The organism is Castellaniella sp., assembly GCF_036379515.1.
Lineage (GTDB): Bacteria > Pseudomonadota > Gammaproteobacteria > Burkholderiales > Burkholderiaceae_B > Castellaniella.
In genome coordinates this window covers 1-104,724 of sequence record NZ_DASVGN010000015.1, presented here as the reverse complement: position 1 = coordinate 104,724, position 104,724 = coordinate 1, and the positions used below count along the sequence as shown (strand labels likewise).

Below are 104,724 nucleotides of genomic sequence, written 5' to 3'. Positions count from 1 at the left end.
ATCGATTCCTCGACCGCAATCTCGTCAAACGGGTTCATGGACATCTTCACGTTGGCCGTGTCCACCCCCGTGTGATCGGATTTCACCCGCACCTTCACGTTGAAATCTACTACCCGCTTGACCGGTACCAATACCTTCATTGAGCTAGCTCCAGAATAGAAAGAAAACGATCGATGCCTGACTGCAAGCGGTGCTCAGCACCGTACTAATATCCACCCAGTGCGCGGACATGCGCCACGGCGCTGCGCCCCAGCGCCGACAAGTCGTACCCGCCCTCGAGGAAGCTGACGATGCGCCCTTGGGCAGACTCGGCAGCCACCTCGACGAGCTGATTCGTGATCCAGGCGTAGTCGGCTTCGACCAGGCGCAAAGACCCCATGTCATCTTCACGATGGGCGTCAAAACCCGCCGACACCAGGATGATTTCGGGACGAAAACGACGCAAGGCGGGCATCCAGTGCTTTTGCACGACTTCGTGGATCACTGCACCATCCGCATACGCGTCGACCGGAACGTTGATCATGTTGGGGCCAGGGTGTTCTTCGCGTATGCCCGGGAAAAAAGGATGTTGATAGAAACTGCACATCAGAACCCGCTCTTCGTGCGCAAAGGCCTCTTCGGTACCATTGCCGTGATGCACGTCGAAATCCACGATCGCGACCCGCTCGAGGCCATAGTGGTCCAGCGCATACCGTGCCGCCACCGCAATGTTGTTGAAAAAGCAGAACCCCATCGCCTGCCCCGGCCGCGCATGATGCCCTGGCGGGCGGATCGCGCAAAATGCCGTCAGGGATTGCCCCGACAACACGCAATCCAGGGCGGTGAGCCCGGCCCCTGCTGCCACCTGGGCAGCCTCCAGGGTCGCAGGATTCATGAGGGTATCGGCATCGATGGGAAAATATCCCTGCGCCGGCACATGCTTACGCAAAAAGGCCAGATAGTCGGACGTATGCACACGCAGGAGATCCTGCTGCGTTGCTGGACGCGCCTCACAGAGACGCAAAAAATCCATGAGTCCGCTGGCAGCCAGCTGATCGGCAATTGCGTCCAGGCGCTGTGGCGATTCGGGGTGCCAGGCGCCCATCTCGTGCAGACGGCAAAGCGGATGGGTAATATAGAGCGTCTCCATAAGGGCGATTATGTTCAGACCCACCCGCATTTTGCAAGTTGCCGTTACGTCGCTTTTTCTGTCTGGATGCGCCGCCACCAGCGGCACCGGACACTCCCCCACCGCCCTGCCGGCAGGAACCGCGTCTTCAGCGTCCGGGCCCTCCTATGCAAACGGACCACAAGGCACCACGATCGGCAATTTCGTTTTGGCGGACGGGCAGCTTCAGCCTGAACTGCAGCAATTCGCACGCGAGACCGCACAATCCCAGAACATCCCGCTTACCGAGGTGACTGCGCTGCTGCGCACAGCCCGGTACAACGCACAGGCCGTGCGTCTGATGACCCCTCGCACCCCTTCGGGCCGGCTGCGCCGCGCCTGGACAAGCTACCGCAAGCGTCACGTCGACCCAATCCGTATCCGTCGAGGCGTCACATTCTGGCAAGCAAACAAGGCTTCGCTGGACGCTGCCAGCGCCCGCACGGGAGTACCACAATCCATCATTGTCGCCATTCTCGGCATCGAGACAGTCTATGGCAGCTACATGGGGGATCACCGCGTGCTGGACACCCTCACCACGCTGGGCTTTCGGTTCCCCGATCCCAAGCGTCCTGAACGCCAGCAGATGTTCCGGAATCAGCTCCGCGACCTGATCGTGCTCAACCACGAGGGCAAGGTCAACGCCTATACCCTGGAAGGTTCATTTGCCGGTGCAGTGGGGCTGCCGCAGTTCATGCCGGGCAGCATCATGCGCTACGCGGTCGACGGCAACGGCAATCCCGCAGGACACATTGATCTCGAAAACAGCCCGGCCGATGCCATTGCTTCGGTAGCCGCCTTTCTGCAGGCCCATGGCTGGGTCAGGCAAGTGCCTGTATTCGCCCCAATTCGCCTACCCGCAGATGCCGGCAATCTGGCCCAGGACGGGCTTCAGCCTCTGAGCAATTGGCCCAAATTGCAGGCTGCGGGGGCACAGGCCCTGCCCGGTTCGGGCTCGGCCTGGGAAAGCCAGCCGTTGGGCGTCATCGATTTGCAGGACGAAATCCAAAACACGAACGATTACCGTTGTGCCACACCCAATTTTTTTGCGATCACCCACTATAACCGCAGCTACTTCTACGCGGCATCGGTGGCCGATCTGGCTCACGAAATCGCGCTGCGCGTAGGATACGGCGACCCGAATCAGGTCTGAGCACTGGCGGATGCTGCGGCACTTGGCCCCGATCCGGGGCCACGCCATATCAACCGAAAACGCCTGTGGACAGATAACGGTCGTTGCGATCGCAGACGATGAACACGATGGTGGCGTCGCGCACGGTGGATGCCACCCGCAACGCAGCCACTGCTGCGCCAGCCGAAGACAAGCCGCCCGAGATGCCTTCTTCGGCAGCCAGGCGACGCGCCATGGATTCCGCCTGCTCCTGGGTGATGGGCTCAAAGGAATCAACGTTGGCAGGCTTGTAGATACTGGGCTGATAGGCCTCGGGCCACTTGCGGATGCCCGGGATGTGCGAACCTTCGGCCGGTTGAGCGCCAACGATACGCACGGCCGGATTGCGTTCACGCAAATAAGACCCGACCCCCATGATGGTGCCAGTGGTTCCCATGGCGCTCACGAAGTGCGTCACCTGACCGTCAGTTTGCGTCCAGATCTCGGGCCCGGTGCCTTCGCGGTGAGCGCGAGGATTGTCGGGGTTCGAGAACTGGTCGAGCACGATGCCCTTGCCTTCTTGCTGCATGCGCAGCGCCAGGTCGCGAGCGTATTCCATGCCGCCCTGCGAGGCCGGCGTCAGGATGAGCTTGGCACCATAGGCCTTCATGGCTGCACAACGTTCTTGCGAAGAATTGTCCGGCATGATGAGCGTCATGTGATAGCCGCGCACTGCCGCGAACATCGCCAACGCAATGCCCGTATTACCGCTGGTCGCTTCGATCAGCGTATCGCCGGGCTTGATGTCGCCTCTTAATTCAGCCTGACGAATCATGCTCGCCGCCGTGCGATCCTTGACGGACCCGGCGGGATTGTTGCCTTCGAGCTTGGCCAGGATGACGTTGCCGCGCGGAGCCCCGGCGTCCCCGGGCAGCCGCTGCAGACGCACCAGGGGAGTGGAGCCAATGATGTCTTCGATGGTGGGGTACGTTTTCATGTGCAAAATCATACACCCGGAAATCCGCTCAAAAGGGCATAAGCAGGGCCGCTTCGGACCCCGCTCGGAATAAGGTGTCCGGCTAGCGCCTCGCAGGTCTGGGTGCGACTGGAGCCGGGCTCGGACGTGCGCCTGGCGGCCCCTGGCGCGCTGACTCGCCTTGCCCCGAAACCCTCAGCCCACCGCCATCCACCGTGAGCCCCGCCGCCTGCAGACCCTGAGCACGCTTGGGGCCTATGCCACGGACCCGATCGGAAAGATCGGAAAACGAGATGTACCGCCCCCCACGATCACGCTCCTGGAGGATGATCTGCGCAGTTTTCGGGCCGATACCGCGCACGCTGCGAAGCTGCTCCAGGGTAGCCGTATTCAGATCCACAGCCCCGGCGGTCCCCGCCCAGGCCAGTGCTGCCAAGCCCGCAACGCGCAACACATGGGGCCAGCCTGAGCGCCGGGGCAACGCCACTGTTTGATGAAGAAATGGGTTCATGAGCGCACTCCTGTCAAAAGGGAAGGAGGTTTCATGATGGGACAGACGTCGGCGCGAAACGCCCGGTTCGCGTCGGATTTACCCCAGCGGGACAGTCCCGACGGACAGATCCGGGACGCCTGCCCAGTCAGGCTCCAAGCAGACGTGAATCGAGAAGCGTGCGCACGTAGGCGGCCACCCCCGTCTGTACGTCACAAAAAGGCGCCGCATAACCGGCAGCCCGCAACCGGGTGAGATCCGCCTGAGTATGGCTCTGATATCGTCCCTTGAGATCGTCCGGGAACGGCACGTAACGCAGGTGCCCGCCTGCCACCAGGCCATCGAGCGGCAAGGCCGGCAGCCCGTCGTTCAGACGCAGGGTATTGACCACCGTCTGTGCGACGTCGTTGAAGGGCTGTGCGCGGCCGGTGCCACAATTGAAGATGCCGGATATTTCTGGATGATCCAGGAAGAACAGATTGACCTTGACCACGTCGTCGACGAACACGAAATCGCGCTGCTGGCCTCCGTCGGCGTAGCCATCCCAGCCACCAAACAGGCGGACGTGCTGTTCGCGCACGTATTGATTCATATTGTGAAAGGCGACCGAGGCCATGCGCGCCTTATGCTGCTCGCGTGGTCCGTACACGTTGAAGTAGCGCAGCCCCACCACGGGGGCTTTCAGATTTTCCATGCGCCTGCGCAACACCTGATCGAATAACAGTTTGGAGTAGCCGTATACGTTCAGGGGTGCTTCGTACGCGGGGTCCTCAACGTAATAGGGCCCGGCCCCGTACACCGCGGCAGACGAGGCATACAGCAGGGGCACCTCGCGTGTCTGGCAGTATTCGAAGAGCTCAAGCGTGACACGAAAATTGTTGTCCATCATGAACTGGCCATTGCGCTCGGTGGTGTCGGAGCAAGCCCCCTGGTGCAGGACGGCATCGGGACGCGGCAGCTCACCTGACAACACGCGGCGTCTGAATTCGTCTTTATGCAGATAATCTGCAATTTTCAGATCGACCAGATTGCGGAATTTATCGCCATCTGTCAGGTCATCCACCACCAGTATGTCCTCGACACCCCGGGCATTGAGCCCACGGACCAGGTTACTGCCAATGAAGCCAGCGGCTCCTGTGACTACGATCATGACAATTCCTCTGCGGTAACGATGGAGGTACCCAGTTTTCCCACGACGATGCCGCCGGCCCGATTAGCCCAGAGCATGGCCTCATCCCAATCCATCCCCGTCGCCCGAGTGACAGCCAGTGCCGCCAGGACGGTATCGCCCGCCCCCGAAACATCGAAAACCTCTTGGGCCTGGGCGTCCGCATGCTGGCGTCCCGCTGCAGTATATAGAGTCATGCCCTGCTCGGATCGGGTGATGAGAAGCGCCTCCAGGTCCAGTTCTTCGCGCAGCGCCTGAGCCCTGCGAGTCAGATCGGCTTCGTCTTCCCAGCGCCCCACGGCGTCTTGCATTTCGCTGCGATTGGGCGTGACCAAGGTTGCGCCCCGATAACGCCGGTATTGATGTCCCTTGGGATCCACGAGGATGGGAATCTTGTGCCTTTGCGCCATCTGGATGAGAGACTCGACCTCGCCCAAGGCCCCCTTGGCGTAATCCGACAGGACGAGCAGATCGTAGGCCGACAACAGCGTTTCCAGCTCTGCAGCCAGCGCGGCCAATGCTTGAGGCCCGGGGCCGCGCTCAAAGTCGACACGCAACAATTGCTGTTGACGACCCAGTACACGCATCTTCAGGGTGGTGTCCATGCCGCTCGCGTCTTCGACCAGGCAATCGCGAATCCCGGATTCGCTGACCAGCCGACGCACCTTGGCCCCCGCCTCGTCAGCCCCCACGATTCCCAGAAGCCCTGCCTGAGCACCCAGCGCGACGATATTGCGAGCAACGTTGGCCGCTCCCCCCAGACGATCTTCGCGTCGAGCCACCCGCACCACGGGTACCGGTGCCTCGGGCGAAATGCGGTCGACCTCACCGAACCAATAGCGGTCCAGCATGATGTCCCCTACCACCAGAATCTTGGCAGCGTGCGCGGCCTGCGCGGGGTAAGGCTTCATCGGATTTCCTCCAGCCGCCTCGGACTGTATGTTTCCCAGGCATTGCAGCCTGGACACTGCCAGTAATATCGACGCGCCTCGAAGCCACACTGGCTACACGCGTAGCGGTCCAGACGCTGTGAATGCTTGTGGACCATGCTGCGCAGCAATCCCAGGTCAGCACCGGGCACCAGCGCGTCCGACGTAGGGGTTCCTTGCGCCGAATGTGCCAGCTCGATTTCAAGCAGGCGATCCAGACCTAGCAGCGACGGATGGGCCCGCAAGGCTTCACGCGCAAAGGACCACGCAGGCGCGGAACCTCGGGTGGAGCGCAAAGCGCGAAAGACTGCATCGAACAGATCCAGCGTGGGCGTACGGGCATAGTGATCCTGCAGCAGCGCGATCCCTTCGTCTTCGCGCCCCAGTGCCCGCTGGCACTGCAGCAAGTCACCCGCCACCAGCCCCGCGTATTCGGGAGCGCCCGTGAGGACATCGCGCAAATGCGCGCACTGTCCCTCGAGATCCCCACGCAAGGCACACCATTGTGCCCGCACCATCCGCACCCGGGTCTCCGACGCAGGCGAGCCCCCAGTTTGCCGGATGGCGTTCTCGGCCGCTTCCAGCGCCTGGGCGGCGTCATCCAGCGCAGGTGGCTTGGCCGCCAGGCTGGCCTGTGCTCTTTCACAGTGGTAGTGCGCCAGCTGGGGCACGGGCTCGTCGACGCGCCCCCGCAACTGCTGTACCGCCTCGATGGCGCGCGGCCAGTCGTGCTCGGATTCGTAGATCCGGATCAAGGCGCGCAAGGCATCCAGCGCATGACGCGTATGCAGCACCGCCTGAAAGCCATGCTCAGCACGATCCAGCAACCCTGCCTTGAGAAAATCCTGCGCCAGTTCGAGCTGTGCGTTTTCGCGATCAGGCAAGGGCAGATCTTCGCGCAGCAGCAGGCTCTGATGAACCCGAATGGCGCGCTCGACCTCGCCCCGCCGCCGAAAGAGGCTCCCGAGCGCGAAATGCAGTTCTGTAGTTTCAGGGTCGAGCTTGGCCACCTCGACAAAAGCGTCAATGGCCCGATCGGGCTCTTCATTGAGAAGGAAGTTCAGCCCCTTGAAATAGGAGTCAGGCAGGTTGCGGCTCTCGGAGAGCATCTGCCTGAAATCGAAACGCGCCGCCAGCCACCCCAGGCCAAACAGCACAGGGACGATGATCAACCACCAGGGTTCGAAATTCACGGGAGCCTGCGAGTTACAGTGGCGCCAGCGGCGCGGCGACTTCAGGAATCATGGGTTGCGCCGCTGGCAGAGACTGGGCTGCCGCCGCCTGTGCACGAGCAAGTTCGCGCCGCAAGCGATTGATTTCACGACGACGCTTGAGCATCGCGAGAGCGGCCACCAGCAGGCCAAAGATGAGCCCCAGCAGAAAGGCCACCAGCATCACCACGATGAGCGGAACCTGCTGCACGCCATGACCGGCAAAGAATCCTACGTCGACCGGAGCCGTGTTCTTCAAGGCAAAAAGCAGCACGATGACAAAAATCACCAGCCGCAATATCCAGACCAGGTAGCGCATCGTTTCCAGCTCCAGTTGGGAATCCCGTCATTGTACGGTGAAAAAACAGCACTTCTGCTGCCACCCGACCGTGCCGGCAAGACACCAGAAACACAATGGGCCCCGGAAGGGACCCATTGCTACGGCCAGTGTGTCCGCCCGTTCAGGCGCGGAATCGCACCTGATACAGATCCTCGGCAGTCGCCGGTTCGTCCGTATCGTTTCCACCAGGCCCCTGATCCACGCGCTCGCGAAGCTCTTTGCCAGGCTTGAAGTGCGGCACCAGCTTGGCTGGGACGTGCACTTTTTCACCCGACTTGGGGTTACGCCCCACGCGCGGCTGCCGCTGCGACAAGGAGAAGCTGCCAAAACCCCGGATCTCGATGCGCTGCCCCTGGGCCAGGGCCTCGGACATCGCATCGAGCATGGTCTTGACGGCAAAGTCCATGTCACGGGCCGCCAACTGCGGATAGCGGCCCGCCAACGCGGCAATCAGTTCGGACTTGGTCAGCCCTGACATCACTCGTCGCGCTGCTGATCAAGCTTGGCTTTCAACAGGGCGCCCAGATTGGTCGTCCCAGAGGAAGCGCTGGCTTCGGTCATGCGCTGGATGGTCTCAGCCGTCTCGGCATTGTCGCGAGCCTTGACGGAGAGCTGGATCGAGCGCGCCTTGCGATCGATGTTCACGATCATGGCTTCGACGGTGTCGCCCACATGCAGGACCGTGCTGGCGTCTTCGACTCGCCCGGCCGAGATCTCGGAGGCGCGCAGATAGCCATCGACGTCGACCGACAACGTGATCACGGCACCCTTGGGTTCGACGGACTTTACCGTACCCGAGAGGACGGCGCCCTTGTCATAGGTGGCCACGAAGTTGTTGAACGGATCACCGTCGAGCTGCTTGACGCCCAGCGAGATGCGTTCTTTGTCGGTATCAATGCCCAGAACCACGGCATCGATCTCGTCGCCCTTCTTGAAGTTGCGCACGGCTTCTTCGCCGGTCTCGGACCAGGAAATGTCGGACAGGTGCACCAGGCCATCGATACCGCCGGGCAGACCCACAAACACGCCAAAGTCGGTGATGGACTTGATCGCGCCATGGACTTTATCGCCACGCTTGAAGTTGGCTGCAAAGTCTTCCCAGGGATTGGGACGGCATTGCTTCATGCCCAGCGAAATGCGACGACGATCTTCGTCGATCTCGAGGACCATGACTTCGACTTCTTCGCCCAAGGTGACGACCTTGCGTGGATCGACGTTCTTGTTGGTCCAGTCCATTTCGGAGACGTGCACCAGGCCTTCGATGCCGGCTTCGACTTCGACGAATGCACCGTAATCGGTGAGGTTGGTGACCTTGCCGAACAGACGCGTCCCTTGCGGGTAGCGACGGCCCAGGCCGATCCAGGGGTCTTCACCCAGTTGCTTGACGCCCAGCGAAACACGGCACTTTTCCTGGTCGAACTTGAGGACCTTGGCTTCGATGTCCTGGCCCACTTGCAGCACTTCGGACGGGTGACGAACACGACGCCAGGCCATGTCGGTAATGTGCAGCAGACCGTCGATGCCACCCAGGTCGATGAACGCGCCGTAATCGGTGATGTTCTTGACCACGCCCTTGACGATGGCACCTTCGTGCAGGGTCTCGAGCAGCTTTTCGCGCTCTTCGCCCATGCTGGCCTCGAGCACGGCGCGACGCGACAACACCACGTTGTTGCGCTTGCGATCGAGCTTGATGACCTTGAATTCCATGGTCTTGCCCTCGTAGGGCGTCGTGTCCTTGACGGGACGCAGATCGACCAGAGAGCCCGGCAGGAACGCGCGGATGCCATTGGTCATCACCGTCAGGCCACCCTTCACCTTGCCGGTGATGGTACCCATGACGAGCTCGCCGGATTCCAGGGCTTGTTCGAGCTGCAGCCAGGCCGAGAGGCGTTTGGCGCGATCGCGCGACAGAATGGTGTCGCCGTAGCCGTTTTCCAGAGAGTCGATGGCAACCGAGACGAAGTCTCCGGATTGCACTTCGAGGTCACCTTGGTCGTTCAGAAATTCTTCGAGAGGGATATAGGCTTCGGACTTCAGCCCAGCGTTGACGACGACGAAATTGTGATCGACACGCACGACTTCAGCCGAGATGACCTCGCCCGAACGCATGTTCTGATCTTTGATGCTTGCGGAAAACAAGTCGGCAAAGCTTTCGCCGCCCAGTGCGGCTTCAGTGGAAAGGGTGGACATGAACAGTTAATCCATAGCGCCCCGAAAGGCGATCATGACACGCCGAGAACAGCCCCGGCGGAGTGAAAAAATCTCGCACGAAAGGCGCCAGCATAGCTGCCGGCTCCTTCAGGCGAGCCCGCGTGCAGACCAAAGGTCCAGCACCTTGGCAACGGTTTCATCGACTCCTATATGAGAAGAATCCACCGTTACGGCATCATGCGCCGCTACAAGCGGCGCATGCACCCGTTCGCGATCTCGCGCATCGCGCGCGCGAAGATCAGTTAAAAGGTCGGTCAGCTTAGCAGAAAAACCTTTCCCCATCAACTGCTTATGGCGCCTGTGGGCGCGCACCTCGACTTCGGCATCGAGAAAGATTTTCAGGGGTGCATCGGGAAAGACCACCGTACCCATATCGCGCCCGTCGGCCACCAACCCAGGGGCACGGCGAAAGTCGCGCTGGCGCGCCAGCAGTGCTACTCGTACGGCAGGCCAGGCGGCCACGCGTGAGGCGAGATTTCCCACCGTCTCTTCGCGGATGATCTCGGTGACGTCTTCGGAACCCATGCGGATGACTCCGGACTCAAATCGCACATCCAGCGCCCGCGCGAGGCCGGCTGCCTGGGCTTCATCGGCACCATCTCCGCCCACGCGCAGCACGCACAAGGCCGTGAGCCGATACAGGGCGCCACTGTCGAGAGCGTGCCAACCCAACGCCTGCGCCACCCGCTGGGCGATCGTTCCCTTGCCGGAAGCCGTAGGCCCGTCGATCGTGATGACGGGTGCCAAAATTTCACCGCCCATGCCGAAACCCTTCAGTACACGTCAGCACCGCAACAGGCGCTGAAAATCGTCGAAATACTCCGGATACGTCTTGGCCACGCAACCCGGGTCCTGAATCGAGAGGCTCACACCGCCAAACGCCGCCAGCGAGAAACACATGGCCATTCGGTGATCATCATAGGTGTGAATCTCCGCCTCGCGCCATTGGCCTGCCGCCAGAGGATGAACCGTGAGGCTGTCGTCCGTGGCCTCGACCTGCGCGCCCAGGCGCGCGAGTTCTGCCTGCATGGCCGCCAGGCGATCTGTTTCCTTGACACGCCAGCTCGCGATGTTGCGCAAGCGACAGGGGCCGTCCGCATACAGGGCCAGCACGGCAGCGGTCATCGCAGCGTCTGGAATCAGATTGAAGTCGAGATCGAATGCCTTCAGACGGGCTCCCTCGGAGACCGGGCGCCCTCGTACCACCAGCGCGTGTGCTTCGCGCTGCACGTCCGCCCCCATGGCCTCGACCACCTCGGCGAAGGCAATGTCGCCCTGGATGCTGTCGCCACCTACCCCTTCGATCCGCACCGGCCCACCCGCCAGGGCACCCAGGCCCAAAAAATACGAGGCCGAAGACGCATCGCCTTCAACGCGATAGGAACCTGGGCTGTGATAGCAAGAATCGGCCGAGACAATAAATCGCTCCCAGCCTTCTTGCCGCACGACCACAGCGAAGCGCCGCATGAGGTTGAGCGTAATCTGAATGTACGGCCGAGAAATCAGCGGGCCATCGAGCTCGATGCGTACATCGCGCCTCTGGCTGCGGGCGGCCAGTGGCGCGGCCATGAGCAGGGCCGTCAGGAACTGGCTCGAGACGGACCCCCGCACCCGCACCGGATGGGAGAGATCCAGCTGACCTTGAGCGATGCGCAGCGGCGGATACCCTTCATTGCCTTCGTAGGCCAGCACACAGCCCATGGAGCGTAGCGCGTCAACCAGGTCGCCAATGGGCCGCTCATGCATCCGGGGAACCCCCGACAGCCGATAAGCCCCCCCCATGCACGCCAGCACGGCCGTCAAAGGCCGGAAGGCCGTCCCTGCATTCCCGAGGAAAAGGTCAGCCTCAGTGTGCGGCCAGCGTGCCGAGCCGGTCACCTGCAACTGCTTGTCGGCACGTGTGCCCAGGGCAACGCCCAGCTTCTGCAACGCCGCAATCATGACTCGCGTGTCGTCGGAATTCAGCAAGCCTGAGAGATGCGTAGTGCCTGCGGACAAGGCGGCCAGCAGAAGCGCCCGATTGGAAATGCTCTTGGAACCTGGCAAAACCACGGTGCCGGCTGCGTGGGTCGCTGGAGCCAGCTTCAATGTGGGACTGGTCATGTGCGGCCGCTCCGGCCGCCCCAGAATCGACGGGCCAACGCCGCCTGCTCAAGCTGGCTTTCCAGGCCAGCAGGGTCAGTATCCCCTTCGAGCGTGGCCCGCAACCCCTGCAACGCGCTCATGAAATCATCGAGTTCGTGCAACACTGCCTCACGATTGGAGAGAAAAATATCGCGCCAGACCTCAGCTGAGCCCGCTGCGATCCGGGTAAAGTCACGAAACCCTGTCCCGGCCAGGTTGAGGCGCGCGTCCGCATCGGACGACCGCGCCACCTGCGCCATATAGGCTGCCGCCAGAAAATGCGGCACATGGCTGACCGAGGCCAAAGCCCGGTCGTGCGCGGCGGGGTCCATGAGTTGCACCCGCCCGCCACAGGCTTCCCAGACACGAATCAGACGATGCAGATCTTGACCCGGTGTCCCTTCGAAAGGTGTGAGCACGACCTTTCGGCCGTGGTAGAGCATGGGATCTGCGGCCTCCGGCCCGGTCATTTCAGACCCTGCAATGGGGTGGCCCGGAATGAACTGGAGATATTTGTCGCCCAGAAGCGTCTGCGCCAAGCGCGCGACATCCACCTTGGTGCTCCCGGCGTCGGTAATCAAGGTTCCAGGTCGCAGCACAGGTGCCAAGGCCTTCAGGGCGCCCGGCATGGCTCCGACGGGGGTCGCCAGCAGGATCACGTCGGCCCGCGCTGCTGCCTGCTCATGGGTCACGACCTCGTCGATCAGGCCGAGCTCGCGCGCCCGCTGCAGCGAAGCGGGATTCCGGCCTACCCCCAACACGGTTCCCACCTGCCCCACTCGACGCAGCCCGGCCGCGAAAGAACCGCCAATGAGCCCTATGCCGACCACGGCCAGCACGGGGACCAGGGGGGCATGGGGCTCGGTCATGCAGCCAGAATTTCTGAAAGAGCCTGCAACAGCTGTGCGTTTTCGGCAGGCAAACCGATCGTGACCCGCAGATGCTCGGGCAAGCCATCGCCCACTACGGGCCGCACGATGATGCCGCGGTGCAGCAGCGCCGTGTTCACCTTGGCTGCGTCGCCCACACGCACCAGCACAAAGTTGGTGTGGCTGGGCACGTACTCGAGGCCAAGCCTGGCAAAGCCTTCTTCGAGCTGCGAACGCCCCTCGAGGTTGAGCGCATAAGTCTGCGCAAGAAAATCCGTGTCTTTCAGGGCCTCCCGCGCCGACAACTGTGCCAGGACACTGACGTTGAAGGGTTGGCGCACCCGGTTGAGCAGATCTGTGACGGCCGGCTGCGCCAAGGCGTAGCCCACCCTCAGGCCCGCCAAGCCATACGCTTTGGAAAAGGTCCGCGTGACGATGAGGTGCGGGAATTCACGCACCCACTGCGCATAGTCGGCGCGCTCGGACGGGTGCAGGTATTCGTCGTAAGCCACGTCCAGCAGCACCGTCACCCGGGTACCATGCCGCGCACCGACCTGAGCGAGGAAGTTTTTTACCTCGGAAGCCTGAACATGCGTCCCTGTGGGATTGTTGGGATTGGCGAGAAATACCAGCCGGGTGTCCTCGGCAATGGCGTCCAGCATGGCCGGCAGATCATGGCCGTAATTTTTTGTGGGAACCTTGATGTGGCGTGCGCCGCGCGCCTGCGTGCTGAGCCTGTACACCATGAAGGCGTGATCGGAATACACCGCTGACGTGCCCTCGTCCAGTAATGCCAGGGAGGCGAGCTCCAGCAGATCATTCGAGCCGTTGCCCAGCGTGACCCAACTGACAGGCACCCCGTGCGCTGCCGAAAGGTCGGACTTCAGATCAAAGCCATTGGCATCGGGGTAACGTCCTTGCAGTGAAGCGGCCGCCTGGACCAGAGCATCGCGCACGCGTGCCGAGCACCCCAAGGGGTTTTCGTTGGATGCCAGCTTGATGATGTGTGCGGGGTCGAGCCCGAATTCACGTGCAAGCTCTTCGATAGGCTTGCCTGCCTGATAAGGGGCAATCGCCTGGATATGTGCCGGAGCGAAAGTCTGTCGCATGAATGGATCTCTTATTGCCTTATTGCCTTATTGCCGGGGATAGGAACCAAGCACCTTGAAGAACGCAACCTGCTGGCGCAGCTCGCTGAGCGCTTCGCCGACAGCCGCATCTTCGCGGTGCCCCAGCAGATCGACATAAAAATAGTATTCCCACTGACCCGTCCGGGCCGGACGCGACTCGAATCGCGTCATCGACACCCCGTGGGCAGACAGCGGAGCCAACATCTCGTAGACCGCTCCGGCTCGATTGGGCACCGCCAGGATCAGGCTGGTCTTGTCATAGCCGGTAGGGCCCGTATCCTGCGCGCCGACGGCCAGGAAACGCGTCTGATTCTGCGGGTCATCCTGGATGCCACTGGCCACTGCGCTCAGCCCCCAGGCCGAGGCCGCTGCGTCTCCGGCGATCGCGGCACAGCTGGGGTCCTCGGACGCAACCCGGGCAGCTTCCGCGTTGCTGGCGACCGGAATCCGCTCCAGACGCGGATGATGGCGGCTCAGCCAAGCCTGGCACTGAGCCAGCGCTTGCGGATGCCCCAAGACCTTGGAGACGTTCTCGAGCCCACCCGTGCGCGTAAGCAGATTATGGTGGATACGGATCGTGCGTTCGCCCAGCACCTTGAGCGACGAATTGAGCAGCAGATCGAGGCTGCGGTTGACTGCGCCTTCAGTGGAATTTTCGACGGGCACCATACCCACGTCTGCTTGCCCTGCTTCGACGGCGCGGAAGACTTCATCGAAAGACTCGCAGCGCAATCCATTGATGGCATGGCCAAAATGGTCGAACGCCGCTTGCTCGGAAAACGACCCTCGCGGCCCCAGAAAAGCCACCGTCAGGACGCTTTCGAGCCCCCGACAGGTGGAAATGATCTGGGTCCAGATGGCGGCAATCGCAGCCTCCGGGATCGGCCCGTAATTGGCCTGCTGCAGGCGGCGAATGATGGCCGCCTCGCGTTCGGGCTTCAGCACCGGACCTTCGGTATCCAGGCGCTTTTTGATGTCGCCCACCTGCAGCGCCGCCTGAGCCCGCTGGTTGAGCAGCGTCAGGATCTGTTCATCGAGCGCGTCAATGCGTTCACGCAGCGGCGCCAACTGAGCCTGCAGCGTGTCCTCAGCCATGGCGAGCCTCGAAATCGCGCATGAAGTCGATGAGTGCGGCTACACCTTCGTAGGGCATCGCGTTGTAGATCGAGGCACGCATGCCGCCGACGGACTTATGCCCTTTCAGGGCCAGGAGCCCTGCCGCTTCGGTCTCGGCCAAGAAGATTGCATTCAAGGCGTCTTCGCGGAGCTGGAAGGGTACGTTCATGCGCGAACGGCGAGCCGGATGAATGCGATTCTGGTACAGATCGGAGCTGTCGATGTAACCATAGAGCGCCTGCGATTTGCGGGCACTGGCGGCATCCATCGCTGCCACGCCGCCTTGGCGCAACAGCCACTTGAACACCAGGCCCGCCATATAAATGGCGTAGGTGGGCGGTGTGTTGAACATGGACTGAGCCTTGGCCACGTTGCCGTAGTCGAACACCGACGGGCAGCCAGGCAAGGCATGCCCGAGCATATCCTTGCGCACGAAAGCCAGTGTGACACCGGCCGGCCCCGCGTTCTTCTGGGCCCCGCCATACACCAGGCCAAGGCGTGAAAAATCGATGGGACGAGACAGAATGTTGGAGGACATGTCGGCCACCAGCGGAACATCCGGTGCCCCCAAAGCGGCCATGTCCGGCATCACAGGTTGCTCGACTCCGCCAATGGTCTCGTTGGCACACAGGTGGAGATAGGCCGCGTCAGGCCGCACGTGCCACTGGGACACGTCGGGCAGCCAGCACCAGGGGCCATAAGTATGCCCGTCGATCTCGGCCGACCCTTCGGCCGTCGCAGCCACGGCCACATCGCCATACCGCTGGGCCTCGGCGTATGACTTCTTGGCCCAATGCCCGCTGAGCACGTAATCTGCCCGCCCCAGGCCGCCCCGACCTATGAGATTCATGGGCACGATGGCGTTCTGCGCCGTGGCACCGCCCTGCATGAACAAGACTTCGAACGTATCAGGCACCGCCAGCAACTCGCGAAGGTCGGCTTCGGCCGCATCGCGGATGGAGCCGTATTGCTTGCTGCGGTGGCTCATTTCCATGACTGAGGTACCGCTGCCATGCCAGTCACACATCTCGGCCGCAGCTTGCTGCAGGACTTCGAGCGGCAAGGTCGACGGGCCAGCCGCGAAATTCCAGGGGCGATTCATGAAGGGTCTCGGTTGTCTGGTTGATCAGTATCGTTATCAGAAGCCGCGTCGTCACCCGAGGCGGCGCCTTCGGGGGTGGCCCCATCCGGACCCGCCTGTGAATCCGCCGCGTCTTCAGCGTCGTCTGCGTCGCTTTCAGCCACGCGGCGCACGCCAGAAAGCAGGCTGTCCTCATCCACGTTGATGAGCGTCACCCCTTGCGTCGCCCGACCCATTTCGCGAATCTCGGATACGCGCGTCCGCACCAGAACGCCCGAGGTGGTGATCAGCATGATTTCGTCTTCAGGCTGCACCAGCACCGCAGCAACGACCTTGCCGTTGCGCGCCGTCGTCTGGATGGCAATCATGCCTTTGGTACCCCGACCATGGCGCGTGTATTCCACAATGGAGGTGCGCTTGCCATAGCCATTGGCCGTTGCCGTCAGCACGCTCTGCGATTCATCTTGTGCCACCAGCAGCGCAATCACAGCCTGGCCGTCTTCAAGCGACATCCCACGCACGCCCCGTGCCGTGCGCCCCATGGGCCGCACGTCGTTTTCGTCGAAGCGCACCGCCTTGCCGGCATCCGAGAACAGCATGACGTCGTGCTGGCCATCGGTGAGCTCGGCGCCAATCAGGAAGTCGCCATCATCCAGCCCGACGGCGATGATGCCCGCCTTGCGAGGATTGGAGAAATCCGAAAGCGGGGTTTTCTTCACCGTGCCGCGAGACGTGGCCATGAAGATATAGTGATCGTCAGTAAACGCCTTGACCGACAACACCACAGTGATGGTTTCACCATCGACCAGGGGGAACATGTTCACGATGGGTCGCCCACGAGAGTTGCGCGAGCCCTGCGGGACTTCCCAGACCTTGAGCCAATAGACCCGTCCACGATCCGAGAAACACAGCAGGTAGTCGTGGGTATTCGCGATGAACAACTGGTCGATCCAGTCGTCTTCTTTGGTGGCCGTAGCCTGTTTTCCGCGGCCACCCCGCTTCTGTGCCCGATACTCGGACAGCGGCTGGCTCTTGATGTAGCCACTGCGCGAAAGCGTCACCACCATATCCATGGGCGTGATGAGGTCTTCGGTTTCGAGTTCGGTAGCGTTAAATTCGATTTCTGAGCGACGGGGATCTTTGGCTGGGTCGGAGAATTCGGCCCGCACGGACTGAAGCTCGTCTGCGATGATAGTGGTGATGCGCTCGGGCCGCGCCAGAATGTCGAGCAAATCGGCGATCGTGTCCATGACTTCGCGGTATTCGCCGACGATCTTGTCCTGCTCCAGCCCGGTGAGGCGCTGCAGCCGCATGTTCAGGATTTCTTGCGCCTGGACTTCGGACAAACGATAGTGGCCATCCGCCTGCAGGCCGAAGTGCGCCTCAAGACCCTCGGGGCGGTAGGCGTCACGGCCACCCGAGGCAATGTTGGCATCCGCACGAACCAGCATTTCGCGCACCAGGGACGAATCCCAGGCGCGCGCCATGAGCTCTTCGCGCGCTACGGGCGGGGTCGGAGCCGCCTTGATGATGGCGATGAAATCGTCGATGTTGGCCAAGGCGACGGCCAGGCCTTCCAGCACGTGCCCCCGCTCCCGCGCCTTGCGCAACTGGAAGATGGTGCGCCGCGTGACGACTTCACGTCGGTGCTGCAGGAAGTACTCGACCATCTGCTTCAGGTTGAGCAGGCGGGGCTGGCCGTTGACCAGCGCCACCATGTTCATGCCAAAGGTTTCTTGCAGCTGGGTATTCTTGTATAGATTGTTGAGGACGACTTCAGGGACTTCGCCGCGTTTGAGCTCGATCACCAGACGCATGCCGTCTTTGTCAGACTCGTCGCGAATATCGGAAATGCCGTCGATCTTCTTTTCGTTGACCAGCTCAGCAATGCGTTCCTGCAGCGATTTCTTGTTGACCTGATAGGGGATGGCATCGACCACGATGGCTTCGCGATTGCCGTGCGGCAAGTCTTCGAAGTGCACCTTGGCCCGCATGACGACCCGGCCGCGCCCGGTGCGGTAGCCTTCGCGCACACCCACCATGCCGTAAATGATGCCGCCCGTAGGAAAATCCGGGGCCGGGATGCGCTCGATCAGGTCGTCGACCGTGCATTCGGGATGACGTAGGCAATACAGGCAGCCTTCGACGACTTCGGACAGATTGTGAGGCGGGATGTTGGTGGCCATCCCCACGGCAATACCTGCGCTGCCGTTGACCAGCAGATTGGGCAGCCGCGACGGCAACAGCAGCGGTTCCTGTTCGCTGCCGTCGTAGTTGGGGCCGAAATCGACGGTTTCCTGGTCAATGTCGGCGAGCAATTCATGTGCGATCTTGGCCAAACGGACTTCCGTGTAGCGCATGGCGGCCGCGTTGTCGCCGTCGACCGAGCCAAAGTTGCCCTGCCCGTCGACCAGCATGTAGCGCAGTGAGAAATCCTGGGCCATCCGCACGATGGTGTCGTAGACGGCCGTGTCGCCGTGTGGGTGGTACTTACCGATGACGTCACCCACGATACGCGCTGACTTCTTATAGGCGCGATTCCAGTCGTTGTTGAGCTCGTGCATGGCAAACAGCACACGCCGGTGCACCGGCTTCAACCCGTCGCGCACATCCGGCAAAGCCCGCCCCACGATGACGCTCATGGCGTAATCCAGGTAACTGCGCCGCATTTCGTCTTCTAGAGAAATGGGCAGGGTCTCTTTGGCAAAGGAATCCATATGGCGTATTCGCAACCTTAAGGCATCAATTCAGACAGCCGCCCTCCCGATAAGCAGAGACGACGACCAGCCAATGATTCTATCATTGCGGTGCAAGTGCCAGTGGCACGCGCGCCACGGAGGGTCAAATCGGTCGCGAGGGCCTGGCGTTGCAAAAATCCCACAGCCTGTCCCATGATCCGCCGGAAATCGTACCAAGTGCACGCACCAATGGATTTATGCTTAACCGCCCGTAGAAAAATGTCTTAAGATTTCGCCTAACACGCATGAAACCCAGCGCAACTCTGAGTTTTCGATCCGGACATTGCTATACTGGAATTGTTCTATCGAAATGCGGCGGGGGTTCGCTGCGGTCACTTTCAAGCATCACGCTCAAACGAGGAGAAACATGAACAAACCCTCCAAAATCGCCATTGGACTCGCCTTCGCTGCCATGGCAGCCGCTGGCACCGCTTCTGCTGCTGACAACTGGACCAACGTTGACGGTCACGTCTGGAAAGACAGCTACGGTGACTGCTGGCGCGATGCTTACTGGACGCCGGCCACTGCTGCTACCGAATGCGGCAAGCCTGTTGCAGCTCAGACGCCTGTCGTCGCCCCGACGGCCAGCAAGGTCGTCCTGAACGCAGACACCTTCTTCGACTTCGACAAGTCCAACCTCAAACCCGAAGGCAAGCAGGTTCTGGATCAAGTGGCGCAACAAGCCACCTCCATCAACCTGGAAACGGTCATCGCTACCGGCTACACCGACTCCATCGGTAGCGCCGCCTACAACCTGAAGCTGTCGCAACGCCGTGCTGATTCGGTCAAGAATTACCTGATCAGCAAGGGTGTCCCGGCTGACCACATCTACGCTGAAGGCAAGGGCAAGACCAACTTCGTCGCGACCAACAAAACGCGCGAAGGCCGTGCGAAGAACCGTCGCGTGGAAATCGAAATCGTCGGTACCCGCAAGTAATTCCTGGGTGACCGCTCCGTCCCATGACAAGTGGGGCGGATACAATAGGGTTCCGCTTCGGCGGAGCCCTATTTTTTTGGAGTCTCTCTTCAATGCCCAGTAATGTCCACCCTGCCGAACTCGACAAATTCAGCGCCCTTGCCTCAGGCTGGTGGGATCCACAGGGAGAACTGAAAACCCTGCACGACATCAACCCCCTGCGCCTGGACTGGATTCGGACACAGGCGGGGCCCCTGGACGGGCAGGCCATCGTCGACATCGGCTGCGGGGGCGGCCTGCTGTCCGAGGCCATGGCTAGCGAAGGCGCGCAGGTCACAGGCATCGACCTGGCGGCTGAATCGCTGCAAATTGCGCGCTTGCACGGGCATGAATCCGGGGTCCAGGTGCAGTACGAATGCATCAGCGCGGAAGACTTTGCCACACAGCACGCCGGCCAATTCGATCTCGTCACCTGCATGGAACTGCTCGAACACGTCCCCGATCCGGCATCGGTGGTCCGGGCTTGCGGGCAACTGGTCAAACCGGGTGGTACCGTGTGCTTCTCGACACTGAACCGTAACCCGAAGTCTTTCCTGTTTGCGATCGTAGGGGCAGAATACCTGCTGCGCATGTTGCCTCGTGGCACGCACCAATACGAACGCTTCATCACACCCAGTGAGCTGGCCTCGGCTGCCCGCCTGGCCGGTCTGGAAGTCTCCACGCTGTCGGGTCTGGGTTACCAGCCGCTTACCCGGCACTACCAACTGACGACCGACGCCAGCGTGAACTACCTCATGGCAACACGACGCCCCCTTTGATCCGGCCCCCATGCACGCACTCGTTCTCTTTGACTTCGATGGTACTTTGGCCGACACGGCCTTCGATCTGGCAGAAGCCGCCAACCGCCAGCGTACCCGTGAGGGGCTACCGCCACTCCCCTATGAAGCCCTACGCCCGTACGCTTCACACGGCGCCCGCGGCCTGCTGAAGGCCGCGCTGGACCTGGACAAGACCGACGAACGCTATGAGCTCGTTCGTCAGCAGTTCCTGCGCGACTACGCCGAAATCATGAACGACCATACCCAGCTCTTTCCAGGCATTCCAGAACTGCTGGCACAGCTCGATAACCAAGAGTACCCCTGGGGCATCGTCACCAACAAATCAGAGTTGCTGGCCTGGCCCATGGTGCGGCATCTGAATCTCCAGGGCCGATGCCGCGTGGTCGTCTGCGGCGACACCACCCCTAATCCCAAACCGCATCCAGACCCCCTGCTGCACGCCGCCCACCAGCTGGGGCAATTGCCGGCGCGCAGCCTGTATGTCGGCGACGACCAGCGTGACATTCAGGCCGGCAAGGCGGCAGGGATGGCGACCGTCGCTGCCGGCTATGGTTATTGTTCTCTCGACGACCCGCATACCTGGGGAGCCGACGCAATCGCGCAATCACCGACCGAACTCTGGCCCCTTATTTCAACGTGGGCCAAAGCGCTCACACCACCCTGATCAGTTCCGACACCCTGAATCCATCAGCCGAGCCCCCATCACCTACCATTCAAAGGAAACCCATGGCCTCATCCACCCTTCGCATTGGCATCGCCGGCTACGGCAACCTGGGGCGTGGCGTCCTTGCTGCCATCGCTCAACAATCCGACATGCAGCTGGTCGGCGTTTTCACGCGGCGGGACCCGAGCTCGCTTCAATTGCCGGATTCATCCATCCCCGTGCATCGCCTGCAGGACGCATCCTCACACCAGCACGACATCGACGTCATGATCCTCTGCGGCGGCTCGAAGGACGACTTGCCTGTGCAAGGCCCCCAACTCGCACAATGGTTCAACACGGTGGACAGTTTTGACACGCACCCCAAGATCCCGCAGTACTTCGAGGCGGTCGACGAGGTCGCGCGGACACACAAACACCTGAGCCTGATCTCCATTGGCTGGGACCCGGGTTTGTTTTCAGTCAACCGGGTCATGGGCGAATCCATCCTGCCTTCGGGGACGAACTACACGTTCTGGGGCAAAGGCGTGAGCCAGGGGCACTCGGACGCCATCCGGCACGTGGCCGGGGTCAAAGGCGGCGTGCAGTACACGGTGCCCGTCCAGGCCGCCCTGGAGCAAGTACGAGCAGGCCGCAACCCCACGCTCTCCACGCGGCAAAAGCACACGCGTGAATGCTATGTAGTGCTGCAGCCCGGCGCAGACGCCAAGCGGGTGGAGCACGACATCGCCACCATGCCGGACTACTTCGCCGACTACGACACCACGGTGCACTTCATCTCGGAAGAAGCGCTCAAGCGCGACCATTCGGGCATGCCGCACGGGGGATTCGTGCTGCGCAGCGGCCAATCCGGGCACGGGGACTCCCAAGTCATCGAGTTCTCGCTCAAGCTGGCCAGCAACCCGGGCTTCACGGCCAGCGTGCTGGTCGCCTATGCGCGCGCGGCCTGGCGCATGAAGGCAACCGGCCAAACGGGCGCCCGCACCGCGCTCGACGTAGCACCAGGCTGGCTCTCACCCAAGTCCGCCGAGCTACTCCGCAAGGAGCTGCTCTGATGACACACGAGCCCACCGCCGCGTCCGCGTCGGCGGTTCTTGAATTCTGGCGAGCAGCCGGTCCGCAACGCTGGTTCACCAAAGACCCTGAATTCGACACCGAATTCAGGGAGCGCTTCCACGATGCCCACTTCGCAGCGGCGCGCCAGGAGCTGGAGGCATGGTTGAAGATGCCCGAGTCCGCCCTGGCGCTGATTCTGCTACTGGATCAATACCCCAGGAACGCCTTTCGCGGCACGGGCCACATGTTTGCCACCGATGGCCTCGCCCTGCACTACGCGCGCCTGACCTTGCCAAAGCTGGAACACATCGAGCCGGCGCTACACAGCTTCGTCTGCCTGCCCTACATGCACGCCGAATCGCTCAAGGTTCAGAACGAGGCCGTGGCACTTTACCGCGAGCACGTGCCCGATTCATTGCACTGGGCCGTCGTGCACCGCGACATCATTGCTCAATTCGGGCGCTTTCCGCACCGGAACGCACTGCTGGGCCGCACCACAACCGCCGAAGAACAGGCATTTCTCGACAGCGGCGGGTTCGCCGGCTAGGCGGCGTCGGGCGCACCAAGCCACTAGTGCCTGCGCGGCCCGCACGTCTGGTATCGCCGGGAGACTTATGATGAAGGCTGTCTCACAGATCCTAAATCAGGAGATCTTCCATGGAATCCGCGATGTATCCGCACCCCAGTGCCGAATTGGCCAAACGCCGCTCAGAGCTCGCGCCTGAGCCGCTCGCTGCGTTCAAGGCCTTCAGCAAGGCCGTATTCGCGCCTGGGGCACTGGACGCCAAGACCAAGCAACTGATTGCGGTGGCCGTAGCGCACGTCACGCAATGTCCATATTGCATCAAAGGCCACACAGAAGGCGCTACCCGTGCCGGAGCCACCGACGCAGAAATCATGGAAGCCATCTGGGTCGCAGCCGAGATGCGCGCCGGCGGGGCTTACGCCCATTCGAACCTGGCGCTGCAAACCCTGCACGAGCTGCACGAAAACAAAAAGTAGCGCCGGCTCCCGCCGGATCAATGCAAGGTTCTGGGATCTGGCGGGACTTCGTCGCGGCATTCTACCGCGCTGTACTCATCCACCCGCAAGTCGGGCGAACCCACCGCCGCCTCCCAGCTTCGCAGAGGCACGCAGGTTTGCAGCCGTACGATGGCCTGATGAATCAGGGCCTCGTGCAGATCGTGCCCCACTCCCGAGGCGATATCGAGGGTCACGTCCGCATTCAAATCGGCAAATCGGGCGTGTACCTGGCGCGCCTGGTCCACCGGCGCGACACGGTCTTGTGCACCATGCAACAAATGCAGCGTGGTGGCTGCAGGCGCGGTGTCCGGCAAAGTTGCAAAGCGCGTGGAAAAAAGCAACGCACGCCCTGCCACCCCATCATGAGTGCACGCGGCCAGGCCGACGGCCGCCCCTTCCGAGAATCCCACGACAGCCGTCTGCTGCGCACGCAGACCATGCTGTTGCTGCCAGTTGCGTATGTCGCACACCAACGCAACCGCCGCATCGTCTACCAGACGCACATAGGCTTCTGCATCGGGGCTTTCGTGCGCAATCCATCGCCGTGCCTCGCCCTCGCCAAAGGGGGCATAGGGCTGAATGATGACAGCCGCAGGGAATGCCTGGCGGGTAGCTGCCACCAGATTCAGAAGTTGCATGGGCCCGGCGGACTCACCATGCAGCAATACGAATAGCTGTGCGGCAGGCTGCTGTGTCGGAAGGATTAGCAAAGGATCAAGTGGCATCGCGATCATCTTGACTTCAGGGGACGGACAATACCCCGATTGATTCAGGATATCCCAGTTTGACCGGCAGGCACAGACACGACGGGCCGGACGCATTTGAGCGCCCAGCCCGCCTTGCGATTTCCTGGGCCCAGAGGCCCTGGGGTTCTTACGAAATCAATGCAACGAAGCCAGCTTCACGTTCTTTTCACCCAGCGCATGCGCCACGTCGTACATGGCCTGATTCAAGATCTTGTGGGTGTTTTCATCGGCACCATGACCGAACTTGACGTCAATGTCGGCCATGACTTGATTGTGCAGCTTGTGCGAAATGGCCTTGTCGAACAGGTACCCTGCCCAGAAGGCGCCATCCGGTGCCGTACCGGCGGCCACCAGGGTCTTGGCAAGCTTCACGCCTTTGAGGTCTGCCGGCGCAGCGGGCAGCTTGACGCCCGCTTCAGTGGCACGCTTCAGGCCGTCGTTGATGGCAAACGTCATGCCAGCGATGAAGCCCTTGACGTCTTTTTCGCCATATTGCTTGGTCAGCTTGGCGACTTCGGCATTCACGGTCTTTTCCCCGAGCATCGAAACCAAGGCCTTGTCGAAAGTGAAGTTTTTAGCACCGCCACCGGCTGCAACCAACGCCGCAGTTGCTTCAAGTGCGGGAGCCCCTTCATAGACTGGGCCGCCAAACCAATTCATGGCGTGAGACATTTCAGTCTTTTGCGACGTGGCGGCGTTGGCCGTCATCATGGTGCCGCTCATGGCAAGGCCAAGGGCCGCGACGAGAACCAGCGGCGCTGCGGTCAGTTTACGGGAGATCTTCATGATGCTTTCCTTTCAAGTTCAAGAGCACGGATGCCGGCAGCCCTACGCTGCCTGTCCACCCAGCGCCCGCAAATAGGCGGGGAACCCCCCGTCAGGGTATAAATCATTGAGCTGCGCCAAGACATGCGCAGGCAGAAGTTCTTCGAGACGATGACCCAGGCCCTGGCAGATGGCTGCAAGCCCCAGGTTCTGGCGCACGAAGTCGGCGGCCAGTTCGACCACCAGTTGCTGGCGAGTGGTCATGCCTTCGGCCACGCCGTCGCCCACCTGCCCCACCAAGGCAACGGTTTGATCGGCCACCAGCACCAGCCAGCGCGTGCCGCCCCCCGGAGCCAGTGCATAGCGGTGAATGTCACCCTGGCAGCCGCCACAGACGCCGTCGCAGGCCTGCAAACACAACGTAGTGATCCGGACCCCACGCGCCGCAGCCTGCTGCAAGGCTGGTGCCAATACCGAGGCATCCGCCGACTGAATCGCGACGAGCAGCGAGCTTTGGCAATTACGAATGACCTCTTCGCCCTTGGACAGGAGCTCTTTGCCGCGCAGATTGAAGACCGGTGCAGGTTCATGCGCCGGCGCTTTCTGAGTCAGAGTGCGTTGCGCGGCCTCAAGTGCCTGGTGATGGTCGGATTCGAGCTTGCGCAGCAGTTGCGCAGGCGGGACGGCCACATAGCGCTGGCCGCCTTCATGTTCGATACGCAGCAAGGCCCCACGCAACAGCAGCTTTTCAGCCACGGCATAAATGTTGGCGCGTGGGATGCCTGTTTTCTTGGCCAGGCCGTAGCCATTGAGTTCGCCTTCACCTACCAATGCGGCGTAAGCACGTGCTTCGTATTCCGAGAACCCCAGCTGCTGCAAGGCAGTGACTGTATCCATGACCAGATGATCATTAGTAGTTGTTTGTATAGCTACTATATTCCAACGGTGCCAAAAAAGGCAACCCGACAAAACGGACCCATGTGGAGAGCGTTGCGCGACTGACCCATCCGAAGCCACCGTCCCGGCGCGGCAGCCCGATGCGGAGCTTGGGCTTCCTGACCTATGATGAGAGCTATTTCAACGTGAGGTCAGGAATGAAGATCGCAATCGTGGGAGCTGGAGGGGTCGGCGGGTACTTCGGGGCATTGCTGGCCCGCAGCGGCACTGATGTCACATTCATTGCACGCGGGGCCCATTTGGCCGCCCTGCAGCAACACGGGCTGCTGATCGAAAACACCGAAGGCGAAAACATCCACGTTCCCAACGTCAAGGCGGTGGAAAATCCCGCTGCCATTGGCCCAGTCGACCTGGTGTTCCTGGCCGTCAAGCTGGCGGACTCCGAAAAGACCGCCCGCACGCTGCACCCGCTCTTCGGGCCGCAGACTTGCATCGCGTCATTTCAGAACAGCGTGGGCAAGGACGACATCTTGCGGCGCGAATTCGGCGACCCACCTGTCATGGGCGGAGTCGCGTACATATCGGCCTATATCGACCGGCCGGGCGTCATCCGCCACGTCGGGGGATTACACAAACTGGTGTTTGGTGAATTCGACGGCAACCGCTCGCCCAGGGCCCTGGCCTTCTTGCAAGCGTGCCAGGCAGCCGGCTTTGACGCAGAGCTGACCGACGACATTCGTAAAAAAATCTGGGAGAAATTCGTGCTGCTGGTGGGGATCTCCGGCGCCACAACCACCATGCGCAAAGGCATAGGCCCCATTCGCGACAACCCGCTCACGCGCCAATTTTTGTTGGACCTGATGCAGGAGACCGCTGCAGTGGGTCGAGCCCAGGGAGTGGCCCTGCCTGAAAACTATGCGCGCGATCGACTGGAATTCACGCACAAATTTCCGGCCGACATGACGGCGTCGATGACCCAGGACCTGAAGTTGGGCAAGCCGCTGGAAGTCATGTGGCTCAGTGGCGCGGTCACCGAGATGGGGGCGCAGTTAGGCGTACCCACCCCGGCCAACCGGGCCGTGCGGGATATCCTCGCTCTCTATGCCGAAGGCGACCCCAAAGAGGCAGCAGCTCCCAAGCGCTGATCCGGTCGCGGTGCATGGTGGTGCGGTGGGACCGCTCACACCTGCGAAGCATTACCGTCGAAACAACGCATTCAGCTCAGGATGCGACGCGGCGCCGGCAAACCCGTCAAAGCGCCCTTCTTGCTGCAGGATGCGGGCGGCGCGCTGCAGCCCGCTCCAGGCCGCCCGCGCCAGTGCACCGCCGACGCTGACGCGGCGCACCCCCAACGCAGCAATATCGTCCAAGGTCAGATCAGACGCAGATCCCACGAGCAAGTTGACCGGCTTGGGTGCCACCGCCTGAACCACCGCAACGATCTGTTCGCGCGTGTGAATGCCAGGCGCATACAGGCAATCGGCACCTGCCTCGGCATAGGCCTTCAGCCTCGCCAGGGTGTCCGGCAAATCTGCGCGTCCCACGATGAAGTTTTCGGCGCGCCCCACCAGCAAAGTGTCGCCGCCTGACTCATCGATGGCCACGCGCGCGGCTCGCAGCCGCGCGACTGCGTCGGCCAGATCACGCACTGGTGCCTCACGATCACCCGTGGAATCCTCGATCGAAAGTCCGGCCACGCCGGTATCGACCGCCATGCGAACGCTCTCGGCAACGCCTTCCGGGGTGGCCGCATGCCCGCCTTCAAAATCGGCGTTGACGGGTAAATCCGTGGCCTGCACCAGCGTACGCAGGTGTTCCAGCACACCCTCGCGCGCCACCCCGCCGTCAGGACGTCCTTGGGACCAGGCAAAGCCCGAACTCGTCGAGGCCAGCGCCTTGAACCCCAAAGACTGCAGATAGAGGGCACTGCCCACGTCCCAGGGATTGGGGATGAGAAAGCAGCCTTGCTCGTGTAACGCCCTGAAGGCGGCGCGCTTTTGTTGAATGGTGAAAGACATGAGACCTCCGAACGAGGCCCGGCCACAGGCGGGCGATCCCTTCTGTTTTACTACGGACGGCTGGCCCCCGGGGGCCACCAGCCGTCACACTCAAGCCGTGGTCAATGAGACGCAGCCACCATCCTGCGGCGGCGCGCCAGCCAGAGGCCCAGTACGACCACCAGCGCAGCCCCAGCGATCTCGGCGCCGATCTTCAGTGCGGGCTGAGCGCCAAACTCGGCCACGATCACCTGATCGGTCACCAGCATGCCGCCTGCGATCCAGCCCAAGAGACCCGCGCCCAAGGTGACGACCACCGGGAACCGGTCAATCAGCTTGAGCACCAGCGTACTGCCCCAGACGATGATGGGCACGCTCAGCAGCAGGCCGAAGACCACCAGAATCAGGTGATGATCCGAATGCGCCTGCTGCGCAGCCGCAGCAATGGCCACTACGTTGTCCAGGCTCATGACCAGATCTGCCACGATAATCGTGCGAATGGCGGCCAGCACGGACGCGCTCGCATGAACGTCGTCCTGCGAGTGGTCATCCGGCAACAGCAGTTTGACGCCGATCCACACCAGCAGCAGTGCACCCACGACTTTCAGGAACGGAACTCCCAGTAGCGTCATGGCAAAGGCGATCAGGATGATCCGCAGCACAATCGCCCCGACGGTACCCCATAAAATACCTAGGAAGCGCTGGCGGTGCTCCAGCTTGCGACACGCCAGCGCGATCACGACGGCGTTGTCGCCCCCCAGCAGGATGTCGATGAGGACGATCTGAAAAACCGCCGTCCAGTTCAACAATTCAAAAAATTCGATCATGGATGCTCCTGTGGTCGAAATCGAACCAAAACCTGGACAGGCCCATCCGGCGCATGACATTTTTTGGATTTATCCAAAAACTGCCAGAAACAGCTGCCAAAAACGAAAATGGCCTGGACCGCGAAACGGGCCCAGGCCATTCCCAGAGAGGAGACGCACCTTGCCCGTACAGGCAAGGTCTTGCTCGCAACTTTTGTTGCCTGCGCACCGGGTGTCGATGAAGACGCCGTCTTGACGATGCAGCAGAAGGTGAGCTACTCCCCTTGGTCTGCAAAGTATAAACGAATCGGTGCCCCGATGCAGCCCCTCATGGCCTCAGCGTCGTCATGCAGGGGTTGCACAGGCACCGCCCGGCTTGCGGGCTACTCCGACTGCTCTCGACGCCGTTCGTCACCCCGATGACGGCCGCCACTGTCTTGGCGCGGTGCCGCCCGCTCCTGTGGACGCGGCGCCGGACGGCTCTCTGCCTGGCGTGGTGCAGCCTGAGGCCGGGGTGCACGCTGCTCAAAGTGCGCTGGTTCAGGCGCCTGCGGCCGTGCCCTGGGTGATTCCTGCCTCATTTCGGGCCGAGGCTGCTGCATCTGCGGCCGATGCTGCTGCGCCTCGGGCCTGGACTGTTGTGTCTCGGGTCTCGATGGCTGAGCACCCGGGCCCGGACGTTGCATTTCAGATCTTGGCTGCTGCGGCCGAGCCTCGGGGCGGGATTGCTGAAACTCGGGGCGTGCCTGAGATGCCGCCGGACGCCCTGCCTGCGGTGCCATGGCCGGCCTCGCCTGCTCACGAGCGGCAGGCGCAGCACCTGCGCGTTCCGGCTGCAAGGGCTTGCCGCTGGTAAAGCGGCTGCGATTGGTATCGAAGCGTTGCGACGGGTTGTGCAAGGCCTGATTACGCAAGTTGTCTTGCACCCGAGTGGGTGCGGTCCTGTGCTGATTCGCGAACGCACGTTGCTGCACCGTGGCTTGAGCTCGCACGCCTCCCCGGCCACCGTTGTAGCTCACGCGATTGACCGTCACGTTGCGAATGACCGTCTTGTCCACGTAGGTGTTGTGGATGTTGGTCACATTCACATGGCTGACGGCGGTGTTGTAGTAGAAGTGGCGATCCCTCCAACGGCCGCCCTCATAGCCCGCACCAAAATAGCCAAAGCCATAATTGATACCGCCGTAAAAGCCGACCTCAGGCCCCCAATAGCCTCGGTGCCAATGATAAAAGCCATCGGACCAGCCCCACCAGCCCGGTGTCCACAGCAGGCCCACCGTGGGGGGCAAGACCCAGGCACCACCGACCCAGTAAAAATAGCCTGCCGGAGCCCAGGCCCAATAGCCCGGAGTCCAGATGTATCCCGGGCCGGGAACCACCGGCTGTTCATAGACCGGCAGCGGCGGCGGTTCAGTACCGACCGATATGGTGGCGCCCACCCCTCCGGGGCCCACGCCTACACCCACACTGACGTCTGCGGCCGCCACTGGTGAAAATGCCAGACCCGGCAACCCAATCAAGCTCGCCAAAAGCACAGTCGTCGCAACACGTTTCATAATGACCTCGCTGATCGATTCATGACGCTCGGAAATCGCCTGTTTCACCGAAAAAGACGAAGGAGCACTCATCGAACGAGGTCATTGTAACGACGCTATTTTTGCAAAAACTGCCTGCTGCTGTAGCAAACTGGTCACGTTTACTACCAAACCTGGCAGCAACGTGCAGCGATCTCCACAATCTTCACGATCGTGCCCAAAGTCTTCACAAAGAGGCTGGAACTGGTTCGCCCAGATTCATCATCAAGCGGTTGGCCCAGGCAAAAATCGAAACCACGTGCAGCAGATCCAAGACTTCCAAGTCAGTGAGGCCCAGGTCTTTCAAAGGCTGGACATCCGCCGCTCCAAAGCCTGAAGGATCAGTCGTCAGGCGCGCCGCAAACCGGGTGATGGCGCGTTCACGGTCGGACACACCTGCGGTGAGAGGATCATCGAACACCTGTGCCACCGTATCGTTACGCTTGGCCAATTGTTCGAATCGCTGCGAATGCACCGATGAACAATAGACGCAGCCATTGATGCGTGAAACCGTCAGCGCCGCAAGCTCACGCTCGGCACGCGGCAAACCTCCGGGGGCATACATGATGGCGTTATAGGCCTCGGAGCGCCGTTCGAGCAGCCCGGGTTGATGGATCAGCGTCAGGTAGTAGTCGGATGTGCGCGCCTGAGGATGGCTCATCTCAAGGACGGCCAACTGCTCTGGCGTGGCCTGCTCGGGTTTGACGACACGCAGCCACGACTGCCAGCCAAGCGGCTCGTCCGTAAAGCCGTTTTTTTGTATGAAGGTGCTCATTTCGACTCCGTTGCCTGCAATGCCCGCAACCCCACGACCATGCGAATCTGATACGAAAGAAACGCAATCAGCTGAGCCAGCGTGACGATGTCGGGATCTTCCAGGCCTGCATGCCGTAACGCACGGATGGCCTCGCGGTCGCCTTCGGCAGGGCGGCAGATCAGCGTCTGCGTGAAGACCAGCATGGCCGCCAGGCGTGGAGAGACCGACGCATCCGGCACATCGGCCTCGAGGCGCCCACACAATGCTGCGTCGTCTGGAACCTGGTCGCGATAATGCTGCGCCAAACCGTCCGCACGCGACAACTGGCACGCGTAAAAGGCGATCAGCAGGCGCTCGCGGCAACTGATACCGGTGCCTGAAGGGTCAAAGAACAGTTCGTAGCTCTGCTGAGTCGCGCGCGCTACCTTCTGGCGCCCCTGGCGCACGCCTTGGACGGCACCGCCCGGGACCAGACCCGCCGCTCGATCGATGACGTCCTGAGCGAGGCCTTGCTCAAGCGCGGCTGAAGAGGGTTCAGGCATCATTTTCCTGTGTGCTCCTGTGAGAGGCGCCCCGGGGGGCAGGCGTCCATTCATCACCCAGCAGCTCAGGCTCGGCATACGCACGAATGGCATCGTAATGGCGATCGATCTGCTCTGAAAAGAGTCGGCTGACCAGTGCGTGGGCGACGCGCTGCGCGCCTTCGCTCACGGCCGGAATGTCGCCGGACACCGTCCCATGGGAGAGTGTCGCCGGATAGCAGAGGCAATGAATGCGGGACAACCCCGGCAGCAGATGCCCCGCCTTGGGCTGAAACTCAAACCCAGGGCCCAGATCGGGGGCGCCGGCAAGCTCCGGATCTTCCTGGCCTGCCGCCGGGGTATATCGGTCGCCCCACAAGCGCACGTGCGGGGCAATTACGTTGAATTCTGGGCGGACTGACCAATCGACCTTGAACCCGGTCGCTGCCACCAGGAAATCGACCTCGGACACGCCCTCAGGGGTTTGCAGGTGCAGGGTGTCACCGTGCTGAGTTACTCCCAGAACGGGGGTACCGACGCGAAAGAAGGCGTTGTCATGGCGTGAGACCCGCAGCACGCTAGCGTGTGGGGGCGGCACCTGCTGTTCGTTGATGTAATGCCGAATGCGCCACTTCCAGTCATCCGGCAGGTCCTTGTATCCCAGAGTGAACCCGGCGCTCCCGGCGCCCTTGCCCTTGTTCACACGCGGGATGACATTACGGCGAATGAACAGGTCGACACGTTTGGCGCCATGCTCCAACGCAGTCGCGGCGCTGTCCATGGCCGAAGCGCCTGCCCCTACTACGCCCACGCGCAAACCGCGCAAAGCGCCGTAATCCATCACATCGGACGAGTGGGCCCACAGTCGACGGTCCAGGTGCTGCACGAATGCAGGAACCGAAGGCCCTCCCAGGCCAGCTCGGCCCGTCGCCAGCACCACGTGGCGAGCTCGAACCGTGAGAGGCCCCGCGGGCGATCGCAGGCTGAGTTCCACATGATCGGCATGCGGCACGATGCGCTCCACCCGATGCTCATTGCAGACGTCCAGATGCATGACCTTGCGATACCAGCGCAGGTAATCCATCCACTGCAAGCGCGGGATCTTATCCAGAACGTCCCAGTCGGCTGCCCCGAACTGAGCCAGAAACCAGGCTTGAAACGTAAGAGACGGAAGCCCCAACGCCGGCCCGGTCAGCTGCTTGGGAGAACGCAAGGTTTCCATGCGTGCAATCGTGGCCCAAGGTCCTTCCATCCCTTGAGGTGCCTGGTCGTAGATACGTGCCGCCACACCCAGATGAGTCAGGGCGGTGGCTGCTGCCAGCCCGGCCATCCCGCCGCCGATGATCGCCACGTCCAGCAAGGCCTCACCTTCTACCGCGCTGGGCAGCACCCACGGTTTGGCCGGCAGGTCCAGCCAATGAAGGTCTTCGGCCAAGCGCCGCTCCAGTTCGGCCAGGCCGACAGGGCCGGTGGAATGCATCTGTGTCGTGCTTTTCATGTTGGACCACCGACCCGGACCCAGCGTCTTCGGGGCCCTCGGCTGCGGTGTACGATAATTGCCTGGAGCTAGTCTTTCATGCCCACCTTATCGCAACAAGCGGGTTATTTAAAAAGTAGCCTTCGTCATCTGCAAAGACCGATGAGTTATGACCTCGTAGATTTACGGTTGTTCGTCGCCGTCGCCGACGAAGGCAACATCTCCCGCGGGGGGGCCGCCTGCTTTCTGGCGCCATCTTCGGCCAGCTTGAGGATCAAGAATCTGGAAGCCACGCTAGGCACCTCGCTGTTCCAAAGAGGCGCGCGCGGTGTGAGCCTGACGGAGGCCGGCGAAACCATGTTGCGTCGGTGTCGGGCCTGCCTGGCCGAACTCGAACAGATGCACGCCGATCTGGCCCCCTACGCCAAAGGGATCAAGGCCCACGTGGCGTTGTCGGCCAGCAGCACGGCCATCGGGTCTTTTCTTCCCAACGACCTGCAGTTATTTTTGCGCGACTACCCGGAAGTGCGCGTCGCCATGTCCGAGCGGCTGAGCCACGAAACGCTGGCCGCCGTGGCCAGCGGCCAGGCAGACGTAGGCATCGTAACCTGGGACGGTCACCACCCCGACCTCGACTTCATACCCTACCGCACCAACGAACTGACCGCCGTACTCCCTGCAGGCGACGCCTGGGCCACTCGCTCTGCCCTGAGCTTCACCGAATGTCTGGAAAGGCCTTTCGTCTGCCCGCAGAGCAGCTCGGCCATCTATACCTTCATCGTCAACAAGGCCGCCGCACTGGGCCAGCGGCTCGATGTCCGGATACAGGTGACGAGCTTCGGCGCCATGATTTCCATGATTCGCGCAGGCGCTGGCATTGGCATCTTGCCCCGTCCTGTACTGCAGCTCTTCAACTGCGACGACGTCCACATCCTGCCTCTGACCGACGAATGGGCGACCCGTCCCTTGCGCATCTGCGTCCACAAAAGGACGACGCTGTCGCCGTACGTACAGGCACTGGTGGCCTGCCTGCAGGCAGCCCGAGAAACTCCGTTCGACCCCGGCCACAACCAATCGTCACAGACCTGATTCCGACGCGTTCAGTGCCCGTAACCCGTATGGGCCAAGGTGGACAAAGCTGCCAGGGACGTTTGGGAAGACAGGCCCAGCGCGGGCAATAGTTCGTTGGCCGACGTGAAATCCCGCCCATATGCCGCTGAAATCAGTGCAATGCCGGCCTCATGCAGGTGGGCAGGGCACCCTGCCATGCGGCCCAGCCGAGCCATGGGCACCAGGCCATACGGCACATCTTCAAGCACGTAGCGGCTTTCAGATGTCTTCGGGCCCTGACCCCGATGCCCATGCAGGAACATCTCCTGGTTCATGGTTGACACGTCTGCTTGCGGTACATGGAAGGACTGCGAGAAATGCTCCCGCACCGTCTTCACTCTCAGTCCCAGCGCCGCGGCAATAGCCAGCCGCTCGGCATCCAGCGCCTCGATGATGCGCCCCACTGCAGGGGTGACATTCTGGCACTGCACCCAGGTTTCTGCCCGCTCCATGCGCGTGAGGTTCAAGAGCGCGATCCCCAGATGATTCTGGGGATTGAGATTGCTGAGCGCAATCGCCAACAGCCCATCCCGGGCCGCAAACCGATCCCCAAAGAGCGCCTTGCATAGTGCCAGCCCTTCGTCCAGACGGGCGTAAGGCAAGGTCGTGGCATCGACTCGATCGCGTACGGAAGACACCTGGACCTCGGAAGGCCCTGGCTGCGAGGCCGTCAACAAGGTCGTCCCCCAGGCGACGATGAGTGGGCACGCTGCCCCCCGGTCGGCCATGAGGCGCGAAAGATACAGCGCCCCCAGTGACAGATGCGAACTGATGATGACCGTTTGATCGGCACGCAGATGGGGCGCTGCCGCTTCCAGCGCCGCCTTGTGCCCATACGCGGGCAAGGCGAGAACCACCACCTGCGCATCACGCACCGCCTGCGCGCAATCTGCAGCGACGTCAACGACACAGTCACCTTGAACTTCACCCTGCGCGACCAGTGCAGCCCCTTGCGCCAGCGTAGCCGTACGCCGGCCCGATGGCGACCAGAGCACGGGCTCATGCCCGCCTTGTGCCAGAAACGCCGCCATGCCAAAACCGATGGCCCCCGCGCCCAGAATACCGACACGCATCCTCATTTCAATGACTCAGTACCTTGGCCAGAAACTGTCGCGCCCGTTCGGTGCCTGGCGCTTCGAAGAACTGGTCCTTGGGCGAGTCTTCGAGGATCTCGCCCGCATCCATGAAGAGCACACGCTCGGCCACTCGCTTGGCGAACCCCATCTCGTGTGTGACCACCATCATGGTCATCCCTTCGGTAGCCAGCGATTGCATGACTTCAAGCACCTCGTTGACCATTTCGGGGTCCAGCGCCGAGGTGGGTTCGTCGAACAGCATGGCCTTGGGATCCATGGCGAGTGCACGCGCAATGGACACCCGCTGCTGCTGCCCGCCCGAGAGTTGCCCCGGACGGCTCGACAGCTTGCTGGCCAAACCCACGCGCGCCAGCAACTGCTCGGAGCGGGAATCTGCCTCGGCGCGCGAACGCTTGAGCACGTGAACCTGCGCCAGGCTGACATTCTGCAGTGCCGTCATATGCGGATAGAGTTCGAAATTCTGAAACACCATGCCGATCTTGCGCCGCAGCAGCGGCAGATCCGTATGACGGTCGCCCACCGAAACACCATCTACGGTGATACGCCCCTGGTTGAAGGGCACCAATCCGTTGACGCACTTGATGAGCGTGCTTTTGCCCGAGCCGGAGGGACCGCAGATGACCACGACCTCGCCCAATTTGACGGTGGCCGAACACCCCTTAAGCACTGTCGCGCGCCCGTATTGCTTGTACACATCCTCAAGCGTGATCACTTGCTACCTCTTGCTTTATAAAACGCCACGCTCCGGGAGAGCACGAAGCAGATCACCAGATACACCACGGCCACAAAGGTGTAGACCTCGATCGGGCGATTGTCGCGTTGCGCGACCACACTGGCAGCCGTCATGAAATCGGTCAGAGCCACCACATAGACCAGCGAAGTATCCTGGAACACGATCACGATCTGGTTGATCACCAGCGGCACCATGGCCCGGATGGCCTGAGGAATCACCACCAGCCAGAGCGCCTGCGACGGCTGCATGCCGGTAGCCAGCGCGGCTTCAGTCTGCCCGCGCCGCACACTGAGAATGCCCGCGCGCACGATCTCGCAATAAAAGGCGGCTTCGAACAGCACAAAAGCCACCAAGGCCGAGCCCAGTGCGCTGATGGGGTGACCGATCACCAGCGGCACCAGAAAATAAAACCAGAACAAGACCAGGATGAGCGGCACGCTGCGCATCACCGTCACGTATGACGTCGCGAACCCCGCCAGAACGCGGCTGCGGGAGAGCCGCATCAGCGCCAGACCAAAGCCCAATGCAATCCCGCCCGCCGAGGCCACCACGACCAGCATCAGACTGAGCAGCATGCCCTGGCCCAGATACTGCCAGTTGCGAACGATGATGCTCCAGTCAAACCCGTTCATGGCTCGCTCGCTTCTTGGCGCAATTCACCAAAACGCGCATTCAGAAAGCGCATGAATCCCGTGACGCACAGCCCCAGCAGCAGATAAGCCACCGTGGCTGCCGCAAACGCCTCGAGCCCATGAAACGTGTAGTTCTCGATCTGCCGACTTTGCCCAGTGAGTTCGAGCACGCCAATGGTCAGGCTGATGGAGGACATCTTCACGGTAATGAGGAATTCGGAGGTCAGCGGCGCAATGATGGCCCGCAGCCCCAGGGGAAACAGAATCAGCCGAAAGGCCTGCACGGGGCGCAGGCCCGTCGCCAACGCAGCCGGCAGCAGCTGAATCCCCACAGCCTCAATGCCGGCACGCACTTGCTCGGCCACCCGTGCGCCCGAAAACAGACCGATGGCGATGATGGCCGTGGTGACCTCGGGGTGCGGCATGCCACGCTTGAGCCACATCCCGAGATCGTTGGGCACCACGTTCGGCACCACGAAATACCATAGGAACAACTGCACCAGCGCGGGGATATTACGGAACACCTCGACATAGAGGGCCCCCACCAGTTGGAGCGGCCGATTCGGCAGGCTGCGCAGCGCCCCGAACACCGTACCCAGCACCAAGGCCAGTGCCCAACTGCCGAGACTGATGAGAACCGTCCAGCCCAGACCGGTCCAGAGCCAGTCCCGATACGGCAGCTGCAGCAGAATGCTCCAATCCCACTGATAATCCATGGACGGCTAACCGCTTATTCCGGATACGAATAGGTCTCCCAGGCGGCCCGCAGACGCGGGCTGATCTTCAGGTTGTACGGCCCAAACCACTTGTTGAAGATCTTTTCTGCCTGACCGGACTCGAACATCTGCGCCATGGAGTGATTCACGATCCACATGAAGGTCGGATTGTTCTTGGGCACCATGAAAGCCTGAGGTGCATACCCGTATTCAGGGCCCACGACGGCCAGGGCCTTCGGGTCTTGCGCACTCTTGATCAGATGCAGGAACGCGCTGTTGTCGCAGAAGTACGCGTCGGCACGATGGCTGACAATATCGATGAGCGCCGCCGCGTGCGTATCCACGTGCAGCACCTTGATGTTGAGCTTCTTTTCGGCAATGAGCTGGTTCAGGATGGGCTCGGTGTTGCCGGCGGTGGGCACGGCCACCACCTTGCCATTGAGATCGTCGATACTCTTGATGCCCGAATCCTTCAGCACCAGAAGCTGGTTGGCCGACACGTAGCTGACGGGCGAAAAATCCACTTGGCGCGCACGGGCAAACGTATGCACGGCGCCGCCACAGGCAATGTCCACGGTGCCGTTGGCCACCAGGGCCTGGCGGTTCTGGATGTTGATGGGCACGTACTTGATCTTGATTTCGGGCAGCTTCAGTTCCTTTTGCGCGTCGGCAATGATCTGCTTGCACATGTCGACAGCGTAGCCATCAGGCTGATGCTGGCTGTTCAGGAACGAAGTAGGCTCTATGGTCTCGCGATAGCCCATGGTGATGGTATGCGTATCCTTGAGCTTCTGGACAATGGCATCAATCTGTGGCGCCGCCGAGGCCGCCGCCGAAAACCAGCTGGCCACACACAACGCGCCAATGGCCTGCCAAGTGCGCTTCTTCATTTTCATCTCCTGACTTATATGGCTGGGCACCGGCACGCCGCACGGCATCCGCTCTGTTATCCGCATGCACCCTGAGTCCTCAGGCCACATGTTTCAAAGCAGTTTTGCATGGTGCCACGAAGCGCATCAAGTTGCATATTCAGGAAGCTGGTTTCGTATATGGCGAAAACTTCGCGTTATATGGCAGGAGGTCAGAAAGCGCCTGAAAAGCACCGCAGTACAAGCATAACGGACCACTTGGCAACCCGGGCTATAATCTTGCCAGTTTTCCGTTCATGGGTTCCCTTACCCCATCTACCAAAAAGGTCAATTCATGGCATCGCCACTCGTCGCTCAACAGCGGGTTCCGTTTTATCTCGCCCTGCTGGTCTCCCTGCACATCTTCATCATCATCGCCAGCAACTACCTGGTTCAGTTGCCCATCAACGTATTCGGGTTGCACAGCACCTGGGGTGCCTTCAGCTTTCCGTTCATCTTTCTGGCCACAGACCTGACTGTGCGCCTGATCGGCAAGACAGCCGCACGCCGCGTGATCGGCCGGGCCATGATACCGGCGCTGATTGCGTCGTACTTCGTCTCGGTGCTGTTTCACGAAGGACGCTTCAACAACTTTGCCGCGCTGGGTACGTTCAATACCTTTGTGTTCCGTATTGCACTCGCCAGCTTCGCAGCGTACGTGCTGGGGCAACTCATGGACGTGCAGGTGTTCGACCGCATCCGGCGCAACACGACCCGCTGGTGGCTCGCGCCGGCTGCCTCGGCCATCGTGGGGCAGGCTTTGGATACGATCACTTTCTTTGCCGTGGCCTTCTGGCACAGCAGCAACCCCTTCATGGCCGCCCACTGGCAGGAAATTGCGACCGTGGATTATGCGACCAAGCTCACGGTGAGTCTGCTGCTGTTCGTGCCCATGTACGGTGTGGTGCTTAATGCCATCGTGCGGGCCCTGCGCCGGCGTGAACTGGCGATGGCCTAGTTGCCCCTGCACCACACAAAGACCTTACTCAGCCATGCCGTTCTCAGAGGATTTTCAGCAGGCCGGCATTACCATGAACGCGCTGAAAATTGTGCGGAGTTCCTCTTGAAGAAGATTCTCTCGACCGGTCTGGTCGTCTCGATCCTGCTGGCCATCGTGGCCATCTGGATGGCCATTGGCTACGACGTGGAACACCGCGTGCACCAGCGCGAAATCGGAGCTGAGCCAGCCAGCGCGCACGCGCACCTCTGAGCTCTCTGCCTATTCTTGGCGCGCTGACTCTGAGCATCATGGCCCTGACGATGTTCGCCGCCCGCAAGCGGTACAGCGCCACACCTATTTTGTCGTGCACGTTATGCAAAAACGTGCACTTTACCTCGGCCAACAGCGCACGTAACAACTTGACACGGCCTTAGCCGCGTATCAAAGTAATCCCAGGGATCAACGAGCCTCAGACGCTCGACGGGAGCACGCAAATGATACGAGGGCTATTGTCCATTGCTTGTGCAATGCTGATGGCGAACACAGCATTCGCAGACACCACCTTGGCCAATACACGAAAAGACGGCTACTGGACAAGCGGCGTCATGATCGAGAAATCCAACCCGCAACCGCTGCTCTTCCGCTCCATTGTGGCTTCCAACAAGGATTCCACGTCTCTCGCATTCGATATTGACCCAAGCTGTTCAAAAGTCTCCCTCAGTCTCATCGCATACGTCCAGAAGGGTGCGGACGCATCGGGGCTTCTTAATAACGGTTCGTTCCAGGCACGCGTCGACAACAAAGGAATTTACGGCGGGCGCTGGCTTTCCTCGAGTAACGAGATGGGTGACAAACTGATCTTCATCACCTTGTACCCCAACAACCAAGCCGACCTCATACGGGACACCCGATCAGGGACTACGCTCAGGCTCAAGCTCACCATCACAGGCGACTCGGATGGCGCCGTCTATCTCAAGTTTCCTCTCGCAGGCTCCAACGCTGCCATGCTCAGATCAGCAGAGCTATGCCTGGCGCTTCAGACCCGGAGCCCGTCACCAGGCAGCCGCAACCCTCGGCGTTCCACTCCGAAATCTGACGCAGATTATTTTTGAGCTCGTCCAGCGATTCCAGCTGATAGCAGTGAGGACGACCGGGCGCCACAGCAAGAGTACGCTAACATTCACGTCCCACCGAATAAAGGAAGGCGCGCATGATAGGCTCTCTCGCCTTGCTGCTGCTGATGCAGCTTGTCGGCACCCTGCTGGCACAGTTCCTGCACATTCCACTCCCCGGCCCGGTGATCGGGATGCTGCTGCTTTTCGCGTACCTGCTCTGGCGAGGCAGCGCACCGGTGCCGCTGGTTCACACCACACAGCCCATCCTGGAAAATCTTTCATTGCTCTTCGTGCCTGCAGGGGTAGGAATCATTGCCCACTGGCGCGCAGCCGCGGGACAAGCCTGGCAGATTGCCCTGGTGCTCATGATCGCCGCAGCCATCACGCTGCTGGTGACCGGATGGACACTGCACCTGCTGCTCAAATGCCGCAATGTCCGGCCAGAGCAGGAATAGATCATGGAACTCTCGGCGATCTGGGTTTATCTGGCGAGTCAACCGCTACTCTGGCTGGCACTCACTGTCAGCGTGTATTGGCTTGCCCAGCAGCTCTACGCCGCCACGCACCGGTTCGCGCTATTCAATCCCGTCCTGGTGTCAATCACGACTATCGTGGGGCTGCTGCTTGCCACGCATACCGACTATGACCAGTATTTCGACGGCGCGCAGTTCATCCACTTCCTGCTCGGCCCCGCGACAGTCGCACTGTCCGTGCCGCTGGTCGGCCAGCTGCCCACGCTCAAACGCAACTTCGTCCCGATCTCGATCGCGCTGCTCGTGGGATCGCTGACCGGTATCCTGTCCACCGTGGCATTGTGCCGACTCTTGGGTATAGACGGGCATATGCTGCTGTCCCTGCTGCCGCGCTCCATCACCACCCCGATTGCCATGGGGGTTTCAGACCAGATCGGCGGGAGTGCCGAGCTGACCGTCGTGTTCGTCGTCATCACCGGGGTATTGGGCGGCGCATTTGGCACCCTGCTGCTCGGGCGCCTGACGCAGAGCGACCCGATCGCCAGCGGCTTTGCGCTGGGCATGACCTCGCACGGTATCGGCACCGCGCGCGCCTTCGAATACAGCGAAACGGCAGGCGCATTCGCCGGCCTGGCCATGGGGCTCAATGGCGCCCTGACGGCCGCCCTGGTCCCCCTCATCGTCTGGTTGCTGGCGCTGTAGGTCCGAGCAAACCTGGCGCAATGAGGCGCGAGTGCTCAGGCATTTTCCAGAAAAGATGCCGAGGGCACGAAAAAGAGCGACCCGGTGATGGCGCGGCTGTAATCGAGCAGCCGGTCGTAATTGCCAGGCGGGCGCCCGATGAACATATTGTCGATCATCTGCTCGATGGGCCGAGGCGTTTTGGCATAGCCAATGAAATAGGTGCCGTTCTCGCCCTTGGCCGGATCGCGATACGGCAAATTGCCGCGCACGATTTCGATCTCTTCACCATCGTCTTCAATGATCGTCAAGGCGTTGTGCGCCCAAGACGGCTTGGCCTCGTCGGACAGCTCGATATTGTCGTGCTTGGTGCGGCCGATGATTTTCTCTTGATCCTGCACGGGCAAGGCGTTCCAGCTCGAGAGGTCATGCACGTACTTTTGCACGATGACATAGCTACCACCGGCAAAGGCTGCGTCTTCATCACCCACCAGTGTTGCCGCAGTGGCCTCGGCGCCCGAGGGGTTTTCCACGCCATCGACGAAACCGATCATGGCCCTCGCATCGAAGTACTGGAAGGCATGCGTCTCATCTTCGATAGCGACGGCGGCACCCAACCGGGCCAGGATTTGCGCACTGAGCTCGAAGCACAGGTCCATGCGCCTGGCCCGCAGGTGCAGCAACATGTCCCCCGGCGTCGCAACGGCATGATGAGTGCCCTGCACCTCTTTGAACCCATGCAGCTCTTTGGGGCGTGGTGTGCCGAATAACTCATCCCACGCGCTTGCACCTACCCCGAGGACGCACGAAAGTCCGCCATCGGGATACCGAGAAGCCACCGCACGCACGAGGCCCGAGATTTCGGCGCAAAACGATCGAACGGTACGAATATTTTCAGCACCTGGACTGATGGACAAGACCAGAAAAATAGCGGCCTGCGCCGGAGGGGCATTGACGGCCTGGGGGGTGGCGGTGGGCAATCACTTCTCCTGATTCCGTTGGGCTTCAATTATGGCCTGCGGCCTGGGTTACGGACAACTTCATGCACGCACCGATTGCACGCTATACAGTCAACAATGGTCGCAAGAGCGGAATTCATCTCACCAAGACCGGCCGGACCACGGTAGCCCGGCTCACCGCCGCCAAAACCAACTTGTCCATGAGAGGTCAAACCCATGTCCTGTAACGCCGCTTCAACCCGGAACTGGTTCGATCAAGGGGGCCGAGCGTACGCTCGCTTTCGCCCCGAGTACCCTCCCGACCTGGCCACCTTCCTGGCCTCGATCACGCCAGACCGAAAAATGGCAGTCGACGTGGGGTGTGGCAATGGGCAGTTGACGCGCCTCCTTGCGCCCCATTTCGACTCAGTGGCCGGGCTGGACCCCAGCGCCGACCAGATTGCAAACGCCACTCCTCACGAGCGGATCACCTACCTGCGCTCGCCGGCCGAACGCTTGCCGCTGGCCAATGGCTGTGCGAACCTCATCACGGTGGCGCAGGCCGCGCACTGGTTCAATCTGCCGGATTTCTACACCGAAGCAAGACGGATTGCTGCCCCCGGCGGCATACTGGCGCTGATCAGCTATGGCGTACTGAGCTTCGAGCCAGAGCTCAACGAACGATTCATGCAGTTCTACCGAGACGAGATCGGTCCCTACTGGCCTCCCGCGCGAAAGCTCGTCGACGCGGGCTATTCAACCATCGACTTTCCATTCGAGGAGCTGGCTGCGCCCCCTCTATCCATCAAGGTTCACTGGAACCTGGCTGAATTCCTGGGCTACCTCGCCACGTGGTCTGCAGTCCGGCGCGCCAAAGAAGCCGGGCACCAAGAGGTGCCCCTCAACTTTGCCAGCGACCTTTCATCCGCCTGGGGCGACGAGAATGTGCGTCGCAACATTGTCTGGCCTCTCAACATGAGGATTGGAAGACTATGACAGGCACACAAACATCCATCTGACCTATACCGCAAGGCCGGCAAAGTCGAGATCACGCCTCCCGCTGCGCCTTCTGCAGCAATTTGTCCAGGGCATTGGCAAATGCGCGCCTGTCCGCCTGGCTGAAGGCCGCCGGCCCACCCGTATCGACGCCTGCGCTACGCAATTCTTCCATCATGTCTCGTATCGACAAACGCTCGCTGATGCTGTCGACTGTGAAGCGTTCGCCACGCGGGCTGAGCACCAGCGCCCCCTTGCTCAGGGCCTCGCTTGCCAAGGGAATATCCGCAGTAATGACCAGATCGCCGGTAGAGGCGTGTTCAACGATGTAGTCGTCTGCCACGTCAAACCCGCGCGGCACCTGGACGGCCCGGATCAAAGGCGATGGCGGCGTGCGCAACATTTGATTGGCCACCAGGGTGAGTGTCCGCCGCGATCGCTGCGCAGCCCGATACAGAATGTCCTTGATGACGGCGGGACAGGCGTCGGCATCGACCCATATGTCCACGGGCTAGCTCTTCAGCGCTTGAGCCAGCAGTACGTTCAACAGCTCGTTGACGCTGACGCCATCCGCCTGCGCCTTGGCGTTCAGGGCCGTGATCAATGGCTGGTGCAGTTTGACAGGAAAGGACACCAGGCCAGCGGCTCGGTCCAGGCGACGCTGTTCGCGGTGATCTACAGCAGACGCGGCACCGGCAAAGCGATCCGGCGGGATGACAGCATTGAGCTTGCCTATGAGCTTCAGGGCTTTTTGCTTTTCGAGATCGGTTTTTTTCATGAGGGGCTCGGCATGGTGATCTGCCGGCGGAAAACTTGGCAGACAGCATCATAGAAGATATCACCTGGGCAGGTGTTGACCGGGTCATTACATCCGCATAGAAAAAATACTGATACAAAAAAAGGGTACCTCCGATCGAAGGTACCCCAGATTGCAACGTCAGGCAGCAGCACCCGGCTGACTACCTTCCTGCCAGACTGACCTATTGGCCAGCCGAGAGAATCACCCACTGAGACTGCCCGTCACGGCTGACCAGCAGTGCCACAGGTTGCGACTTGCTGGTGCTGCTGATGATCTGGTTGAATTGTGCCGGGCTCGTGATGTCGGTATCGTTCACGCGTTCGATCACGTCTCCAGGCTGGATGCCCGCGTCGGCAGCAAGCCCCTTGGCTTTCTTCACAACGACGCCCTGCGTAACGGTTGCATCCGATTGCAGAGGCCCAACGACCAGGCCCAGGCGGTCGGTGGTCTCAACCTGTTGCGGCATCTCCCCGGGTTCGCCTGACGAGGAGAACTTCAACTCGGCAATCTTGACCGTGAGATCCAAGGCCTTGCCCTTGCGCCAGACTTCGACCTTGACTTCAGTGCCTGGCTTGGTTTGGCCCACCAGACGCGGGAGTTCCCAGGCGTGCTGGATTTCCTGCCCGTTGTAGCGGGTGATCACGTCGCCGGCATGTATTCCGGCCTTCGCGGCGGGGCCGTTGGTGCTGACGCTGCTCACGAGGGCCCCCCGGTCTTCACCCAATCCCAGCGCCTTGGCGACGTCACTCTGAACCGCAGTGATCTCCACGCCAATCTTGCCACGGGTCACTTTGCCGTGTGCCTTGAGCTGATCTACGACCCGCATGACCTCGTCAATGGGGATGGATAACGAGATGCCCATGAAGCCACCGCTGCGCGAGATGATCTGCGAATTGATGCCGACCACCTGCCCCTTGAGATTCAGCAGCGGACCACCCGAGTTGCCGGGGTTTACCGCGACGTCGGTCTGGATGAATGGCAAGTAGTCGCCCGTGTTGCGGTTGATCGCGCTGACGATCCCGGCCGTCACGGTCGAGTCCAGCCCGAACGGTGAGCCGATGGCCAGCACCCATTGGCCTTTCTTGAGCTTGTCCGAGTCGCCAATGACCAGGGGTTTGAGCCCGGTTGCGTCGATCTTGAGCAACGCAATGTCGGTAGGCGCGTCCGTCCCAACGACCTTGGCCTTATATTCCTTGCCGTCGTTGAGCGTCACGGAAACACCGTTGGCACCCTTGACCACATGGTCATTGGTGAGAATGTAGCCATCGCTGGAAATAATGAATCCGGAGCCGATGGCATACGGCACGGTCTTTTCCTTGCCGTGCCCGGAATGCGGCACATGCCTCTTGGGCTTTGGATTCTGCTGCTCCATGCCGGGCGGGACAGCGTCCGGGCCGAAGAACCAGCGAAAAAGGTCTTGGGGATTTGGTTGCCCGTCCTGCGGCTGCGAGACCGGAACGGCCTCGGTCGTGCGGACATTGACGACGGACCCTTCGGTCTGGGCGACTACCTGAGTGAAATCCGGCAACGCGATGGTCGGAACGGGTGCCGCTTCAGCATAAGCGGCTCCGACGGGTACGCCAGCAACCAACAACAGACTCGCTGCAGCGCATGCGACGGCCCGCTTAACGGTGGGGCCGCCTGTAAGATTCAAAGCCATGTCATTCTCCTATTCGGTCGCCGAGTACTGCTCTGCCGCATAGGGTCACTTGCTGGCCGAGAGGTTCCGCATGGCTCTCTGGTTCGCTGGCTCGAGACGCGATCCAACAGGGTGTTGACGGTTCGCCTGCTCGCGACCTTGGTTTTGGCACTCGACAGGGGATTTGATTGCAAATCGCCGCCGAGGTTCCGCATCGTGAAGTGAGAGGGGCCGCACTCAACGAATTTTCATGCCGTCTCGACAGCAGCCGCGATTGCACAGCCCACTTCGGTCGTTGACGCCTCGCCGCCCATATCCCGCGTCCTTGGTCCAGAGACGAGGACCTGTTCAACCGCACGCACGATCGCTGCCGCCGCGGCCCCCTGTCCCAAGTGGTCGAGCATCAATGCACCGGACCAGATCTGCCCGATTGGATTCGCGATATTCTGCCCAAAGATGTCGGGTGCCGAGCCATGGACCGGCTCAAACATGGAGGGGTATTCCTTTTCCGGGTTCAGGTTGGCCGACGGTGCGATCCCGATCGTGCCGGTACAAGCGGGGCCTAGGTCCGACAAAATATCGCCAAACAGGTTCGACCCGACCACCACATCGAACCGCTGCGGATTCATGACAAACTGAGCTGTGAGGATGTCGATATGGTACTGATCCGTCCTGACATCCGGATATTGCTCGGCCATGCGCCTGAACCGTTCATCCCAATAGGGCATCGTAATCGCCAGTCCATTGGACTTTGTCGCAGAAGTCACATGTCGGGCGGGACGCTTGCGAGCCATCTCGAACGCATACTTGAGGATGCGGTCCACGCCTTTCCTGGAAAAGGTGCTCAGCTGCACGGCGGCCTCGTCCGCCGTACCCGCCGCCATCAGCCCACCAATAGCCGAATATTCGCCCTCAGTGTTCTCACGCACGATGAGCATATCGATATCACCCACGCTACGGCGCGCCAGGGGCGACTCGACACCGGGCATCAGGCGCACAGGTCTTATGTTGGCGTACTGCTGGAACCCCCGTCGAATGGCCAGCAGCAGGCCCCCCAGCGACACATGATCCGGTACTCCCGGAAAGCCAACGGCACCGAGAAACACCGCATCATGATGACGGATCAGATCCAGACCATCTTCTGGCATCATGCGGCCGTGCTTCTGGTAATACTCACAGCCCCAGTCGAAGGAATCTTCATGCAACGTGAAGCCAAAGCGGCGGGCCGCTGCTTCAAGTACGCGCAACCCCTCGGGCATCACTTCTTGACCAATACCATCCCCAGCAATCACCGCCACACGAAAAACAGGCATCTCTTCACTCATTTTTGATTCCGACCAATATCCAAAAGAGGCTCAAGCTGAACTGCCGTCAGGTACCGCCTGTACTTCAACGCACCCGAGGGCTCTGCAGCAAAAACGTAATGTAGTACTCCACCAAGAGTACCCCCAGAAGACGCCCACACCGTCCAAACAGTAAAAATTTCCAATGTAGTGCATCCAAACCGGGCCCTCGCTCGTATAGCCAGGTGTAGTCCCCGGAACACACTTCATTGAAAAGGAAACGTGATGAAAGCCACTCTTTGGACAGTAGCCTTGGCAGCGACACTGGCTGCCAGCACAGCAGGCGCGGCAACGGTTGATGTAGGCGGCGCCGCAATGTTCCCTGAAAAGAACATCGTACAAAATGCGGTGAACTCAAAGGATCACACAACTCTGGTAGCAGCAGTCAAGGCTGCAGGTCTGGTATCTACCCTGGAAAGCAAAGGGCCATTTACCGTGTTTGCACCCACAAACGCTGCCTTTGACGCCTTGCCAGCGGGCACCGTGCAGACTCTGCTCAAACCCGAGAACAAGCAGAAATTGGTCAAAATCCTGACCTATCACGTGGTCCCTGGCCGCTATACAAAGCGCGACCTTGAGCAAATGATTCACAAGGGCGGCGGCAAGGCAGAACTGAAAACAGCGGAAGGTGGAACCCTCACCGTCATGATGAATGGACCACAGAATATCCAGATCAAAGATAGCTCGGGCGGCGTGGCCGACATCAGCACCTACGATGTAATGCAGAAAAACGGCATCATTGATGTCGTGGACAAGGTGCTATTACCTGAATAACGTCCTGTACTGAGTCGAAAAGTGCAGACGGGGTGCGGCAGATCAGTCGCAGGCCAGATGGCCCACCCCCGACAGCGCTGTGCAAAAGGCGAAGGTGTACCATGCGTCAACCAGCCCTGGCAGCCGGTTCCAAACGAAATGTAGTGCAGGCCAAGCAAAGAAGGCGAGTGACGATGGGCACCACCTTGCTGGCCTTGGGCATCCATCTATTTGGCCTTTTTCCGCTCGCGCGTTGGGTGGTCCTGGGCTACCAGAACAATCTCACGGCCAACCCGCCAGAATTCCTGATCCGTTCTTCAGGAACCTGGGCGCTGGTGCTGCTGTGGGCGGTATTGGCGGCAACGCCCGTCCGGCGCCTGACGGGCTGGGCTGGGCTGATTCGCCATCGTCGAGCACTGGGGCTTTACGCCTTTTTCTATACCGTATTGCACGTCATTGCCTGGGGATTATGGGATCGAGGCGGTGTCTGGGCTTCGATGCGGCACGATCTCTGGCAACGTGACTTCATCGGCATCGGGGCCTTGGCCGTGCTCTGCCTGATACCGCTCGCGCTGACTTCAACCCACGGCTGGATACGTAGGCTGGGCCGTTGGTGGACACGCCTGCACTGGCTGGTTTACCCTGCAGCAATCCTCTCGGTCTGGCATTTCGACTGGATGCGTGCCGGCAAGAACGACTTCTTCGAGCCCCACCTCTACGCCTGGGTGCTGGCAGCGCTACTGGGCACGCGGGTTCTGTGGTGGGTGCGGTCGCGATACCGGCAACCCCGGCGGAACGGAGGATCAGAACGGCGCAGAGGCTAGGCCATCCTGGTGCCGAACCGATACTTTAGGAATTTTGATGCCTGACACTCTCCGGCACCTGGATGAACTAGTTCAGCGATGTGCGCAAGGGCAGGAAGCGGCGTTGGCAGAGTTGTATCGGCAGTGCGCTCCACACTTGTACGCGTTGGCCAACCGTATGTTGAGGCGTAGCGACCTCGCCGACGAAGTGCTCCAAGAAAGCTTCCTCAGCATCTGGCGCAACGCTGACCGGTTCTCTGCAGAGCAGAGTCAAGCCATGACCTGGATGGCCCGCATTGTGCGCAATCGATGCATTGACCTGATGCGCCGTCCGGACTACGAGAGACCGGACCCAGACGGTGCCACCCAGGACGCGTGGGCTGACCAGGCGCCAGGCCCGCTGGAACGCCTGCGAAGCCGTCAAGAAGGCAGGCGCCTGGCGGATTGCCTGGGCCGGCTCGAACCCAGACAACGCATGGCGATCGTGCTGTCGTTTTTTGATGACCTCAGTCATGCAGAGATTGCGAGGCAGATGAGTTCGCCGCTGGGAACCGTAAAGAGCTGGGTACGTCGAGGCATGGAGCGCCTCAAGGGGTGCTTATCGTGAAGATTTACGCTGACCCGCAGTTACGTGCGCGCCTCACTGCGGATTATGTGTCCGGTGCCATGAAAGGCGCCGCGCGTCGCCGCTTCGAAGGCCTGATGGCGGCGGATGCTTCGCTGCGCCGACAGGTGCGGACGTGGGAGGACGACCTGTATGCGTTGGTCTGGGCGGTACCGCCCCGCAGGCCACCCGGCCGCGTCTGGCATGCCATTCACAAGAAGGTTCACCAGAAGACACCCATGCATGACGGGCGGATTTGGAGCGGCACCGGTTTCTGGCGCTTGTGTTCTGCGACCCTGGCAGCAGCGCTGGTGGCGGTTGTCGTGATACAGCCTATGCGACCAAACCGAGCCCCATTCCCGCAACAAGTCGCAGTGCTTCAGAGCAGCCAGGGACAAGCGTTGCTGATGGTCCGCGAGGGTGCTTCGGGTGCCCTTTACATCAACACACTGAAGGACTTGAGCCAGATGGCAGATGGGCACGCCTTGGAGCTGTGGTCGATACAAGGCAAACAAAAGCCCCGATCGCTGGGCCTGGTCGCCACCGACGGCCTGACACAATTGTCGATGCCTCACGGCATGGGCCATATGGAGAAGCTCGCCGTCAGTCTGGAGCCGCCGGGCGGATCGCCGACCGGTCTACCTACCGGGCCAGTGATAATCAGCGGTGGCGTCCTGCCAAGCTGAATGAGACCGGAGGCGTCGCCTGATAGTCTGGGTTCCTATATGTCGTAGAGCGCGCCCCAACGGTCACACCGGTGCGCACGGATGAGCTTCAGGCGGTGCCTTATTTCGGGCTCCCTATTCTCGTCCCATCGACGATCTTGAATGCGGTACTGACCACCTTGGACAGATCGCCCATGTCGGCCGGCACGATCATCACGTTCGACGCCTTGGCAATGCCGCCCCAGCGAGCGATGAAATCCTGTGCCACCTGCATCTTCATGGCGTCCATGCCGCCTTCGTGCTGCAGCGCTTCACCCACCGTGGCCAGCGCCTTGGCCGTGGCATCGGCCACTGTCAGGATAGCCTGGGCCTCGCCTTCAGCTCGCAACACCTGAGCCTGACGCTCGCCCTCGGCCAGATTGATGTGCTTCTGGCGATCACCTTCAGAGACGTTGATGGCCTGCTGCTTGTCGCCCTCGGACTTGGCGATGACCGCACGCTTTTCGCGCTCCGCGGTGATCTGCAGCTCCATCGCCCGCACCACTTCCTGCGGCGGCTCGATATTGCGAATCTCGTAGCGCAGGACCTTCACCCCCCAGTTGACCGCCGCGTGGTCCAACTCGCTGACAATCGACGCATTGAGCTCGCTGCGCGAAGAAAGCACCTCGTCCAGCTGCTTCTTGCCCACGTCGGAACGCATCACCGTCTGCGCCAACTGCTCGACCGCCAGCAGCGGATTGGAGGTACCGTACGCCGCCGCCTTGGGGTCGGTGATCTGCACATACAGCACGCCATCAATGGAGATCTGCGTATTGTCTTTGGTAATGCAGACCTGCTCGGCCACGTCGATGGGGGTCTCGCGCAGGTCGAACCGATACGCCACCGTATCGACAATGGGGATGATGAGATTGAGGCCGGGCTCCAGCGTCTTCTGATAGCGGCCCAGCCGCTCGACAATCCACGCATGCTGCTGCGGCACCACCCGCAGGCCGCGGCTGAGAATCACCACAGCCAGGACGACCACCACGATGACGACGATAAGACTGATGTTCACGGCGGAACCTCCTTGAATTGAAAACTACTTGCCCTGCGGCGCGATGACCAGCAGATTGCCTTCACGACGGACAACCACGTAATTTTCACCCACTTTGCAGGCGGTCGCCTCAGAAGCCTGCAGCCGCGCATTCCAGGTCGTGCCACGATACGTCACCCGGATCCCGCCCGCCCCGGATTCAGCCACCACGACAGTCTGCCCCACATCGTCATTCATGAGGTCTTCAGCTGCGCGGTTTCTGAGCTTGCCCCGCCACCAGTGGGCCGCCGGCAGGCCCAGCAACGTGACCACTGCCAATACGGCCAGGTTCATGGTGAAGCTGGCACCCGCCAGTGCAGCCGCCCCCGAGGCAAACAAGCCCAGGGCCACCGCCAGCAGGTAGATGGTGAGCGTGTGGATCTCGGCCAGAGTGACCAGTGCACCGAGGATGAGGAAGATGGCACCGGTCCATTCTGAATGGGTCATGAGGTAATCTCGTCCAGAAGCATCATGTAACCCATGGTAGCAGCACATGATCTATTTCCATCAAATATGCTTGCCCTTCCCTCGCGCCAGCGTGACGGTCCTCCCCCAATGCGCCCATAATCAAGGCTTTGAAACCCAGCCCTGAAGGATCAGCCATGGACGACATACAAATCGGAACGCTGCAAAAATTGCCGGATGGAAGCTTTTCGGGGGCGCTTAGCCGGGTCTACGACGAACACAGCCCCGCAGAGGTCTGGCGCATGCTGACCGAACCCGCCTGTATCGCCCAATGGATCGCACCGGGCTCCATCGAACTGAAGGTGGGGGGTGCGGTGCGCATCGACTTTGGCGACAGCGGCGTTCGCATCGACAGCAAAGTGACTGAACTCAAGCCCGGCGAAGTCCTGGCTTATTCATGGAGCAGCCCGGGTGAACCCGAACGCCTGCTGCGCTGGTCGCTGAAGGCGCTTCCAAGCGCGGTGCAGTTGTCTTTATCGGTACACATTCCCGCGGGCGAAGACGCTGCCAAGGCCTGCGCAGGCTTTGAAGGCCACCTGCAGATCCTGGCCGGCGCCCTGGAAGGCGTGCCCATCAAATTCCCGTTCGAGCTCTACAAGCAGGCACGCGCCGCCTACACGCAACAACTCGAACACCTATAAGGCCACACCTGTATCTGTTTCCACCACGAACCTCGCGGCAGCCGCCATCTTGTCCTTGTTCGCCGGGTGAGTGCAGCGGTGCGGCGATGGTACAGCTGACGAGCCACAGCTGCACTCCACCGGAACCCGCTTCCGGCGACTTCAGGCCGTGGTGTGCAGCTGCGTACCCACGGTCCCCGAGTCAGCCAGCTTCTGGGGGCCGGTGACCGCGCCCTGAACCAGTGAGGTGATTGTCTGCGCCTGCGCATCGAGTGTCTTGCGCAAAAGCGCATTTTGCGCATCGGTCTGTGCGTTTGCGTTTTGCAGGCCAACGGCCTGCGCGACGGCCGCTTGCACTGAATCAGTTGCTGCCATATGAATTCTCCTTCTCTGCGGGCCCAAGAATAGACCCTCGGCCCTGAGCTTAACGACCTGTATGGGTCATTACTTTAGCCCTCGATTGGCCAAGCTCCACGAGCGCTGCGCGCTCGCAGAACTGCGCGTGCTCTCAACGTTGTACGCGCTCAATCTTGCCGCAGGCAATGGGCAAGGTTACAGCAGCCGGGATCGGGCCCAGGGATTGGACCGTAGCAGGCAGCGGGGTGTCGGCGGGAACCCCATGGATGAGGACCACGCGTTTGTCGAGATCAAGAGGCTGGCCCTTGAAAGCCTTGGCAAAGGATGCGGAAAGCGCCTTCAGGGACACCACCTCGTGATAGTGGTAACTGCCATCGGCTGAAGCCTTGGGATAGTGACCGTGCGCGACGTCCATGGCGGCAGGATGTCGATCGAACGGCACCATGGTGGTGCCCGCCGCAGGCCCTGTTTCGATCAGGTCGACGATATGATCGCCATTGGTGTCGGCACCCAGGGTCGGGCAGTTTGCGGCGCTGCCATCGGCCATCCCGTGAAAGTGTTGCCAGTGGACAATACCGCCCGGCGCATTCTTCACGCGAATATCGATCGTCAGTTTGTCGCCATTGACGCGAAATTGCGCTTCACCCGTAGTGTCGGAATGCGTAACCTGCGTATTCATGGGAATGAGATGGGCCACGTAGGTCTCGGTGGTTGCGGCCTGCGCCCCAGGCCCCGCGCCAAATGCAAATGCCGCCGCGCAGCTTGCGGCCAGGATGAGGTTTTTGGATTTCATATCGGGTCTCCTTGGAAAGCGTATTTTCCTCGTGTGTAACCGCCCCATCTTATACGGCAAGACATCTGGCATTCCAGGGAGCCTACTCGGCGAAGGGCTATTAAAGCCCCTTGGTCAACTGCAACCAGATACGCGCCGACTCGACGCGAAACCCACACCCAATGCTGCATCGTGGCCCGTCTGGGCGACTACTTTCAACTTGGAGCGGGACTGATTCAAAATTCCGCGACGTGAACGTTCAACGAGAACCAGAGAAGGGCTTTTCCAATGGACCACCCTGCACTTAAAATGATTATCATTTAATGCGAATTTTCTCGTCGACCGGAAGGTGAGCCGCCTCGCCTGACGCGATCAACACGATCCATCTCTGAGTTAAGGGAAGCGCAGCCATGTCCGTCTCCATACTTCATCATCAAACCGTAGTGATCATCGGCGGCAGCTCCGGCATAGGGTACGCTGTCGCCGAGGGGGCTCTTGCCGAGGGTGCACGGGTGATGATCGGCTCGAGTAGCCAGGCAAAGGTGGATGCTGCGACGCAGCGGCTAGGTGCTGGCGCGTCGGGTGCCGTGGTGGATGTCCGGGACGAAGATAGCGTCGCCGCCTTCTTCGGCGCGCTGGAGAGCTTCGACCATCTGGTGTTCACAGCGGGTGATGGGGCTGCGGCAGCACCGGTCCCGCTCTCGCAACTGGATATTGCTGCAGCTAGCGCGGGGTTGAAAGTACGCTTCTGGGGCGCACTGATGGCGATCAAGCATGCCCAGCCGCGTCTATCGGAACATGGCTCAATCACGCTTACCAACGGACTGCTAGCTCACATGCCGAGAAAGGGTGTCCCGTTAGCAACGGCATTCGCTGGCGCGATAGAACACCTAGTCCGTGGTCTGGCCGTAGACCTGGCGCCGCTACGAGTCAACTCGGTCTGCCCAGGGCCGGTGCTTACCGAGCTATTGGCGCCGTGGCCTGCGGATGTGATCCGCAAAATGACCGAGCGCCAACCACTCCCCAGGGCTGCTGACCCGGCGGAGGTAGCGCAGGCTTATCTCTATCTGATGCGTGGCGGCTGCACAACAGGCCAAGTGCTGATCGTTGACGGCGGGCGCATGCTCGTCTGAATGTCCCAAAGAAGGGTAAAACTCCCATTAGCGTTCACAGTCATCACCGACCTCATGACGTCAACGACTGGTTTCGAGTGGTGAGGTTCGTATCTTAGTGCCGAGATAGCGAACCGTGCTTTCCAGCTTCGTATGCCCACGCCCTTCAAGCGGTTCACAAATTCTGATGGGTCGTTTGTATTGCGATCTGGAGGCATGTCCGATTTCGCGACTACCCTTGGATAAAATGGGGCAGTTGCCATCTAGTGATAGGAGCCTCACATGGTCACCCGTATCAAGATCGATTTTGTCTCCGACGTGTCTTGTCCCTGGTGCGCGGTGGGATTGAGCTCGCTGGAGCAGGCATTGTCCAGGGTCGACGGCGAAATCGAGGCAGAACTTCATTTCCAACCCTTTGAGCTGAACCCAGACATGCCGCCCGAGGGCCAGAATACTGTGGAGCGTCTCTCGCGCAAGTACGGGATGACGCCCGAACAGGTGCGCCACAATGGCGAAGTCATCACGGCACGAGGCCGCGAGGTCGGCTTCACCTTCAATATGGACAAGCGCACGCATACATACAACACCTTCGATGCGCATCGACTGCTGCACTGGGCTGGCCTCGAGGGCCATCAACTGGCTTTGAAACATGCGCTTTTGAAGGCGTATTTCACTGATGGCGAGAATCCCAGCGACCACGAGACCCTGATCAGGCTGTGCCGCGAGTCGGGACTGAACCAGGACCGTGCGCGCGAGATTCTGGATTCCGACGAGTTCTCGGCGGCAGTACGAGCACGCGAACGCTTTTACACCCAACAGGGTATCAATTCCGTCCCTTCCATCATTCTGAATGACCGGCATCTGATCCAGGGCGGGCAGGCCCCCGAGACCTTCGAGCAGGCTTTGCGGCAGGTTGCTGATGCCATGGCAGCCTAGGTCTGCACGTTCGGTGTTTTCTGGTTCATTGCATCACTCGGTGGCAACAGCGAAAGACCGCAGCCAGGGATCGAGACGGCCGATATCGAACGTCCTTGACTCAAACATCTGGATCATCTCGGCGTGAATCTGCATCGGCGCGCGCTGCAGGCACCAGCCGTTGATTCGCAGAAACACGTCGACTGCAGCAAAAGAAATGCGCTTGTTGCCATCCACGAACGGGTGGTTGATCGCCAGGCTCTCAAGCAGCGCAGCCGCCTCAGCCACGATGTCGTCGTAGTAGCCCGTCTGCGGACGAAACAGGGCGGCCTCCAGCGCTCCGGGGTCGCGCACGCCTGGCGCACCACCGTAACGTTGCATCAACACCGTGTACATCCCAAGCACATCGGCCACGGTCAGGTAATCGTGAGCCACAGATTACTTGGCCAGTTCGCGATAAAGGCTATCGAACTCGTCCAGGCTGGATGCGAACGAGGCCATGACGTGGCGGCGGGGACGTTCCTTCTGCTGACGGTCGATGTAGTCACGCAGGGCATCATCAAGCACCGACTGAAACTGGCGTCCTTGGCTTTCAGCGATCTGGCGCAAGGCCGCCAGGACATCCGGCGCGGCCTGAGAGGAAAATTTTTCACGGATGACAGTTGACATCGCCACCTCCATCATGACTCATCTTGATGTTTCATGATAAATCAAGATGAGTCATGATGCCACTGTCTCAAAGGTGTTCGAACACCCGGCTGATCACCATGGCTGACAATGAACCGGCACGCGCAAGTGATTGATTTTATAGACCGCCCCTTGCGCCTACCCGCAAGGCAAACAGAGAATAGAGACGGCTCGGGCGACAAGGGCGACTGATTCCAGGCGTTCTGACGGCTAGCCACCCGCAGCACCAGCGGCAAGAACCCCGCGTGGTGCGGGGAATCGCTCAAAGAAAAAGGGCCCGGAGATTTTCCGGGCCCTGAAAACTGGTGGAGCCGGGGGGAATTGAACCCCCGTCCGCAAGCCCTCTGCAAGTAGATCTACATACTTAGTCGGCCTATTTTGAGTTTTAACCTTGGATCATGCCGGACGACAGGCCCTTCCGCGGCGATTCACTTTAGTTTAAGACCCGACCCAGTGACCTGATCGAACCCGATTCCCTGTAGATGACGCTACTGTGGGTTTGACCCCACCCGACCCAGGGACCAGTCGGTGTAGCGGCTCACTGCCTAAGCAGCTAGAGCGAAACGCTCGTCGTTGGCGTTTGTAGATTTCCAGTGGATTTACGAGCGAACTGGTGCTCGGTATGCACTATCTTGTTTTGCGACCCACGTCGAAGCCAAGTCGGCCCCAGACTTGTCATTTTACCTGTATTTGCGAAACGATGGGGCATCGCCTCGCGCCGATGCCTACTTGCCAGACGAGCTTGAGCTGGAGCTGCTGCTGATGCTCGAGAGCTGCTGGGTGAGATACGTGCTCAGCGAATTCATCTGTGCCACCATCGAGTCGAGCGCCGTGAACTGCGAGCGGTAGTTGGCGATGTCATCACTGATCCGGTTGGATTGCTCGGTGTATTGGGACTGCAGATCCTTGATCGTGGCGTTCAAGCCATTGGTCGCATTCGAAAACAGGCCACCCGTATCCAGCATATGGGTGGTCAGCGTCTGCATGGCATTACCCACGCCCGAGGCACCGCCCAGAACGTTCTGCACGTCGCTGGGGTTGGTCGCCAACGCCTGCGAAAACGCTGTGGTGTCCAGGCTGAGCTGGCCCGTCAGTGGGTCCGAGCTCACGCCCATCTGGAACAGAGAATCCAGCACGCCCCCGGAAGAAAAAGTGTTCAAGGCATTTTGCGTCTGGCCTTGGAGTTCACGGGCCAGGGAATCTCCCGTAAGCACGCTGCCTGTGCCATTGGAGGTATCAAAAGCCGTCAGGGACTGGATGCCGGACTGCAGCGTGTTGTACGCCACGATGAAGCCTTGCAAGGCTTGCGTCACGCTGGTGTTATCTTGCGCGACGGTCAGGGTGGAGGGCGTGGCATTCACGGCATTCAACGTAAGCGTCACACCGTTGATGGCGTCCTGCACCGTGTTGCTTTGGCTGGTAACCGCAATGCCATCGACATGCAGCTGCGCATTGGCGGCCGGGTCTTCAGTCACGGTAGAAGTAGTGCCCTGCCCAAAACCCAGCATGGTCTGCAGGTTGGTGTTGCTGCTGCTGATCTGGGTGACGGCGCCCTGGATCCCGGTCTTGTTGGCGATCAAGAGCAGATGGTCGGGACTGGCAGAGCCGTCATTCACCAGAGTGGCAGAAACACCTAGCCCTGGGGTGCTGTTGATTGCACCGACCAGGCCGTTGAGCGAGGTGTCTTTGCCGGTGAGATCCAGGGTATGCGTGGTGCCATCGCCCAATGTAAAGGTCAATGTGCCGCCAGTGCCATTGGCGGTGGTGGCGCTGGGCTGCCCTGCCGTGTACAGGGTTTGCGACTTGGCCAACTGTTCCACCGTGACGCTGTACTGGCCCGCGACGGCGCCGCTGGCCGCGCTGGCGGTGAAGCCCGAGCCACTGACGTTGGTCTTCAGGGCGTTGAAAGTGCCTGGCGTCGTCAACGTTTCTGCAGCCGTCTGCAGCGCCGTGACGGCCCCTTGAAGCTGGCCATAGGCGGACAGGGTGGCATTGGCAGAGTCTTCCTGCTGCTGAATGGGTTGCAGAGAGGCCTGTTCACTGGTCTGTAATTGCGTGAGCAAGGTGCCTAGCGGCAGGCCGGACCCAACCCCCAGCGAAGAAAACTGTGCGTTGGTCGAAGAATCAGTCGGAATCACGGAAGCCATAATGGGTGCTCCAAGCGGGTCAGCAAACAAGGGCAATGCCCCGCATGGTTTTACGACCTTTGCACGCCGGTTTATAGCCCCTGACAGGCCGATTCAGAGACTATTTAAGAACATTGTGAAAATCGTGTATCAACATGAATCAATTAAGAAATCCGTCAGAATCGACGCTTGAGATTCAACCTCCAACCAATGGCGTACGATAGGGTGCAAAAGCACCCCTTCAACGAATTGGACACTTCTCATGGACATGTTGCTCACTGCCTCTGACGGCCACCGATTCACCGCATGGATCACGGGTCCTGAAAATGCTTCTCGGGGGATCGTGATCCTGCCTGAGATCTTCGGCATCAACGCGCACATCCGCCAAATGGCAGAACACTATGCCGAACACGGCTACCGTGCGATCTGCCCTTCTCTGTTTGACCGGTCGCCGGGCGCTGAAGCGGGCATTCAGCTGAACTACGATCTTCCGGGGCGGCATCGCGGCATGGCGCTGCGCAAGTCGGTGACGGATATCGACGCCTTGCTCGACATCGAGGCAGCCGCCGCGGCACTCGGCCAGCGCGCCCAAAAGATGATCACGGGCTACTGCTGGGGTGGCTACATGACGTGGCGCGCTGCCTGCACCAGCACAAGCTTTGCGGCTGCGTCATGCTGGTATGGTGGCGGCATCGTGAACCACTGCCACGATCAACCCAAGATCCCCGTGCAGCTTCACTTTGGCGAGGACGACCAACACATCAGCCAAGACGACGTGGCGACCATTCGCGCGGCCCAGCCAGATCTGGCCATTTACACCTACCCAGGGGCTGGCCATGCCTTTGGACGTGAAGGCAACTCGGCCTACCACGAGGGCGCAGCCCGCCTGGCCTGGGAGCGCACGCTCGCCTTCTTCGACCGGCAACACTGAGCGCCAGGCAACAAACGTATGCAGTTGTTCCGAATCAGGACAAAGCCTGCTTTCAGTAGCGTTTTGATGCGACTCACCATAGTGCACTCACAATCTGCCTCAGCAAATCAGTCACAATGGCCTCAATTCATCAACAGGAACTGCTCATGAAAAAAGCCATGCTCGCAGCAGCGCTGGTCATCGGCGCCATGGCTGCCGGGCCAGTGGCCCAGGCAGGGGGTGTGCACGTCGGAATCGCGATCGGGATTCCGGGGATCGTGGTGGGTGGGCCCGCCTACTACCCGCCGCCACCGCCTCCGCCGGTCTATTACTACGGCCCGCCCGCAGTCGTCGTGGCACCTCGTCCGATCTACGGCCCAGGCTACTACTATGGATATGGATGGCGCGGTCGCGGCCACTACGACCGTCACGTGGCAGAACGCTGGGGCCGGCACCATGGTGACCGAGACCACTGGCGCCACTGATTTCACCACGATCCACAACGCAAAAACCCCGCTTCGACAACCGAGGCGGGGTTTTTGCATCTGGTACACCCTGCTGTGGGCAGCACCACGAGTGCAATGCTGTCCACAGCCGCATCAGAGGCTCACGCCGCCTGTGCTTCGAGTTCTTGCGTGCGCTGCACCGCACCGGCCAGGGCCGCCAGAAGATTGTCCAGTCCCTGGCGCGAGAATTCGTCGGTGAGTTCGCCCGAAGCCGAGAACTTCTCGTGCGCGGCAGACACGAAGAGTTCCGGCTTGTTCAGGGGATGAACATCGAGGAAAACCAGCACTTGGCGCAGTTGGTACTGGGCCCGAACACCGCCCATCCCGCCCATCGAGGCGCTGGCGAGCGCTACGGGCTTACCCTGGAACACGGCACCTGGCACACGCGACAGCCAATCGATGGCGTTCTTGAGCACACCCGAGAACGAATAGTTGTATTCGGGGGTTGCAATCAGAAGCGCATCGGCAGCCTGCACCTGCGCGGCCAAGGCCTGCACGGCGGCCGGGAAGCCTTGTTCCTGCACGTCGCCGTTGTACAGTGGCACGCCCGATAGATCTGCAATCTGGACATCCATGCCTTCAGGCGCCTGGCGTTTGGCCTGCTCCAGCAACAGGTGATTGAAAGAACCCTTACGCAGGCTACCGCCAATAGCGAGGACTTTGATGGACATGATGATTCCTTGGTTTTGACAAAGGGCCACCCTCCGTGCACCTTGCACGGGCGGGTGAAAAACACAACAAATGGTCTGACTGAGTTACTGGGCGAGCACGCCGTCGCGGTAATCGCGCAATGCCTGCTCGATTTCTTCCGGGGTATTCATGACGAAAGGACCGTACTGCGCAATGGGCTCATGCAGCGGCTTGCCAGCGAGCAGAATGACCCGCGCACCTTCGGCTGCCCCTTGGGCTGCTTCAATGCGGACCGTCTCGCCCTGATCGCCCAGCCACACTACGTGCCCCGGCTCTATCACCTGATCGCCCGCCTGCAACTGCCCTTCGAACACGTAAAGCAAGGCACGATGCGTCTGAGGGAGGGGCAGATCGACAGGATGGCCGGCCATGACGCAGATATCGGCCACCACGGGCTGTGTTTCACGATGCCCTTCTTCGGCACCCCTCAACGGGCACGTAGCCCACGGGATCGTGCCGGCGATGAGCTTGATGAATCCGCCATCGGGCAGCTCGGTCGTCCGAATTTCGCCGGCAGGGATGTCCCGATAATGCGCGGGCTGCATCTTTTCAGCCGCCGGCAGGTTCAGCCAAATCTGAAAACCGCGCAGCAGGCCGTTTTCCTGCTGGGGCATCTCTTCATGAATGATGCCACGTCCCGCCGTCATCCACTGCACCCCCCCGGCCTTGAGGTCGCCCTCGTTGCCCAGGTGATCGCGATGCTTCATATGACCATCAACGATGTAGGTGATGGTCTCGAAACCACGATGCGGATGCGCGGGAAATCCGGCGATGTAATCCTGCGGGTCGTCCGAAGAAAACGCGTCCAGCATCAGGAACGGATCCATGCGGACCTGCGGCTGATATCCAATGGCCCGCAGCAGACGCACGCCAGCGCCATCCTGCGTCGCTTGCGCGGGGGTGACTCGGGTGACGGAACGAACGGTCATGATTGACTCCTGATGAACGATGGGATCATTATGAGATCATATAAATAGATGAACAACCGCATAAAATAGCGCTATTTGATCTACTAAATAGATATGGAAGACATCATCCCGATCGCCTATTGGCAGGCCCTGCTGGCCGTGGTGGACCACGGCGGGTACGCCCAGGCAGCTGAAGCGCTCGGCAAGAGCCAGTCTTCAGTCAGCTACGCCATCCAGAAGCTCGAAGACCAGCTGGCCCTCAGGGTGTTCCGCCCGCAAGGACGGCGGGCCGTGCCCACGGCAGCCGGCCAGATTTTGCTGCAGCGGGCGAGGCTGTTGGTCGAACACGCGCAAGGGCTGGAATCCGCGGCACGCCAGTTGGCTGCAGGAAGAGAGCCTCTGCTTAGGCTCGCCATCGATGGTCTGTTTCCCGACTGGCTCATCTTGCAGGCGCTGGAGCTCTTCGGGCCGAACAACCCGTCCACCCGAATCGAGATTCAGGAAACCGTGCTCAGCGGCACGGATGAGGCACTCTTACGGCGCGAGGCGGATCTGGTCATCAGTCCGCGCATTCCCCAGGGCTTCAGCGGCGAACCCCTGCTGCAGATCCGCTTCGTGGCGGTAGCAGCTCCCAACCACCCCCTTCACGCCCTGGGCCAGCCCATCGAATGGGCCGATCTGCGGCAGCATCGCCAGCTCGTCATTCGCGATTCAGGCAGCCAGCGGCAAAGCGCTGGCTGGCTGGATGCAGCCCAGCGCTGGACCTTCAGCCACGCCAGCAGTTCGATTCAGGCGGCCTGCGCCGGGATGGGGTTTGCGTGGTATCCAGAACTGCGCATCCGCGAGGAACTGGCGAGCGGCAGGCTCAAGCCCCTGCCTTTGGTCGAAGGGCGTCACCGCTACGCCATGGTGTACCGCATCTATGCACACCCGGAATTCCCGGGCATCGCCTGCAAAGAGCTGGCGCAGATTCTGCAGCGGCTCTGCTCGGAAGTCGACCCCCGCCCCTGTGACCAGGTTCAGGCCCAGGTCTGATCAGAGCCCGACGTTGTCGTGTTCCAGGACGCGTTCGGCGCGATAGCTGGAACGCACGAGCGCGCCCGAGACGACTTCGCGAAACCCCTTGGAGAGCCCCAGCTTGCGATAGGCATGGAATTCGTCTGGCGTGACAAAGCGCTGCACCGGCAGGTGATTCTTGGTGGGGCGCATGTACTGACCAAAAGTCAGGATGTCGACGTTGTGGGCACGGATGTCATCCATGGCCTGTTCGATTTCTTCGTCGGTTTCACCCAGGCCCAGCATCATGCTGGTTTTGGTGAGCGTCTGCGGGGCATATTCTTTGGCAAACTTGAGCACATCCAGTGTCTGCTGATAGCCGGCACGGGCGTCACGCACCACATGAGTGAGGCGCTCGACGGTTTCGACATTTTGCGCAAAGGTGACCAGACCGGCATCCAGCACTTTGGCGATGCAGCCATGGTTGCCTTGAAAATCAGGCGTCAGCGCTTCGACCGCCGTTTTGGGTGAACGCTCGTGGATGGCCCGGATGCAGGCCGCGTAGTGCCCTGCCCCGCCATCGATCAGATCGTCGCGGTCGACTGAAGTCAGCACCACGTACTTGAGCCCCATGAGCACCACGGCATCGGCCACGCTGGCCGGTTCATTGTGATCGAGCCACCCGTGCGGGTTGCCGGTATTGACGGCGCAGAATTTGCAAGCCCGTGTACAGACCGAGCCCATCAGCATCAGCGTCGCAGTGCCACGGCCCCAGCATTCAGCAATATTGGGGCATTTGGATTCAGCACACACAGTATTGAGCTTGTGTGTCTTGACGATGTCGCGCACTTCTTGATATCTGGCACCCGAAGGCACGCGCACACGCAGCCAGTCCGGCTTGGGGGCGTGATCGGGAATACCGGTCAGTTCGCTGGGCCGCATGCCGTCCTTGACGGCTTTGGTCCCCTGCGGGCTGACGAATTTTTCGCCCGGCCGAACCCGAGCGCGGATGATGGGGACTTCGATCGTCATGAAAAACCTGCGCAACGCAAGACAAAAAGCGTGCATCACCAGACGCACAATCGTTGTCGATAGTACCACGCAGCCCCCTGCCTTCCGCCCGCAAACCTGCCCCATGCACCTGGGTAATCGGCACTATTTCTCGGGCGAACGAAACATGCCCGGACCTGCTCAAGCAGCAAGCCGCTCGTTATACTGGCTGCCATGCTGGCTGCCACTCCCCCCAAGATTCCACTATTGGCCCACCCCCCACGTGGGGCGCTCGTCGTCCTCTGCCTTCTGGGCATGGTTGCGCTATGGACCATTCTCTGTGCCATCAGCCACACGGCACCGGATCTGGACGGCATGGAAGAACTGGTCTGGGCGGCCAGCCTTGAACTGGGTTACACCAAGCACCCGCCGCTGCCTTCGTGGTTCATGTACTTTGCCACCGAACTCTGGGGTCGCCCTGTCTGGCTGGCCTTTCTCATGGGGCAGCTCTTTTCGGCCCTGGGTCTGTGGTTCGTCTGGAAGCTGGGTTGCGAGTTCACCACCCGCCACCGCGCGTTCATGGCCACGCTGCTGGTGTCGGTGACGGCCTATTTTTCATTGCGCGGCACCATCTACAACCACAACACGGCTCAACTCTGGTCGATCACCGCGTCGATCTGGCTGTTCTACCGCGCCATGCGCGACGACCGCCTGCGCGACTGGATCTGGCTGGGCGTTGTCTGCGGCCTGGCTATGCTCACCAAATACAGCGCCCTGGTGCAGTTTGCCGCCTTCTTCCTCTACCTGCTGCGCAGCGGCAAATGGCGGCGCAAGCATTATTGGTTGGGGATTGCGGCGGCCACGATCACGTTTCTGGTCGTGTTCAGCCCGCATCTGTGGTGGCTGGGGCAACATCACTTCGAACCTCTGTTCTATGCCGACCACTCGTTGCAAGCCGGCGGCCGCCTGGCGGCGCTGGCCGATTTGCTGTCCTTCAGCCTGGACCAGGCCGGGCGCCTGTCCCCACTGGTGGTCGCGCTGGCACTCTGGACCTGGTGGTATGCCCGTCGCGGCAACCGAGCAGCCGGCCACGCAGCCAACGATGAATATTTCCAGGACAACGCCCCCGCCACGGGACGCTACTTCAAGGATTTTTCGGCTGAAGACCGGCAATTCCTGCTCTGGGTGGGGCTCGCCCCCTTTCTCTGCACCGTCATCATCGCCGCCATTCTGGGCACGCGCCTAGAGGCCTCGTGGGCCAGCACATTCTTCGTACTGGCAGGTTTCTACGGACTCTGGTGGCTGCGCGGGCTGGACGCCGTCCAACTGCGCCGCATCCTGATCATCACGGCCGGCCTGCAGATTACGATGGCCGTGGGGTACGCGATTGCCCGGGGCCCGCTGGCGGACATGACCGGACGGGCCAGCCGCTCAAACTACCCCGCCGTGGCACTGGCCAAGCTTGCACAAGCGCACTGGAATGCCCACCAGCCTGGCAGGCCTTTGCGGGTGGTGGTGGCCAACACCTGGCTGGGTGGCAATATTGCCGTGCACGTCAGCGACCACACCCAGGTCTTCATCGACGCGAGCCACGACGAATCCCCGTGGTTTGCCCGCGGCACGGCACTGCAGTGCGGGGCCTTCGTGGCCTACAGCGACAAAGGCCGGGGCCCGGCGTCCCCCGCCGTGCTGGCGCTCTATGCCAGCGCGCCCTGGAAAGGCGTGGATCAGGTCCGCTGGGGACCCAAAGGCCCGTCCTTCGACCTGCATTGGGCCGTGGTACCTGCAGGGCCGGATTGCCTGAGGCAAAAGCCAAGATAGCTCCTGCTTGACGGGTTCAGGCACTGGTATTCGGAGGCATGGACTCGTCAGGCAAGGCGAGTCCAGACGCCGAAATTACGGCGCTTCGCCGAAATACTCTTTGAACTCGTGCCCCAGCTTGCGCGCCTTGGTGCGCAAATAAAACTCGTTATAGGGGTTGCGGTTGACCTGCAACGGGATGTGCTCTGTGACTGCGACGCCGATGCTGGTCAGGAAGCGTTCCTTGCGCGGATTGTTGGTCATCAAGCGCACTTGCCGGATACCGAAGTGCTGCAGCATGGGGCGGCAGATATCGTAGTGACGCATGTCCGCCGGAAAGCCCAGGCGCTCGTTGGCTTCAACCGTATCCGCGCCTTCGTCCTGCAGATGATAGGCGCGGATCTTGTTCAACAAGCCAATGCCACGGCCTTCCTGGCGCAGATACAGCAGAATGCCTCGCCCCTCGGTCGCAATCCGCTGCAGGGCGGCCTCGAGCTGCGCACCGCAATCGCAGCGCTGGCTGAACAGAGCATCACCCGTCAGGCATTCAGAGTGGATGCGCGCCAGCACGGGTTCATCCGTGCCGACATCGCCCAACGTCAGCGCCACGTGCTCTTTGCCACTGGCCGTTTCGGCAAACGCGTGAATCTGAAAAACAGCCCACGGAGTGGGCAACTGACTGGAGGCGACAAAGCGCAGGAGGTCGTCATCTTGACCCGACGAGGCCCCGGAAGAAGCAGACATGGCACGACGCAAAATTGTGACGGCGTATAGGTTAACACCTGCCGGTTTCTTAGGCCCTTACCCCCAGATAGCGCTCGATGATCTCACTGTTTTCGTGCAGATCCTTGGGCGTGCCTTCGTACACCATATGGCCGTTGTTGACGATGTAGCTGCGGTCGGCCAGCGCCAGGGCCGCGCGCACGTTCTGTTCCACGATGACGATGGTGTGACCGGAATCAGCCAGCTGGCGGCAGACGGCGATCAGGTCGCGCACGATAAGGGGCGCCAGGCCTTCGAAGGGCTCGTCCAGGAAAATGATCTCGGCGTTGCGAATCATCGCGCGGGCAATCGCCAGCATCTGCTGCTCGCCGCCCGACAACTGCTTGCCTCGGTTGCGCTTGCGTTCAGCCAGGCGCGGGAAGGTTTCGTAGATGTCGTCCAAGGTGCGGGCGTTGGGCGCCGTCATGGCCGCCAGCTGCAGGTTCTCCTGGACGGAAATCGAGCCAAACACGCGACGCTCTTCAGGGACCAGTTGGATGCCCAGCTGCGCCCGGGCATGCGGCGGCAGCTGCTGAATCTCGACCCCACGATGGCGAATGGTGCCTGATTTGACCTGGACCATGCCCATGAGCGACTTCAGCGTGGTGCTCTTGCCGGCCCCGTTGCGCCCCAGCAAGGCGACGACCTCATGTTCTTCGACCCGCATCGAGACGTCGAACAGAATGTGCGAATCGCCATAAAAGCTGTTGATTCGATCGACTTCAAGCAGACTCATCGTCCATCCCTCCAAGATAGGCTGCCTGGACCTCAGGATCCTGGCGAATTTCGTCGGCGGTTCCTTCGGCGAGCTTGCGGCCTTCGTAGAGCACCGTGATGCGCTCGGCCAGCTCGAACATGGCATCCATGTCGTGTTCAACGATCACCATGCTGCGGCCCTGACGAACCGACTTGAGCAAGGCCACGACCAGCACACGCTCCTCGGGTCCCAGACCCGCCAGGGGCTCATCAAAGAGCAGCACGTTGGCCCCGGTGGCCAGTGCCAGGCCAATTTCCAGACGGCGCTTCTCGCCGTAGGACATGTCGGAAACCCGGGTATCGGCCTGCCGGGTGAGATCCACCAGTGCGATCGCGGCGTTGACCTGCTCGTCCATTTCTGTGGAATGCAGCCCTGCCAGCAAGTCGTTGCGATAGTGGCCACGCATCCGCGCCAGCACCGGAACCATGACGTTCTGACGCACGGTGAGGTGCTCAAAGAGCTGATTGATCTGATAGCTCTTGCTCATGCCCAGCTGGCAGACGGCCGTGACACCCACGCCCGTGATGTCCTGCCCGCGGAAGTAGACCTTGCCGGACGTGGTGGGCAATTCGCCCGCCAGCATGGCGAAGAACGTCGATTTACCTGCGCCGTTAGGTCCGATCACACCATGCAGTTCACCTTCGCGCAGGGTGAAATTGATGTCCGTGTTGGCCTTCAGCCCCCCGTAGTGCTTGCTGATGCCACGCGCCTCGAGCACCGGCGCACCGGGCCGCGTCGTGGCCAGCGGCGGCACGATATCGAGCACCGTGGCCACTCGATCACTGGCGTCCTGGTCGATGTCGGCTGGCAGCCGCGTGCGGCGATGGCGGACGAAATCCAGAATGGCACCCGCCACGCCATGACGGAACAAGGTAACCAGAACGACGAACACGATCCCCAGGATGAGTTTCCAGTGGGCGCCAATGCTGGCGAAGTTTTGCAGACCTTCGTACAGGTAGAGCCAGATCGTGGCGCCGAGCAGAGGCCCCAGCAAGGTACCCGCCCCACCCATCACCGTCTGGATGATGAGCTGTGCAGAGGTATCCAGGCCAAATGCATCCGGCGGCATGTACGACTGGAAGACACCCAGCAGGCCACCGGCCAGGCCGCCGTAAGCTGCAGCCACCACGAACACGGTGAGCTTGTAGTTATGAATGGAGTGGCCCAGCGCCATCGCCCGCTTGGGGTTGCCCTGGATGGCCTTGAGCACCGCCCCAAACGGCGAACGCACGATGCGGCGGGCAATCAGATACCCCAGGAAGAAGATGACGGCAACGAACCAGTACATGGGCCAGCCACTGGAAATATGCAGCTGAACGAAGCCCAGGGAGATCTCGGGTGGCGGAACGCCCGCGATGCCGTTTTCACCCCCGGTGTAGTGCTTGAACGTAGAGTTCTCGAGGAAGTAGAACATCTCGCCAAACGCCAGGGTGCTCATGGCAAAGTAGATGCCCGTGCGGCGCAGCGTCAGGTAACCGATGACCAGGCCGGCCACGGCCGCCAGCACGGTACCGACCAGCAGAGCCACCAGCATATTGGCCACAATGCCCGAGGTCAGCAGATAGGCCGCAACGAAGCCCCCAGTACCATAGAACGCCGCCTGACCAAAGGACAGCAGCCCGGTGTAACCAAAGAGCAGGTCGAACCCCAGGCCAAACAGGCCCCAGATCAGAATCCGCGTCAGCAGATCCGGGCTCATGCCGATCAAAGGCAGGACGAACGGTGCAACCAGCAGGCCGAGTCCCACCAGCAATTCAGGAAGCCGTCTGCGCATGATGCCCCCGTGGGCCCGTGCAGCGCCCATTTCGCCGGCGCCTGTGCGACCGGCAGTTGTAGTAGATACCGAGCTCATTCCCGGCCCTCCTGTCCCATCAGGCCCTGCGGGCGGAAGATCAGCACCAAGGCCATGACCACGAAGAGCATCACTTCCGAATAGGCTGGATCAAAAATGGAAGTCAGGCTGAGGATCTCGCCCGCGATGATGCCGCCGATGATGGCCCCAGGAAACGAGCCCACCCCGCCGATCACCACCACGACGAAGGAATCGACCAGCACCCGATTGCCCATGTCGGGCAGCAGAGTGACGATGGGGGCGTCTATCATGCCGGCGTAGCCTGCCGCCATGGCACCCAGGCCAAAGACCAGCAGAAACGCGCGCTTGACGTTGATGCCCAGCGCGTCAACCATGCCGGAGTCTTCGATCCCGGCCCGCACGATCAGCCCCAGGCTGGTGCGATACAGGATGAAATACAGCAACAGCAGCGTGGCCGCTGCAATCCCGAGGGCCTGCAGGCGATACAAGGGGTAGATGAGGGAACCGATGTGTGCAATACCGGTACCCCATGAAGGAACCGGTACGGAAAGGCTGACGCCGCCGAAGATCGACCGCACGACTTCGACCAGAATGATGCCCAGGCCGAACGTGACCAGAATCTGGTCTTCGGCGGGGCGACTGTAATACCGACGCATCAGGCCGCGCTCGATGATGAGCCCGACCACCAGGGCCGTGGCTGCGCCAGCGGCCACCGCAATGACGAAAGAACCGGTGATGCCATACACGGTATAGCCCGCGTAGGCACCCACGACGAACAAGGCGCCGTGTGCAAAATTGATGACACCGAGCGTGCCGTAAATAATGGTCAGGCCGGTACTGATGAGCGCAAGCAACAGACCGGAGGCCAGCCCATTGAAGAGTTGCGATAAGAAAAGCGACAGGCTCGGCATCGAGTTGCCTCCTAGAGAATCCTGACAATTGCACCGGGTGCGGCGCCCCGCGAGAGCGGCACCGCACCCGGCATGGACGATCAGATGTAGCCGCCCATCTTGCAACCCAGCAGGCCAATCGGTGGCAACACGCTCTTGCCGTCCACCACTTGAACGATTTCGAAGTAGTCGTCCGGATTCTTCATTTCGGACGGTTTCTTGCCGCGCATGATGGGGAAGTTGACGATGCCCTGATGGTCTTCGCCCCGGAACGTGGCCTTGCCCACAGGGGTGTCGCGGACTTCACCGGCTTCGAGTGCCTTGACGACGTCAGGCGGGTAGAAGCTCTTGGCGCGCTCGACGGCATCGGCCCAAAGCGCCGTAGCCAGGTAAGCGTAGAGAGCTGAATCGCGCGGCATGGCGTTGTACTTTTTCTTGTAGGCGGTGACAAAGTCCTTGGCCACCGGATATTTGTCTTCCAGAGTCCACCAGAACCCGTGACCCACCAGCACTCCTTGCATGAGCTCCGGGCCGATTTCCTTTTCAAGAAAGGCAGACATGTACGGGACGACGACTTTCATTTTGTCGAGCAAGCCAAACTGCTTGGCCTGTTTGATGGCATTGGCCGCATCCGCGCCATACGCCACAACCACCAACACATTGGCATCGGTATTGGCGATGTTGATCAGGTACGAGCTGTAATCTTTGGCACCCAGCGGGTGAACCTGGTTGGTGACTGTCTTCCAGCCTTCCTTCTCGGAGAACTCCTTCATGGAAGCCGTCGTGGTATGCCCATAGGTATAGTCCGGCGTCAGATAGGCAGCCTTGCGGTCCTTGCCGAATTCCTTGGCGGCAACAGGGGCGATAGCCTTGCAAGCCATATAGCCGAAGTAGCACAGGCGAAACCCGTAGCGCTGGCAATCCACGCCTGTAGTTTCGTTAGAGCCCGAAATGGCGGTGAAATAAGGCGTGTGCTCGCGATTGCAGACTTTCTCGAGGGCAATCGCCACGGAACTGCTGGTGCTGCCGGCAATCATCAAAGCCTTGTTGTCGTGAATAAAGCGCGTGGCAGCCTGCACGGCAGTATTGGGCTTGGTTTCAGAATCGGCAAAGCCGAGTTTCAACGTCTTGCCCAGGACACCTTTTTTGGTCAACGGCGAAATCTTGCGAATCAGCTCGGACCCCTCGTTGAGCTGATCTGCGGCCAGCTGGTAACCGTTTTTCTGTTCGGTGCCCTGTGCGGAGTAAGGCCCTGTCAGGTCGACCGGCATGCCCAGGAAAATGGTGTCGCCCTTGGAGCCGTCCGGCCACGAACCCAGGGGTTTCTTGTCGTCAGCGGCCATGGCCACGCGAACGGCTCCCGGCAACAGCATGCTCCCCGCGACGCCTGCAGCACCCGCCTTGAGCACGGAGCGGCGCTTGACCGGGGTCTGCAGAGCCTGACCCAGAGTTTTCTTGTCATCCATCGGTATGTCTCCTGATTTGAGTGGTCCGGGCGTGGGCGGCATTGTGCCGTCCAACCCGGCTGAAAACAGCATTCCAGCAACTGCACCCGCGATTTATTTTTATTTCGCAAAACAGCTTTGTTTTTATTGGGCAGAGAGGCGGACCGCCAGATTTCTGCGTGACGCTATTAGGAAATTTGAAACTTACGCAAAACTTACGGAGCGTTTTGAAAACCGGGGTCGCTCTCAATGAGCAGATGGAATATGTGCTGCAAAAAGACCATGAACATTCAACAACACGATGATTCCATTGATTAATATGAACCTCGGAGGTTCGTATTGATCAGCGGTGATCAGGGTTTTCTCTTAAGGGAAAACATGAGGGTGACCAGATCGGGGGATCATTTTGATCGTGACGTCAGAAATCATGCACACCATTCAGATCAATATATTGCGACGCAATATAAACAGGATTAAGGCACGACTGAAGGATGGCACGGAGGGATGGCACGAAACGCCACAACCGCGTGCATGACACTTTAAGCACGGTATTGCGCTGCGTCGCAAAATGCCCTGTAATAGGAACTCCAAAAACGGGTCACCCCATCACGTCAGTGCAGGCTCTCATCATGCGGTTCACCCTTGGCTTACTCTGCGTGGCTGCGCTGGGAGCAACACCGGCGACCGGTTCAACAGTTGACGAATGGCCGGCGGCCCCAAAGCGGGTCGTCCTCGAAACCCCCTACGGCACCCTGGCCATCCGCGCCAGCGACTACCTGTACGGGGCCATGCTGACGTTCAATCAGGCCGCCACCACACCCCACTTGCAGGGCATTCTGAACATCCCGTATGCCTACCAGGTGGGTAAGCAGCAAATGGCCTTGGTCAGCGAAGACAAAGGGCTGCCCGACTGCCCAGTGACGTATTACTGGGTCGTGATCAACAGTACGGGCTACCATATCTCGGCGCCGTTCGGGTCTTGTTCCACGCAAATCCGGCTCGTCACACAGGGCGCGTTGCTGCGCATGGAAACACCCGACCACCAAGACGCCACCAAGCTGGACGTCTGGACCTTCAACGGCAAAAAGGTCCAGAAAACGACAGTCCGCCGCACAGCGGCGAAATAGACATCTACCTCCTGTCAGGAGGGCAGCTGCTCGCCTAGAAAAGCCCGGCTTGCAAGGCGCCGAGGCGCTCGCCAAATTGCGCGGGCGTCATCTGCACGCCATTGACCGTCACCTGGCCATCGGCATAGCCAAGATCCATCTGCACGGATCCTTGCCCTGACTGTTTTACCAGGCCCACGCGCTCGAGCCGACCCACATACTGATCGAACATCATGCTTACCAAAGCCGTGGCGACGTCGCCATTGGCCCCCCCCTGACCCTGGCGCACCAGCTGCAGCAGCATGGGCTTTGACACGACCAGATTCATGGACAAGGCATGGATGCCTTTCTGCAGCGTGTCGCCCAGATCGCTCGGGGTGCCGGCGCCATCGACAGGGCGGAAATCCGCCTGCGCCTTAATCTCGGTGACACCCTTGGGGTTGGACCAGCGCAAGGTACGCAGGGCCAGGCGTGGCGACGCAGCGAGCACAGGCAACAGGCTGTCCCGCAAGCGCTGCTGCTCGGCAGCCGACAGGTCGCTGCCCGGGGTGTGCTTGGCATCGACCTGTGCCACGGTCTGCATCAAGGCCTGGAAGGCCTGTGCCACGACGTTTTGCGCAGTGGCCGTCATCTGCAGCTCGCCCAGGTCTCGGGCCGCAAGCTGCAACTGCTGCGCCTTGTAGACCAGTTCACTGTCCATCAAACCGCCCGTACGGGCGGTATCCACCGCCAGCGATTGATGCTGCAGCGCAAGTGGCAGGCCGTCCTGGGGAATGAAATCCAGCTGATCCAGATCCAGCTGCTGGTGCGCCTGCTGATCCGAATCGCCTTCTCCACGATTCCGAGCCTGGAGATTCAGTCCGTTGAGTTTGAGCGTCGCGCCACTGACGGAGTCCTGCAGGATGAATCGATCAAAGTGGCCGGACAGCGTGGTTTGCCGGGCCTTCGGTTCGTAGTGCACCTGAACGGTACCGCCGCTGAAATCCATGCCTTCTGCCTTGGCGGGCGCGAAGTTTGCCTCGGACGACACGTCTCCGGTAAAGCTGATGCGCGTGCGGGCAACCCACGGCGATTGCCCTTGGGGAATGGCCGCATCCCAAGGCTTCCATTCCCCGCCCGAGACGGGGGTCAGGCGACTGTAGGCGGCCAGGGGCTGCCAGATGCCTTCGCGAATAGCCGCCAGGGGCCAGGGGCCATGCTGCAGGTCGTCGTGCACTCCCAACTCGTGAATGCCACCCTCTTCGTCATGGTAGACCAGGGCATACTCGATCTCGGAACTGAAGAGCCCACGGTCATAGGACTTGATCTGCAAAGCAGGTGCGGCACCCTTGCCGCCCCACTGATCCACAATATGCTGATTGGCCTGCGTCACCCAGGCCTCAATACTTTGTTGAGCCACGCGCCCCGCATACCACGAGGCGCCGCCGTAGGCGACGACCAGCACGGCCAACAGGCCGCCAGAAATTTTCAGCTGGCGATGATTCATGGAAACTCCAGGAAGGCGCCCGCTCGGGCGCCGAAAGGATCGAATATTCAGGATTCGGTGGGATGGCTGATCTTGCGCGAGAGCTCTCGAGGCAATGGAAAAGACACCTGCTCTTTCACGCCCCGCAACGGACGTACACTGCGCACGCCCAGCTCTTTGAGTCGGTCGATGACTTGCTGCACCAGAGCCTCGGGGGCCGATGCACCGGCCGTCACCCCCACCCGCCTGGACCCGGCCAGCCAGGAGGGATCGATCATGTCGGGGCAATCGAGCAGATAGGCCTTCACGCCCTTGCGTTCGGCGACCTCGCGCAAGCGATTGGAATTCGAGCTGTTCTGGCTGCCCACCACAATGACCAGATCGCACTGAGGTGCCATGATGCGAACCGCGTCTTGTCGGTTCTGAGTCGCGTAGCAGATATCGCCTTTTTTGGGCTCGACGATGCCGGGGAAGCGTTGGCGCAGGGCCTCGGCCACCTCGGCCGCATCGTCAATGGACAAGGTCGTCTGCGTGACGAACCCCAGCTTGCTGGGATCCCGGACCTGAAGCTTCGCGACGTCGGCCACGGTCTCGACCAGATACATGCCGTCGCTGGCCTGCCCCAAAGTGCCCTCGACTTCAGGGTGCCCCTTGTGGCCGATCATGACGACTTCGCGGCCCTCTTTGCGCATGCGGGCCACTTCGACGTGCACCTTGGTGACCAACGGGCACGTGGCATCGAAGATGCGCTGGCCGCGCTGTTCGGCTTCAGACCGGACTGCACGCGATACGCCATGGGCCGAAAAAATGACGATAGCGCCAGATGGCGCGTCTTCGAGTTCGTCGATGAAGATCGCACCCTTGGACTTGAGGTCTTCGACTACGTAACGGTTGTGCACGATTTCGTGACGCACGTAGATGGGGGCCCCGTGAATCTCGAGCGCCCGTTCGACAATGCTGATGGCTCGATCCACGCCGGCGCAGAAGCCGCGCGGCTGGGCCAGGACGATCTCGGGCTCGGTGCCCGCAGGGATGTCGGAAGGCTGCGGCGTCGTCATAACACCCCCAGGATGTGAACCTCGACCTGCAGATCCGTTCCGGCCAAGGGGTGATTGAAGTCGAACAACGCAGCATCGTCTTGCAGCGTCTTGAGGATGCCAGAGTAGCGCCCACCATTGGGGGCAACGAACTCCATCATCTCGCCGGCCACGAATTCTGTCCCCGGAGGGGCATTGCTCGTGATTTCTTCACGCGAAACCCAGCGCAGCAGCTCAGGATTGCGCTCGCCATAAGCCTGCGCGGCCGGGACGTCGACCGTGAAATGCTCACCTTCGGCGCGGTCCAGTAACAAGGCTTCGATGCCAGGCGCCCACTGGCCCACCCCCATCTGCAGGGTAGCAGGCCGATCCAGAAAGGTATCGACAAAGGCAGTGCCCGCAGCCGGGCCGCTGGTCAGTTCGATGCGATAGTGCAGCGTTACGTAGGAATCGGAATGGACAAAAGCGTTCACGACGTCAGGTGCGGAGCTCAAAGTGTGTCACCGTAGAGGTTCTGGTCAAACCTGTCAATTTTAGGGCCTAAAATGCCACAGGATACGGTATCTCCCTGCGACGAGCGTCCCCGCGAGCGTCTTTTGCGCCACGGTGCCCATACGCTGACGGTGGCAGAACTGCTTGCCATCCTGCTGCGCACAGGTACTCGGGGGCGGAACGCGGTGGCCATGGGCCGCGAACTCATCGAACACTTTGGTGGCTTGCGTGCCCTTTTATCGGCCGAGGCACGTGAGCTGATGGCGTTCCGGGGGCTGGGCGCTGCCAAGACATGCGAGCTGCTTGCGGTGCAAGAACTCGGCCGGCGAGCACTGGAAGAGCCCCTGCGCCACACCGAGATCCTCAGCCAACCCGAACGGGTCAAAGAATTCTGTGCCATGCGCCTGAGCCATCTGCGGGTCGAGCACTGCATTGCGCTCTTCCTGGATACCCAGTTGCAACTCATCAACTGCGCTGAAATCGCTCGCGGTACCTTGTCACAAGCCTCGATCTACCCGCGCGAAGTCGTCAAGGCGGCGCTGGCGCACCACGCAGCTGCCATCATTCTGGCGCACAACCATCCGTCAGGGATTGCAGAACCCAGCGCAGCCGACATCCACCTGACGCGGCAGCTCAAGCAGGCACTCGCGCTGGTGGACGTTCGCCTGCTCGATCATCTGGTCGTCGGGGCCAACGCCGTCAGTTCGCTGGCCGAGCGCGGGCAGGTGTAGGGGGCCGCATCAACCAGAAACCAGCCGCTGGGCATTTTCGTGCAAGACAGCTCCCAACAAGGTTCCGGGCAAGCCTGCCAGCTGCTCCTGCGGATTGGGCAACCCCATGGGAAACGGCCAGTCAGAGCCAAAAACCACATGGTCTTCGCCAAAAACCTGTGCGGCCAGCGCCAGCGCACCCGCATCATGAACGATGCTGTCCACCCAGAAACCACGCAGTGTCTGCAAGGGAGGGCCGATGTCCGACACCGGCACGCCGGGACGCCGGGTGTCGTAGCCACGCTGCAGCCGCCCCGCCACCGCAGCCGTCACCCCACCGCCGTGCGCCAGGCAAAAGCGCAGGGACGGATGACGGGTACACACACCACCCAGTACCAGGTGGCTCACTGCGACCGCCGTTTCGAACGGATTGCCCAGCAGGTTGTCCAGATAGAAGGCGCTGAGCCGGCCATCGCAGCAATGCCCGGGATGAATGAAGACCGTGGCCGCCTTCACACCCAGATCGGACCATAGGGGCTCGAGCTGTGGGTCGCTATGGCAGATGCCGGGGTGCCCCCCCGCCGCCACCGAAAAATGACGATGACCCGCCTCCAGCGCCCGCCGCGCAAACTCGAGGGCCAGCGCAGGATGTTCCAGCGGCAAGTGATGCAAGGCAAGCAGGCGGCCATGTGCACCGTGTGCCACATCCGTCAGGGCAGTATCGAGATAAGAAAACCATGCACGCGCCTCTTCAGGAGGAAGATGCTGCCGGTACGCAGGGGGCGGCACCGAAACCCAGGCGTGGCGCACGCCATGCTGATCCATCCAGGCAAGCAGACGTTCGGGCCGGAAAAGGTCTGCAACCCGGATGCTGCGCCCATCAATTTGAAGGCACTCACCTTCTTGCAACACGCCCCCCAGCCCTGACAACGCGCGCGGGACGATGGGGATCAAATGCGTGTGAACGTCCAGCGCAATCCCTTGCATGTCAGCTCTTCACCAGAAAATTGTTCAGTATTCAGGCTCGAAATTGCCATTCATCTCGTCGCTCCAGAACTCGGGCGACCACTGGGGTCCCCAGGTGTAGGGCAGCGAGCGCCAGTCGCGGCAGACCCAGTGCGAGGTGACCTTGTCCATGTCAGAGTAATACTCGATCCAGCTGCCCCAGGGATCGCGAAAATACTCGAACAGATTAGAGGCGATGGCATGACGGCCAGGACCAAAGAGTTCACGATATCCGGATTCACGCATGTGCCAGGCCCCAAAACCGATGTCATCGAAGCTTGCCACGTAAAAGCTGGCGTGCTGCAGGCCTCGATGCGAGCTTTGAATCAGGGCAAAACAGTGGTGATCGACGATCCCCTCGCCCGCATTCATGAACACGCCCTTACCGGCGATCCGATCCGTAGGCCGGAGCCCCAGCACTTCAGTAAAGAAGCGCTCGGCCTTTTCCCAATCCGGGGTGAAAATCAAGATGTGCCCCAGGCGCAGCGGCCGACGGCCCCGCGTGGGCTCGAGTGCTTGCCACAGGTTGACGTCTACACGACGTATCTGGCCCCCAAGGTTGTATTCGGGGAGCGCCACTACCGGTTCAGGCTGAAGCTCTCCCGGATGCAGATTGATGCGCGTCCCCCAGGGGTCCTTGAACCACAAGCCGGCCCGCGTGCCGGCCACGGGCGAAGCCTCTGTGGGCGCCATCCCCTGTGCTCGCAGACGATCCGCAAACACGCCCAGGGCCGCAGGCGACACCAGAAACGAAACATGGTGCAGGCGCTTCTTCGCCCCCTGAATCAACACGACCTCGTCGTTGAGCCGCCCAGGACACCGCAACAGCAGCGCATCGCCCTCTTCCCGCGCCTGCAGGCCAAAGGTCTCGTAGAAACGCCGAGCCTCCTGCAAGTCGGGCACTTCCAGCCCGAATCCATTCAAACCCATTACACGCGGCGTCAAGATACCCATCCTTTGCTCCCTAATCCGGCCAGTCGAGCGCCACCGACGACTCGCCATACAAATCTACAGATTCGAGCCGATTGCGCAATTCTCCGAGGCCGGTGGCCTGCACCACCAGTTCATCCCCAGCCTTGAGGAAGACAGGCGGGTTGCGGGCATTGCCGATACCACTCGGGGTGCCGGTAAGCAGAACGTCTCCGGGGCGCAAGGTCATTCCCAACGAGAGTTCAGCGACCAGTTCAGGTACCGTAAGCACCATCTGGCGAGCGTATGCGTCCTGCATGACCTGACCATTGAGAAGGCACTTCAGGCGCACGGCGGGCAAGTCCACTTCGTCAGCGGTGACGACCCACGGCCCCAATGGCATGGTGCCGTCCAGACTCTTGCCCTTAAGCCACTGCCCGCCGTGGCGCCGCTGTAGGTCGCGCTGCGATACGTCGTTTGCCAGGCAATAGCCCCATACGTGATCCATCGCCTGTCTGGCAGGGATGCTGCGCCCCGCCTTGCCAATGATCACGGCGACCTCGGCTTCGTAATCCCACTTCTTCGAGATGCGCGCATCGAAAGCGATAGGATCGGTGGGCCCGATCACCACGTCGGGCGATTTGGTGAAAAACGCCGGAGCCTTGGGCCGCTCGACTTCCTGGCCTTCGCGTTTACCGATGCTTTCCGTGAAATGATCGTAGTAATTCCAGCCAGTGCACAGCACATCGCGACGAAAGCGGTCCACTGGCGCCAGAAAACGCACTTCGTTCAGTGGCACACAGTCGGCCTGCGACGACGCCACCTGGCGCACGCTGGCCGCCAGGCCGCGCGGGTCGCGCTCCAGCCAATCGACCAGGCTGGGCGAACCGGGCAGCAAGCGCACGCCGTCATCCGCCACCACGCCAAGCCTCACCTGGGAATCATGAAATACCCTGGCAATTCGCATCAAATCCTCCTTTGACCTTCAAGCATCCGGCAGCACAGCGATCGCGTTGATCTCGATCAAATAGTCGGGAGACGTCATTTTGGAGACTTCAACCATGGTCGAGGCGGGTGGAATCCCGGTGAAATATTCGCGCCGGATCTTGTGGATTTTTTCGAACTGCTCCATGTTGCGGATGAAAACGTCCACGCGGCAGATGTCGTCCAGCGTACCTCCCGCCGTCTCCACGGCACTTTTCAGGTTTTCGCACACCTGCCGGGTTTGCACCTCGATGTCGCCTACGCCAGCGATGGTTCCGTCGGGCCGCCGGGCCGTCATCCCCGAAATAAAGACCAGCTGCCCCTTGGCAGCGATCATGGTGGCCTGCGAGAAATGGCCATTGGGCGATCGCAAGGCGCCCGTGCTGATCTGTTTCTTTCCCATGAGAATTCCCCTCCGTTCAAGACATTGGCTGAAAAAGTGTGCGGCCATCCAGGCCTAGGTCATCGGCGACCTGTCGCAGGTGGTCCTGTGTATGGACGGCCACAGGGCACGCGCCACCACGCTGCTGCCGCATGGACCAGGTACGTTCCCCGGGAGTGAACAACTGCGCTGTCCCCGGAGCCCGTCGGGACGCGCGCACCTCCTGTGCGTATTCACTCGCACGGTGCGCAAAATCGGCTAGTGGCAGGAACCGCTGCACGTCGATGGCGAGAAAAAAATGAGCGCACCCATAAGGAGTGGCGCTATCGCCATACAAGGGCTGAACCTGCGCACCGAGCGCTCCCGAGGAAAGCCCCCCACACAGCAGGTCGACCAAAAAAGCCAGCCCAAAACCCTTGGCACCACCCGTCGGTAGCAGCATCCCCGCGATGGCGGCAGAAGGATCAGTGGTGGGTTTTCCTGCAGCATCGGCCGCCCACCCGGCGGGCAGCATCTGGCCCGACTCCGCCGCAAGGCGAATCTTGCCCATGGCGCTGGCACTCATCGCCATATCCAGCACGATGGGGATGCCCTCTTCCGAGGGCACTGCAATCGAAAGCGGGTTGTTGCCGACGACGCGTTCGGCCCCGCCCGGCGCCGGCATCAGGGGGCGAGTGTTCGACAATGCCACCCCGATGAGCCCGCGACTGGCCAGCTGCCGCGTCCAGTACCCCGCTGCCCCAAAATGAAAAGCATTGCGCACGGCCACGCTGGCCATCCCATGCACGGGCGTACGCCAACCCAGCAGGTCGACGGCCTGGTGGGACGACAGCTGGCCCAGGATGTGATGCGCATCCAGCACCAGCGTGCTGCCCGTGTCATCGATGACTTCGGCGGCCTCGGCCACCGACACCGAACCGGCTCGCAAGCGGTCCAGATACAACGGAACCAGCATGACTCCGTGAGACGGAATCCCACTAAGATCGGCATCCACCAGTGAGTCAGACACGCGTTCGGCCGCAGCCTGCGGCACGCCCACCGCCCGGAACAGACGGGCGACTGCGCCTCGCAATTGCCGTTCCGGGAAGCACACGCTTCCACGATCGTTGCCTTGCACCGCAGTGGATTCCTTGACGGAGGCCATCCCCGAGTTCCTCACAACCCTTCCGCCTCAGTGCGCATCGCGCTCATCCGTGTACCAATCAGGTACCTGCGGATAATGCGGCCCGTCGTAGATTTCCAGCACGATGGTTTCTTCGTGCGCGTAGGTTGGACCATGCACCAGCCCCTTGGGATTCAGGTAGAAACAGCCCTGCGTGAGGACTACGCCTGTCTTCAGGTATTCGTACCGCCCCTTGAGGCAGAACATGGACTGGTTCGAGGCATGCGAATGCGGTGCCGGAATGCCAGCTCCTTTGTCAAAACGAATCAAGGCGACCGACGCGCCTGTAGCCTCGTCGCGCCACAGCATTTTTTCGGCAATGCCTTTGAGCGATTTTTCGCGCCACGGCATGTCCTGGCTCTGAATCAGAATTTCGACCAGATTGGTCACGTCCGGGGCCGCAGAACCGGAGGCTACCGTGTGGCCTTTGCTTTCTTCCGTCATGTTCTATGTCCTACTCCAGCAATCAACGATATCCAGGATTTCAGAAGACGACCTCAACCCGCCTACATCAGGCGGCCGAGGTCGAATCGGCTGGCAACCAGGGTTCCAGCAGGGTCTCGGCCAGCACGACCACGCCATACAAAACGATGCCCAGAAACGCCAGCGCAAACAGGGCTGCAAACGCGAGCGGCGTATTGAGTTGGGAATTGGCCGCCAGCAGCAGGTTGCCCAGTCCTTGATTCGAGCCCACGAACTCGGCGATGACCGCACCAATGACCGCCAACGTGATGGCCACCTTGGAGCCCGACAGAATGAAAGGCAGGGATGACGGGAACTGGAATTTGCAAAAGAGCTGCAAGGGGCTGGATTGCAGAGAATGCGCGAGTTCAATGTAGGCCTTGGGCGTCGCCCGCAAGCCTGCCGACGTGTCCACGACGATCGGGAAGAACGCCACCAGCCAGACGATGACCAGCTTGGACTCGATACCGATCCCAAACCACACCAGCACAATGGGTGCCAGGGCAATCTTGGGCACCGACTGCATGGCAATCAGCAACGGGTAGAACGCCTGGTTCAGGAGCTTGGAGCCCGCGATGGCCACGGCAATGGGGACGCCCGTCACGAACGCCAGGACGAATCCATAAATGCATTCCTTAAGCGTGATCCAGCCCTGATCCAGCAAGAGCATTCTCTGGTTCAGGAACGCATCGAACACTTGCTCCGGCGTCGGAAGCACCACCGGAGGCAACCCAAAAATCCTGACACTAAAGTGCCACACCAGCAGCAGGAACAGAGCCCCCACCAAGGGATAGCCATACCGCTTTGCCGATGCGCGATTCATTTGAATACCCCCAGCGCCTCACTGGCCTGCCGTTCGAGTTGCGTGAATTCAGGGGTGTAACGAACGTGCACGTCGCGGGGATAGGGCAGCGGAACGTCCAGATGCTCCACGATGCGGGCGGGACGCTTGCTGAAGATCACTACCTGGTCTGACAGGTACACGGCTTCGGAAATGCTGTGCGTCACGAAGATCACGCTGGTTTTGGTTTCAGCTCGAATTTTCAGCAGCAGATCGTGCATTTCCATGCGCGTCAGCTCGTCCAGCGCCCCGAAGGGCTCGTCCATGAGCAGCAGATCGGGCTTGTGAATCAAGGCCCGGCACAGAGCCACGCGTTGCTGCATGCCCCCGGAGAGCTGATGGGGGCGAGATTTGCCAAAACCGCTCAGCCCCACCAGATCCAGCAATTCTTCCGCCCGTCGGACAGCGGCATGGTCACAACGTCCACTGATTTCCATGGGCAGCAGGACATTCTTGAGCACCGAACGCCAGGGCAAAAGGTTCAAGGACTGAAACACAAAGCCAAAATCACGGCGTGGCCCCGTTACTTCGTGCCCCCCTACCTGGACTGAGCCAGCCGTTTTGTCCACCAACCCCGCCACGATGCGCAACAAGGTAGTCTTGCCACAGCCGCTGGGCCCGAGCAAGGAGACAAACTCGCCATCCCGGAAGGAAAAGGACGCCTCGTCGATCGCTACCACCGGTGGCGATCCAGCGCGCTGCGGATACACCATGCGCACCTTGTCGATGACGCCGAACGCAGCACGGTCCGCCAATACAGAGGGATTCGAGGCGGCCAACTTGAGAAACCCTGATCTCACGGCATCACCGGAGGGTTCGGGATGAATTCGTTCGTATAGAGATCCTTGGCCATGGGCGCAGTGCCTTCTATGCCCACGTACTTGACCACGAAATCCACCGACTCTTTCATCCGGGCCGGGTCGATATAGCCCAGGCCCTTTTCTTTGGTGACTGGGATGACCGCCATCTTCTTGAGCAGCTTGAGCTCACCCACGATGACCTCGCGATTGAGTGAGGGCACGTACTTTTGCTCGATACGCGCAGCCTCGTCCATGTTGGACAAGGCATCGTGCCATCCCTTGAGGGATGCCGAGACAAAGGCTTTGACGATCTTGGGATGCGCCTTCAGGTAGTCTTGCTTGACCAGCACCCCATCCGAATACAGGGTCAGGCCATGATCGGCCAGCAGGAACGTACGCAAATTACCCGGCTTGGCGCTACGCTCCATACCCACTTGCCCAAAAACAAAGGTCTCGATGGCCGGCACTTTGCCACTGAGCAAGACCCCCGGGCGGGCAGAACCTGCCACGTTGGTGAATTTGACAGCGGATGGATCCATGCCCCGTTGCGCCATCAGCCCCTGAATGATGCGCGGCGTCATGCTGTCAGAACTGCTGGCGATCGTCAGCCCCTTGAACTGCGACAGGTGCGTGACGTTGGCACCGTCCTTCAAAGAAAACACGGCATAAGGCGCCTTCTGGTAGTTCATTTCAACGAAGACGCCTGACGACACGCCTCGCGCACGCCCCAGCACCAGCGAGGTCGGATCGGAAAAGGCGAACTGCGCCACGCCTGCTTCCAATGCCTGCAGCGACTGTGCCGTGCCCTGCCCTGGGACGATCTTCACGTTCAGGCCTGCCTGCTTGAAATAGCCCTTGTCGAGTGCCACGTACCAGGGTGCATGACGCCCCATGGCGCTGAAGTCGAGCATGAAGGTCACGTCTGTGAGCTGGTTGCCGGCCGCCGCGGCCGGCAGCGGAACAAAGGTCGTGGCGCCTACCAGCCCGGCCATGGCGAGGGCCGTGCCCCATTGACGCAGTGGCCGATGGGCCAATTTGAAAAATTCGAACATTCGCTTGTCTCCGTGGCGATGAATGGATCTGGTGTCCTCTCTCACTGATACATTACATGATATATCACACGAATGCAATACCGATTAAAATTAACAAAAGGAGTCAGCCAGTGAACAGGAACCTATGACCACCGCTCGCGCAAGCAAGGCCCCGCTCTCGGAGCAGGCCTACGATCAGATCAAGTCCCGCATTCTGCGGCTGGAGTTCCGCCCCGGAGAGTTCTTGAATGAGATGGAAATATGCAAGATGCTCGACATGGGGCGCACCCCCGTGCATCAGGCAGTACATCGGCTCATGCTCGACGGGCTGCTGGACATCATTCCTCGCAAGGGCTTGCTGATCCGCCCCGAATCCATGAATGAAATCCTGCAGGTGCTTGAAGCCCGCTGGACGGTGGAGCCCGGCGTGGCCGCTCTCGCGGCCGAGCGTGCTACGCCGAAACAGGTTGAACGGTTGCGCACCCTGCTGGACGAATCGGCAGCCATCAGCGATTTGCATCACCGCCAGCGGCAGATGGAGATCGATCACGAATTCCACGGGACGATTGCCATGGCCTCTGGCAACCCAGTGCTTGCCGAAGTCATCCGCCCATTGCACGAACGCTCGGGACGCCTGTGGCACCTGCAGCTCAGGGCTACCGACGACGTGCAGCACACGCACCAGGAGCACGAGGCCATCTACGACGCTATTCGACGCGGCGACAAAGAAGCGGCCACGCGAGCGATGCAAGCCCACCTCAGCTCGCTGCGCCGGCGCAGGATTCTTGCCGCCGATCCCCTGCGCGAGTGACTCCCCCATTGCCTGAAAGGTAGCCGGTACACGGTCTTGTGCGCGTAAAGTTTGCATGCACCCCGAAACCATCATAAAATGGCGGGCTCAATCTGGATACGTAGTCAGGGCTTAGGTACGACAATAAGAGTACTGCAATGAGCTTCTGGCCGGCGACCCCAAAACTTTACGGATTTCACCATGAAAGAAGGCATCCACCCGGAATACCGCGAGGTCGTGTTCCTCGATCTGCAAACCGGTCACAAGTTCATTTCGCGTTCGGCCTTGGCTTCGCGTGAAACCACCGAAATCGACGGCAAGAGCTACCCGCTTTTCAAGTGCGATGTCACTTCTGAATCGCATCCGTTCTATACCGGTGCCCAGACGCGTATCGTCGAAACGGGCCGTGTGGAGAAATTCCGCGCGCGCTTTGCCCGCACGGCCGGCACAGTCAAGAAGTAATCAGCGCGATCCCAGGTGGCTGCGGCACCGGCCGCACCCTTCGCGCAAAAGAGGCAGCCTGCAGGCTGCCTCTTTTCATTTAACATGGGTTTCGACCCGATCGACCAGACTACTGACCCGTGCTTCCTGAATCCATCCGCTCGACCCCTGCTCGCCTGACAGCCAACGCGGCGGCCAAGCTGCCGCGGCTGTTTCTGATGGCGGTCGGGCTGGTCTACATTCTGGCCGGGCTGTTCTACCGTGACCCCTGGAAGACGGACGACGTCACTGGCCTGGCGACGATGCTCACGGCTCTCTCAGGCGAACCGCACGCGTGGCTGCTGCCACAGATCGGGCACCTGGCACAGGCTCAGGACGGCCCTCTGATCACCTGGGTGGGGGCCACCTGCATCGAAATATTCCGTCCGCTCCTGACGCTCTTCTTCGATCCGCTGGACGCGGCCATCATCGCGTCGCGCCTGCCCAACATCCTGTGGTTCGCTATCCTCACCGCGTCCATCTGGTATGGCACCTACCTGCTGGGCCGGCGGGCCGAAGCACAGCCGCTGGCCTTGCCCTTCGGGGGTGAGCCCGACGCACGCGACTACGGCCGCATGCTGGCAGACGCCGCCCTGCTGCTCATCGTGGCCACCGTGGGGATCATCTGGCGCATGCACGAGACCTCCGAGGTTCCGGCGGTCATTGCCTGCCAGGCACTGGCGTACTACGCCGTCGCCCGCATGCTGGATCGCCCCATCTCAGGCGCCGTCACTCTGGGCGTCGCACTGGGTGCAGCCTTCCTGGCCCGCGGCTGGCTGGGCGCACTGCCTCCCATGCTGGCCATCCCACTGATCTTCCTGCCCGGCGGCCTACTGGCGGGCGAACGTAAATGGCTGCTGGTGAGCGCACTCATTTGCGCCACACTCATTCTTCTGTGGTGGATTCCGGCCCAGCAGTTCGGCCCCTACTGGACGGAAAGCTGGCTTCACTGGACCCGCCATGCATTCAGCCTGCCCCACGCGCGCGCCTGGGGCAGCATCGTGCGCGACCTGCCCTGGTTTCTCTGGCCTACCTGGCCGCTCGCAATTCTGTCACTCTGGCGTTGGCGCGGCTGGTTCGGCGCACCCCACATCCGCATTCCACTGGGTTTCCTCGCCGCTGCAGCGCTAGTGCTGCTGGCCAGTGCCGACCCCTTCGAGCCTGAATACAGCATGCTGGCCGTCCCCTGCGCGGTCCTGGCAGCGTTCGCATTGCCCACGTTGCGCCGGGGCGTGGTGAACACACTGGACTGGTTCGCAGTGATGTGCTTTTCACTTACGGCTGCCACCGTGTGGCTGGGATGGATCGCACTTCAGGTCGGATGGCCGCACCAGATTGCCCAGAATATCAGCCTGCAGACGCACGGATACGACATCCACGTGGCGTGGCCAGCGACCGTCATTGCGATCCTGGGTACCCTGGGGTGGATCTTGCTGGTGCGCTGGCGGCTGCATGAGCACCCCAAGGGGCTGTGGCGCGGCACCGTGCTCTCGGCAGGAGGCCTCATCACCACGTGGCTGCTGCTGGCCACACTCTGGATGCCGGTCCTCGATTACATCCGCAGCTACCGTGAAGTCTCGGCCTCTCTGGCGCAGGCACTCGCACAATACCGCCAGCCCGGCGAATGTGTACGCACCCTGAATCTGGGCAGCGGCCAACGGGCCTCGTTCCTGGTGTTCAACGACATCAAGTTCGACTTCAACCCGCGCTGCACGCTGGTGCTGCAGCAGCTCAGCCCGGCCAGCCTGAGGCGTGGGACGGCTGAATACGCACACCATCCTGCCCTCTGGCAGGGCCGCAGGGGACCCGACCGGCACGAGATGTTTCGCCTGCTGCGCCTCACCCCGCCAGAACAACGCGGCTCAACCCACTGATCAGGCCGCCTGCTGCGGCGGCTCGGTCGCGGTGCCCGGCGTGACCAGTTCCACGACTTTGCTGCGCGACAGCACGCCCAGGAATTCGCCTTGCTCGTCGGTGACGGCCACGGGATCGGGCGTGCGCAGCAACTGCGCCAGAACCTCGTCCAAGCCTGCCGAGGCTGGCACCGACGCCATATCGGACAGATAGCGTGAAATGTCTCGCGCGCTTTCCTGCACGGCGCGCCGTGCATCGACCCGCGTGAGAACTCCTGCCAGCCGCTTGCCGTCGAGCACCGCCACATAGTCGTAGCCCCGCGCCACCAGCCGCTCCAGCGCATGCACAGGCTGGGTGCGCATGGTCAGCGTCAGCGAACGCTCGACACAGGCATGAGATGCGTTGAAGACCTTGCCCCGGTTGACGTCCTGCAGGAAGGATTCGATGTAGTCATTGGCGGGCGAGAGCAGGATGTCTTCCGGCGTCCCTTCCTGGATCAACTCGCCGTCCTTCAGGATGGCAATGCGATTGCCCAGGCGCAAGGCCTCGTCCAGATCGTGCGTGATGAAGACGATGGTCTTGTTCAGCTTCGACTGCAGCGCCAGGAGCTGATCCTGCATCTCGTGGCGAATCAGCGGATCAAGTGCAGAAAAGGCTTCGTCCATCAGCAGGATTTCAGCATCGGTCGCCAGTGCTCGCGCCAACCCGACTCGTTGCTGCATGCCCCCTGAAAGCTGATCAGGGTACTGGTTCTCGAGCCCCGACAACCCGACCTGATCCAGCCAATGCCGAGCGCGCTGGGTGCGCTCGGTACGGCGCACACCCTGCACGGCAAGCCCATAGGCAACGTTATCCAGCACCGTACGGTGTGGCAACAATCCAAAACGCTGGAACACCATGCTCATTTTCTGCTGGCGAAACTTCTCCAGCTCGCGAGGCCTGAGGCCCATGACATCGACCCCATCGACCAGAATCCGTCCCGCACTGGGTTCAATCAAGCGGTTAAAGTGACGAATCAGGGTCGATTTGCCCGAACCGGACAAACCCATGATGACATGGATGTTCCCCGCCTCGATGGACATGCTGATATTGCGCAGGCCCAGCGTGTGGCCACCTTGCTGCAGCATGGCCTCCTTGGACAGACCACTGCGCGCGGCCTCCATCCAGCGCTCGGGGCGAGGGCCGAAAATCTTGTAAATGTTGTGGACTTCGATCTTGCTCATATCAGTTCCCCCGCGTGTGCCGACGACGCCCGAACTGCTGCGTAATCCGGTCGAAAATGATGGCAAGGATCACGATGCCCGTGCCTGCCAGCAGACCTCGTCCCACCTGCAGTCGATTGATGCCCTGCAACACTTCATAGCCAAGCCCACGCACACCAATCATGGAAGCAATGACCACCATGGCCAACGCCATCATCGTGGTCTGGTTGACACCCGCCATGATATTGGGCAAGGCAAGCGGCAACTGAACGCCAAAGAGCTGCCTCGTGCGACTCGCCCCAAAGGAGCGCGAGGCTTCAAGCACCTCCGCATCCACCAGACGAATGCCAAGATCCGTGAGCCGGATGACGGGCGGCACCGCATAGATGACTGTCGCAAAAAGCGCCGCCAACTTACCCAGGTTGAACAGCATCACCACCGGAATCAGGTAGACGAAACTGGGCATGGTCTGCATCACATCCAGAACCGGCATCATGACGGCACGCACCCACCGCACGCTCGCCATGGCGATCCCCATGGGGATGCCCAGCATCACAGAAAAAGCGACCGCCACCAGCATGAGCGACAGGGTCTGCATGGAGGGTTCCCACAGACCGATGGCCCCTAGAAGCGCCAACAGGCCCCCCATGGCCAGGCTGAAACGCCACTTGCGGCTACCCAGCCAGGCGATGACGACGACCACCGCAATGATGGCCCACCACGGGGAATGACGCAGAAGGTTGTCGGACCAGATGAGCAAATCCAGCAGAGGCTGGGTGAGCTTGCGAAGCACATCGGAATACTGCGTAACCAGCCCATTGACGAAGGTATCGATGGGCCGTTGCAGTTCCCGTGCCGAAATCAGTTCGGGAAACATGGCCGCCCCCGTCAGAGTGCCGCCTTGACCCGTTGGGTTACCTCGGGCGGTAGCCACTGGGCCCAGACATCCTGGTGTTTCTTCAGAAACCACAGTGCCGTCTCTTTAGGCTCGGCTTCGTTCTTTTCCATGTAGGCCATGGCCTGATTCTCGACCTTCAGCGGAATCTTCACCTTGGCAAGAAACGCGGTGATCTTGGGTGCCTCCTCGGAGAACTTCGTGTTCACCGCGGTGAACACGGGGTTTTCCGGAAAAGCAGTTGCCTGGGGATCGGCGCAATCCGGATCAGTCAGGCACTTCTGCTTGGTCGCGTCATACGGCGGCATTTCGAGCTTGACGAGATCCAGCGCACCCACCAAAGGTGTGGGTGACCAGTAATAGAAGACGATATTCTGCTTGCGCTGATAGGCAGACATGAGTGCCGCCTTCTGTGTGGCGCCCGTCCCGGGTGAAAACAGCGTGTAGGTCTTCTCCAGCCCAAGCGCCTTGTACAGATTGCCGTTGATGACCTCGCAGGCCCAGCCGGCTGGGCACGTGTAGAAGCGGCCCTTGGTAGGTTCCTCGGGGTCCTTGAAGTCCTTCCAGTACTTGGGCAGATCCGACGCCTTCTTCAGGCCGGGCAGGCGCTCCGCCGTGTACTTGGGGATATACCAGGCTTCTTGTCCCATGAAAATGTCGCCAATGCGCTTGACCTTGCCGGTGGCCTTCGCCTTGTTCCAGGGCTCCAACGTGCTGTTGAGCCAAAGTTCGCTGTTGATGTCCAGATCACCTCGCTCCAGGGAAGCCAGAGCAAGCAAGGTGTCAGTGGGCAGCACTTCGGAATCACAGCCGTAGCCGTGTTTGACGATGAAACGCTCGATCTCGACCAGCATGAGATTCGATTCCCAGTTCATGCCGCCGAAGCGCATGGGACGGTTCAGCTCGCACTTGGGGGTCGAGGCAGCCTGCGCAGCCACCGGCGCGAGCGTCAAGGTGGCGAATGCAGCAGAGACGGCCGCACCCAGCAGGGCACGGGACAGGAATGAAGCCGCGCGGGGCGACGAGGAACGGGAGATAGACATTGAAGCCTCCTTTGGGTTACGGAGACGCCGAACGCGCGAGCATTGGACGCCATAGCTTAGGGGAGGGTGTGCGGAAGACGATCGCGGAGACCGCCAATACATACCGGCACTGCAGGTGCTTGGAACACCAAGTAGACAGGCGAGGCCGCACAACGCGCGGCAGCGCCAGAATTGAAAAGAAAAACTACAGCAGATGCGCTATTTTACACGCATGATCGTGCAAAATAAAGATTGATGCAGATTTCAAGGCCCACGAGGCCTTGAAATCTGCAATTTGACCGGCAAAATCAGCAGCCGCGATAGATGTAATCGCGACGCCACGGATAGGCCAGATCGGCGGGGTAATCCAGCTCGTCGGCACGGCCGGTGGGCGTGTGCTGCGCAATGATCTGATGCAGGGCAACCCAGCCGTGCTCGAAGCCCATGGCGCACCCTGCAAGATACATGCGATACGCGCGAATGGAACGTTCGCCTGACGGTGTGTTCAGCAAGGCCTTGGCCTCGCCCAGGTGCGCCTCAAGGGCATCGCTCCAGGCCCAGAGTGTGCGCGCATAGTGCGGGCGGATGTTTTCCACATCGACCATTTCGAGCCCAGCCTCGGCAATGGTCTGCAACACATAGTGGATGTGCGAGAGCTCACCGCCCGGAAAGATGAACTTTTCGATGAAGTCGCCCATCCCGTTGCCAAGCTCGGTGTTGCTGAGCCCGCCCGCCGTAATACCGTGGTTCATGATGAGCCCGCCGGGCTTGACCAGCCGGCGCAGCTTGGAAAAATAGCCCGCCAGCTGGGCTCGGCCCACATGCTCGAACATGCCTACCGAGGCAATTTTGTCAAAGGGCTTGGTTTCGTCGAGCTTGCGGTAATCGAGCAGCTCGAATCGCACGCGGCCCTTCAGGCCTTTTTCTTCGATGAGCTTGTTCACATAGGCGTGCTGATTGTGCGACAAGGTGATGCCGGTCACGTCGACGTCGTAGTTTTCGGCCGCCCAGAGCATGAGCCCGCCCCAGCCACCGCCACAATCGAGAAACCGCTCGCCCGGTTTGAGCGCCAGCTTGCGGCAGATGTGATCGAGCTTGGCGTCTTGCGCCTGAGCCACCGTGTAACCCGGCTCTTTGTAGTAGGCACAGGAATACACCCGGCGCGGGTCCAGCCACAAGGCGTAGAACTCGTCGGACAAATCGTAGTGGAACTCGATCTGCTTGGCGTCGCGCTCCATGGAATGGTGCCAGACGGAAATCATGCGGCGCACGAACCCCGACAACCAGCTCAGCTGGTTTTCGTCGATGGGCGAGCCCGGCAAGATGGTGGCCGCCATGCGCATCAGATCGTGCATGGAGCCTTCGAAGTCGAACTTGCCTTCAACGTAGTCCTCTCCCAGAATGCCGACCTGGCCGGCCGCGAAATGGGTCAGAACGGACGAATCCTTGATGATGAGATGGATCTTCGCATCGGCCGCGCCGAGCTTCTGTCCGTCAGGCATCTGTAACGACACCGGCATGGACAATGATCCGAGTTTGTTCTCGATGATTGAAGTAAGCGCAGCCAACAGAGTCTCCCTCAGTTCTATCAGGACATTGTCGTTGTATAGTAGCGCCAAATCTGGCGCAAATCGGGGCGCTCCAGCCAAACGTGGCCCGACACGGTCTGACACGGCCGGCCCAGGCGAAAGAAAGGGCCCAGAACCGCGCCCGCCGTAAGCCTTGGGGCCATCCGCCCCTGAGCTGAGGCTTGGCTCCCTGCCACGCGCTTGATTTCACAAGTGTTTCTAGTATAGAATGCAGGGCTTTCCAGACAGACATACACAGAGGTGAGACCATGGCACGCGTATGCCAAGTAACCGGCAAAGGCCCAATGGTGGGCAATAACGTCTCGCACGCGAACAACAAGACCAAGCGGCGTTTCCTGCCCAACCTGCAATCGCGCCGGTTCTGGGTCGAATCCGAAAACCGCTGGGTGCGCCTTCGCGTATCCACAAAAGCCCTGCGCACCATCGACAAGAACGGCATCGATTCCGTTCTGGCCGACCTGCGTGCCCGTGGCGAACTGGCCTGATTGGCCGCATAGGAGCACATCATGGCAAAAGGCGCTCGCGAAAAGATCAAGCTCGAATCCTCCGCAGGAACGGGCCACTTCTACACGACCACAAAGAACAAACGCAACATGCCGGAAAAAATGCTGATCAAAAAGTATGATCCGGTGGCGCGCAAGCACGTCGACTACAAAGAAACCAAGCTGAAATAATCCGGTTGCCTCTTCCGGATCGTCTCACCGGTTTCCCGAAACCCCGCAAGTAGTTGCGGGGTTTTTTTTCGCCTGGCCGCAAGACGACCAGCGCGGCCAAGGTGTCGCCAAAGCAACCTATAATGCAGGGCTTGGCCTTTTCACATTGCACACCATACAGATCCATGCAGGAACGCTACCTTCACACCCAGGTTGAATCCGACACCCAGGCACATTGGCACGCCGATGACGTCTATCGCGTCACCGAACACGCCACAGACGCCCATGGTTCACCCAAGCCGAAGTTCTACGCCTGCTCAATGCTGCCCTACCCCAGCGGCAAGCTTCACATGGGACACGTGCGCAACTACACCATCAACGACATGATGACGCGCCAGCTGCGGATGCGCGGCTACAACGTGCTCATGCCCATGGGATGGGATGCCTTCGGCATGCCGGCCGAAAACGCGGCCATGAAATACGGTGTGCCGCCCGCAAAATGGACCTACGACAACATCGCCTACATGAAGAAGCAGATGCAGGCGATGGGGCTCGCGATCGACTGGTCACGCGAGATGTGTGCCTGCGATCCTCATTACTACAAATGGAATCAGTGGCTGTTCCTGAAGATGCTCGAAAAAGGCATCGCCTACCGCAAGACTCAGGTCGTCAACTGGGACCCGGTCGATCAGACCGTGCTGGCCAACGAACAAGTCATCGACGGCAAAGGCTGGCGCTCGGGTGCACCGGTCGAAAAACGTGAAATCCCGGGGTATTACCTGCGCATTACCGACTATGCTGGAGAACTCCTCGACACCCTGACGGACGGTAGCCTGGCCGGCTGGCCAGACCGCGTGCGCCTGATGCAGGAAAACTGGCTGGGCCGCAGCATCGGGGTGCGCTTTGCCTTCCGCCATGACATTCACGGCGACGACGGGGCCCTGATTCAAGACGGGCTGCTGCACGTCTTCACGACGCGCGCCGACACCATCATGGGGGTCACCTTCTGCGCCGTCGCACCAGAACACCCCCTGGCAACCCACGCTGCCCACCACGACCCAGCGCTGGCCGCCTTCATCGAAGCCTGCCGCAAGGGTGGCACCACCGAAGCCGAACTCGCCACCCGCGAAAAAGAAGGCCTGCCTACAGGGCTGACCGTCACACATCCCCTCACGGGGCAAGCGATACCCGTGTGGGTCGGCAATTATGTCCTCATGAGCTACGGCGATGGCGCAGTGATGGGCGTTCCGGCCCACGACGAGCGCGACTTCGCCTTTGCCCTCAAATACCAGTTGCCCATCCGTCAGGTCATCGCCGCAGAAGGCCAGAGCTACTCCACCGATACCTGGCAAGAATGGTACGGCGACAAGCTTTCAGGCCACACGGTGAACTCGGGCAAATACGACGGCCTGACCACCGCTCAAGCCATCGAGGCCGTCGCGGCGGATCTTCAAGCCCTGGGCCTGGGTGAACGCAAGACCACCTGGCGGCTGCGCGATTGGGGCATTTCACGCCAGCGGTATTGGGGCACCCCGATCCCCATCATCCACTGCCCCGATTGCGGCCCCGTCCCGGTTCCCGAAAAGGACCTGCCTGTCGTGCTGCCGGACGATCTGGTACCCGACGGGACCGGCAACCCGCTCGCCAAAAGCAAGGCATTCCTGTCGTGCCATTGCCCCAAGTGTGACAAGCCGGCACGCCGGGAAACCGACACCATGGACACTTTTATCGACTCGTCCTGGTACTTCATGCGCTATACCTCGCCGGGTAACGATCAGGCCATGGTCGATGCTCGCAACGATTACTGGATGCCCATGGACCAGTACATCGGCGGCATCGAGCACGCCGTCCTGCACCTGCTGTACGCGCGGTTCTGGACGCGCGTCATGCGCGACCTGGGCTTGGTGAAGTTCTCTGAACCCTTCACGCGACTGCTGTGTCAGGGCATGGTGCTCAACCATATCTATTCGCGTCACAACGAACGCGGCGGCATCGAATACTTCTGGCCCGATCAGGTCGAGAACATCACGGACGACAAAGGCACCATCACCGGCGCGCGCCTGAAGACAGATGGCTCCATGGTGGACTATGGCGGCATAGGCACCATGTCCAAATCCAAGAACAACGGAGTGGACCCGCAGTCGCTCATCGAGTCCATGGGTGCCGACACCGCGCGGCTGTTCGTCATGTTCGCAAGCCCTCCGGAACAAACGCTCGAATGGTCCGAATCCGGCGTCGAAGGCGCACACCGATTCCTGCGCCGACTCTGGGCATTCTGCTACGGGCAAAGCACTTCACTGCGGGGACAGGACATCCCGACCCAGTGGGCCGATTTGTCGGACACCAATGCGGCGCTGCGCCGTCAGATGCATGGGCTGCTCAAGCAGGCTGATTATGACTACCAGCGCATCCAGTACAACACGGTGGTGTCCACCGCCATGAAGATGCTCAACACGCTGGAATCCGCCACCCAGGCGGGCGCCCAGGGTGCCGCCGTGGCCGAGGCCACCTCCATCCTGCTGCGGGTACTGTATCCGGTCGTGCCACACATCACCTGGCAGCTCTGGCGCGAGCTGGGGCTTGCCCAGTCGCTGGGCGATTTGCTCGACGCTCCGTGGCCCCAGGTCGACGAATCCGCGCTACGAGCCGAAACCGTCGAACTGGTTCTACAGGTGAACGGCAAGATGCGCGGCCAGCTTAGCGTGCCGCAGGATGCCGACAAACCGGCCATCGAGGCCCTGGCGCGCACGCACGAAGCCGTCGCCCGATTCCTCGAAGGGCGGGAACCCAAACGGGTAGTCGTGGTGCCAGGCCGCCTGGTAAACGTGGTGGGCTGAGTACCATGGCCGCACTGACCCCATTTCAACGGACTCGCCGCCTGTGTCTGGCCTTGCCATGCCTGGCAGCGCTCTCGGCCTGCGGGTTTCACCTGAAGGGAGCGACACCGCTACCCTTCAAGAGCCTGTACACCAACATCAACCTGGACAGCGATTTCGGCGCGCGTCTGCGCCGGGCTGTCGAGGCCAATTCCCCAGACACGCACTTCACTCCAAGCCGCAAGGACGCTGAAGTCTACCTGCACGAAATCGCCGACCAGCAAAACTTGCGTGAAGTGTCGCTCAACGCCGAGGGTCAGGTCGAAGAATATGAGCTGGACCTGAACTTCAGCTTCGAACTGCTGGACAGAGAAGGCCACGTTCTGCTCGCGCCCACGGTGCTGCACAATGTGCGCGAGATCCCCTACAACGACCGCATCGTACAAGCCAAGGACAGCGAAATCACTCGCACGTTCCGCGACATGCGTAACAGCATGATCGATCAGATCCTGCGACGCATGAGTGCGCCCGACGTGCGCGAGGCCTACCGCAACGCCGACAGCCGCCCAACCGTGCCTTTGCCCGGTGACGAGATCTGGCGCAGCCGTGACAACGTCAACAAACGCGGCAACCTGAACACCCCCGGTATTCCCTGATGATGGCCGGCCGTGCGCAAGACTTCGACCGCACACTGGAACAGTTCTCGAAAGCGTCCAGCCTCCCCGCCTGTTGCGTGCTCTGCGGCGACGAGATACTGCTGCTGACCGAGACCGTCGACGCCCTGCGCGCCAAAGCAAGCCAGCTGGGTTGCACCGAGCGCAGCCACTGGGTCATGGACGCCCGCAGCGACTGGAGTCCGGTGCTGGCAGCGGCACGCAACACCTCGCTCTTTGGTGACCTGCGCTTGCTGGAAATCAGCCTGCCCACCGGCAAACCCGGAAAAACAGGCGCTGACGCCTTGCAGAACCTGGTCAGGATGGCATCGCAAGATCAGCTGCCTGACGTCCGCATCGTGATTCAGCTCCCCGCGCTGGACCGTGCCACCCAGCAGAGCAAATGGGCCCAGGCGCTGCACCAGCACACCCACTGGGTGGATATCCCTTCGATTGCTCGCACGCGCCTGCCTGACTGGATTGCAGGCCGCCTGACTCGTCAACACCAGTCTACCGATGCCGAAACCCTGGCCTGGCTCGCCGATAAGGTCGAGGGCAACTTGCTGGCCGCACACCAGGAAATCCAGAAACTGGCACTCATCTACCCTGAAGGCGCGCTCTCGTTGCAGCAGGTGCAAACGGCGGTGCTCAACGTGGCCCGCTACAATCTGTACGACTTGCGCGATGCCATGCTGCAAGGCGAAGCGGATCGCGCACTGACGGTACTCGATGGCCTGCGCGCCGAAGGCGAAGCGCTTCCTCTGGTACTGTGGGCAGTGGGCGAGGAAATCCGGCTGTTGACCCGCCTGGCCGGCACATCGGCCGCATCGTTGGACGCGGCCCTGCGTGCGAACCGCTATTTTGGGGCGCGCGAAAAGCTGGCGCGGCACGTATTGCACCGTGTCCCGGCCGCCACCTGGCCACGAGCACTTCGCCAAGTGCACGAAATCGATCGTATGATCAAAGGGGTGCCCACGCAGGGCGGCCTGAGCGACCCCTGGGACGAACTGGCCCGGTTGGTCATGCGCATGGCTACGGCAGGACGCGCTCAATCCTGATCTTTGTTCACCCTATTCCGTTGCAGGCTTTCCAATGACCGACAGTGGCTCTTCCATGCAAACCCTGGGACGACAGGCCCGCGAGGCAGCGCGCGCCATGCGCATGGCCTCGGGTGCGGCCAAAGCCGCCGCGCTGCTGGCCATGGCTGACGGCCTGCGCACCCGGCGCGCCTGGCTGCAGGCCGAAAACCAGCATGACCTGCAGGCGGCAGAACAACAGCATCTGGCGGCACCGCTCATGGACCGTCTGCGACTGTCAGACAAAGCGCTGGACACCATGGCCATGGGCCTCGCACAGATCGCCGCCATGCCCGATCCAATCGGCAGCCTGAGCGAGACCACCACCCGGCCCAACGGCATGCAGGTCGCCCGCATGCGCGTGCCACTGGGAGTGATCGGGATCATCTACGAATCCCGCCCCAACGTTACCATCGACGCCGCTGCACTCTGCCTCAAATCCGGAAACGCGACCATTTTGCGCGGTGGCAGCGAAGCCTTTCACTCCAACCGCGCGCTGGGCGAGATCATCCAGGAAGGGCTGCAGGCTGCAGGGCTGCCGGCGCACGCGGTGCAAGTAGTCGCTACTATCGACCGCGCCGCAGTGGGCGAGATGATCACGCTCACCGATTACATCGACGTCATCATCCCCCGGGGTGGCAAAGGGCTGATCGCGCGCCTATCGGCCGAATCGCGCGTACCGCTCATCAAGCACCTGGAAGGCAACTGCCACCTTTACGTGGACAAGGCGGCAGATCTGGACAAAGCCTTTGCGATTGCCATCAACGCCAAAACCTACCGGACCGGGATCTGTGGCGCCATGGAAACGCTCTTGGTCCACGAACAGGTGGCGGCCCAGTGGCTGCCGCGCGTGGGTGCGCGTTTCACCGAACTGGGCGTCGAACTGCGCGCCGACCCCGCGGCGGCTGCCCTGTTGCCGCAATCGGTGCCCGCCACGGAAGAAGACTGGGCCACCGAATTCCTGGCACCGATTCTGGCGGTACGCGTGGTGGGGTCGTTGCAACAGGCCATGGACCATATTGCGCGTTACAGCTCGGAGCACACAGAATCCATCGTGACAGAAGACCTGGCGGCGGCCCAGCGCTTTCAGCGCGAAGTCGATTCCAGTTCGGTCTATGTGAACCTCCCCACCTGCTTCGCGGACGGCTTCGAATACGGCTTGGGGGCGGAGATCGGCATCTCCACGAACCGCCTGCATGCCCGTGGACCTGTAGGTCTTGAAGGACTCACGATGCAAAAATGGGTGCTGACTGGCGATGGCCAGGTCCGGAGCTGAGCATGCTCTGGGTCAAGACATTTCACATTCTGTTCGTAGTCTCGTGGTTTGCAGGGCTGTTCTACCTGCCCAGAATCTATGTGAATCTTGCACAGGCCGAATCATCCGATGCACAGGCCTTGCTCCTGGGCATGGCACAACGCCTGTATCGCTTCATGACGCCGCTGGCCGGGTTGGCCCTGATATTCGGACTCTGGCTCTGGCTGGGCTACGGCATCGGCCGAGCTCAAGGCTGGATGCACGCCAAACTCTCTCTGGTGCTGCTGCTCGTGGTCTACCACGGGATGTGCCGCCATTACCTGCTCACTTTTCAGAGACAGGCCAACCGGCACTCGCACCGGTTCTTTCGAGCCTTCAACGAAGTCCCCGTACTGCTCCTGCTGCTGATCCTGATCCTCGTGGTCGTCAAACCCTTCTGACATTTCATGACCGATACTCCCCACAAAACGCTGAGCCTGAAGAAGAAGGCACCCACATCCCGCACGCCCCAGGATTCGGGCCCGGAGAACCGGCGGCAGCGCTCAGGGGCCAGAGCCCGGCAGGCCGCGCTGCAGGACCACGCACAACAAGCCCGGGGGATCGAACCCGCGAGTCCCGCTGTCCCACCGATCAGCCGAGAGCGTCGTCCGGGCGTTCCCAAACCCGCTCCCAAACCGTTTCACAAGACGGCCGAACCGCGCACCCGCAGAACCCCCGAGCCGCCCCACCGCGCACCCGCCTCGGACACGCCCTCGGTCGACACCGAGCACAGCCCCCGCATCGAGCGCAAGCCTCGTGCGCCGCGGACGCCACGCATCGCCGAGACTTTTTCACTGTTTGCCCCCTGCCCTCACGGGCTCGAAGAGGCGCTTTCACTGGAACTACAGGCACTGGGCTACGACAAGGTACGCGCCGGTCGCGCGGGCTGCCACTTCGAGGCCGACTGGATGGGGGTGATGCGCGCCAACCTGTACTCACGCCTGGCCACGCGCATCCTGGTGCAGGTGGCACAGGCCTCTATCCACACCGAAGACGATATCCTGGCACTGGCGCACGAAACCGAATGGGAGCGCTGGTTCGGCCCCGAACAGACCCTGCGGGTGGACACTTCGGCCATCCGCAGCCCCGTGAAGAGCCTCCAATACTGCAACCTGCGCGTCAAGGACGGAATCTGCGACCGTCTGCGCGAACGCGAAGGGGCCCGCCCCGACATCGACACGGTCCGCCCTGACGCCCGTGTGCATCTGTTCCTGGATGAAACCTCGGCCACCCTGTATCTGGACGTCTCTGGCGAATCGCTCTTCAAGCGCGGGTGGCGCCTGGACAAAGGCGAGGCCCCACTGCGTGAAAACCTGGCTGCAGGCCTGCTGGCGCTGTCAGGCTGGACACCCGAGGCGCCCCTGCTGGACCCTTTTTGCGGCAGCGGCACCATTTTGATTGAGGCCGCCTGGATCGCACTAGGAGTGCCCCCCGGAATCTGGCGTCCATTCAGTTTCGAACGCCTGCGACCACACGACGCCCGGCTGTGGCGCCACCTGAAGGACGACGCGCGAGCCCATATCGCCACGCGCCTGGAGCAACCTTTAGTGGGCTGCGACCTTCAGTCGGCGGCCATTGCCGCTGCACGTTCCAATGCAGAGCGCGCCCACCTGGGCTCGGAGGCCATCCGCTTCGAGGTCTGTGATGCGCGCCAGCTGCCCGCCCCGGACAGTCATGGGTGGATCGTGACCAACCCCCCCTATGGCGAGCGTCTGAGCGACGACGACGTCGAGCTCTGGCCACAATGGGCCACGTGGCTCAAGCGCCATTACGACGGCTGGCGCCTGAACATCATCACCAGCGACCTGGAGCTTCCCAAACAGCTCAGGCTCAAGGCGCAACGGCGCACGCCACTGCACAATGGGGCCCTGGACTGCCGCCTGTTCCAGTTTGAACTGGTGGGCGCAAGCTACCGCAACCCGCCTTCGGCAGCCTCCGTGGCCAAGGCGCCACATCCTTCGCAGGAGTGACACCGCTTCTCTGCAGGTCTTGCACATTACTAGGGTTAACCCTATAATGTTTTCAATCCGAGCGAAACGCTCATTACACAAGCGAAGAGGCTTGCTATGAAAGACCTGCAAAACATCGATGTCCGCCTGACCGACGCCCTGGAACGTGAACTTCTGCAAGAAGCGATCGACAACCAGCAAAGCTACGCCTTCGACCGCGCGATCAGCCACTTTTTCCATAAGGTCGTAAGCTTCTTCAACGCCCCTGAAGTGCAGCTGACGCCGCATACCGCGCGCACGGCCCACTAAGCATATAGGCCGCAGCCAGAAGCTGCTGTAAACGAAAAACACCCCAAAGGTTGGACACCAATCCAACCTTTGGGGTGTTTTTCGTAGAGGATGCAGATGTTTTCCGGGACCGGTTTGCGCTGCGATTCCCGCCCGGGCCAGCAATAAGTGGGCACCCCGAGCACAATGCAGCGCCAGACGCTACCGCCTTTTTGTCTCGAACAAAGATCATCGCAATCCGCGAAGGGATCGTAACAACATATACAAAGTAAAGATCGCTATCTGTTCTCGCAAGCCCCACACTGGGTCATCCGAGGCGAACATGTTTATCCAGTATCGCAACACCGCGATTCACTGAGCCAGCCTCCGGCACACCATCGCATGCGTCACGCATGCAGCCTGTTGCACACCCGCATCTTCGAAGCTGGGCGTTTGGCGACGGGCAACTACTGGCCTGAAATAAATCAAAAAATCCAGCCAGACATTCGGAGCTTCTATGCCCCTGCATTTTTTAGTCACCAACCCCCTTGGCTCCAACCTGAGAGCGGCAGGAGTCGATTGGCCACCTCCATCGCCTTCTACGCCTGAAGAGACCGAACGCCTCAAGAGGTGTGTCAAGGAGCGAGCCGATTTCCTTAGGCTCATGAAAGAAAAATTCCCTGGGTTGCCCTATTGAGCCTGCGACCCAGTCCGGCAGCGGCTCTGCTCAACCCATTACTTTCCCTGTTTGCCTGCCCATCCAGGGCGGCCCAAACTCAAACCAATGGAGCACATCATGGAACAAAAGACATCCCAAGAAAAGATTCCTTTCCCAAAAGAGAAAAGCGAATCCCAAACGCCTGGTCAAAAGACTGGACAGCAAGAAAGCCCTTCCAAGGAAATGAATCAGGAAGGCCATAAGAAGTAAAGAGGAGAGGATTCCTCTTCATCGGTACAGCCGCCCTACCGGGCGGTTTCTGCGTTTCTGGGCGATAATTTCAGGTCTTCATCAACCTGCCTGCCATGTCTGTGACCTCCCTCGTCGTTCCTCACGCGCCTGCCCGCTGGCGACGCTTCGCCTGCATGATGTACGAAGGCGTGCTGCTCTTTGGCGTCGTGTTCCTTGCCGGCTATCTGTTCGATACCCTCACGCAAAGCCGCAGCGGCCTCACGCTGCGCCACGGTCGCGAGGCCTTCCTGTTTCTGACCATGGGTGTGTATTTTGTCCTGTGCTGGCGCCGGGGTGGGCAGACACTTCCCATGAAGACCTGGGCCATCCGGCTGACCGACCGAGGCAACACACCGCTACGGGGCTCAAGGCTGGTGCTGCGTTACCTGCTCATCTGGCCGCTGCCGCTGCTCACGCTGCTGGCCATCCAGTCCCTGGTGCATTCCACTGGCTGGGAGCCCTTCAACACCTTGTTCGTCCTTGCCCCCTTCTCGAACTTTCTGTGGACCTGGCTGGACCCACAAGGCCAGTTCCTGCATGATCGGCTGCTGGGCACTGAACTGCACGATCTGAAACAACCCGCCCTGCCTCACTGCTCTGATGCCGGGAGGCCCACACCATGAACGACACGCTCAAGAAATACCTGACGACCGACCATGCGGCCCGCATCCAATCGCTGCGCCTGACGGACGCCTGGAAAAAAGGGCTGGCCCACCAAGACCTCCCCGCGGAGATCTCGCAATTGCTGGGCGAACTTTCGGCAGCCTGCGTACTGCTGGCCGGCAACATCAAATTCGACGGCTCGATCATCCTGCAGGTGCAAGGCACCGGCGCGGTGAGCCTGATGATGGTTGAGTGCAGCTCGACACTCGATCTGCGAGCCACCGCCCACATCAAAGAAGACAGCACCTTTCCAGCCGGGATCACGCTGCAACAGCTCATGAATGCCGATGGCAAGGGCCGCTTCACCGTGATGCTGGACCCTGAAAAGCGGGCCGAAGGCGTGGGCCTCTACCAAGGGGTCGTCCCCCTGGAAGGCGACACCGTGGCGCAGGCGCTGGAACACTACATGAAACATTCCGAACAGCTCGACACCCGGCTGTGGCTCGCAGCTGACGCAGAGCACTGCGCAGGGCTGATGCTGCAACGCATGCCCAGTGCAGAAAACTCCAGCGCACAAACGGCCCGCAGACACACTGAAGCCGAAGACGCCACCTGGAACCATTGCCTCACGCTGGCAGGCACCATCACCCCCCGCGAGTTGCTGGGTCTGGACCCGGACGCGCTCATACACCGTCTCTTCTGGCAAGACGATCTGCTCTCGTTCACCGGCCAAGCGGTCCGCTGGCACTGCTCCTGCTCACGTGATCGAGTCGCCAGCATGCTGCGCAACCTGGGACAGGCAGAGATCGAATCCATCCTTGCCGAGCAAGGACACGTTCACATTGATTGCCACTTCTGCGGCAAACCCTATGAATTCGACGCTGTCGACTGCGCGGCACTGTTCGTTGACACCCGAAACCAGATTCCTGCTCCAGGCTCGCCGCTCGTCCACTGAAAGGGTCACCGACAAAGCCGAACTCCGACCCTTTTAGCCACCCGTATTTTCCTGGCTGGTGCGGCCGATGCTGCGGCCGGCATACTGCCAGGCATGCTCTTCATCGCTCCCACGACACGGCCCACCACCCCAGGTCGCCACGCCTCCCTTCAACACGGCATGGGGCTGATCGGCTTTCTGGCGGCGTCACTCCCTGTTCTGTCGCTGGGCATAGGCGGCGTCGAGCTCGCCCACTGGATGCAGATCCGTCAGTCGCTAAGCCTCTTGCTCATGGACGCGGCACGGGCTGGGGCCACACACAGGGCCGAGCCCCGGATCCTCGCAGCCGCCTTTGAAGGAGGGCTGCACTTTCTGTATCCGGCAAAGGGCGAACCCCAACGCATTCTGCAGGAACGGCGTGGGGCACTGAGCCTGCCTTGGCACATCACCATCCTGAGCCCCGTTCCCGCCACCTTCACCGACCATGCGGACCCGGACCTTCCAGAGAAGAGGGCCTATCGCGGACAGGCTCTGATTCGCAACGATCGCCAGGATGCTCAGCATTCAGCCCGTCTCGCCCAAGGCTGGCCGCTGGGTCGTGGCGCCGCCTCGGGATTCACGATCTATGAAGCCAACACACTCAAACTCCGACTGCACTGGCCTCATCGGCCAATCACCCCGGGGGGCAGTGCTCTCATTCGCAGCCTGGCGCCACTTGCACGAGACCCTCTGAACCGCCACTGGATGCAGGCGGGCTACCTGCCTTTCTTGCGACAGGTGTCCGTTGCCATGCAATCGCCGCCCGCCTTATGGCCCGACTTGCCTGACGGACGTGTCACGCACGCCTCCATCGCCCGCCCTGCGCCACCCGCCACGTCGCCCGAAGCCCCTGACACGATCGATAACCCCAGCGCCCCACCCATGGACAAGATGGGTGCAAGCAGTGAAACGGACAATGATGCCGCTACAAAGACACAAGAACCGCCCGCATCGGATGGGGTAGACGGCACGCCGGATGACGGGTCGGCCGACCCGGGGTCACCGGAGGCCGAAGGCTGCAGCCCCAGCTGACCTTATGACGAACTCAATGCCCGAGGGGAGGCGGTCCCGTGCGAGGTGCGGCGGCCGCTGGCGCGGCAGGTTCCGGCGGCAGGATCTGGACGAAATATTCGCCTTCGCGAATCATGTTCAGCTCACTGCGGGCACGTTCTTCAACTGCTGAAGTCCCGGTTTTAAGGTCCTGGACTTCAGCCGCAAGCGCGTTGTTGCGAGCCGTCAGCGCCTGATTGTTGTCAGTCTCGGCCTTGACCTCGGACTGCAGGCCCCTGACGCTGAGCCAGCCGCCCTTACCCCACCACAGTGGATACTGGGTCGCGAGGGTCAGGGCCAACAGCGCCAGACAGAGCAGTCGCATGACGGATGGTCGGGCTCAACGCAGGTTATAGAAGGCCGAAGTGCCCGGATAGGATGCGACCTCGGCCAGCTCTTCTTCGATGCGAAGCAGCTGGTTGTACTTGGCCATGCGATCCGAGCGAGACAAGGACCCCGTCTTGATCTGCATGGCGTTGGTGGCCACGGCGATGTCGGCGATGGTCGAGTCTTCGGTTTCGCCCGAACGGTGCGACACCACGGCGGTGTAGCCGGCGCGCTTGGCCATCTCGATGGCGGCGAAGGTTTCGGTGAGCGTGCCGATCTGGTTGATCTTGATGAGGATCGAGTTGGCCACGCCCTTCTGGATGCCTTCGCGCAGGATGCGGGTGTTGGTGACGAAGATGTCGTCGCCCACCAACTGCACTTTCTTGCCCAGTTGGTCGGTCAGGAGCTTCCAGCCGTCCCAATCGTTCTCGGCCATGCCGTCTTCGATCGAGATGATGGGGTACTTGTCGCACCAGGTGGCCAGCAGGTTGGCGAACTCCTGCGACGACAGCGACGCGCCGCCCTCGCCGTCGAGCACGTACTTGCCGTTCTTGTAGAACTCGGAGCTGGCGCAGTCCAGGCCCAGGGCGATCTGCTTGCCGGGCTCGTAGCCGGCTTCGTCGATGGCGTTGAGGATGAGCTGGATGGCCGCTTCGTGATTGGCCACGTTGGGCGCGAAACCGCCCTCGTCGCCCACGGCGGTGGACATGCCCTGCTTGCTGATCAGCTTCTTGAGATTGTGGAAGACCTCGGCGCCCCAGCGCAGAGCCTCGCGGAAGCTGCTCGCGCCCACTGGCAGGATCATGAACTCCTGCATGTCGAGCGTGTTGTTGGCGTGGGCGCCGCCGTTGATGACGTTCATCATCGGCACGGGCATGGAGAGCGGGCCGCTGCCGCCGAAATAGCGGTACAGCGACAGGCCGGATTCGTCGGCGGCGGCGCGGGCCACGGCCATGGAAGCGGCCAGGATGGCATTGGCGCCCAGGCGCCCCTTGGAATCGGTGCCGTCCAGCTCGATCAGGGTGCGATCGATGAATGTCTGCTCTTGCGCGTCCAGGCCCATCAAGGCTTCGGAGATTTCGGTATTGACGTTCTCGACGGCGCGCAGCACGCCCTTGCCCAGATAACGGCCCTTGTCGCCGTCGCGCAGCTCGATGGCTTCGCGCGTGCCGGTGGAGGCGCCCGAAGGCACCGCGGCGCGGCCCATGGAGCCGGACTCCAGCAGCACGTCGCATTCGACGGTGGGGTTGCCGCGCGAATCGAGGATTTCGCGGCCGATGATGTCGACAATAGCACTCATGAGTTTACTTTCCTGAAATGATAAGAATCCGTTTGACCCGAGGTCAGCTCGCGCAGGCCCAGTCCGCGCGGCTTTCGATAAAGCCGTTGCGCTTGGTGACGGCATCGAGCGCGACGAGGGTTTCCAGCAGCGCCGCCATGTGGTTCAGCGGCACGGCGTTGGGTCCGTCGGACAGCGCGTGCGCCGGATCGGGATGCGTTTCCATGAACAGGCCCGACACGCCCACAGCCACGGCCGCGCGCGCCAGGCGGTAGCCCTCGCCGTCGTACCAGGCCTTGGCCTGGTCGTAGCTCGGAAACTTCAGGATCGCGACGCGCACGGGATTCCAGGCGCCCTCGAGCGATTCGCTCCTCCCTCCGCGCACCAGGTACTCGCCGCCGGC

Annotated in this window: 114 protein-coding genes, 1 other RNA gene and 1 pseudogene; 45 read left to right on the top strand and 71 right to left on the bottom strand. The window is 61.1% G+C overall.

Annotated elements, in window-relative coordinates; translation table 11 throughout:
- Window positions 1-140: pseudogene (locus tag VF285_RS05440) on the bottom strand (electron transfer flavoprotein subunit beta/FixA family protein); the annotation flags it as partial.
- A 65-nt stretch (window positions 141-205) separates the two neighbouring features.
- Window positions 206-1,129, bottom strand: coding sequence for a histone deacetylase family protein (locus VF285_RS05435; protein WP_346951609.1), 924 nt, complete (start codon window positions 1,127-1,129; stop codon window positions 206-208).
- Window positions 1,130-1,139: 10 nt separating this feature from the next.
- Here VF285_RS05435 and mltB point away from each other — a divergent pair, with 10 nt between their 5' ends.
- Window positions 1,140-2,300 carry a lytic murein transglycosylase B gene (mltB, locus tag VF285_RS05430; protein ID WP_346951608.1) on the top strand — a complete coding sequence of 387 codons (1,161 nt, stop codon included), beginning with the start codon at window positions 1,140-1,142 and terminating at the stop codon, window positions 2,298-2,300.
- A gap of 49 nt (window positions 2,301-2,349) precedes the next feature.
- Here the strand turns inward: mltB and cysM are convergent, their stop codons facing one another.
- From cysM to gyrA, 15 genes are all read right to left on the bottom strand, one after another.
- Window positions 2,350-3,261, bottom strand: a complete 912-nt coding sequence (gene cysM, locus VF285_RS05425; RefSeq protein WP_346951612.1) for a cysteine synthase CysM — start codon at window positions 3,259-3,261, stop codon at window positions 2,350-2,352.
- A 76-nt stretch (window positions 3,262-3,337) separates the two neighbouring features.
- Window positions 3,338-3,745, bottom strand: coding sequence for a helix-hairpin-helix domain-containing protein (locus VF285_RS05420; protein WP_346951607.1), 408 nt, complete (start codon window positions 3,743-3,745; stop codon window positions 3,338-3,340).
- A 127-nt stretch (window positions 3,746-3,872) separates the two neighbouring features.
- Window positions 3,873-4,874 (bottom strand): ADP-glyceromanno-heptose 6-epimerase, encoded by a 1,002-nt coding sequence (rfaD, locus tag VF285_RS05415; RefSeq protein WP_346951606.1) that lies wholly within the window; start codon window positions 4,872-4,874, stop codon window positions 3,873-3,875.
- Entirely contained in the window at window positions 4,871-5,803 is a 933-nt protein-coding gene (gene rfaE1, locus VF285_RS05410) for a D-glycero-beta-D-manno-heptose-7-phosphate kinase (protein ID WP_346951605.1), read from the bottom strand. Before rfaE1 ends, rfaD begins: the two co-directional genes overlap by 4 nt.
- Window positions 5,800-7,014 carry a lipopolysaccharide assembly protein LapB gene (gene lapB, locus VF285_RS05405; RefSeq protein ID WP_346951604.1) on the bottom strand — a complete coding sequence of 405 codons (1,215 nt, stop codon included), beginning with the start codon at window positions 7,012-7,014 and terminating at the stop codon, window positions 5,800-5,802. Before lapB ends, rfaE1 begins: the two co-directional genes overlap by 4 nt.
- A 13-nt stretch (window positions 7,015-7,027) precedes the next feature.
- Window positions 7,028-7,351 (bottom strand): lipopolysaccharide assembly protein LapA domain-containing protein, encoded by a 324-nt coding sequence (locus tag VF285_RS05400; protein WP_346951603.1) that lies wholly within the window; start codon window positions 7,349-7,351, stop codon window positions 7,028-7,030.
- 142 nt (window positions 7,352-7,493) lie between these two features.
- Entirely contained in the window at window positions 7,494-7,841 is a 348-nt protein-coding gene (locus VF285_RS05395; RefSeq protein WP_346951611.1) for an integration host factor subunit beta, read from the bottom strand.
- An 8-nt stretch (window positions 7,842-7,849) separates the two neighbouring features.
- Window positions 7,850-9,562 carry a 30S ribosomal protein S1 gene (gene rpsA / locus VF285_RS05390; RefSeq protein WP_346951602.1) on the bottom strand — a complete coding sequence of 571 codons (1,713 nt, stop codon included), beginning with the start codon at window positions 9,560-9,562 and terminating at the stop codon, window positions 7,850-7,852.
- A 108-nt stretch (window positions 9,563-9,670) separates the two neighbouring features.
- Window positions 9,671-10,345: a (d)CMP kinase gene (gene cmk / locus VF285_RS05385; RefSeq protein WP_346951601.1), complete on the bottom strand. Its 675-nt coding sequence runs from the start codon at window positions 10,343-10,345 to the stop codon at window positions 9,671-9,673.
- A 21-nt stretch (window positions 10,346-10,366) separates the two neighbouring features.
- A complete protein-coding gene (gene aroA / locus VF285_RS05380) occupies window positions 10,367-11,686 on the bottom strand; it encodes a 3-phosphoshikimate 1-carboxyvinyltransferase (protein ID WP_346951600.1) in 1,320 nt (439 codons plus the stop codon).
- Window positions 11,683-12,576, bottom strand: coding sequence for a prephenate dehydrogenase (locus tag VF285_RS05375; protein WP_346951599.1), 894 nt, complete (start codon window positions 12,574-12,576; stop codon window positions 11,683-11,685). The genes aroA and VF285_RS05375 overlap by 4 nt, the downstream gene beginning before the upstream one ends.
- Window positions 12,573-13,685, bottom strand: a complete 1,113-nt coding sequence (gene hisC, locus VF285_RS05370) for a histidinol-phosphate transaminase (protein WP_346951598.1) — start codon at window positions 13,683-13,685, stop codon at window positions 12,573-12,575. The genes VF285_RS05375 and hisC overlap by 4 nt, the downstream gene beginning before the upstream one ends.
- Before the next feature lie 27 nt (window positions 13,686-13,712).
- Window positions 13,713-14,801: a prephenate dehydratase gene (gene pheA, locus VF285_RS05365; protein WP_346951597.1), complete on the bottom strand. Its 1,089-nt coding sequence runs from the start codon at window positions 14,799-14,801 to the stop codon at window positions 13,713-13,715.
- Window positions 14,794-15,924, bottom strand: a complete 1,131-nt coding sequence (serC, locus tag VF285_RS05360) for a 3-phosphoserine/phosphohydroxythreonine transaminase (RefSeq protein ID WP_346951596.1) — start codon at window positions 15,922-15,924, stop codon at window positions 14,794-14,796. The genes pheA and serC overlap by 8 nt, the downstream gene beginning before the upstream one ends.
- On the bottom strand, window positions 15,921-18,620 hold the full coding sequence (gene gyrA, locus VF285_RS05355) for a DNA gyrase subunit A (RefSeq protein ID WP_346951595.1): 2,700 nt from the start codon (window positions 18,618-18,620) through the stop codon (window positions 15,921-15,923). Before gyrA ends, serC begins: the two co-directional genes overlap by 4 nt.
- A 388-nt stretch (window positions 18,621-19,008) precedes the next feature.
- Here gyrA and ompA point away from each other — a divergent pair, with 388 nt between their 5' ends.
- The 6 genes from ompA (at window position 19,009) to VF285_RS05325 (ending at window position 23,115) form a co-directional block, all read left to right on the top strand.
- The gene (ompA, locus tag VF285_RS05350) at window positions 19,009-19,578 is read left to right on the top strand and encodes an outer membrane protein OmpA (protein ID WP_346951594.1); all 570 of its coding nucleotides are present in this window, start codon (window positions 19,009-19,011) and stop codon (window positions 19,576-19,578) included.
- Between the two features lie 92 nt (window positions 19,579-19,670).
- On the top strand, window positions 19,671-20,375 hold the full coding sequence (gene ubiG, locus VF285_RS05345) for a bifunctional 2-polyprenyl-6-hydroxyphenol methylase/3-demethylubiquinol 3-O-methyltransferase UbiG (protein ID WP_346951593.1): 705 nt from the start codon (window positions 19,671-19,673) through the stop codon (window positions 20,373-20,375).
- Window positions 20,376-20,385: 10 nt separating this feature from the next.
- On the top strand, window positions 20,386-21,060 hold the full coding sequence (locus VF285_RS05340; RefSeq protein WP_346951592.1) for an HAD-IA family hydrolase: 675 nt from the start codon (window positions 20,386-20,388) through the stop codon (window positions 21,058-21,060).
- A 62-nt stretch (window positions 21,061-21,122) separates the two neighbouring features.
- Window positions 21,123-22,112 carry a diaminopimelate dehydrogenase gene (locus VF285_RS05335; protein ID WP_346951591.1) on the top strand — a complete coding sequence of 330 codons (990 nt, stop codon included), beginning with the start codon at window positions 21,123-21,125 and terminating at the stop codon, window positions 22,110-22,112.
- Window positions 22,112-22,660 (top strand): DUF924 family protein, encoded by a 549-nt coding sequence (locus VF285_RS05330; RefSeq protein WP_346951590.1) that lies wholly within the window; start codon window positions 22,112-22,114, stop codon window positions 22,658-22,660. The genes VF285_RS05335 and VF285_RS05330 overlap by 1 nt, the downstream gene beginning before the upstream one ends.
- Window positions 22,661-22,770: 110 nt before the next feature.
- Window positions 22,771-23,115, top strand: a complete 345-nt coding sequence (locus tag VF285_RS05325; RefSeq protein WP_346951589.1) for a carboxymuconolactone decarboxylase family protein — start codon at window positions 22,771-22,773, stop codon at window positions 23,113-23,115.
- 17 nt (window positions 23,116-23,132) lie between these two features.
- On the opposite strand, the gene ypfH is transcribed toward VF285_RS05325, so the two are convergent.
- The 3 genes from ypfH to VF285_RS05310 form a co-directional block, all read right to left on the bottom strand.
- Window positions 23,133-23,861, bottom strand: a complete 729-nt coding sequence (ypfH, locus tag VF285_RS05320) for an esterase (protein ID WP_346951588.1) — start codon at window positions 23,859-23,861, stop codon at window positions 23,133-23,135.
- Between the two features lie 156 nt (window positions 23,862-24,017).
- The gene (locus tag VF285_RS05315) at window positions 24,018-24,668 is read right to left on the bottom strand and encodes a hypothetical protein (protein WP_346951587.1); all 651 of its coding nucleotides are present in this window, start codon (window positions 24,666-24,668) and stop codon (window positions 24,018-24,020) included.
- A 42-nt stretch (window positions 24,669-24,710) separates the two neighbouring features.
- Window positions 24,711-25,544: a TrmB family transcriptional regulator gene (locus VF285_RS05310; protein ID WP_346951586.1), complete on the bottom strand. Its 834-nt coding sequence runs from the start codon at window positions 25,542-25,544 to the stop codon at window positions 24,711-24,713.
- Between the two features lie 197 nt (window positions 25,545-25,741).
- Between VF285_RS05310 and VF285_RS05305 the strand changes: the two genes are divergently transcribed.
- Window positions 25,742-26,689: a 2-dehydropantoate 2-reductase gene (locus VF285_RS05305; RefSeq protein ID WP_346951585.1), complete on the top strand. Its 948-nt coding sequence runs from the start codon at window positions 25,742-25,744 to the stop codon at window positions 26,687-26,689.
- Between the two features lie 51 nt (window positions 26,690-26,740).
- On the opposite strand, the gene VF285_RS05300 is transcribed toward VF285_RS05305, so the two are convergent.
- The 6 genes from VF285_RS05300 to VF285_RS05275 all read right to left on the bottom strand — a co-directional run bounded on the left by VF285_RS05300 (window position 26,741) and on the right by VF285_RS05275 (window position 32,697).
- The gene (locus VF285_RS05300; protein WP_346951584.1) at window positions 26,741-27,562 is read right to left on the bottom strand and encodes an isocitrate lyase/phosphoenolpyruvate mutase family protein; all 822 of its coding nucleotides are present in this window, start codon (window positions 27,560-27,562) and stop codon (window positions 26,741-26,743) included.
- 101 nt (window positions 27,563-27,663) lie between these two features.
- On the bottom strand, window positions 27,664-28,368 hold the full coding sequence (locus tag VF285_RS05295; protein WP_346951583.1) for a TerC family protein: 705 nt from the start codon (window positions 28,366-28,368) through the stop codon (window positions 27,664-27,666).
- A gap of 362 nt (window positions 28,369-28,730) precedes the next feature.
- Window positions 28,731-29,975 (bottom strand): hypothetical protein, encoded by a 1,245-nt coding sequence (locus VF285_RS05290; RefSeq protein ID WP_346951582.1) that lies wholly within the window; start codon window positions 29,973-29,975, stop codon window positions 28,731-28,733.
- A 133-nt stretch (window positions 29,976-30,108) separates the two neighbouring features.
- A complete protein-coding gene (locus VF285_RS05285) occupies window positions 30,109-30,696 on the bottom strand; it encodes a peroxidase-related enzyme (RefSeq protein ID WP_346951581.1) in 588 nt (195 codons plus the stop codon).
- Window positions 30,693-31,223 carry a CMD domain protein gene (locus VF285_RS05280; RefSeq protein ID WP_346951580.1) on the bottom strand — a complete coding sequence of 177 codons (531 nt, stop codon included), beginning with the start codon at window positions 31,221-31,223 and terminating at the stop codon, window positions 30,693-30,695. Before VF285_RS05280 ends, VF285_RS05285 begins: the two co-directional genes overlap by 4 nt.
- Window positions 31,213-32,697 carry an NAD(P)/FAD-dependent oxidoreductase gene (locus tag VF285_RS05275; RefSeq protein ID WP_346951579.1) on the bottom strand — a complete coding sequence of 495 codons (1,485 nt, stop codon included), beginning with the start codon at window positions 32,695-32,697 and terminating at the stop codon, window positions 31,213-31,215. Before VF285_RS05275 ends, VF285_RS05280 begins: the two co-directional genes overlap by 11 nt.
- Before the next feature lie 141 nt (window positions 32,698-32,838).
- Between VF285_RS05275 and VF285_RS05270 the strand changes: the two genes are divergently transcribed.
- Window positions 32,839-33,765, top strand: coding sequence for a LysR family transcriptional regulator (locus VF285_RS05270; protein WP_346951578.1), 927 nt, complete (start codon window positions 32,839-32,841; stop codon window positions 33,763-33,765).
- Between the two features lie 11 nt (window positions 33,766-33,776).
- Here VF285_RS05270 and VF285_RS05265 read toward each other — a convergent pair whose 3' ends face one another.
- Genes VF285_RS05265 through VF285_RS05245 form a run of 5 tightly spaced genes read right to left on the bottom strand, consistent with a single transcriptional unit; the run spans window position 33,777 to window position 37,854 of the window.
- Window positions 33,777-34,865, bottom strand: coding sequence for an NAD/NADP octopine/nopaline dehydrogenase family protein (locus tag VF285_RS05265; RefSeq protein ID WP_346951577.1), 1,089 nt, complete (start codon window positions 34,863-34,865; stop codon window positions 33,777-33,779).
- A 1-nt stretch (window position 34,866) separates the two neighbouring features.
- Complete coding sequence (locus tag VF285_RS05260; RefSeq protein ID WP_346951576.1) at window positions 34,867-35,595, bottom strand: amino acid ABC transporter ATP-binding protein; 729 nt, start codon at window positions 35,593-35,595, stop codon at window positions 34,867-34,869.
- Window positions 35,592-36,248: an amino acid ABC transporter permease gene (locus VF285_RS05255; RefSeq protein WP_346951575.1), complete on the bottom strand. Its 657-nt coding sequence runs from the start codon at window positions 36,246-36,248 to the stop codon at window positions 35,592-35,594. Before VF285_RS05255 ends, VF285_RS05260 begins: the two co-directional genes overlap by 4 nt.
- Window positions 36,245-36,964: an amino acid ABC transporter permease gene (locus tag VF285_RS05250; RefSeq protein WP_346951574.1), complete on the bottom strand. Its 720-nt coding sequence runs from the start codon at window positions 36,962-36,964 to the stop codon at window positions 36,245-36,247. The genes VF285_RS05255 and VF285_RS05250 overlap by 4 nt, the downstream gene beginning before the upstream one ends.
- A gap of 14 nt (window positions 36,965-36,978) precedes the next feature.
- Complete coding sequence (locus VF285_RS05245; protein WP_346951573.1) at window positions 36,979-37,854, bottom strand: amino acid ABC transporter substrate-binding protein; 876 nt, start codon at window positions 37,852-37,854, stop codon at window positions 36,979-36,981.
- 313 nt (window positions 37,855-38,167) lie between these two features.
- Here VF285_RS05245 and VF285_RS05240 point away from each other — a divergent pair, with 313 nt between their 5' ends.
- The 5 genes from VF285_RS05240 (at window position 38,168) to VF285_RS05220 (ending at window position 41,102) form a co-directional block, all read left to right on the top strand.
- Window positions 38,168-38,830 (top strand): 7-cyano-7-deazaguanine/7-aminomethyl-7-deazaguanine transporter, encoded by a 663-nt coding sequence (locus VF285_RS05240; RefSeq protein WP_346951572.1) that lies wholly within the window; start codon window positions 38,168-38,170, stop codon window positions 38,828-38,830.
- Between the two features lie 105 nt (window positions 38,831-38,935).
- Window positions 38,936-39,082: a hypothetical protein gene (locus VF285_RS05235; RefSeq protein ID WP_346951571.1), complete on the top strand. Its 147-nt coding sequence runs from the start codon at window positions 38,936-38,938 to the stop codon at window positions 39,080-39,082.
- A gap of 263 nt (window positions 39,083-39,345) precedes the next feature.
- Window positions 39,346-39,924, top strand: a complete 579-nt coding sequence (locus VF285_RS05230; protein WP_346951570.1) for a hypothetical protein — start codon at window positions 39,346-39,348, stop codon at window positions 39,922-39,924.
- Between the two features lie 98 nt (window positions 39,925-40,022).
- Entirely contained in the window at window positions 40,023-40,382 is a 360-nt protein-coding gene (locus VF285_RS05225) for a CidA/LrgA family protein (RefSeq protein WP_346951569.1), read from the top strand.
- A gap of 3 nt (window positions 40,383-40,385) precedes the next feature.
- On the top strand, window positions 40,386-41,102 hold the full coding sequence (locus VF285_RS05220) for an LrgB family protein (RefSeq protein WP_346951568.1): 717 nt from the start codon (window positions 40,386-40,388) through the stop codon (window positions 41,100-41,102).
- A gap of 35 nt (window positions 41,103-41,137) precedes the next feature.
- Here VF285_RS05220 and VF285_RS05215 read toward each other — a convergent pair whose 3' ends face one another.
- Window positions 41,138-42,061, bottom strand: coding sequence for a Dyp-type peroxidase (locus VF285_RS05215; RefSeq protein WP_346951567.1), 924 nt, complete (start codon window positions 42,059-42,061; stop codon window positions 41,138-41,140).
- Between the two features lie 195 nt (window positions 42,062-42,256).
- Between VF285_RS05215 and VF285_RS05210 the strand changes: the two genes are divergently transcribed.
- Window positions 42,257-43,015 carry a class I SAM-dependent methyltransferase gene (locus tag VF285_RS05210; RefSeq protein WP_346951566.1) on the top strand — a complete coding sequence of 253 codons (759 nt, stop codon included), beginning with the start codon at window positions 42,257-42,259 and terminating at the stop codon, window positions 43,013-43,015.
- Window positions 43,016-43,067: 52 nt separating this feature from the next.
- On the opposite strand, the gene VF285_RS05205 is transcribed toward VF285_RS05210, so the two are convergent.
- From VF285_RS05205 to VF285_RS05190, 4 genes are all read right to left on the bottom strand, one after another.
- The gene (locus VF285_RS05205) at window positions 43,068-43,523 is read right to left on the bottom strand and encodes a YaiI/YqxD family protein (protein WP_346951565.1); all 456 of its coding nucleotides are present in this window, start codon (window positions 43,521-43,523) and stop codon (window positions 43,068-43,070) included.
- A 3-nt stretch (window positions 43,524-43,526) separates the two neighbouring features.
- Window positions 43,527-43,793 (bottom strand): hypothetical protein, encoded by a 267-nt coding sequence (locus VF285_RS05200; RefSeq protein ID WP_346951564.1) that lies wholly within the window; start codon window positions 43,791-43,793, stop codon window positions 43,527-43,529.
- Window positions 43,794-43,995: 202 nt separating this feature from the next.
- A complete protein-coding gene (locus tag VF285_RS05195) occupies window positions 43,996-45,474 on the bottom strand; it encodes a DegQ family serine endoprotease (RefSeq protein ID WP_346951563.1) in 1,479 nt (492 codons plus the stop codon).
- A gap of 227 nt (window positions 45,475-45,701) precedes the next feature.
- Window positions 45,702-46,766 carry a tartrate dehydrogenase gene (locus tag VF285_RS05190; RefSeq protein WP_414648073.1) on the bottom strand — a complete coding sequence of 355 codons (1,065 nt, stop codon included), beginning with the start codon at window positions 46,764-46,766 and terminating at the stop codon, window positions 45,702-45,704.
- A 255-nt stretch (window positions 46,767-47,021) separates the two neighbouring features.
- Between VF285_RS05190 and VF285_RS05185 the strand changes: the two genes are divergently transcribed.
- The 4 genes from VF285_RS05185 (at window position 47,022) to VF285_RS05170 (ending at window position 49,642) form a co-directional block, all read left to right on the top strand.
- Window positions 47,022-47,570 carry a fasciclin domain-containing protein gene (locus VF285_RS05185; protein WP_346951561.1) on the top strand — a complete coding sequence of 183 codons (549 nt, stop codon included), beginning with the start codon at window positions 47,022-47,024 and terminating at the stop codon, window positions 47,568-47,570.
- A 173-nt stretch (window positions 47,571-47,743) separates the two neighbouring features.
- Window positions 47,744-48,373 (top strand): protein-methionine-sulfoxide reductase heme-binding subunit MsrQ, encoded by a 630-nt coding sequence (locus VF285_RS05180; protein ID WP_346951560.1) that lies wholly within the window; start codon window positions 47,744-47,746, stop codon window positions 48,371-48,373.
- Between the two features lie 37 nt (window positions 48,374-48,410).
- The gene (locus VF285_RS05175; RefSeq protein WP_346951559.1) at window positions 48,411-48,959 is read left to right on the top strand and encodes an RNA polymerase sigma factor; all 549 of its coding nucleotides are present in this window, start codon (window positions 48,411-48,413) and stop codon (window positions 48,957-48,959) included.
- A complete protein-coding gene (locus VF285_RS05170; RefSeq protein WP_346951558.1) occupies window positions 48,956-49,642 on the top strand; it encodes an anti-sigma factor in 687 nt (228 codons plus the stop codon). Before VF285_RS05175 ends, VF285_RS05170 begins: the two co-directional genes overlap by 4 nt.
- Before the next feature lie 100 nt (window positions 49,643-49,742).
- On the opposite strand, the gene VF285_RS05165 is transcribed toward VF285_RS05170, so the two are convergent.
- Both VF285_RS05165 and VF285_RS05160 read right to left on the bottom strand, forming a co-directional pair.
- Window positions 49,743-50,675, bottom strand: coding sequence for an SPFH domain-containing protein (locus tag VF285_RS05165; protein WP_346951557.1), 933 nt, complete (start codon window positions 50,673-50,675; stop codon window positions 49,743-49,745).
- A gap of 24 nt (window positions 50,676-50,699) precedes the next feature.
- The gene (locus VF285_RS05160) at window positions 50,700-51,140 is read right to left on the bottom strand and encodes an NfeD family protein (protein WP_346951556.1); all 441 of its coding nucleotides are present in this window, start codon (window positions 51,138-51,140) and stop codon (window positions 50,700-50,702) included.
- Window positions 51,141-51,295: 155 nt separating this feature from the next.
- On the opposite strand from VF285_RS05160, the gene VF285_RS05155 reads away from it, so the two are divergent.
- A complete protein-coding gene (locus VF285_RS05155; RefSeq protein ID WP_346951555.1) occupies window positions 51,296-51,799 on the top strand; it encodes an SRPBCC domain-containing protein in 504 nt (167 codons plus the stop codon).
- A 141-nt stretch (window positions 51,800-51,940) separates the two neighbouring features.
- Here VF285_RS05155 and VF285_RS05150 read toward each other — a convergent pair whose 3' ends face one another.
- Window positions 51,941-52,153, bottom strand: a complete 213-nt coding sequence (locus tag VF285_RS05150; protein WP_346951554.1) for a hypothetical protein — start codon at window positions 52,151-52,153, stop codon at window positions 51,941-51,943.
- 133 nt (window positions 52,154-52,286) lie between these two features.
- Complete coding sequence (locus VF285_RS05145) at window positions 52,287-52,928, bottom strand: hypothetical protein (protein ID WP_346951553.1); 642 nt, start codon at window positions 52,926-52,928, stop codon at window positions 52,287-52,289.
- A 389-nt stretch (window positions 52,929-53,317) separates the two neighbouring features.
- Between VF285_RS05145 and VF285_RS05140 the strand changes: the two genes are divergently transcribed.
- Window positions 53,318-54,040: an SDR family oxidoreductase gene (locus VF285_RS05140; RefSeq protein WP_346951552.1), complete on the top strand. Its 723-nt coding sequence runs from the start codon at window positions 53,318-53,320 to the stop codon at window positions 54,038-54,040.
- A gap of 261 nt (window positions 54,041-54,301) precedes the next feature.
- Window positions 54,302-54,955 (top strand): DsbA family oxidoreductase, encoded by a 654-nt coding sequence (locus VF285_RS05135; RefSeq protein ID WP_346951551.1) that lies wholly within the window; start codon window positions 54,302-54,304, stop codon window positions 54,953-54,955.
- 33 nt (window positions 54,956-54,988) lie between these two features.
- Here VF285_RS05135 and VF285_RS05130 read toward each other — a convergent pair whose 3' ends face one another.
- The 4 genes from VF285_RS05130 to fliD form a co-directional block, all read right to left on the bottom strand.
- On the bottom strand, window positions 54,989-55,369 hold the full coding sequence (locus VF285_RS05130; protein WP_346951550.1) for a type II toxin-antitoxin system death-on-curing family toxin: 381 nt from the start codon (window positions 55,367-55,369) through the stop codon (window positions 54,989-54,991).
- 3 nt (window positions 55,370-55,372) lie between these two features.
- Window positions 55,373-55,603 carry a hypothetical protein gene (locus tag VF285_RS05125; protein ID WP_346951549.1) on the bottom strand — a complete coding sequence of 77 codons (231 nt, stop codon included), beginning with the start codon at window positions 55,601-55,603 and terminating at the stop codon, window positions 55,373-55,375.
- A 321-nt stretch (window positions 55,604-55,924) separates the two neighbouring features.
- Window positions 55,925-56,289: a transfer-messenger RNA gene (gene ssrA, locus VF285_RS05120) on the bottom strand.
- 57 nt (window positions 56,290-56,346) lie between these two features.
- Window positions 56,347-57,768, bottom strand: coding sequence for a flagellar filament capping protein FliD (gene fliD / locus VF285_RS05115; RefSeq protein WP_346951548.1), 1,422 nt, complete (start codon window positions 57,766-57,768; stop codon window positions 56,347-56,349).
- A 241-nt stretch (window positions 57,769-58,009) separates the two neighbouring features.
- Here fliD and VF285_RS05110 point away from each other — a divergent pair, with 241 nt between their 5' ends.
- Complete coding sequence (locus VF285_RS05110) at window positions 58,010-58,678, top strand: dienelactone hydrolase family protein (RefSeq protein WP_346951547.1); 669 nt, start codon at window positions 58,010-58,012, stop codon at window positions 58,676-58,678.
- 146 nt (window positions 58,679-58,824) lie between these two features.
- Window positions 58,825-59,142 (top strand): hypothetical protein, encoded by a 318-nt coding sequence (locus tag VF285_RS05105; protein WP_346951546.1) that lies wholly within the window; start codon window positions 58,825-58,827, stop codon window positions 59,140-59,142.
- Window positions 59,143-59,264: 122 nt separating this feature from the next.
- On the opposite strand, the gene VF285_RS05100 is transcribed toward VF285_RS05105, so the two are convergent.
- Window positions 59,265-59,834, bottom strand: a complete 570-nt coding sequence (locus VF285_RS05100) for an NADPH-dependent FMN reductase (protein WP_346951545.1) — start codon at window positions 59,832-59,834, stop codon at window positions 59,265-59,267.
- An 84-nt stretch (window positions 59,835-59,918) separates the two neighbouring features.
- Window positions 59,919-60,782: a pirin family protein gene (locus VF285_RS05095; protein ID WP_346951544.1), complete on the bottom strand. Its 864-nt coding sequence runs from the start codon at window positions 60,780-60,782 to the stop codon at window positions 59,919-59,921.
- A gap of 93 nt (window positions 60,783-60,875) precedes the next feature.
- Between VF285_RS05095 and VF285_RS05090 the strand changes: the two genes are divergently transcribed.
- Window positions 60,876-61,796 carry a LysR family transcriptional regulator gene (locus VF285_RS05090; protein WP_346951543.1) on the top strand — a complete coding sequence of 307 codons (921 nt, stop codon included), beginning with the start codon at window positions 60,876-60,878 and terminating at the stop codon, window positions 61,794-61,796.
- On the opposite strand, the gene lipA is transcribed toward VF285_RS05090, so the two are convergent.
- The gene (gene lipA, locus VF285_RS05085; protein ID WP_346951542.1) at window positions 61,797-62,789 is read right to left on the bottom strand and encodes a lipoyl synthase; all 993 of its coding nucleotides are present in this window, start codon (window positions 62,787-62,789) and stop codon (window positions 61,797-61,799) included.
- 192 nt (window positions 62,790-62,981) lie between these two features.
- Between lipA and VF285_RS05080 the strand changes: the two genes are divergently transcribed.
- On the top strand, window positions 62,982-64,568 hold the full coding sequence (locus tag VF285_RS05080; RefSeq protein ID WP_346951541.1) for a glycosyltransferase family 39 protein: 1,587 nt from the start codon (window positions 62,982-62,984) through the stop codon (window positions 64,566-64,568).
- Window positions 64,569-64,643: 75 nt separating this feature from the next.
- Here VF285_RS05080 and ribA read toward each other — a convergent pair whose 3' ends face one another.
- The 5 genes from ribA to VF285_RS05055 all read right to left on the bottom strand — a co-directional run bounded on the left by ribA (window position 64,644) and on the right by VF285_RS05055 (window position 70,235).
- Window positions 64,644-65,291 (bottom strand): GTP cyclohydrolase II, encoded by a 648-nt coding sequence (gene ribA, locus VF285_RS05075; RefSeq protein ID WP_346951540.1) that lies wholly within the window; start codon window positions 65,289-65,291, stop codon window positions 64,644-64,646.
- A gap of 49 nt (window positions 65,292-65,340) precedes the next feature.
- Window positions 65,341-66,045, bottom strand: coding sequence for an ABC transporter ATP-binding protein (locus tag VF285_RS05070; RefSeq protein WP_346951539.1), 705 nt, complete (start codon window positions 66,043-66,045; stop codon window positions 65,341-65,343).
- Entirely contained in the window at window positions 66,032-67,918 is a 1,887-nt protein-coding gene (locus VF285_RS05065; protein ID WP_346951538.1) for a branched-chain amino acid ABC transporter ATP-binding protein/permease, read from the bottom strand. Before VF285_RS05065 ends, VF285_RS05070 begins: the two co-directional genes overlap by 14 nt.
- Window positions 67,915-68,790, bottom strand: a complete 876-nt coding sequence (locus VF285_RS05060; protein ID WP_346951537.1) for a branched-chain amino acid ABC transporter permease — start codon at window positions 68,788-68,790, stop codon at window positions 67,915-67,917. The genes VF285_RS05065 and VF285_RS05060 overlap by 4 nt, the downstream gene beginning before the upstream one ends.
- Window positions 68,791-68,870: 80 nt before the next feature.
- Window positions 68,871-70,235, bottom strand: coding sequence for a substrate-binding protein (locus tag VF285_RS05055; RefSeq protein WP_346951536.1), 1,365 nt, complete (start codon window positions 70,233-70,235; stop codon window positions 68,871-68,873).
- On the opposite strand from VF285_RS05055, the gene VF285_RS05050 reads away from it, so the two are divergent.
- Both VF285_RS05050 and VF285_RS05045 read left to right on the top strand, forming a co-directional pair.
- Complete coding sequence (locus VF285_RS05050; RefSeq protein ID WP_346951535.1) at window positions 70,225-70,467, top strand: hypothetical protein; 243 nt, start codon at window positions 70,225-70,227, stop codon at window positions 70,465-70,467. The genes VF285_RS05055 and VF285_RS05050 overlap by 11 nt on opposite strands.
- 376 nt (window positions 70,468-70,843) lie before the next feature.
- On the top strand, window positions 70,844-71,341 hold the full coding sequence (locus VF285_RS05045) for a hypothetical protein (RefSeq protein ID WP_346951534.1): 498 nt from the start codon (window positions 70,844-70,846) through the stop codon (window positions 71,339-71,341).
- A gap of 34 nt (window positions 71,342-71,375) precedes the next feature.
- Here the strand turns inward: VF285_RS05045 and VF285_RS05040 are convergent, their stop codons facing one another.
- The 3 genes from VF285_RS05040 to VF285_RS05030 are packed head-to-tail and all read right to left on the bottom strand — an operon-like array spanning window position 71,376 to window position 74,316.
- Window positions 71,376-72,806 (bottom strand): YdgA family protein, encoded by a 1,431-nt coding sequence (locus VF285_RS05040; protein WP_346951533.1) that lies wholly within the window; start codon window positions 72,804-72,806, stop codon window positions 71,376-71,378.
- A gap of 47 nt (window positions 72,807-72,853) precedes the next feature.
- Window positions 72,854-73,843 (bottom strand): 4-hydroxy-3-methylbut-2-enyl diphosphate reductase, encoded by a 990-nt coding sequence (gene ispH, locus VF285_RS05035; protein ID WP_346951532.1) that lies wholly within the window; start codon window positions 73,841-73,843, stop codon window positions 72,854-72,856.
- On the bottom strand, window positions 73,840-74,316 hold the full coding sequence (locus VF285_RS05030; protein WP_346951531.1) for an FKBP-type peptidyl-prolyl cis-trans isomerase: 477 nt from the start codon (window positions 74,314-74,316) through the stop codon (window positions 73,840-73,842). Before VF285_RS05030 ends, ispH begins: the two co-directional genes overlap by 4 nt.
- A gap of 51 nt (window positions 74,317-74,367) precedes the next feature.
- Between VF285_RS05030 and radC the strand changes: the two genes are divergently transcribed.
- Window positions 74,368-75,045, top strand: a complete 678-nt coding sequence (radC, locus tag VF285_RS05025) for a RadC family protein (protein ID WP_346951530.1) — start codon at window positions 74,368-74,370, stop codon at window positions 75,043-75,045.
- 9 nt (window positions 75,046-75,054) lie between these two features.
- Here the strand turns inward: radC and VF285_RS05020 are convergent, their stop codons facing one another.
- The 9 genes from VF285_RS05020 to VF285_RS04980 form a co-directional block, all read right to left on the bottom strand.
- Window positions 75,055-76,011, bottom strand: coding sequence for an amidohydrolase family protein (locus tag VF285_RS05020; protein ID WP_346951529.1), 957 nt, complete (start codon window positions 76,009-76,011; stop codon window positions 75,055-75,057).
- Between the two features lie 24 nt (window positions 76,012-76,035).
- Window positions 76,036-76,974 carry a VOC family protein gene (locus VF285_RS05015; RefSeq protein WP_346951528.1) on the bottom strand — a complete coding sequence of 313 codons (939 nt, stop codon included), beginning with the start codon at window positions 76,972-76,974 and terminating at the stop codon, window positions 76,036-76,038.
- A gap of 19 nt (window positions 76,975-76,993) precedes the next feature.
- Window positions 76,994-77,905, bottom strand: a complete 912-nt coding sequence (locus VF285_RS05010; protein ID WP_346951527.1) for a fumarylacetoacetate hydrolase family protein — start codon at window positions 77,903-77,905, stop codon at window positions 76,994-76,996.
- A gap of 18 nt (window positions 77,906-77,923) precedes the next feature.
- Window positions 77,924-78,325, bottom strand: coding sequence for a RidA family protein (locus tag VF285_RS05005; RefSeq protein WP_346951526.1), 402 nt, complete (start codon window positions 78,323-78,325; stop codon window positions 77,924-77,926).
- A gap of 16 nt (window positions 78,326-78,341) precedes the next feature.
- Window positions 78,342-79,448 carry an Ldh family oxidoreductase gene (locus VF285_RS05000; RefSeq protein WP_346951525.1) on the bottom strand — a complete coding sequence of 369 codons (1,107 nt, stop codon included), beginning with the start codon at window positions 79,446-79,448 and terminating at the stop codon, window positions 78,342-78,344.
- Between the two features lie 27 nt (window positions 79,449-79,475).
- A complete protein-coding gene (locus tag VF285_RS04995) occupies window positions 79,476-79,910 on the bottom strand; it encodes a cupin domain-containing protein (RefSeq protein WP_346951524.1) in 435 nt (144 codons plus the stop codon).
- Between the two features lie 67 nt (window positions 79,911-79,977).
- Window positions 79,978-80,751 carry an ABC transporter permease gene (locus VF285_RS04990; protein WP_346951523.1) on the bottom strand — a complete coding sequence of 258 codons (774 nt, stop codon included), beginning with the start codon at window positions 80,749-80,751 and terminating at the stop codon, window positions 79,978-79,980.
- Window positions 80,748-81,569 (bottom strand): ABC transporter ATP-binding protein, encoded by an 822-nt coding sequence (locus VF285_RS04985; protein ID WP_346951522.1) that lies wholly within the window; start codon window positions 81,567-81,569, stop codon window positions 80,748-80,750. The genes VF285_RS04990 and VF285_RS04985 overlap by 4 nt, the downstream gene beginning before the upstream one ends.
- Window positions 81,566-82,621 (bottom strand): ABC transporter substrate-binding protein, encoded by a 1,056-nt coding sequence (locus VF285_RS04980; RefSeq protein WP_346951521.1) that lies wholly within the window; start codon window positions 82,619-82,621, stop codon window positions 81,566-81,568. Before VF285_RS04980 ends, VF285_RS04985 begins: the two co-directional genes overlap by 4 nt.
- Window positions 82,622-82,745: 124 nt before the next feature.
- Here VF285_RS04980 and VF285_RS04975 point away from each other — a divergent pair, with 124 nt between their 5' ends.
- From VF285_RS04975 to VF285_RS04965, 3 genes are all read left to right on the top strand, one after another.
- Entirely contained in the window at window positions 82,746-83,411 is a 666-nt protein-coding gene (locus VF285_RS04975) for a GntR family transcriptional regulator (protein ID WP_346951520.1), read from the top strand.
- Between the two features lie 180 nt (window positions 83,412-83,591).
- On the top strand, window positions 83,592-83,852 hold the full coding sequence (locus tag VF285_RS04970; RefSeq protein WP_346951519.1) for a type B 50S ribosomal protein L31: 261 nt from the start codon (window positions 83,592-83,594) through the stop codon (window positions 83,850-83,852).
- Window positions 83,853-84,049: 197 nt separating this feature from the next.
- Window positions 84,050-85,744 carry a glycosyltransferase gene (locus VF285_RS04965; RefSeq protein ID WP_346951610.1) on the top strand — a complete coding sequence of 565 codons (1,695 nt, stop codon included), beginning with the start codon at window positions 84,050-84,052 and terminating at the stop codon, window positions 85,742-85,744.
- Here VF285_RS04965 and VF285_RS04960 read toward each other — a convergent pair whose 3' ends face one another.
- From VF285_RS04960 to VF285_RS04945, 4 genes are all read right to left on the bottom strand, one after another.
- Complete coding sequence (locus VF285_RS04960; protein ID WP_346951518.1) at window positions 85,745-86,947, bottom strand: glycine betaine/L-proline ABC transporter ATP-binding protein; 1,203 nt, start codon at window positions 86,945-86,947, stop codon at window positions 85,745-85,747. It abuts the gene before it with no gap.
- A gap of 1 nt (window position 86,948) precedes the next feature.
- Complete coding sequence (locus VF285_RS04955; RefSeq protein WP_346951517.1) at window positions 86,949-87,803, bottom strand: ABC transporter permease; 855 nt, start codon at window positions 87,801-87,803, stop codon at window positions 86,949-86,951.
- An 11-nt stretch (window positions 87,804-87,814) separates the two neighbouring features.
- Complete coding sequence (locus VF285_RS04950; RefSeq protein ID WP_346951516.1) at window positions 87,815-88,864, bottom strand: ABC transporter substrate-binding protein; 1,050 nt, start codon at window positions 88,862-88,864, stop codon at window positions 87,815-87,817.
- A 287-nt stretch (window positions 88,865-89,151) separates the two neighbouring features.
- Window positions 89,152-90,411, bottom strand: coding sequence for a class I SAM-dependent methyltransferase (locus VF285_RS04945; RefSeq protein ID WP_346951515.1), 1,260 nt, complete (start codon window positions 90,409-90,411; stop codon window positions 89,152-89,154).
- 269 nt (window positions 90,412-90,680) lie between these two features.
- Between VF285_RS04945 and rpmB the strand changes: the two genes are divergently transcribed.
- The 13 genes from rpmB to VF285_RS04880 all read left to right on the top strand — a co-directional run bounded on the left by rpmB (window position 90,681) and on the right by VF285_RS04880 (window position 102,697).
- On the top strand, window positions 90,681-90,917 hold the full coding sequence (gene rpmB, locus VF285_RS04940) for a 50S ribosomal protein L28 (protein ID WP_066453342.1): 237 nt from the start codon (window positions 90,681-90,683) through the stop codon (window positions 90,915-90,917).
- 21 nt (window positions 90,918-90,938) lie between these two features.
- Window positions 90,939-91,106 (top strand): 50S ribosomal protein L33, encoded by a 168-nt coding sequence (gene rpmG, locus VF285_RS04935; RefSeq protein ID WP_291769992.1) that lies wholly within the window; start codon window positions 90,939-90,941, stop codon window positions 91,104-91,106.
- Window positions 91,107-91,270: 164 nt separating this feature from the next.
- Window positions 91,271-93,922: a leucine--tRNA ligase gene (gene leuS / locus VF285_RS04930; RefSeq protein ID WP_346951514.1), complete on the top strand. Its 2,652-nt coding sequence runs from the start codon at window positions 91,271-91,273 to the stop codon at window positions 93,920-93,922.
- 5 nt (window positions 93,923-93,927) lie between these two features.
- Window positions 93,928-94,557: an LPS assembly lipoprotein LptE gene (lptE, locus tag VF285_RS04925; protein WP_346951513.1), complete on the top strand. Its 630-nt coding sequence runs from the start codon at window positions 93,928-93,930 to the stop codon at window positions 94,555-94,557.
- Window positions 94,557-95,612: a DNA polymerase III subunit delta gene (gene holA, locus VF285_RS04920; RefSeq protein ID WP_346951512.1), complete on the top strand. Its 1,056-nt coding sequence runs from the start codon at window positions 94,557-94,559 to the stop codon at window positions 95,610-95,612. Before lptE ends, holA begins: the two co-directional genes overlap by 1 nt.
- Before the next feature lie 34 nt (window positions 95,613-95,646).
- A complete protein-coding gene (locus tag VF285_RS04915) occupies window positions 95,647-96,906 on the top strand; it encodes a glutamate-5-semialdehyde dehydrogenase (RefSeq protein ID WP_346951511.1) in 1,260 nt (419 codons plus the stop codon).
- 2 nt (window positions 96,907-96,908) lie between these two features.
- On the top strand, window positions 96,909-97,325 hold the full coding sequence (locus VF285_RS04910) for a CopD family protein (RefSeq protein ID WP_346951510.1): 417 nt from the start codon (window positions 96,909-96,911) through the stop codon (window positions 97,323-97,325).
- 6 nt (window positions 97,326-97,331) lie between these two features.
- On the top strand, window positions 97,332-98,894 hold the full coding sequence (locus tag VF285_RS04905) for a THUMP domain-containing class I SAM-dependent RNA methyltransferase (protein WP_346951509.1): 1,563 nt from the start codon (window positions 97,332-97,334) through the stop codon (window positions 98,892-98,894).
- A 96-nt stretch (window positions 98,895-98,990) separates the two neighbouring features.
- Window positions 98,991-99,182: a hypothetical protein gene (locus tag VF285_RS04900; protein ID WP_346951508.1), complete on the top strand. Its 192-nt coding sequence runs from the start codon at window positions 98,991-98,993 to the stop codon at window positions 99,180-99,182.
- A 754-nt stretch (window positions 99,183-99,936) separates the two neighbouring features.
- Window positions 99,937-100,068 carry a hypothetical protein gene (locus VF285_RS04895; RefSeq protein WP_346951507.1) on the top strand — a complete coding sequence of 44 codons (132 nt, stop codon included), beginning with the start codon at window positions 99,937-99,939 and terminating at the stop codon, window positions 100,066-100,068.
- A gap of 95 nt (window positions 100,069-100,163) precedes the next feature.
- Entirely contained in the window at window positions 100,164-100,712 is a 549-nt protein-coding gene (locus tag VF285_RS04890; protein WP_346951506.1) for an RDD family protein, read from the top strand.
- On the top strand, window positions 100,709-101,647 hold the full coding sequence (locus VF285_RS04885) for an Hsp33 family molecular chaperone HslO (protein ID WP_346951505.1): 939 nt from the start codon (window positions 100,709-100,711) through the stop codon (window positions 101,645-101,647). The genes VF285_RS04890 and VF285_RS04885 overlap by 4 nt, the downstream gene beginning before the upstream one ends.
- Before the next feature lie 93 nt (window positions 101,648-101,740).
- The gene (locus VF285_RS04880; protein WP_346951504.1) at window positions 101,741-102,697 is read left to right on the top strand and encodes a hypothetical protein; all 957 of its coding nucleotides are present in this window, start codon (window positions 101,741-101,743) and stop codon (window positions 102,695-102,697) included.
- 13 nt (window positions 102,698-102,710) lie between these two features.
- Here the strand turns inward: VF285_RS04880 and ftsB are convergent, their stop codons facing one another.
- The 3 genes from ftsB to VF285_RS04865 form a co-directional block, all read right to left on the bottom strand.
- Window positions 102,711-103,040 (bottom strand): cell division protein FtsB, encoded by a 330-nt coding sequence (gene ftsB / locus VF285_RS04875; protein ID WP_346951503.1) that lies wholly within the window; start codon window positions 103,038-103,040, stop codon window positions 102,711-102,713.
- 15 nt (window positions 103,041-103,055) lie between these two features.
- On the bottom strand, window positions 103,056-104,342 hold the full coding sequence (gene eno, locus VF285_RS04870) for a phosphopyruvate hydratase (RefSeq protein WP_346951502.1): 1,287 nt from the start codon (window positions 104,340-104,342) through the stop codon (window positions 103,056-103,058).
- A gap of 43 nt (window positions 104,343-104,385) precedes the next feature.
- On the bottom strand, window positions 104,386-104,724 hold a 339-nt coding region (locus VF285_RS04865; RefSeq protein WP_346951501.1), incomplete at its 5' end, for a DUF1330 domain-containing protein.

Excerpts from the sequence above, each read along its gene's own strand:
- VF285_RS05330 (WP_346951590.1), top strand. The coding sequence starts at position 22,112 with ATGACACACGAGCCCACCGCCGCGTCCGCGTCGGCGGTTCTTGAATTC.
- VF285_RS05225 (WP_346951569.1), top strand. The coding sequence starts at position 40,023 with ATGATAGGCTCTCTCGCCTTGCTGCTGCTGATGCAGCTTGTCGGCACC.
- VF285_RS05315 (WP_346951587.1), bottom strand. The coding sequence starts at position 24,668 with ATGAAGATCTCCCGTAAACTGACCGCAGCGCCGCTGGTTCTCGTCGCG.
- VF285_RS05000 (WP_346951525.1), bottom strand. The coding sequence starts at position 79,448 with ATGGCCTCCGTCAAGGAATCCACTGCGGTGCAAGGCAACGATCGTGGA.
- VF285_RS04995 (WP_346951524.1), bottom strand. The coding sequence starts at position 79,910 with ATGACGGAAGAAAGCAAAGGCCACACGGTAGCCTCCGGTTCTGCGGCC.
- VF285_RS05090 (WP_346951543.1), top strand. The coding sequence starts at position 60,876 with ATGGAAGACATCATCCCGATCGCCTATTGGCAGGCCCTGCTGGCCGTG.
- VF285_RS04950 (WP_346951516.1), bottom strand. The coding sequence starts at position 88,864 with ATGTCTATCTCCCGTTCCTCGTCGCCCCGCGCGGCTTCATTCCTGTCC.
- VF285_RS04975 (WP_346951520.1), top strand. The coding sequence starts at position 82,746 with ATGACCACCGCTCGCGCAAGCAAGGCCCCGCTCTCGGAGCAGGCCTAC.
- VF285_RS04970 (WP_346951519.1), top strand. The coding sequence starts at position 83,592 with ATGAAAGAAGGCATCCACCCGGAATACCGCGAGGTCGTGTTCCTCGAT.
- VF285_RS05265 (WP_346951577.1), bottom strand. The coding sequence starts at position 34,865 with ATGAGGATGCGTGTCGGTATTCTGGGCGCGGGGGCCATCGGTTTTGGC.
- VF285_RS05185 (WP_346951561.1), top strand. The coding sequence starts at position 47,022 with ATGAAAGCCACTCTTTGGACAGTAGCCTTGGCAGCGACACTGGCTGCC.
- VF285_RS05080 (WP_346951541.1), top strand. The coding sequence starts at position 62,982 with ATGCTGGCTGCCACTCCCCCCAAGATTCCACTATTGGCCCACCCCCCA.
- VF285_RS05040 (WP_346951533.1), bottom strand. The coding sequence starts at position 72,806 with ATGAATCATCGCCAGCTGAAAATTTCTGGCGGCCTGTTGGCCGTGCTG.
- VF285_RS04955 (WP_346951517.1), bottom strand. The coding sequence starts at position 87,803 with ATGTTTCCCGAACTGATTTCGGCACGGGAACTGCAACGGCCCATCGAT.
- ompA (WP_346951594.1), top strand. The coding sequence starts at position 19,009 with ATGAACAAACCCTCCAAAATCGCCATTGGACTCGCCTTCGCTGCCATG.
- fliD (WP_346951548.1), bottom strand. The coding sequence starts at position 57,768 with ATGGCTTCCGTGATTCCGACTGATTCTTCGACCAACGCACAGTTTTCT.
- VF285_RS05095 (WP_346951544.1), bottom strand. The coding sequence starts at position 60,782 with ATGACCGTTCGTTCCGTCACCCGAGTCACCCCCGCGCAAGCGACGCAG.
- VF285_RS05060 (WP_346951537.1), bottom strand. The coding sequence starts at position 68,790 with ATGCCGAGCCTGTCGCTTTTCTTATCGCAACTCTTCAATGGGCTGGCC.
- VF285_RS05280 (WP_346951580.1), bottom strand. The coding sequence starts at position 31,223 with ATGATGCCTGAACCCTCTTCAGCCGCGCTTGAGCAAGGCCTCGCTCAG.
- gyrA (WP_346951595.1), bottom strand. The coding sequence starts at position 18,620 with ATGGATTCCTTTGCCAAAGAGACCCTGCCCATTTCTCTAGAAGACGAA.
- rfaD (WP_346951606.1), bottom strand. The coding sequence starts at position 4,874 with ATGATCGTAGTCACAGGAGCCGCTGGCTTCATTGGCAGTAACCTGGTC.
- VF285_RS05275 (WP_346951579.1), bottom strand. The coding sequence starts at position 32,697 with ATGAAAAGCACGACACAGATGCATTCCACCGGCCCTGTCGGCCTGGCC.
- VF285_RS04990 (WP_346951523.1), bottom strand. The coding sequence starts at position 80,751 with ATGAATCGCGCATCGGCAAAGCGGTATGGCTATCCCTTGGTGGGGGCT.
- radC (WP_346951530.1), top strand. The coding sequence starts at position 74,368 with ATGCCACAGGATACGGTATCTCCCTGCGACGAGCGTCCCCGCGAGCGT.
- VF285_RS05135 (WP_346951551.1), top strand. The coding sequence starts at position 54,302 with ATGGTCACCCGTATCAAGATCGATTTTGTCTCCGACGTGTCTTGTCCC.
- VF285_RS04905 (WP_346951509.1), top strand. The coding sequence starts at position 97,332 with ATGACCGATACTCCCCACAAAACGCTGAGCCTGAAGAAGAAGGCACCC.
- VF285_RS04890 (WP_346951506.1), top strand. The coding sequence starts at position 100,164 with ATGTCTGTGACCTCCCTCGTCGTTCCTCACGCGCCTGCCCGCTGGCGA.
- VF285_RS05230 (WP_346951570.1), top strand. The coding sequence starts at position 39,346 with ATGGCGAACACAGCATTCGCAGACACCACCTTGGCCAATACACGAAAA.
- VF285_RS04980 (WP_346951521.1), bottom strand. The coding sequence starts at position 82,621 with ATGTTCGAATTTTTCAAATTGGCCCATCGGCCACTGCGTCAATGGGGC.
- hisC (WP_346951598.1), bottom strand. The coding sequence starts at position 13,685 with ATGCGACAGACTTTCGCTCCGGCACATATCCAGGCGATTGCCCCTTAT.
- eno (WP_346951502.1), bottom strand. The coding sequence starts at position 104,342 with ATGAGTGCTATTGTCGACATCATCGGCCGCGAAATCCTCGATTCGCGC.
- VF285_RS04895 (WP_346951507.1), top strand. The coding sequence starts at position 99,937 with ATGGAACAAAAGACATCCCAAGAAAAGATTCCTTTCCCAAAAGAGAAA.
- VF285_RS05220 (WP_346951568.1), top strand. The coding sequence starts at position 40,386 with ATGGAACTCTCGGCGATCTGGGTTTATCTGGCGAGTCAACCGCTACTC.
- lipA (WP_346951542.1), bottom strand. The coding sequence starts at position 62,789 with ATGACGATCGAAGTCCCCATCATCCGCGCTCGGGTTCGGCCGGGCGAA.
- rpsA (WP_346951602.1), bottom strand. The coding sequence starts at position 9,562 with ATGTCCACCCTTTCCACTGAAGCCGCACTGGGCGGCGAAAGCTTTGCC.
- VF285_RS05255 (WP_346951575.1), bottom strand. The coding sequence starts at position 36,248 with ATGAACGGGTTTGACTGGAGCATCATCGTTCGCAACTGGCAGTATCTG.
- mltB (WP_346951608.1), top strand. The coding sequence starts at position 1,140 with ATGTTCAGACCCACCCGCATTTTGCAAGTTGCCGTTACGTCGCTTTTT.
- VF285_RS05055 (WP_346951536.1), bottom strand. The coding sequence starts at position 70,235 with ATGGATGACAAGAAAACTCTGGGTCAGGCTCTGCAGACCCCGGTCAAG.
- pheA (WP_346951597.1), bottom strand. The coding sequence starts at position 14,801 with ATGGCTGAGGACACGCTGCAGGCTCAGTTGGCGCCGCTGCGTGAACGC.
- VF285_RS05375 (WP_346951599.1), bottom strand. The coding sequence starts at position 12,576 with ATGACCGAGCCCCATGCCCCCCTGGTCCCCGTGCTGGCCGTGGTCGGC.
- VF285_RS05325 (WP_346951589.1), top strand. The coding sequence starts at position 22,771 with ATGGAATCCGCGATGTATCCGCACCCCAGTGCCGAATTGGCCAAACGC.
- VF285_RS05125 (WP_346951549.1), bottom strand. The coding sequence starts at position 55,603 with ATGTCAACTGTCATCCGTGAAAAATTTTCCTCTCAGGCCGCGCCGGAT.
- VF285_RS04900 (WP_346951508.1), top strand. The coding sequence starts at position 98,991 with ATGAAAGACCTGCAAAACATCGATGTCCGCCTGACCGACGCCCTGGAA.
- VF285_RS05310 (WP_346951586.1), bottom strand. The coding sequence starts at position 25,544 with ATGGATACAGTCACTGCCTTGCAGCAGCTGGGGTTCTCGGAATACGAA.
- VF285_RS05300 (WP_346951584.1), bottom strand. The coding sequence starts at position 27,562 with ATGTCTTTCACCATTCAACAAAAGCGCGCCGCCTTCAGGGCGTTACAC.
- aroA (WP_346951600.1), bottom strand. The coding sequence starts at position 11,686 with ATGACCAGTCCCACATTGAAGCTGGCTCCAGCGACCCACGCAGCCGGC.
- leuS (WP_346951514.1), top strand. The coding sequence starts at position 91,271 with ATGCAGGAACGCTACCTTCACACCCAGGTTGAATCCGACACCCAGGCA.
- VF285_RS04965 (WP_346951610.1), top strand. The coding sequence starts at position 84,050 with ATGGCGGTCGGGCTGGTCTACATTCTGGCCGGGCTGTTCTACCGTGAC.
- VF285_RS05105 (WP_346951546.1), top strand. The coding sequence starts at position 58,825 with ATGAAAAAAGCCATGCTCGCAGCAGCGCTGGTCATCGGCGCCATGGCT.
- rpmB (WP_066453342.1), top strand. The coding sequence starts at position 90,681 with ATGGCACGCGTATGCCAAGTAACCGGCAAAGGCCCAATGGTGGGCAAT.
- ubiG (WP_346951593.1), top strand. The coding sequence starts at position 19,671 with ATGCCCAGTAATGTCCACCCTGCCGAACTCGACAAATTCAGCGCCCTT.
- VF285_RS05295 (WP_346951583.1), bottom strand. The coding sequence starts at position 28,368 with ATGATCGAATTTTTTGAATTGTTGAACTGGACGGCGGTTTTTCAGATC.
- VF285_RS05155 (WP_346951555.1), top strand. The coding sequence starts at position 51,296 with ATGGACGACATACAAATCGGAACGCTGCAAAAATTGCCGGATGGAAGC.
- VF285_RS05070 (WP_346951539.1), bottom strand. The coding sequence starts at position 66,045 with ATGAGTCTGCTTGAAGTCGATCGAATCAACAGCTTTTATGGCGATTCG.
- VF285_RS05100 (WP_346951545.1), bottom strand. The coding sequence starts at position 59,834 with ATGTCCATCAAAGTCCTCGCTATTGGCGGTAGCCTGCGTAAGGGTTCT.
- rfaE1 (WP_346951605.1), bottom strand. The coding sequence starts at position 5,803 with ATGAAGCCTTACCCCGCGCAGGCCGCGCACGCTGCCAAGATTCTGGTG.
- VF285_RS05240 (WP_346951572.1), top strand. The coding sequence starts at position 38,168 with ATGGCATCGCCACTCGTCGCTCAACAGCGGGTTCCGTTTTATCTCGCC.
- VF285_RS05285 (WP_346951581.1), bottom strand. The coding sequence starts at position 30,696 with ATGAGCACCTTCATACAAAAAAACGGCTTTACGGACGAGCCGCTTGGC.
- VF285_RS05435 (WP_346951609.1), bottom strand. The coding sequence starts at position 1,129 with ATGGAGACGCTCTATATTACCCATCCGCTTTGCCGTCTGCACGAGATG.
- VF285_RS05305 (WP_346951585.1), top strand. The coding sequence starts at position 25,742 with ATGAAGATCGCAATCGTGGGAGCTGGAGGGGTCGGCGGGTACTTCGGG.
- VF285_RS05160 (WP_346951556.1), bottom strand. The coding sequence starts at position 51,140 with ATGACCCATTCAGAATGGACCGGTGCCATCTTCCTCATCCTCGGTGCA.
- VF285_RS05400 (WP_346951603.1), bottom strand. The coding sequence starts at position 7,351 with ATGCGCTACCTGGTCTGGATATTGCGGCTGGTGATTTTTGTCATCGTG.
- VF285_RS04885 (WP_346951505.1), top strand. The coding sequence starts at position 100,709 with ATGAACGACACGCTCAAGAAATACCTGACGACCGACCATGCGGCCCGC.
- VF285_RS05020 (WP_346951529.1), bottom strand. The coding sequence starts at position 76,011 with ATGCAAGGGATTGCGCTGGACGTTCACACGCATTTGATCCCCATCGTC.
- VF285_RS05210 (WP_346951566.1), top strand. The coding sequence starts at position 42,257 with ATGTCCTGTAACGCCGCTTCAACCCGGAACTGGTTCGATCAAGGGGGC.
- VF285_RS05200 (WP_346951564.1), bottom strand. The coding sequence starts at position 43,793 with ATGAAAAAAACCGATCTCGAAAAGCAAAAAGCCCTGAAGCTCATAGGC.
- VF285_RS05250 (WP_346951574.1), bottom strand. The coding sequence starts at position 36,964 with ATGGATTATCAGTGGGATTGGAGCATTCTGCTGCAGCTGCCGTATCGG.
- VF285_RS04960 (WP_346951518.1), bottom strand. The coding sequence starts at position 86,947 with ATGAGCAAGATCGAAGTCCACAACATTTACAAGATTTTCGGCCCTCGC.
- VF285_RS05180 (WP_346951560.1), top strand. The coding sequence starts at position 47,744 with ATGGGCACCACCTTGCTGGCCTTGGGCATCCATCTATTTGGCCTTTTT.
- VF285_RS05175 (WP_346951559.1), top strand. The coding sequence starts at position 48,411 with ATGCCTGACACTCTCCGGCACCTGGATGAACTAGTTCAGCGATGTGCG.
- VF285_RS05270 (WP_346951578.1), top strand. The coding sequence starts at position 32,839 with ATGAGTTATGACCTCGTAGATTTACGGTTGTTCGTCGCCGTCGCCGAC.
- VF285_RS05145 (WP_346951553.1), bottom strand. The coding sequence starts at position 52,928 with ATGAAATCCAAAAACCTCATCCTGGCCGCAAGCTGCGCGGCGGCATTT.
- ispH (WP_346951532.1), bottom strand. The coding sequence starts at position 73,843 with ATGACGACGCCGCAGCCTTCCGACATCCCTGCGGGCACCGAGCCCGAG.
- rpmG (WP_291769992.1), top strand. The coding sequence starts at position 90,939 with ATGGCAAAAGGCGCTCGCGAAAAGATCAAGCTCGAATCCTCCGCAGGA.
- VF285_RS05290 (WP_346951582.1), bottom strand. The coding sequence starts at position 29,975 with ATGAGTGCTCCTTCGTCTTTTTCGGTGAAACAGGCGATTTCCGAGCGT.
- holA (WP_346951512.1), top strand. The coding sequence starts at position 94,557 with ATGATGGCCGGCCGTGCGCAAGACTTCGACCGCACACTGGAACAGTTC.
- VF285_RS05245 (WP_346951573.1), bottom strand. The coding sequence starts at position 37,854 with ATGAAGAAGCGCACTTGGCAGGCCATTGGCGCGTTGTGTGTGGCCAGC.
- VF285_RS05190 (WP_414648073.1), bottom strand. The coding sequence starts at position 46,766 with ATGCCTGTTTTTCGTGTGGCGGTGATTGCTGGGGATGGTATTGGTCAA.
- cmk (WP_346951601.1), bottom strand. The coding sequence starts at position 10,345 with ATGGGCGGTGAAATTTTGGCACCCGTCATCACGATCGACGGGCCTACG.
- lptE (WP_346951513.1), top strand. The coding sequence starts at position 93,928 with ATGGCCGCACTGACCCCATTTCAACGGACTCGCCGCCTGTGTCTGGCC.
- VF285_RS05110 (WP_346951547.1), top strand. The coding sequence starts at position 58,010 with ATGGACATGTTGCTCACTGCCTCTGACGGCCACCGATTCACCGCATGG.
- VF285_RS05065 (WP_346951538.1), bottom strand. The coding sequence starts at position 67,918 with ATGAGCTCGGTATCTACTACAACTGCCGGTCGCACAGGCGCCGGCGAA.
- VF285_RS05140 (WP_346951552.1), top strand. The coding sequence starts at position 53,318 with ATGTCCGTCTCCATACTTCATCATCAAACCGTAGTGATCATCGGCGGC.
- VF285_RS05195 (WP_346951563.1), bottom strand. The coding sequence starts at position 45,474 with ATGGCTTTGAATCTTACAGGCGGCCCCACCGTTAAGCGGGCCGTCGCA.
- ypfH (WP_346951588.1), bottom strand. The coding sequence starts at position 23,861 with ATGCCACTTGATCCTTTGCTAATCCTTCCGACACAGCAGCCTGCCGCA.
- VF285_RS04880 (WP_346951504.1), top strand. The coding sequence starts at position 101,741 with ATGCTCTTCATCGCTCCCACGACACGGCCCACCACCCCAGGTCGCCAC.
- VF285_RS05335 (WP_346951591.1), top strand. The coding sequence starts at position 21,123 with ATGGCCTCATCCACCCTTCGCATTGGCATCGCCGGCTACGGCAACCTG.
- serC (WP_346951596.1), bottom strand. The coding sequence starts at position 15,924 with ATGAATCGCCCCTGGAATTTCGCGGCTGGCCCGTCGACCTTGCCGCTC.
- ribA (WP_346951540.1), bottom strand. The coding sequence starts at position 65,291 with ATGTCTGCTTCTTCCGGGGCCTCGTCGGGTCAAGATGACGACCTCCTG.
- VF285_RS04910 (WP_346951510.1), top strand. The coding sequence starts at position 96,909 with ATGCTCTGGGTCAAGACATTTCACATTCTGTTCGTAGTCTCGTGGTTT.
- VF285_RS05340 (WP_346951592.1), top strand. The coding sequence starts at position 20,386 with ATGCACGCACTCGTTCTCTTTGACTTCGATGGTACTTTGGCCGACACG.
- VF285_RS05005 (WP_346951526.1), bottom strand. The coding sequence starts at position 78,325 with ATGGGAAAGAAACAGATCAGCACGGGCGCCTTGCGATCGCCCAATGGC.
- VF285_RS05045 (WP_346951534.1), top strand. The coding sequence starts at position 70,844 with ATGCGGTTCACCCTTGGCTTACTCTGCGTGGCTGCGCTGGGAGCAACA.
- VF285_RS05420 (WP_346951607.1), bottom strand. The coding sequence starts at position 3,745 with ATGAACCCATTTCTTCATCAAACAGTGGCGTTGCCCCGGCGCTCAGGC.
- VF285_RS05010 (WP_346951527.1), bottom strand. The coding sequence starts at position 77,905 with ATGCGAATTGCCAGGGTATTTCATGATTCCCAGGTGAGGCTTGGCGTG.
- VF285_RS05150 (WP_346951554.1), bottom strand. The coding sequence starts at position 52,153 with ATGGCAGCAACTGATTCAGTGCAAGCGGCCGTCGCGCAGGCCGTTGGC.
- VF285_RS04915 (WP_346951511.1), top strand. The coding sequence starts at position 95,647 with ATGACCGACAGTGGCTCTTCCATGCAAACCCTGGGACGACAGGCCCGC.
- ftsB (WP_346951503.1), bottom strand. The coding sequence starts at position 103,040 with ATGCGACTGCTCTGTCTGGCGCTGTTGGCCCTGACCCTCGCGACCCAG.